The 115,343-nt window shown below is 38.7% G+C and carries 118 protein-coding genes, 1 other RNA gene, 6 pseudogenes and 1 other annotated feature (1 of these 126 running past the window's edge); of the genes and pseudogenes, 53 read left to right on the forward strand and 72 right to left on the reverse strand.

Annotation, left to right across the window (positions count from 1 at the left end):
- The first annotated feature begins 204 nt into the window (after positions 1-204).
- The 4 genes from GSM42_RS11245 to GSM42_RS11260 all read left to right on the forward strand — a co-directional run bounded on the left by GSM42_RS11245 (position 205) and on the right by GSM42_RS11260 (position 1,449).
- Positions 205-399: a terminase small subunit gene (locus tag GSM42_RS11245; RefSeq protein WP_160801640.1), complete on the forward strand. Its 195-nt coding sequence runs from the start codon at positions 205-207 to the stop codon at positions 397-399.
- A complete protein-coding gene (locus GSM42_RS11250) occupies positions 369-647 on the forward strand; it encodes a terminase small subunit (RefSeq protein ID WP_160801641.1) in 279 nt (92 codons plus the stop codon). The genes GSM42_RS11245 and GSM42_RS11250 overlap by 31 nt, the downstream gene beginning before the upstream one ends.
- Positions 648-959: 312 nt before the next feature.
- Entirely contained in the window at positions 960-1,130 is a 171-nt protein-coding gene (locus GSM42_RS11255; protein WP_160801642.1) for a hypothetical protein, read from the forward strand.
- On the forward strand, positions 1,096-1,449 hold the full coding sequence (locus GSM42_RS11260; protein WP_160801643.1) for a phage portal protein: 354 nt from the start codon (positions 1,096-1,098) through the stop codon (positions 1,447-1,449). Before GSM42_RS11255 ends, GSM42_RS11260 begins: the two co-directional genes overlap by 35 nt.
- A gap of 281 nt (positions 1,450-1,730) precedes the next feature.
- On the opposite strand, the gene GSM42_RS11265 is transcribed toward GSM42_RS11260, so the two are convergent.
- Positions 1,731-1,904, reverse strand: coding sequence for a hypothetical protein (locus GSM42_RS11265; protein ID WP_160801644.1), 174 nt, complete (start codon positions 1,902-1,904; stop codon positions 1,731-1,733).
- A gap of 318 nt (positions 1,905-2,222) precedes the next feature.
- Between GSM42_RS11265 and GSM42_RS11270 the strand changes: the two genes are divergently transcribed.
- The 4 genes from GSM42_RS11270 (at position 2,223) to GSM42_RS11280 (ending at position 4,686) form a co-directional block, all read left to right on the forward strand.
- Positions 2,223-2,891, forward strand: coding sequence for a hypothetical protein (locus GSM42_RS11270; protein ID WP_160801645.1), 669 nt, complete (start codon positions 2,223-2,225; stop codon positions 2,889-2,891).
- 343 nt (positions 2,892-3,234) lie between these two features.
- Complete coding sequence (locus tag GSM42_RS11275; protein WP_160801646.1) at positions 3,235-3,477, forward strand: hypothetical protein; 243 nt, start codon at positions 3,235-3,237, stop codon at positions 3,475-3,477.
- Positions 3,478-3,569: 92 nt separating this feature from the next.
- A complete protein-coding gene (locus GSM42_RS21015) occupies positions 3,570-3,698 on the forward strand; it encodes a hypothetical protein (protein ID WP_275402149.1) in 129 nt (42 codons plus the stop codon).
- Positions 3,699-3,717: 19 nt separating this feature from the next.
- Complete coding sequence (locus tag GSM42_RS11280; RefSeq protein WP_160801647.1) at positions 3,718-4,686, forward strand: aKG-HExxH-type peptide beta-hydroxylase; 969 nt, start codon at positions 3,718-3,720, stop codon at positions 4,684-4,686.
- A gap of 400 nt (positions 4,687-5,086) precedes the next feature.
- Here the strand turns inward: GSM42_RS11280 and qoxD are convergent, their stop codons facing one another.
- The 4 genes from qoxD to qoxA are packed head-to-tail and all read right to left on the reverse strand — an operon-like array spanning position 5,087 to position 8,935.
- A complete protein-coding gene (qoxD, locus tag GSM42_RS11285; RefSeq protein ID WP_160801648.1) occupies positions 5,087-5,386 on the reverse strand; it encodes a cytochrome aa3 quinol oxidase subunit IV in 300 nt (99 codons plus the stop codon).
- A complete protein-coding gene (qoxC, locus tag GSM42_RS11290) occupies positions 5,387-5,995 on the reverse strand; it encodes a cytochrome aa3 quinol oxidase subunit III (protein ID WP_160801649.1) in 609 nt (202 codons plus the stop codon).
- Between the two features lies 1 nt (position 5,996).
- Positions 5,997-7,946, reverse strand: coding sequence for a cytochrome aa3 quinol oxidase subunit I (gene qoxB / locus GSM42_RS11295; protein ID WP_420820992.1), 1,950 nt, complete (start codon positions 7,944-7,946; stop codon positions 5,997-5,999).
- Positions 7,947-7,990: 44 nt separating this feature from the next.
- Positions 7,991-8,935: a cytochrome aa3 quinol oxidase subunit II gene (gene qoxA, locus GSM42_RS11300; protein ID WP_160801651.1), complete on the reverse strand. Its 945-nt coding sequence runs from the start codon at positions 8,933-8,935 to the stop codon at positions 7,991-7,993.
- Positions 8,936-9,385: 450 nt separating this feature from the next.
- Between qoxA and GSM42_RS11305 the strand changes: the two genes are divergently transcribed.
- The gene (locus GSM42_RS11305; protein ID WP_160801652.1) at positions 9,386-10,726 is read left to right on the forward strand and encodes a helix-turn-helix domain-containing protein; all 1,341 of its coding nucleotides are present in this window, start codon (positions 9,386-9,388) and stop codon (positions 10,724-10,726) included.
- Positions 10,727-10,884: 158 nt separating this feature from the next.
- Here GSM42_RS11305 and GSM42_RS11310 read toward each other — a convergent pair whose 3' ends face one another.
- Positions 10,885-12,414 carry a class I adenylate-forming enzyme family protein gene (locus GSM42_RS11310; protein ID WP_160801653.1) on the reverse strand — a complete coding sequence of 510 codons (1,530 nt, stop codon included), beginning with the start codon at positions 12,412-12,414 and terminating at the stop codon, positions 10,885-10,887.
- A 530-nt stretch (positions 12,415-12,944) separates the two neighbouring features.
- Between GSM42_RS11310 and erm the strand changes: the two genes are divergently transcribed.
- Positions 12,945-13,757: a 23S ribosomal RNA methyltransferase Erm gene (gene erm / locus GSM42_RS11315; protein ID WP_237446574.1), complete on the forward strand. Its 813-nt coding sequence runs from the start codon at positions 12,945-12,947 to the stop codon at positions 13,755-13,757.
- A 155-nt stretch (positions 13,758-13,912) separates the two neighbouring features.
- The gene (locus GSM42_RS11320; RefSeq protein ID WP_160801655.1) at positions 13,913-14,344 is read left to right on the forward strand and encodes a hypothetical protein; all 432 of its coding nucleotides are present in this window, start codon (positions 13,913-13,915) and stop codon (positions 14,342-14,344) included.
- 122 nt (positions 14,345-14,466) lie between these two features.
- On the opposite strand, the pseudogene GSM42_RS11330 reads toward GSM42_RS11320, so the two are convergent.
- Positions 14,467-14,952 (reverse strand): annotated as a pseudogene (locus GSM42_RS11330) (Ger(x)C family spore germination C-terminal domain-containing protein).
- A 46-nt stretch (positions 14,953-14,998) separates the two neighbouring features.
- Entirely contained in the window at positions 14,999-15,721 is a 723-nt protein-coding gene (locus tag GSM42_RS11335) for a Ger(x)C family spore germination protein (protein ID WP_160801657.1), read from the reverse strand.
- 1,376 nt (positions 15,722-17,097) lie between these two features.
- Here GSM42_RS11335 and GSM42_RS21020 point away from each other — a divergent pair.
- Positions 17,098-17,226 (forward strand): hypothetical protein, encoded by a 129-nt coding sequence (locus GSM42_RS21020; RefSeq protein ID WP_275402150.1) that lies wholly within the window; start codon positions 17,098-17,100, stop codon positions 17,224-17,226.
- A gap of 693 nt (positions 17,227-17,919) precedes the next feature.
- Positions 17,920-18,290 (forward strand): annotated as a pseudogene (locus GSM42_RS11340) (recombinase family protein); the annotation flags it as partial.
- 136 nt (positions 18,291-18,426) lie between these two features.
- Here the strand turns inward: GSM42_RS11340 and GSM42_RS11345 are convergent.
- Positions 18,427-19,134 carry a hypothetical protein gene (locus GSM42_RS11345; protein ID WP_160801658.1) on the reverse strand — a complete coding sequence of 236 codons (708 nt, stop codon included), beginning with the start codon at positions 19,132-19,134 and terminating at the stop codon, positions 18,427-18,429.
- A 194-nt stretch (positions 19,135-19,328) separates the two neighbouring features.
- Here GSM42_RS11345 and GSM42_RS11350 point away from each other — a divergent pair.
- Both GSM42_RS11350 and GSM42_RS11355 read left to right on the forward strand, forming a co-directional pair.
- Positions 19,329-19,514, forward strand: a pseudogene (locus GSM42_RS11350) (IS6 family transposase); the annotation flags it as partial.
- Positions 19,515-19,627: 113 nt separating this feature from the next.
- Positions 19,628-20,699, forward strand: a pseudogene (locus tag GSM42_RS11355) (IS3 family transposase).
- 344 nt (positions 20,700-21,043) lie between these two features.
- Here the strand turns inward: GSM42_RS11355 and GSM42_RS11360 are convergent.
- Entirely contained in the window at positions 21,044-21,301 is a 258-nt protein-coding gene (locus GSM42_RS11360) for a hypothetical protein (RefSeq protein WP_160801659.1), read from the reverse strand.
- 301 nt (positions 21,302-21,602) lie between these two features.
- Between GSM42_RS11360 and GSM42_RS21390 the strand changes: the two genes are divergently transcribed.
- On the forward strand, positions 21,603-21,713 hold the full coding sequence (locus GSM42_RS21390; protein WP_420820993.1) for an IS3 family transposase: 111 nt from the start codon (positions 21,603-21,605) through the stop codon (positions 21,711-21,713).
- Positions 21,714-21,784: 71 nt separating this feature from the next.
- Here the strand turns inward: GSM42_RS21390 and GSM42_RS11370 are convergent, their stop codons facing one another.
- From GSM42_RS11370 to GSM42_RS11425, 12 genes and pseudogenes are all read right to left on the reverse strand, one after another.
- Complete coding sequence (locus GSM42_RS11370; protein WP_237446575.1) at positions 21,785-22,702, reverse strand: ADP-ribosylglycohydrolase family protein; 918 nt, start codon at positions 22,700-22,702, stop codon at positions 21,785-21,787.
- Between the two features lie 63 nt (positions 22,703-22,765).
- A complete protein-coding gene (locus GSM42_RS11375; protein ID WP_338055291.1) occupies positions 22,766-23,275 on the reverse strand; it encodes an NUDIX hydrolase in 510 nt (169 codons plus the stop codon).
- Positions 23,276-23,702: 427 nt separating this feature from the next.
- Complete coding sequence (locus GSM42_RS11380; protein WP_160801661.1) at positions 23,703-25,418, reverse strand: thiamine pyrophosphate-requiring protein; 1,716 nt, start codon at positions 25,416-25,418, stop codon at positions 23,703-23,705.
- 50 nt (positions 25,419-25,468) lie between these two features.
- The gene (locus tag GSM42_RS11385; RefSeq protein WP_160801662.1) at positions 25,469-26,923 is read right to left on the reverse strand and encodes an MFS transporter; all 1,455 of its coding nucleotides are present in this window, start codon (positions 26,921-26,923) and stop codon (positions 25,469-25,471) included.
- 770 nt (positions 26,924-27,693) lie between these two features.
- Positions 27,694-29,100: a serine hydrolase domain-containing protein gene (locus GSM42_RS11390; RefSeq protein WP_160801663.1), complete on the reverse strand. Its 1,407-nt coding sequence runs from the start codon at positions 29,098-29,100 to the stop codon at positions 27,694-27,696.
- Between the two features lie 159 nt (positions 29,101-29,259).
- A pseudogene (gene tnpB / locus GSM42_RS11395) lies at positions 29,260-30,386 on the reverse strand (IS200/IS605 family element RNA-guided endonuclease TnpB).
- A gap of 168 nt (positions 30,387-30,554) precedes the next feature.
- Positions 30,555-31,616: a sensor histidine kinase gene (locus GSM42_RS11400; RefSeq protein ID WP_160801664.1), complete on the reverse strand. Its 1,062-nt coding sequence runs from the start codon at positions 31,614-31,616 to the stop codon at positions 30,555-30,557.
- Positions 31,613-32,287 (reverse strand): response regulator transcription factor, encoded by a 675-nt coding sequence (locus GSM42_RS11405; protein WP_160801665.1) that lies wholly within the window; start codon positions 32,285-32,287, stop codon positions 31,613-31,615. The genes GSM42_RS11400 and GSM42_RS11405 overlap by 4 nt, the downstream gene beginning before the upstream one ends.
- A gap of 581 nt (positions 32,288-32,868) precedes the next feature.
- Positions 32,869-33,801, reverse strand: a complete 933-nt coding sequence (locus GSM42_RS11410; RefSeq protein ID WP_160801666.1) for a hypothetical protein — start codon at positions 33,799-33,801, stop codon at positions 32,869-32,871.
- 295 nt (positions 33,802-34,096) lie between these two features.
- Positions 34,097-35,698, reverse strand: a complete 1,602-nt coding sequence (locus GSM42_RS11415; protein ID WP_160801667.1) for an FMN-binding glutamate synthase family protein — start codon at positions 35,696-35,698, stop codon at positions 34,097-34,099.
- An 82-nt stretch (positions 35,699-35,780) separates the two neighbouring features.
- Complete coding sequence (locus GSM42_RS11420) at positions 35,781-38,381, reverse strand: polynucleotide kinase-phosphatase (protein ID WP_160801668.1); 2,601 nt, start codon at positions 38,379-38,381, stop codon at positions 35,781-35,783.
- Positions 38,374-39,747: a 3' terminal RNA ribose 2'-O-methyltransferase Hen1 gene (locus GSM42_RS11425; protein WP_160801669.1), complete on the reverse strand. Its 1,374-nt coding sequence runs from the start codon at positions 39,745-39,747 to the stop codon at positions 38,374-38,376. The genes GSM42_RS11420 and GSM42_RS11425 overlap by 8 nt, the downstream gene beginning before the upstream one ends.
- Before the next feature lie 231 nt (positions 39,748-39,978).
- On the opposite strand from GSM42_RS11425, the gene GSM42_RS11430 reads away from it, so the two are divergent.
- Positions 39,979-40,701: a hypothetical protein gene (locus tag GSM42_RS11430; RefSeq protein WP_160801670.1), complete on the forward strand. Its 723-nt coding sequence runs from the start codon at positions 39,979-39,981 to the stop codon at positions 40,699-40,701.
- 500 nt (positions 40,702-41,201) lie between these two features.
- On the opposite strand, the gene GSM42_RS11435 is transcribed toward GSM42_RS11430, so the two are convergent.
- From GSM42_RS11435 to GSM42_RS11445, 3 genes are all read right to left on the reverse strand, one after another.
- Positions 41,202-41,528 carry a hypothetical protein gene (locus GSM42_RS11435; RefSeq protein WP_160801671.1) on the reverse strand — a complete coding sequence of 109 codons (327 nt, stop codon included), beginning with the start codon at positions 41,526-41,528 and terminating at the stop codon, positions 41,202-41,204.
- A gap of 60 nt (positions 41,529-41,588) precedes the next feature.
- Positions 41,589-41,834: a hypothetical protein gene (locus tag GSM42_RS11440; RefSeq protein ID WP_160801672.1), complete on the reverse strand. Its 246-nt coding sequence runs from the start codon at positions 41,832-41,834 to the stop codon at positions 41,589-41,591.
- 80 nt (positions 41,835-41,914) lie between these two features.
- Entirely contained in the window at positions 41,915-42,787 is an 873-nt protein-coding gene (locus GSM42_RS11445) for a YegS/Rv2252/BmrU family lipid kinase (protein ID WP_160801673.1), read from the reverse strand.
- 135 nt (positions 42,788-42,922) lie between these two features.
- On the opposite strand from GSM42_RS11445, the gene GSM42_RS11450 reads away from it, so the two are divergent.
- Positions 42,923-43,084, forward strand: coding sequence for a hypothetical protein (locus GSM42_RS11450; protein ID WP_160801674.1), 162 nt, complete (start codon positions 42,923-42,925; stop codon positions 43,082-43,084).
- A gap of 47 nt (positions 43,085-43,131) precedes the next feature.
- Here GSM42_RS11450 and GSM42_RS11455 read toward each other — a convergent pair whose 3' ends face one another.
- Complete coding sequence (locus GSM42_RS11455; RefSeq protein WP_202404890.1) at positions 43,132-43,668, reverse strand: CYTH domain-containing protein; 537 nt, start codon at positions 43,666-43,668, stop codon at positions 43,132-43,134.
- A gap of 95 nt (positions 43,669-43,763) precedes the next feature.
- Here GSM42_RS11455 and GSM42_RS11460 point away from each other — a divergent pair, with 95 nt between their 5' ends.
- The gene (locus GSM42_RS11460; RefSeq protein ID WP_160801676.1) at positions 43,764-44,069 is read left to right on the forward strand and encodes a hypothetical protein; all 306 of its coding nucleotides are present in this window, start codon (positions 43,764-43,766) and stop codon (positions 44,067-44,069) included.
- Between the two features lie 515 nt (positions 44,070-44,584).
- On the opposite strand, the pseudogene GSM42_RS20620 reads toward GSM42_RS11460, so the two are convergent.
- Together GSM42_RS20620 and GSM42_RS21395 are read right to left on the reverse strand one after the other, a co-directional pair.
- Positions 44,585-45,217, reverse strand: a pseudogene (locus GSM42_RS20620) (AAC(3) family N-acetyltransferase).
- Positions 45,165-45,437 (reverse strand): aminopeptidase, encoded by a 273-nt coding sequence (locus GSM42_RS21395; RefSeq protein ID WP_160801678.1) that lies wholly within the window; start codon positions 45,435-45,437, stop codon positions 45,165-45,167. The pseudogene GSM42_RS20620 and the gene GSM42_RS21395 overlap by 53 nt, the downstream one beginning before the upstream one ends.
- 159 nt (positions 45,438-45,596) lie before the next feature.
- Here GSM42_RS21395 and GSM42_RS11480 point away from each other — a divergent pair, with 159 nt between their 5' ends.
- Together GSM42_RS11480 and GSM42_RS11485 are read left to right on the forward strand one after the other, a co-directional pair.
- Entirely contained in the window at positions 45,597-46,334 is a 738-nt protein-coding gene (locus tag GSM42_RS11480) for a VOC family protein (protein ID WP_160801679.1), read from the forward strand.
- A gap of 286 nt (positions 46,335-46,620) precedes the next feature.
- Positions 46,621-46,830 (forward strand): hypothetical protein, encoded by a 210-nt coding sequence (locus GSM42_RS11485; protein WP_160801680.1) that lies wholly within the window; start codon positions 46,621-46,623, stop codon positions 46,828-46,830.
- A 79-nt stretch (positions 46,831-46,909) separates the two neighbouring features.
- Here GSM42_RS11485 and GSM42_RS11490 read toward each other — a convergent pair whose 3' ends face one another.
- Positions 46,910-47,191, reverse strand: coding sequence for a hypothetical protein (locus GSM42_RS11490; protein ID WP_160801681.1), 282 nt, complete (start codon positions 47,189-47,191; stop codon positions 46,910-46,912).
- A gap of 468 nt (positions 47,192-47,659) precedes the next feature.
- Here GSM42_RS11490 and GSM42_RS11495 point away from each other — a divergent pair, with 468 nt between their 5' ends.
- The 3 genes from GSM42_RS11495 to GSM42_RS11505 all read left to right on the forward strand — a co-directional run bounded on the left by GSM42_RS11495 (position 47,660) and on the right by GSM42_RS11505 (position 50,718).
- Complete coding sequence (locus GSM42_RS11495; RefSeq protein WP_160801682.1) at positions 47,660-48,976, forward strand: vWA domain-containing protein; 1,317 nt, start codon at positions 47,660-47,662, stop codon at positions 48,974-48,976.
- A 154-nt stretch (positions 48,977-49,130) separates the two neighbouring features.
- Positions 49,131-50,384: a BaiN/RdsA family NAD(P)/FAD-dependent oxidoreductase gene (locus GSM42_RS11500; RefSeq protein WP_160801683.1), complete on the forward strand. Its 1,254-nt coding sequence runs from the start codon at positions 49,131-49,133 to the stop codon at positions 50,382-50,384.
- Positions 50,385-50,475: 91 nt separating this feature from the next.
- On the forward strand, positions 50,476-50,718 hold the full coding sequence (locus GSM42_RS11505; protein WP_160801684.1) for a hypothetical protein: 243 nt from the start codon (positions 50,476-50,478) through the stop codon (positions 50,716-50,718).
- A gap of 214 nt (positions 50,719-50,932) precedes the next feature.
- Here the strand turns inward: GSM42_RS11505 and GSM42_RS11510 are convergent, their stop codons facing one another.
- From GSM42_RS11510 to alaS, 8 genes are all read right to left on the reverse strand, one after another.
- The gene (locus GSM42_RS11510) at positions 50,933-51,163 is read right to left on the reverse strand and encodes a hypothetical protein (protein WP_160801685.1); all 231 of its coding nucleotides are present in this window, start codon (positions 51,161-51,163) and stop codon (positions 50,933-50,935) included.
- Positions 51,164-51,295: 132 nt separating this feature from the next.
- Positions 51,296-53,068 (reverse strand): peptidoglycan D,D-transpeptidase FtsI family protein, encoded by a 1,773-nt coding sequence (locus GSM42_RS11515; protein ID WP_160801686.1) that lies wholly within the window; start codon positions 53,066-53,068, stop codon positions 51,296-51,298.
- Positions 53,069-53,298: 230 nt separating this feature from the next.
- Positions 53,299-54,342 carry an endolytic transglycosylase MltG gene (gene mltG, locus GSM42_RS11520; RefSeq protein ID WP_160801687.1) on the reverse strand — a complete coding sequence of 348 codons (1,044 nt, stop codon included), beginning with the start codon at positions 54,340-54,342 and terminating at the stop codon, positions 53,299-53,301.
- Positions 54,343-54,480: 138 nt separating this feature from the next.
- Positions 54,481-54,756 carry a DUF1292 domain-containing protein gene (locus tag GSM42_RS11525; RefSeq protein WP_160801688.1) on the reverse strand — a complete coding sequence of 92 codons (276 nt, stop codon included), beginning with the start codon at positions 54,754-54,756 and terminating at the stop codon, positions 54,481-54,483.
- Positions 54,757-54,765: 9 nt separating this feature from the next.
- Complete coding sequence (locus tag GSM42_RS11530; RefSeq protein ID WP_160801689.1) at positions 54,766-55,047, reverse strand: DUF1292 domain-containing protein; 282 nt, start codon at positions 55,045-55,047, stop codon at positions 54,766-54,768.
- A gap of 2 nt (positions 55,048-55,049) precedes the next feature.
- Positions 55,050-55,469: a Holliday junction resolvase RuvX gene (gene ruvX / locus GSM42_RS11535; protein WP_160801841.1), complete on the reverse strand. Its 420-nt coding sequence runs from the start codon at positions 55,467-55,469 to the stop codon at positions 55,050-55,052.
- Between the two features lie 61 nt (positions 55,470-55,530).
- Entirely contained in the window at positions 55,531-55,779 is a 249-nt protein-coding gene (locus GSM42_RS11540; RefSeq protein ID WP_160801690.1) for an IreB family regulatory phosphoprotein, read from the reverse strand.
- 57 nt (positions 55,780-55,836) lie between these two features.
- A complete protein-coding gene (gene alaS / locus GSM42_RS11545) occupies positions 55,837-58,470 on the reverse strand; it encodes an alanine--tRNA ligase (protein ID WP_160801691.1) in 2,634 nt (877 codons plus the stop codon).
- A gap of 399 nt (positions 58,471-58,869) precedes the next feature.
- Here alaS and GSM42_RS11550 point away from each other — a divergent pair, with 399 nt between their 5' ends.
- Positions 58,870-59,238 carry a hypothetical protein gene (locus GSM42_RS11550; RefSeq protein WP_160801692.1) on the forward strand — a complete coding sequence of 123 codons (369 nt, stop codon included), beginning with the start codon at positions 58,870-58,872 and terminating at the stop codon, positions 59,236-59,238.
- Here the strand turns inward: GSM42_RS11550 and GSM42_RS11555 are convergent.
- The gene (locus GSM42_RS11555; RefSeq protein WP_160801693.1) at positions 59,198-59,719 is read right to left on the reverse strand and encodes a GNAT family N-acetyltransferase; all 522 of its coding nucleotides are present in this window, start codon (positions 59,717-59,719) and stop codon (positions 59,198-59,200) included. The genes GSM42_RS11550 and GSM42_RS11555 overlap by 41 nt on opposite strands.
- A 211-nt stretch (positions 59,720-59,930) precedes the next feature.
- On the opposite strand from GSM42_RS11555, the gene GSM42_RS11560 reads away from it, so the two are divergent.
- Positions 59,931-60,158, forward strand: a complete 228-nt coding sequence (locus tag GSM42_RS11560) for a hypothetical protein (RefSeq protein ID WP_160801694.1) — start codon at positions 59,931-59,933, stop codon at positions 60,156-60,158.
- A 195-nt stretch (positions 60,159-60,353) separates the two neighbouring features.
- On the opposite strand, the gene GSM42_RS11565 is transcribed toward GSM42_RS11560, so the two are convergent.
- From GSM42_RS11565 to cymR, 10 genes are all read right to left on the reverse strand, one after another.
- Complete coding sequence (locus GSM42_RS11565; RefSeq protein WP_160801695.1) at positions 60,354-61,430, reverse strand: AI-2E family transporter; 1,077 nt, start codon at positions 61,428-61,430, stop codon at positions 60,354-60,356.
- A 143-nt stretch (positions 61,431-61,573) separates the two neighbouring features.
- The gene (locus GSM42_RS11570; RefSeq protein WP_160801696.1) at positions 61,574-61,915 is read right to left on the reverse strand and encodes a hypothetical protein; all 342 of its coding nucleotides are present in this window, start codon (positions 61,913-61,915) and stop codon (positions 61,574-61,576) included.
- A 72-nt stretch (positions 61,916-61,987) separates the two neighbouring features.
- The gene (locus GSM42_RS11575; protein WP_160801697.1) at positions 61,988-62,722 is read right to left on the reverse strand and encodes a hypothetical protein; all 735 of its coding nucleotides are present in this window, start codon (positions 62,720-62,722) and stop codon (positions 61,988-61,990) included.
- Between the two features lie 430 nt (positions 62,723-63,152).
- Entirely contained in the window at positions 63,153-63,323 is a 171-nt protein-coding gene (locus GSM42_RS11580) for a hypothetical protein (protein ID WP_160801698.1), read from the reverse strand.
- 12 nt (positions 63,324-63,335) lie between these two features.
- Positions 63,336-63,548, reverse strand: coding sequence for a hypothetical protein (locus GSM42_RS20630; protein ID WP_237446578.1), 213 nt, complete (start codon positions 63,546-63,548; stop codon positions 63,336-63,338).
- Between the two features lie 14 nt (positions 63,549-63,562).
- On the reverse strand, positions 63,563-64,066 hold the full coding sequence (locus GSM42_RS11585) for a PRC-barrel domain-containing protein (protein WP_160801699.1): 504 nt from the start codon (positions 64,064-64,066) through the stop codon (positions 63,563-63,565).
- 73 nt (positions 64,067-64,139) lie between these two features.
- Positions 64,140-66,344 carry an SF1B family DNA helicase RecD2 gene (gene recD2, locus GSM42_RS11590; RefSeq protein ID WP_160801700.1) on the reverse strand — a complete coding sequence of 735 codons (2,205 nt, stop codon included), beginning with the start codon at positions 66,342-66,344 and terminating at the stop codon, positions 64,140-64,142.
- Entirely contained in the window at positions 66,341-66,808 is a 468-nt protein-coding gene (locus tag GSM42_RS11595; RefSeq protein WP_160801701.1) for a hypothetical protein, read from the reverse strand. The genes recD2 and GSM42_RS11595 overlap by 4 nt, the downstream gene beginning before the upstream one ends.
- 12 nt (positions 66,809-66,820) lie before the next feature.
- Positions 66,821-67,957, reverse strand: a complete 1,137-nt coding sequence (locus GSM42_RS11600) for a cysteine desulfurase family protein (protein WP_160801702.1) — start codon at positions 67,955-67,957, stop codon at positions 66,821-66,823.
- A gap of 153 nt (positions 67,958-68,110) precedes the next feature.
- On the reverse strand, positions 68,111-68,530 hold the full coding sequence (cymR, locus tag GSM42_RS11605; protein WP_160801703.1) for a cysteine metabolism transcriptional regulator CymR: 420 nt from the start codon (positions 68,528-68,530) through the stop codon (positions 68,111-68,113).
- Between the two features lie 187 nt (positions 68,531-68,717).
- Between cymR and GSM42_RS11610 the strand changes: the two genes are divergently transcribed.
- Both GSM42_RS11610 and GSM42_RS11615 read left to right on the forward strand, forming a co-directional pair.
- The gene (locus tag GSM42_RS11610) at positions 68,718-70,025 is read left to right on the forward strand and encodes a replication-associated recombination protein A (protein ID WP_160801704.1); all 1,308 of its coding nucleotides are present in this window, start codon (positions 68,718-68,720) and stop codon (positions 70,023-70,025) included.
- Positions 70,025-70,579: an NADPH-dependent FMN reductase gene (locus GSM42_RS11615; RefSeq protein WP_160801705.1), complete on the forward strand. Its 555-nt coding sequence runs from the start codon at positions 70,025-70,027 to the stop codon at positions 70,577-70,579. Before GSM42_RS11610 ends, GSM42_RS11615 begins: the two co-directional genes overlap by 1 nt.
- 262 nt (positions 70,580-70,841) lie before the next feature.
- On the opposite strand, the gene GSM42_RS11620 is transcribed toward GSM42_RS11615, so the two are convergent.
- Together GSM42_RS11620 and GSM42_RS11625 are read right to left on the reverse strand one after the other, a co-directional pair.
- Positions 70,842-71,240 carry a hypothetical protein gene (locus GSM42_RS11620; RefSeq protein ID WP_160801706.1) on the reverse strand — a complete coding sequence of 133 codons (399 nt, stop codon included), beginning with the start codon at positions 71,238-71,240 and terminating at the stop codon, positions 70,842-70,844.
- Between the two features lie 66 nt (positions 71,241-71,306).
- Positions 71,307-71,885: a 5' nucleotidase, NT5C type gene (locus GSM42_RS11625; protein WP_160801707.1), complete on the reverse strand. Its 579-nt coding sequence runs from the start codon at positions 71,883-71,885 to the stop codon at positions 71,307-71,309.
- A 252-nt stretch (positions 71,886-72,137) separates the two neighbouring features.
- On the opposite strand from GSM42_RS11625, the gene GSM42_RS11630 reads away from it, so the two are divergent.
- Positions 72,138-72,542, forward strand: a complete 405-nt coding sequence (locus GSM42_RS11630) for a hypothetical protein (RefSeq protein WP_160801708.1) — start codon at positions 72,138-72,140, stop codon at positions 72,540-72,542.
- Between the two features lie 81 nt (positions 72,543-72,623).
- Here GSM42_RS11630 and ssrS read toward each other — a convergent pair.
- The 3 genes from ssrS to hisS all read right to left on the reverse strand — a co-directional run bounded on the left by ssrS (position 72,624) and on the right by hisS (position 76,017).
- A non-coding RNA gene (gene ssrS, locus GSM42_RS11635) (6S RNA) lies at positions 72,624-72,807 on the reverse strand.
- Positions 72,808-72,987: 180 nt separating this feature from the next.
- Complete coding sequence (gene aspS / locus GSM42_RS11640; protein WP_160801709.1) at positions 72,988-74,757, reverse strand: aspartate--tRNA ligase; 1,770 nt, start codon at positions 74,755-74,757, stop codon at positions 72,988-72,990.
- 3 nt (positions 74,758-74,760) lie between these two features.
- Positions 74,761-76,017 (reverse strand): histidine--tRNA ligase, encoded by a 1,257-nt coding sequence (gene hisS / locus GSM42_RS11645; RefSeq protein ID WP_160801710.1) that lies wholly within the window; start codon positions 76,015-76,017, stop codon positions 74,761-74,763.
- Between the two features lie 62 nt (positions 76,018-76,079).
- Positions 76,080-76,326: a binding site (T-box leader), on the reverse strand.
- A gap of 254 nt (positions 76,327-76,580) precedes the next feature.
- Between hisS and GSM42_RS11650 the strand changes: the two genes are divergently transcribed.
- The 7 genes from GSM42_RS11650 (at position 76,581) to GSM42_RS11680 (ending at position 80,710) form a co-directional block, all read left to right on the forward strand.
- On the forward strand, positions 76,581-76,955 hold the full coding sequence (locus GSM42_RS11650; RefSeq protein ID WP_160801711.1) for a DUF423 domain-containing protein: 375 nt from the start codon (positions 76,581-76,583) through the stop codon (positions 76,953-76,955).
- A 756-nt stretch (positions 76,956-77,711) separates the two neighbouring features.
- Entirely contained in the window at positions 77,712-78,065 is a 354-nt protein-coding gene (locus tag GSM42_RS11655; protein WP_160801712.1) for a hypothetical protein, read from the forward strand.
- A gap of 264 nt (positions 78,066-78,329) precedes the next feature.
- Positions 78,330-78,731 (forward strand): hypothetical protein, encoded by a 402-nt coding sequence (locus GSM42_RS11660; RefSeq protein WP_160801713.1) that lies wholly within the window; start codon positions 78,330-78,332, stop codon positions 78,729-78,731.
- An 85-nt stretch (positions 78,732-78,816) separates the two neighbouring features.
- A complete protein-coding gene (locus tag GSM42_RS11665; RefSeq protein WP_160801714.1) occupies positions 78,817-79,173 on the forward strand; it encodes a hypothetical protein in 357 nt (118 codons plus the stop codon).
- Between the two features lie 148 nt (positions 79,174-79,321).
- The gene (locus GSM42_RS11670; RefSeq protein WP_160801715.1) at positions 79,322-79,573 is read left to right on the forward strand and encodes a hypothetical protein; all 252 of its coding nucleotides are present in this window, start codon (positions 79,322-79,324) and stop codon (positions 79,571-79,573) included.
- A 90-nt stretch (positions 79,574-79,663) separates the two neighbouring features.
- A complete protein-coding gene (locus GSM42_RS11675) occupies positions 79,664-79,951 on the forward strand; it encodes a hypothetical protein (protein ID WP_160801716.1) in 288 nt (95 codons plus the stop codon).
- A 519-nt stretch (positions 79,952-80,470) separates the two neighbouring features.
- Entirely contained in the window at positions 80,471-80,710 is a 240-nt protein-coding gene (locus GSM42_RS11680; RefSeq protein ID WP_160801717.1) for a hypothetical protein, read from the forward strand.
- 62 nt (positions 80,711-80,772) lie between these two features.
- Here GSM42_RS11680 and tkt read toward each other — a convergent pair whose 3' ends face one another.
- The 4 genes from tkt to GSM42_RS11700 all read right to left on the reverse strand — a co-directional run bounded on the left by tkt (position 80,773) and on the right by GSM42_RS11700 (position 85,885).
- Entirely contained in the window at positions 80,773-82,764 is a 1,992-nt protein-coding gene (gene tkt / locus GSM42_RS11685) for a transketolase (protein ID WP_160801718.1), read from the reverse strand.
- A gap of 30 nt (positions 82,765-82,794) precedes the next feature.
- The gene (dtd, locus tag GSM42_RS11690; protein WP_160801719.1) at positions 82,795-83,250 is read right to left on the reverse strand and encodes a D-aminoacyl-tRNA deacylase; all 456 of its coding nucleotides are present in this window, start codon (positions 83,248-83,250) and stop codon (positions 82,795-82,797) included.
- 6 nt (positions 83,251-83,256) lie between these two features.
- A complete protein-coding gene (locus GSM42_RS11695) occupies positions 83,257-85,425 on the reverse strand; it encodes a RelA/SpoT family protein (protein WP_160801720.1) in 2,169 nt (722 codons plus the stop codon).
- Positions 85,426-85,522: 97 nt separating this feature from the next.
- A complete protein-coding gene (locus GSM42_RS11700) occupies positions 85,523-85,885 on the reverse strand; it encodes a hypothetical protein (RefSeq protein WP_160801721.1) in 363 nt (120 codons plus the stop codon).
- Between the two features lie 119 nt (positions 85,886-86,004).
- Here GSM42_RS11700 and GSM42_RS11705 point away from each other — a divergent pair, with 119 nt between their 5' ends.
- Complete coding sequence (locus GSM42_RS11705; RefSeq protein WP_160801722.1) at positions 86,005-86,166, forward strand: hypothetical protein; 162 nt, start codon at positions 86,005-86,007, stop codon at positions 86,164-86,166.
- A 99-nt stretch (positions 86,167-86,265) separates the two neighbouring features.
- Entirely contained in the window at positions 86,266-86,631 is a 366-nt protein-coding gene (locus tag GSM42_RS11710; RefSeq protein ID WP_160801723.1) for a group I truncated hemoglobin, read from the forward strand.
- Here GSM42_RS11710 and GSM42_RS11715 read toward each other — a convergent pair.
- Positions 86,621-88,816, reverse strand: coding sequence for an ATP-binding protein (locus tag GSM42_RS11715; protein WP_160801724.1), 2,196 nt, complete (start codon positions 88,814-88,816; stop codon positions 86,621-86,623). The two genes, GSM42_RS11710 and GSM42_RS11715, sit on opposite strands and share 11 nt — an antisense overlap.
- Entirely contained in the window at positions 88,813-89,940 is a 1,128-nt protein-coding gene (locus GSM42_RS11720) for a metallophosphoesterase family protein (RefSeq protein WP_160801725.1), read from the reverse strand. The genes GSM42_RS11715 and GSM42_RS11720 overlap by 4 nt, the downstream gene beginning before the upstream one ends.
- Before the next feature lie 65 nt (positions 89,941-90,005).
- On the opposite strand from GSM42_RS11720, the gene GSM42_RS11725 reads away from it, so the two are divergent.
- A complete protein-coding gene (locus GSM42_RS11725) occupies positions 90,006-90,479 on the forward strand; it encodes a hypothetical protein (protein ID WP_160801726.1) in 474 nt (157 codons plus the stop codon).
- A 7-nt stretch (positions 90,480-90,486) separates the two neighbouring features.
- Here GSM42_RS11725 and greA read toward each other — a convergent pair whose 3' ends face one another.
- The 6 genes from greA to asd all read right to left on the reverse strand — a co-directional run bounded on the left by greA (position 90,487) and on the right by asd (position 97,761).
- Positions 90,487-90,963: a transcription elongation factor GreA gene (gene greA, locus GSM42_RS11730; protein ID WP_160801727.1), complete on the reverse strand. Its 477-nt coding sequence runs from the start codon at positions 90,961-90,963 to the stop codon at positions 90,487-90,489.
- A 765-nt stretch (positions 90,964-91,728) separates the two neighbouring features.
- Positions 91,729-94,512, reverse strand: a complete 2,784-nt coding sequence (locus GSM42_RS11735; protein ID WP_160801728.1) for a DUF2339 domain-containing protein — start codon at positions 94,510-94,512, stop codon at positions 91,729-91,731.
- 213 nt (positions 94,513-94,725) lie between these two features.
- Positions 94,726-94,962 (reverse strand): hypothetical protein, encoded by a 237-nt coding sequence (locus GSM42_RS11740; RefSeq protein ID WP_160801729.1) that lies wholly within the window; start codon positions 94,960-94,962, stop codon positions 94,726-94,728.
- A gap of 97 nt (positions 94,963-95,059) precedes the next feature.
- Complete coding sequence (locus GSM42_RS11745; RefSeq protein ID WP_160801730.1) at positions 95,060-96,265, reverse strand: MFS transporter; 1,206 nt, start codon at positions 96,263-96,265, stop codon at positions 95,060-95,062.
- Between the two features lie 40 nt (positions 96,266-96,305).
- Positions 96,306-96,902, reverse strand: coding sequence for a rhomboid family intramembrane serine protease (locus tag GSM42_RS11750; protein WP_160801731.1), 597 nt, complete (start codon positions 96,900-96,902; stop codon positions 96,306-96,308).
- Between the two features lie 16 nt (positions 96,903-96,918).
- Positions 96,919-97,761 (reverse strand): archaetidylserine decarboxylase, encoded by an 843-nt coding sequence (gene asd / locus GSM42_RS11755; protein WP_160801732.1) that lies wholly within the window; start codon positions 97,759-97,761, stop codon positions 96,919-96,921.
- A gap of 92 nt (positions 97,762-97,853) precedes the next feature.
- Between asd and GSM42_RS11760 the strand changes: the two genes are divergently transcribed.
- Positions 97,854-98,396, forward strand: coding sequence for a gamma-type small acid-soluble spore protein (locus GSM42_RS11760; RefSeq protein ID WP_160801733.1), 543 nt, complete (start codon positions 97,854-97,856; stop codon positions 98,394-98,396).
- A 115-nt stretch (positions 98,397-98,511) separates the two neighbouring features.
- Here GSM42_RS11760 and GSM42_RS11765 read toward each other — a convergent pair whose 3' ends face one another.
- The gene (locus tag GSM42_RS11765) at positions 98,512-99,609 is read right to left on the reverse strand and encodes a S8 family peptidase (protein ID WP_160801734.1); all 1,098 of its coding nucleotides are present in this window, start codon (positions 99,607-99,609) and stop codon (positions 98,512-98,514) included.
- 73 nt (positions 99,610-99,682) lie between these two features.
- On the opposite strand from GSM42_RS11765, the gene GSM42_RS11770 reads away from it, so the two are divergent.
- A complete protein-coding gene (locus tag GSM42_RS11770) occupies positions 99,683-100,015 on the forward strand; it encodes a hypothetical protein (protein WP_160801735.1) in 333 nt (110 codons plus the stop codon).
- A gap of 114 nt (positions 100,016-100,129) precedes the next feature.
- Here the strand turns inward: GSM42_RS11770 and GSM42_RS11775 are convergent, their stop codons facing one another.
- From GSM42_RS11775 to GSM42_RS11785, 3 genes are all read right to left on the reverse strand, one after another.
- A complete protein-coding gene (locus GSM42_RS11775) occupies positions 100,130-100,630 on the reverse strand; it encodes a hypothetical protein (protein ID WP_237446579.1) in 501 nt (166 codons plus the stop codon).
- Between the two features lie 142 nt (positions 100,631-100,772).
- Positions 100,773-100,982, reverse strand: coding sequence for an alpha/beta-type small acid-soluble spore protein (locus tag GSM42_RS11780; RefSeq protein WP_160801737.1), 210 nt, complete (start codon positions 100,980-100,982; stop codon positions 100,773-100,775).
- Between the two features lie 138 nt (positions 100,983-101,120).
- Entirely contained in the window at positions 101,121-101,285 is a 165-nt protein-coding gene (locus tag GSM42_RS11785) for a hypothetical protein (protein WP_160801738.1), read from the reverse strand.
- 193 nt (positions 101,286-101,478) lie between these two features.
- Between GSM42_RS11785 and GSM42_RS11790 the strand changes: the two genes are divergently transcribed.
- Positions 101,479-101,631, forward strand: coding sequence for a hypothetical protein (locus tag GSM42_RS11790; RefSeq protein WP_160801739.1), 153 nt, complete (start codon positions 101,479-101,481; stop codon positions 101,629-101,631).
- 8 nt (positions 101,632-101,639) lie between these two features.
- On the opposite strand, the gene GSM42_RS11795 is transcribed toward GSM42_RS11790, so the two are convergent.
- The gene (locus GSM42_RS11795) at positions 101,640-102,047 is read right to left on the reverse strand and encodes a hypothetical protein (RefSeq protein ID WP_160801740.1); all 408 of its coding nucleotides are present in this window, start codon (positions 102,045-102,047) and stop codon (positions 101,640-101,642) included.
- A 265-nt stretch (positions 102,048-102,312) separates the two neighbouring features.
- Between GSM42_RS11795 and GSM42_RS11800 the strand changes: the two genes are divergently transcribed.
- The gene (locus GSM42_RS11800) at positions 102,313-103,083 is read left to right on the forward strand and encodes a hypothetical protein (protein WP_160801741.1); all 771 of its coding nucleotides are present in this window, start codon (positions 102,313-102,315) and stop codon (positions 103,081-103,083) included.
- 195 nt (positions 103,084-103,278) lie between these two features.
- Here the strand turns inward: GSM42_RS11800 and trmB are convergent, their stop codons facing one another.
- On the reverse strand, positions 103,279-103,908 hold the full coding sequence (trmB, locus tag GSM42_RS11805) for a tRNA (guanine(46)-N(7))-methyltransferase TrmB (protein ID WP_160801742.1): 630 nt from the start codon (positions 103,906-103,908) through the stop codon (positions 103,279-103,281).
- A gap of 273 nt (positions 103,909-104,181) precedes the next feature.
- The gene (locus GSM42_RS11810) at positions 104,182-104,910 is read right to left on the reverse strand and encodes a hypothetical protein (RefSeq protein ID WP_160801743.1); all 729 of its coding nucleotides are present in this window, start codon (positions 104,908-104,910) and stop codon (positions 104,182-104,184) included.
- Between the two features lie 179 nt (positions 104,911-105,089).
- On the opposite strand from GSM42_RS11810, the gene GSM42_RS11815 reads away from it, so the two are divergent.
- The 10 genes from GSM42_RS11815 to GSM42_RS11860 all read left to right on the forward strand — a co-directional run.
- Positions 105,090-106,520, forward strand: coding sequence for an RtcB family protein (locus tag GSM42_RS11815; protein WP_160801744.1), 1,431 nt, complete (start codon positions 105,090-105,092; stop codon positions 106,518-106,520).
- A 23-nt stretch (positions 106,521-106,543) separates the two neighbouring features.
- Complete coding sequence (locus GSM42_RS11820; protein ID WP_160801745.1) at positions 106,544-107,575, forward strand: hypothetical protein; 1,032 nt, start codon at positions 106,544-106,546, stop codon at positions 107,573-107,575.
- A gap of 205 nt (positions 107,576-107,780) precedes the next feature.
- Positions 107,781-108,041: a hypothetical protein gene (locus GSM42_RS11825; RefSeq protein WP_160801746.1), complete on the forward strand. Its 261-nt coding sequence runs from the start codon at positions 107,781-107,783 to the stop codon at positions 108,039-108,041.
- A gap of 36 nt (positions 108,042-108,077) precedes the next feature.
- The gene (locus GSM42_RS11830; protein WP_160801747.1) at positions 108,078-109,016 is read left to right on the forward strand and encodes a conjugal transfer protein TrbL family protein; all 939 of its coding nucleotides are present in this window, start codon (positions 108,078-108,080) and stop codon (positions 109,014-109,016) included.
- A 17-nt stretch (positions 109,017-109,033) separates the two neighbouring features.
- A complete protein-coding gene (locus GSM42_RS11835) occupies positions 109,034-109,390 on the forward strand; it encodes a hypothetical protein (RefSeq protein ID WP_160801748.1) in 357 nt (118 codons plus the stop codon).
- Entirely contained in the window at positions 109,332-111,728 is a 2,397-nt protein-coding gene (locus GSM42_RS11840; protein ID WP_160801749.1) for a VirB4 family type IV secretion system protein, read from the forward strand. Before GSM42_RS11835 ends, GSM42_RS11840 begins: the two co-directional genes overlap by 59 nt.
- Before the next feature lie 35 nt (positions 111,729-111,763).
- Complete coding sequence (locus GSM42_RS11845) at positions 111,764-112,978, forward strand: peptidoglycan DD-metalloendopeptidase family protein (protein WP_237446584.1); 1,215 nt, start codon at positions 111,764-111,766, stop codon at positions 112,976-112,978.
- A gap of 19 nt (positions 112,979-112,997) precedes the next feature.
- On the forward strand, positions 112,998-114,755 hold the full coding sequence (locus GSM42_RS11850; RefSeq protein WP_160801751.1) for a type IV secretory system conjugative DNA transfer family protein: 1,758 nt from the start codon (positions 112,998-113,000) through the stop codon (positions 114,753-114,755).
- A 119-nt stretch (positions 114,756-114,874) separates the two neighbouring features.
- Positions 114,875-115,216 carry a PadR family transcriptional regulator gene (locus GSM42_RS11855; protein WP_160801752.1) on the forward strand — a complete coding sequence of 114 codons (342 nt, stop codon included), beginning with the start codon at positions 114,875-114,877 and terminating at the stop codon, positions 115,214-115,216.
- Positions 115,213-115,343: the 5' end (the start) of a hypothetical protein gene (locus tag GSM42_RS11860; RefSeq protein ID WP_160801753.1), read on the forward strand. It continues 379 nt past the right edge of the window; the window shows 131 of its 510 coding nt (coding positions 1-131); the start codon lies at positions 115,213-115,215; its stop codon lies off the right edge, out of view. Before GSM42_RS11855 ends, GSM42_RS11860 begins: the two co-directional genes overlap by 4 nt.

A 115,343-nucleotide genomic window follows, 5' to 3' on the forward strand; every position in this document is an offset into this window, starting at 1 on the left:
AGATTATCTTCGGTTGTATTCCATTCGTTTGGGGTTTGGGTAGCTATTTTTCTTTCCATGAGAAACACTCCCTCTTCTAAGTTTACCAACATTTTTATTATATCATTTTTTCAAAATAAAGAATATTTTTCTGGGTAAACTCCGCAATTTCTTGTGTAAGTTAATATTTCCTATATCTCATTAGTGGGAGGTGGGTGAAGTGATGTGAAGTTGACACCAAAACAAAAGGAATTTGCTGATTTATTTATCAAATCAGGTAATGCTACACAAAGCTATATTGATGCAGGATATAAAGCAACAAATAAGTCTGTTGCAGAAGCAAATGCGAGAAAATTACTCGGAAATATCCAAGAGAAGAGAAACGCATCATGGATGCAGACGAAGCATTGGAGTTGCTAACGAGTATTGCTCGTGGTGAAGCTACGGAAACCGTAGTAACTCCATCTGGCGAGAAGGAAACCAAAGAAGCAGATATCAACCAGCGAATCAAGGCAATAGATAGCCTGATGAAACGATTTAATGAGGTAGGGATTGAACGTGCACAAAGCATCATGAATGACGGTCAGTTCTTTCTCGTAGAAACGGATAAATTTGATCACTATGGCCTGAGCAGACGAAGAAACAAATATTATACACATCTGGAATAGCATCGATGGGATGGTTTAGAGTATGTAATCACAAATGAACTGTATATCCGAAACTTCTTATGAGCTAGGGCAAAAAGTTGCTCTCTATCCTTTATCCTGAGTTGGAAGAAGAAACGAGGATAAGTGGGTTAACTCGTCCATTATTTGTATATTTCAAACCGAATATAGCCAATAACTTTGATATGAACAGTCCTTTGGGCATCTCCATATTTGCCAATGCAATGGACACCCTACGATCCTTAGATATTGCGTTTGATTCGCTGGTGAACGAATTAGGTTAGGAACAAGAGGATCATCGTTCCGGCAACAGCAGTGAAAACAGTTGTTGATCCATCAGATGGATGTGTGAAACGATGCTTTGATCCAACGGACAAAGTATATCAAGCATTCAATTTTGATACGATGGACAACCAAAAGATCATCGATAACAGTGTGGAACTTCGAATTGATGAACACATTGCAGGGTATCAATGCACTGCTTGAAATATTAGCGATGCAATTGGGCTTTAGTGCTGGAAGTTTTACCTTTGATTCGCAAGGTCTCAAAACAGCTATAGAGGTAGTGAGTGAGAATTCCAAGACGTTCCGAACCGTTACCAGTCATGAGATCATTGTGGAAGAAGGCATAAAGAATCTTGTAACCACTATTGGTGAAGTGGCACAGCTATATAATTTGTTCGCTGTTCCTCCTGATTTTGAAATAAACATTGAGTTTGATGACTCCATCACAGTAGAAAAAAAGAGGAGCAAACCTAATTTCCTGCTCTTGATTACGCACTTCGATGATAGAAAGAATATCTAATTGTTGGCTTTCTCCTGACTTTGGGTGATGCTTTTGCTGCTTTTGTGATTTTTTTCTTCTTTTTTTGAGATTCCTTTGTTTCCAAATAACCCCAATCTGATTATTAAAATACACTTCAATCAGATCTTTCACTTCTTTACGTACCTGTCCATGAAAATACACTATCGCCTGTGTCTTGTGGAGAAGAGGATACGACCTAAAACCGCTGAATGTTAGCGATTTCTACTTTGTATATATTTTGAATACTATTGAAATCAGTATATTTCTATGATTAAATACATTTAGTTCCTGTTTTGGTTTGATTTTTGGTTGAGCACTTCTCCCAAACAGGCTGAATCTTTTCGATTCCCATCAAACCAGGCTACTAGCAAACAGGCGCCTTGCGGATACGCTTGTAGCAATTGCTTCGATCGTGTGTTGGCTGCCTCTGGTTCAGCCGCGTGATCAGTCATCATTAAGCACCCTTGTTGGATGAGTGATGGCATTAGTAGTACAAGCTTGATTGTTTTACGTTTTACTGTTTTACGTGCTTTATGTTTTACTGCTTTATGATTGCTTTATGTTTTACTGCTTTATGTTTTACTGTTTTACGCTTTACTTGTTTTACGCTTTACTGCTTTATGTTCGGAATCTTGTGAACAATGCAAAATGGTGTGGATAGTGGATACGTCCAATCGAATACGTGTGGGCGCGTGAGAGATCCATTTTTACTGTCAGGTGATGACTGTCGCTCTGTTTTATGGACAAAAACATCATCTGAGGAGAGATTTATAATGGATAATAAAAAACTTTCATGCGTGGAGCAGTCTGTATTACCTCTTATGGGCAGCATCGATGCGGAGCAAGTACAACAAATCGTTGCTCGTGTATTACCGAAAACTGTCGATCAGCAGCAGGTCACCGTCCAAGTCATTATCCAGTATGGAGTGGATCAAGCGACGATGGATCAGCGATTTCAGCAACAACGGCAGCAGATCAAACAGGACATCCAGGAAATCGTAGGTCAAACCGAGGCGCGCGAAGTGAAACGAGATGAGCGGCTTCACAAACGAGTGGATTTTATTCGCTCTGTGGTGATGTTTCTCAAACGACATGTTGTCAAAATCTCATTAAGCGTAGCTGGCTTATCTGCGAGTACTTGGGCGATTTTTTATCACGATGTACTGTTCGATCTAGCAAAAGAGGTAATCAAGATTGTTGCGGAGAATAAACTCGATGCAATTGCAACGGGAATACAGCTGGGTCTAAGCAGTATCATCGACTCAGCAGCACCTGTCATGGTGCCCGTATTGTCGGTTGTATTGCCAGAGTTCGCACTCCATAGAAAAACAGCTACCGCATTGCTGCAAGTAGCTGCCTTTTCCCTAAACCACACGGTATTGGATTGGACCCCGGTCCGTCGTGGTTTAGCATTTATCAGAAGCATATTTGCTTCTAAATAAACCTGACAGAGGATCGAAGCGCTCACACGCTTTCGATCACTGTCCACATCATTATAAAAAATCCAGATATTTCTGTCAAGAAATGCTGGTTCATGAGACACAAACAAAGCCCGCGTTTTGGATAGCGGGCTGTTTGTGTTTGACAGGTTTGGGTATTGGTACTCATTAAAGATCTTAGAGGAATCTCACCAACATTCTGTACTGATTGAGTTTCTTAAAAATACATTGCATTTTTTCTGTCTGGAAATGAGACTGGTGCTGTGCCGCCTGGACAAATACCGCAGGAAGTCTGTTTGTTGTCACTCCGGTATGGATCAGTAAGAAGATTGAGGGCATCAAAGGTATGGTGATCGGAACTGCAATCGCTACGATTTTGATGACGATTTTACTGACTATAGCCAATTATTTTGTGATCTTCTCTATCTACAGCTATTTGATTAACTGTACAGTTACAGGAGACGCCAAAGATATAGTGATCTTTTATGGGGTTGCTCCATTTAACCGGTTAAAAGGTATCTTGATTGGAGTATTAATTTATCCCACTCTACCTACCAAAAATCATTTCCAATATTATCTTTACAAGTAAGAAGGTAACATTGATTTCTTATAGGTTTTATTTTATATTTTGAATAATGCAGGTTGTCTTTTCTATTCAAAATGTAAAGGAGTTGTTTTGAAATGGAAAAAGAATTAAACTTAGACGCTTTTCAGCAAGCTGTCGAAGAAAAAGAACTAAACCCAGCCAACACAAACTTCATTGATTTAATCATTGAAAACGTTGGCAGAACCAGACCAGAATCTGAATAAGAGAAACAGGGAGGGGACTATGTTATCATGGTTCCCTTTTTTAATAAAAATGACAGGTTATGATCGAAATGGAGGAGAAAAGATGCATTCTTTGTATAATGAGATAGTAAACCCATGGAAGGATGTAAAAATAAACGCAATGTATGAAACATTGGAGCAATTAGATCCACATTTCAAACGATCCAATGAGAGATTTCCAAAAACATGGGAATTTCCTTTGCTAAAGTATGTATTTACCCTCTGTCTCCATAGTGCAAAAATAAAAGACATTGCTGCAATTCAACAAGCATTGCAATTTTGGGAACATGTCCGTTTACAAAGAAATGGAATCTTCCACTACGAAGATTCATCATGGTTATTGCTTGATAAACAATATTGTAAAACACGTCCGCCTTTTAATAAGGAGTCTACAAAAGATATTATTTTGCTCACAAAAAAAGCTCTAGATCAAGGATTTCAAGGCGTAACGCCAATGTATCTCGAGCGCAGCTGGCAATCGATCAAAGATACACAGTTTCTACCTTTAGTAGAAGAAGCAGGAAGTGTCATCGTTCACTTAGAATATCAAATAAATGATGATGATCTCACCGCATACACTACCCAATTCCAAGGAATTACTTATACCGATTGGTCTGACAATCCACTCTCCTATGCAGAATCAATCGTTCATGAATCAGCTCATTCGTTACTTAATTATTATATCGAGGCACTGGACTTAAAAATTCCTTCTACTACCTATTGGTCCCCTTGGCGGCAGACCAACCGACCTGCTTATGGTGTATTACATGGAGTATGGGCATTTTCACACGTTTATCAGTTTTATAAACGTCTCGCTGTTGCCGAGAACAGAGAAGAACACCTTATCCGAGCGGAGAGAGAAAAGAAAGATTTGATAGGTGTAGGTGATTCATTGGCAGCAATACTAGATGATATTGGATCAGACCAACTACAGGAACTTGTCAGAGATGTATATCCATTTGATAAATAAAGTAATGCATGAAACCACCACATTTTACATTATAAGTGAGAAGATTTAGGTTTCACTATTAAAATGAAGGAACTCTCCGATTATGTTACAGGAGAAAATTTTAGACTTATTCAGAGGATTTTCTCCCATTAGGAAGTGCTGCCAAGGGCACCAATCATGTAATGAACGCTGTGTTTAAAACAGGAACTGTCAAAAAAATTTCATCACAAACTCTGAAGCAGTGATGGATTTTGGACATCCAACGTCCAAAAAGTCTCTGATCCCTAATATAAAAAACACTCCATATAGGGTAAGTGACACTGGTTGTGCCCATTAGAGGAATTTTTTGCTGTTCAATCCACTTCATCGTAAAATAAAAAATCAGGCACGTCTTTTTACAGACAGTACCTGGTTTTTAAATTTACACTAACATCGTATTGTAAATCATAATCCAAATGGAACCTGCGACAACCGTTACTGCTACAAATATCCCGTATGCTACATTGATTACTTGATAAACTCCATCTTCACTTTCCGTGATGTGCATGAAATAGATCAACTGTACCAACAGCTGCATCACGGCAAGTACTAGTAAAATGGTAATCTTCCAAGACATTGGCAGCGATGTATACAACATGACGACAAAGGCGAGCACGGTCAATACTAGGGAATAGATGTAACCGATAATATGCGGTTTTGCGCTGTGATGATGTTGTTCCATTTATACCACCCCCAACAAGTAAATCGTGCTGAAGAGGAAAATCCAGACTACATCAAGGAAGTGCCAGTAAAGACCTGTCATAAAGATTTTTCTTGATGTAACAGGGGTAAATCCACGTTTGATCACTTGAATCATAACCCCAATCACCCAGAAAATCCCGAGTGTAACGTGCAAACCGTGTGTTCCAACTAGGGTGAAGAATGCAGAGAGAAAAGCGCTGCGAGTAGGACCTGCATTCATCTCTACTAGCATGGCAAACTCTTCTATCTCCATGATAAGAAAGCCAAGACCTAATAGTAAGGTGATAATCGTCCAAATCAGATAACCTTTCATCGAGTTTCTTCGCATGTATAGAATAGCTAGACCACATGTGAAACTACTCGTTAAAAGCAAGAAAGTCTCTGTTGCAAAAATATGGATCTCAAATAGGTCTTTTCCAGAGGGGCCTCCTGCTGTCTGATTCACCAATACAAAATAAGTAGCGAAGAGAGTGGAGAACAACACAATCTCCGCACCGAGAAATATCCAGAAACCAAAAATCTTCAATCTGCCTTCTTCTGATTTATATTCCATTGGCTGATAACCTTTTGTGGTAGTTGTCGTCTCCATCTTACACCCTCCTTCCTGCTGCTAGTTCGGTCTTCTTCACTTCTTCTACTGGAATATAATAATCGCGGTCATAGTCGTTAAACGAACGCCAAATCATGGTGATTACACAACCAAGTAATCCAAAAGCTCCGATTTGCATCCACTCAAACACAAATCCGAATCCAGATATAAACATAAACGCCGACATCACAACAGGAAATCCTTCGCTCTTTGGCATATGAATAGGTTTTATTTCCGGCGTTTCTTCTTTTCTACCTTCAGCTCTTTCTTTTTTCATTAGGTGGAAAGCATCTAAGCCTTTTACTTTTGGAATAACAGCAAAGTTATATTCTGCGGCTGGAGATGATGTCATCCATTCCAATGTACGACCATTCCAAGGATCTCCTGTCGTATCTTTCTCCCCACGACGGAAACTATAGATCATATTCCAGACTAAGATGATGAAACCAATTCCCATACCAAATGCACCGATGGTAGCAATAAGGTTCCATGTCTCCCATCCTAATCCTGCAGGATAGGTGTACATTCTTCGGGTCATTCCTTTGAGTCCTACGATATACAACGGGATGAAACACATATTAAATCCGGCAGTAAACCACCAGAAAGCCCATTTGCCAAGTCGTTCATTTAACAAGAATCCAGTGATTTTTGGCCAGTAGTATACAAGACCTGCAATACAGCCATAAACGGTTCCACCTATTAAGACATAGTGAAAGTGTGCAATCAAGAAATAACTATTGTGATACTGATAATCAGCAGGTGCAGCAGCCAGCATAACCCCTGTTATCCCACCTACAAGAAATACCGGGATAAAACCTAAGGCCCAAAGCATCGGCGTCTTAAATTCAATCCGACCTTTGTGCAGCGTAAACAGCCAGTTAAAGACTTTCACACCTGTCGGTATGGCAATCAGCATCGTACTGATTGAGAAGATGGAGTTAATCCATGGTCCTGATCCCATCGTAAAGAAGTGGTGAACCCAGACCAAAAAACTTAAACCAGAAATAGCTAACATGGAATATACCATCGCGCCGTAACCGAACAATTTCTTTCTAGCAAAGGTACTAAAGATTTCAGAGAACAACCCAAATGCAGGCAAGATTACGATGTATACCTCTGGGTGACCCCAAATCCAGAACAAGTTTGCCCACATCATTGGACTTCCACCGCCAGCTAAGGTAAAGAAGTGGAAACCGAATAAGCGATCCAAAGTGAGCAGTGCCAATGCGATTGTCAACACAGGGAAAGCGAAAATGATAATAACAGAAGTGATCAGCGTCGACCAAGAGAACAGTGGCATCCGCCATAGCGTCATTCCTGGCGCTCGCATTTTCAAAATGGTTACTAAAAAGTTAATCCCTGATACCAAAGTACCAATACCAGCGATCTGTAAACCTAATAAATAATAGTTTTGTCCTGGCCCTGGATCTAATTGATTCCCGGCAAGCGGTGTATAACTTGTCCAACCAGCATCAGGAGATCCACCAATGACAAATGAAATATTAAACAACATACAACCTGCTGCAAACATCCAAAAACTCACTGCATTGAGTGCTGGAAAAGCTACATCTCGTGCCCCAATTTGCAGAGGGATTGCTACGTTCATCAACCCGATTAAAAATGGCATCGCCATAAACAATATCATGATGACTCCATGAGTCGTAAAGATCTGATTATAATGATCCGCATCCAAAAAGTTCAGATTAGGTGCCGATAATTGCATACGCATCAAAAGTGCGTCTACTCCACCACGAAATAACATGAGCAAGGATGCCAAGAGATACAAAATACCAATCTTTTTATGGTCAACAGTGGTCAACCATTCACGCCAAAGCCAACCCCATTTTTTATAGTAGGTCAGTACAAACAATATTGCTAAGGAAGCCAGCACAATCGAAACTTGTGCACCGTAAATGAGCGGATCTCCCGTTACTAAAAAATGTTCAGGCATCTTAAAGTTAAATAAAAAGTCTTTCATGGTTTACCCTCCTTCTGCTAGTGATGATGGTTATGAGAATGGGAATCTGTTGATTTATTTTCTGGTTTCTTTTCTTCTTTTGTTTCTTCTGTTGTTCCATGATGATGCGGGGTCGTTGGTTCTAAGATCGGTTTTCCGTTCTCATCCAATTTGTTCACATCCACATCTGGGTATGAGGAGTAAGTTTGTTCTTTAACTAGACCAGGTTTTAACAACTCTTTAAACATCGCTTCCGTCTGTTTTGGTGCTGTTTTCTTCACATTTGCCACCCAAGCATCAAAATCAGACTGAGTTACGGAATGAACATTAAACTGCATATGAGTAAAATCTTTTCCTGAGAAGTTCGCACTTCTACCGATATATGTTCCAGGATTATCTGCTTCCAGCCACAAATACATCGTCATACCAGGCATGGTATACTCTTGTCCTCCTAGCTCTGGAACCCAAAATGAGTTCATTGGACCCACTGCATTTAGCTCAAAGCGAACTGGAACATTTGCAGGTATTTTCACATAGTTGACTGTTTCAATACCTTGCTCTGGATATTTAAATATCCATTTCCAGTCAGCTGATGTTACTTGTATTGTGATTGGTTTTTGATTAGGACTAGGTGATTTTTCAAGCTTAAACGTTGATTTTACAGTAGGAATGGCGAGTGCAATGATGATGACAACAGGAATAGTTGTCCATATAACCTCTAACCATTTGTTTTCTTTTTCTTCCGGTTCTACATATTCTTCATCAGTCGACTTTGCTCGGTATTTCACAAGCATATACACAAAAAGTACAATAACTGCAACAAACACGATCGACATTAAGATAATAGACCACATAATTAAATCATATTGTTCTTTTGCTACCGGTCCTTGTGGATTTAATACGCCTGTTTTCAACGACGAACATCCAGATAGCAATAAGGCCATAGTGAAAAAAATCGCTACATATCCTGTTTTTAATCGCATTTTTGGTCACCTACTCCCTCTACCAAATACTTTTGACCATAATTTTTACTAAGTTAGACATACAACCTTCACTAATGAATTATAGAACCATTTCCTTTTTAAAGTCGGACAGACAGTGACAAGTTTGTGAATAAATGCACTTAAATTATTACCAATAAAAAAAGATCACATCGCTGTAATCCCTTACATCACCTCGATTATTCACTTTTTCACGTTAAACGAGGGAAGGATGAATGTATGTCCGTAACGTTTACATACTTTTTTCAGTCATCTCTTGTGGAAAAACTGAAAATTTATTTGGTTTAAATCAATAATCACCCTAAAAACTAGGACAAGAGAGACATTTTTCAATACCATTCATAATTATTACTGAAAATCCAATATTTGATAAAAAGAAAACATCCTATCATAATAGATATACAAACCTTATCGATAGAAAGAGGGAAATAAATGAACTTTGCAAATGACCTCCCCCTGCTAGCATATCTCGCTAGAAAAATCAGATTGGACCGTGGACTTTCTTTGGAGAACTTAAAAAATGAAAATATCTCCGTTGGCACCATTTCCAACATCGAAAATATGGAAGGAAATCCTTCTAAAAGTAAAGTGCTGTATCTATTTCAAAGTTTGAATATTAATGAGGAAGAACTTGAGGAGATAAAACAGAAAGAATTACTAGAGATAGAAACATTACGAAGGAAATTGGAATGTGTAGAGGATTTAATTAATGATGAGGAGTTAGAGCAAGCGAAAAAGCTCCTTGCTCAATACGCGCCAAAGGAACATCACGCTCTTTATCCCTATTTTCGTTATTTACAAGGGCTTTGTTATTTTGAACTTCGAGAGTGGAAAAAATCACAAAAAATATGGGAAGAGACACTTGTTCTTTGTAAAAAACAAGCCTTTGTTGCCAAACATGATTTGCTTGCCAAATGTTTTAACCGCCTAAGTACATGTTGGTATGCACAAAACGATCTAGCAAAGGCGCTCTATTATGTTGAGGAAGGATTAAAACAGTACAAAACAAAAAAACAGGACGAAATCAAATACGCCCTATTAGTAAATAAAGTTTTATATTTGAGAAAATCAGATCGTAGAAAAGAAGCAGTAAAACTAATCAAAGAAGTATGGCCTTTAATTAACCAGATTCAGAGTGTACGAGTAAAGCTAATCCTGTATAAATCTTACTGTATCCTTCTCCTTGAAAATCAAGAGTTAAATGAAGCATTGTACTATTGTAAGGAGAGCATCGATATTGCACACCGAAACATTTCACAAAAAGGGTTTCTACTTGATTTTCTTAATATATTGGGCAGCATTTACTTAAAACGAAAAATGTATGAACAAGCTCTGGAGTATTTTTCTTTAGTTTTTGATATATCCCCAGATAAGAAATTTTCTCGGAGACATGCAGACACTTACACTTATTTAACAAGTTTATATACTGCCCAAAATGATTGGGTAAACGCTCAAGAATGTATGAAAAAAGCTCTTTCTTTTGGAAGAGAGATCAAAGATGACTACCGTCTATCCAAAATTCTCATGGTAGCTGGAATTTGCAACAAAACACAGAAGCAATATGATGAAGCAATTCCTTTGTTTAAAGAAGCTGTTACTCTTTGTAAGGAAAATGAATATCCCAAACGGACATGCAACGCTGTATATGAATTAGCAGCATGTTATGATAAAATCGGCAACAGAAAAGCATTTTCTCAATGGACAGAAGAATTTTATCGGCTACAACGAAAAATTGGTTGGATTATGGAGGAAGAATTCTATGTCATATTTTAGAAAATCATCACTAATACAATCAGTTAACTATATGGGTGAAGATGAAGAAACCGGGCATTGAATAGAGGAACAACCCACTACCTGCTTTGGGATACAGGTTGTGGGTTGCTTTTTATATATCAAGCGCTTTCATTATTCTCCATATATCATTCCAAAATCTATTCCATACTTCCACTATCTGCATGCTGCATGTTGGCAAATTGTTTTCGTAACTCATCCTTCACTATTTTACCAAGGGAATTACGAGGCAGTTGATCCACCATGTATAGATGTTTTTCACACTTATAAGAAACGAGTTCTTCCTTATATTTTTGCATGATATCTGCTTTATTTATGACCGATTGTGGATATTTTGCAATAAATACAGCTGGAACCTGTCCATAAACATCATCTGGAACACCAATGACTGCTACCTCTTTGACTCCTTCCATCTGATAAAAAATAGACTCCAGTTCTGTCGGATAAATATGCTCGCCATCACTAATAATGAGATCCTTATAACGATCCACGATAAGCAGATATCCATCTTGATCCATTTTTCCTAAATCTTCGGTATGAAGCCATCCATCTCGTAATGTTTTTTGTGTGGCCTCTGGCTGATTCCAATATTCCTTGAACACCAGCGGTCCTCGTATGACAACCTCTCCAACTTGTCCAACAGGAAGCTCTTCACCTGTTTCGATATCTACTACTTTCCACTCCATGTGTAATACCGGTTTTCCAACTGTATGGCTTTTTTCGATACCCATTCTAGGAGTCCAAAAACTGAGTGCCCCTGTCGTTTCTGTACATCCATAAACTTGACAGATCTCAATACCATAGGATGTGTATTGCTCAATGAGCTGCCTTGGAACTGCGTCTGCACCACAAATGATATAGCGCAAGGAGTCAATATTCATTTGCATCCAACTAGGATCTTGGACAATTAAACGTAATATAGAAGGAATCGCCATAAATTGTGTAATCCGTTCATCTTGAATAAGCTGCCAAGTGTATCTCGGATGAAACACAGGTAAAAAGATATTTGTTCCCCCTTTTAAAAGATTGACAAAACTAATGAGTGTGCCACTGATATGGAACATGGGAGTAACGATTAGCGTGCGGTCCCCAGTCCGCCAATCTAGGTGATGCGAATCAGATACAATGGCGGTATACAGGTTGTGATGAGTAATGACAACTCCCTTTGATTTTCCTGTTGTTCCAGATGTGTAGATAATCAAAAACGGATTGTCCCCTCCCTCTGCCATTGCTGGATCTTCAACCGATTCCTCCGAAAATATCGAAAAGAAATCGGTTTGTGGAATGGATACAAAATGCTCTAAGGTTTCTATATCTTGAAGGTAATTTGTTACTTCTGTAAAAGCCTCTGCATAAAACAAGATTTTTGCTGTTCCATCGTTTAATCGATAACGCAACTCTTCCACAGCTAAACCACAGTTTAAAGGAAGGACAATCGCGCCTATTTTCGCTGCTGCTATATAGATAGCAAATGCAGGAACACTATTTTGGCTGAGCACAGCTATACGATCACCTGATCGAATATTCTTCTTTTGAAGCCAATGAGTTATTTGATTTACATATTGATTTAGTTGGGATTGCGTAAAACGGTACTTATCATCCACTGCCACTTCTTCATGTGGATAAGTAGAAGCACGATATTGTAATAAACTGCCTAAATTGATATTCATTACTTTCCTCCTTAGACTATGAATTTATCATTATGGCTATGTATAAATGTTTGATTAGTCTTAATGGCAGACTAATATTAATTATTACTATATCATGGGAAATTCGCATTGGATTTATTTTTTTAAAAAAATCTTTTGCTATTATAAAAAACATAAAAAAATAATATGACTAGGCTTTATTTCTAGCTTTTTATCATGAACAAGAATTTGTGACATTCCAAAATTCAATATAATAATTACAAATATTTGATAATATTACCCATATTATTTCCGTTAGATACCTAGAAAAAAGAGCAATTCCAGCTATTATTTTGGCAATCATAATGAACAACTTCCCTCTCTTTATGTTATAATCCTATCGTATTTATTTTCTGAATGGAGGGTTGGAAACACGATGTGTATGGGCGTATATTTTTCCATTCGTTTGCGTAAGTAAGAGGTGCAGATATTAGCTCAGTTTTTTAATGGTAAATAACTGAGTTTATTAACTGTACCTTTTTCATTCAAAACGAATGGAAAGAGGTTTTTTTATGCCCAAAAATAGAAAACAAATCCGTTCAAAATCAAATGCTGGACAGCATTTTTTACACAATAAACGATTGATTCACCAAATCATTTCCATAGCAAACATCCAGCCGAACGAAACAACGATTGATATCGGGGCTGGTCTTGGAGCATTTTCACTGCCATTAGCGGAAAAAGCTAATCGTGTGATTGCAGTGGAAAATGATCCACAACTATTTGAAAAACTAAGCACCAAAACAAAAGAAAAAACAAATATTAGCGTGGTTCATCAAGATTTTCTGCAATTTTCTCTACCGCGCCATCCATATGTTGTGGTAGCAAATATTCCCTATTCGATTACGACGTCTATTCTTCATAAATTGCTTCACATACCATCAAATTGTCTAGATCGAGCTGTGCTTATCATCGAAAAAGGGCCTGCAAAAAGATTTACCAAAAAGATTCATACAAACCCAAATATCTTGAAGTGGAGAATGTGCTTTGAATTTAAAATCGGTCAGACGATAGGTCCAGAGAATTTCTCACCACCACCAAGAGTAGATTCCGTCGTTTTCTCAATAAACAGAAGGATCAAGCCAATGATACCAGCAGCAGAACATCATCGATTTTGGAGTCTAGCCTCCTATGCATTAAAATATCCAAATCTACCAGTTAGCGAAGCACTATTGGGGGTATTTACTTCCCCTCAAATCACTCGTCTACTGAGAACTTTGAAAATAGATAGAAATAGTACTATTTGTTCTATCAATGAACAACAATGGGCTACTATCTTTCAAACTATGACCCGATATGTGCCATCTTATCGCTGGCCAAAATAAGGCCTTGATCCATAAGAAAAGAGGTGTTTCTCCGACACCTCTTTTTCTTATGTAGTTTTTATTCTTTGTAGACAACATATCACTATCCTATTTATTCAATATCTTCTTTGCTATAATCAAAATTAGAAGATAAACAACCACGTTTGTGAGGAAGTATGGCACTCCAATCTGGTCGTCCGTTCTGGTGGGTCAACGACTATTACAATGATCATCCGAAGGACTCTTATAGCTTTCAGCGGTCGTTGCGATTTTCTCAGATGATGTTTGACGGTCTAACGTCAGAACAGACCCCTTCACTCCAAGGTGAAGCAGATTTCATCGCTCGTTGCCAGAAGCTGCTTGAATCCGTCAAGGATGGCAATGTCCAGGTTGCTCGTCTCCGCCTCAGGGCTCTTCGCAATCACTTCGACGCGGATGTCATCCTCAAATGCGAACTGGACAACCGCTCTTCGCGTGTGCAATCTACTGATGAAGAGAAGCAGTTGGCTGAAGCGGTCTTTCAGGAGAGTGATACATCTGTGGATCGTGCTCATCTCTTGGGCTCTGCCCAGTACTTCGAACGTCGAGCCATGGAACTTTCAAACTAAACCGTGAGGTTTGGTTAAGCAGGACGATTTTCTCCATAAGAGTAAATCGTCCTGCCGTCGTTTAAGCCACATTTCATTTAATAGAGATTCGTTTTTCTTATGTGGTATTTATTGATTCATAACTAATTAATAATTCCTGTATTGATAATTTTCACATGAACACTAGGTTCAAATTTAATTTTTTGATAATGACTTCCCCAATTTTTCTTGAACATATCCCACATCTGTGGATAGTAAGCAATTAATTTCCTACCTATTCCGAACCCATCACACTATGCCATTTGCATCTTTTTTATGGTTTGATCAGCTAGATGAGTCATTTCAAGCGACATTCTCCTATCCAGTTTTTCTAACACGTTATCGTTCTTCAAATTGTCGCTGGGATACTCTGCTATATCCACGCGCCAATCGACATGATATTTGACTCGAACTTGCTTGTTAGATTCCACCATTATTTGCATTTTTGGTTTTGATTTTGTAATGTCAAATGTTAAATATTTATAGCCACTTTCCTTTTTTGAGGAATCCATATTTAGAGTAATTCTAGCAATTTTCTTTTCTTCACCCTTTAAAAGGGAATACATCATGGAATCACGAGGATTTAATATACTCCAGTAAAACGATGATCATGAAACATTGCCACTTTTGAAGCTTCTATACGATATCCTTTTTGGATATATAAGGTAATAAAAAATCTTCCCCTAGATCTAACATCACTGGGCAGATCGACTGGATATCTGCTTTCGTCACAAAAGTACTCTGTTTTGAACTGGTTATTAGATTTGCTATTTCTTCTGAAATCTGTACATTACCTATTTTTTTCTTGAATAATAATTGACTGACTTTTCCTTTTGCTATGGAAATTTTTGCATTTAAAGCACTCTTAGGATCACGATAAAAAACATCTATTATATCTTGCTTAGCCCTTTCTTCTCCAATGAATAATACACGATTTTTATAGGCACGCATAAAATTAGCCAATTTACTATCCACTTTATCTCTCGCTTCTCTGAGGGTGCTGCCAATACTATATAACACATCATCGCTACCCTCTGATTGTTCTCCCCTAGGTTGATCATGAATGACAAAAGAACCTAATAACTTCCCGCAACTAAAGAAAGTAATCTGGCATTTTTTAATAAATCTTGATCCCAACAGCCTGAAAAAATAAGGAGAGTACAAAAACTGATGATGATACAACAAATTCTTTTCATATTGTTTTCTCCCTTTTTTCATGAAAAAAGCAACTGATAACAGGATAATGGGCAGCACTACAATCATAGTTGCAAAACTTACCGTAATAAGAGCATCATAAAATACGATAATGGATGGATTTTTGGGACTAATTGAAATAAAGAATAGGATAACAGCAAACATAAAATAGCGATCTTGTATGTTCTCCTTTATGAAAGATATGCCCCAGTCCAGTAACTCCTAGATATAGATAGGAGCACATTGAAGTAAATACCATGACAACCCATAAGGATAAAAAAAGTAAATCGAAACCGCGCCTTTGTCTCTTCTGGGAGCTTATCGCCATGTTCTTAAAGTAATTTCAACATCTGAGGACGTTTTTTTATTTCACTGACTTTCTGATTTTGCTTTGGTGTTTGCAATGATCCTCCCTCAAATCTGGCTATTGTTTGGGCCCAAATCCAAGAAGTAGAGAAAATTCATGCTCAGATAACTGATACTTATTTCGGATGGCTTTTATTTCATCTGTAAAGATGGCCATTTGTAGATACATGATTACTTTCTCTTTCATAAGTTTTCTGTGAAACCTGTGATAAAGAACACGAATATGTGATTATGGAAACGAGTTTTAGTAATCCATATTTAGCTCGATAGGCAGCGAATGCGGTATTCTGGTTTTCTTGTTCAATTTCGAAATGAAAAATATCTTCCCCACAAACCGTACATAATACACGTTTGCCTTCTATAAAGAATTTTTCACGTTTTACCGCATATGGAAAACTTACACATAGCTGGATAGTAGCACGTACTTAAAAAAAGCGGGATTTCAGCCTGTCCAAAAAAAAAAAAGATGGAGAATGGTGGTTTCAAATACCTGTTCATGCAATGTCAATAGCGGACGCTAATAGGTCTATCAAGAGTTAATTAACAAATAAAAAAGTGCGTAGAAGTTACGTTCTATGAGTTTTTTATTGTATGATGTCTGTGCTTTGTTTTTGTTTATAGAAATTATATTTAATCTGTTAATTTAATTGGTAACGTAGGGAGCCTTTTGCTGAGTATTACGGCAAGATGTTCTTTTTTATATAAAAGTAGATCTCCCTGTCTAGATTAGGGCCTAGTGACAAGGTTCCTACTATAGACCGCAAAGTAGCCATCACGATCTCCTAATTCGAAAGATCTTCTTTTATGAGAAATCCATTAGAATCAAAAATAGTTATTCGGATTGGAGGAAACTGAGGAAGCGGAATTGGAGTCCTGATGAGTTATTAGAACATTTTGGATTAGTTCCAGTTGAAAAAAACTCATTGGATATAAAACGGGGAAAAGTCGAATAGGTTTATTGTTTTACTGAAATATTTTCAACAATAAGCTAGATTCCCGATTAGGCAACAAGAAATTCCACCAGTAGTGGTTGCGTTTATTGCAGAGCAATTAGAACTATAACAGTTAATTCTTATCATTTGGAGTGCTCATTTTTCTTATATTGCGTTATTCGAACTCTAAACGGTCAAATTCTTATTTTCATTCATCTTAGAGGGAAATAAAAAGTTGATAGAATGATTCCAATTCTCAGGGAAGGCGGCACTATTCAAACAAAAGATGGTCATCGTGGGGCTGTATTCTACATCAATCGTAGATTAAGCATTATCAAGCGATCTGCCGAGATGATTATCATGAGCTTGTGAGGTTTGATTATGATAAAAATGCCATCAATTCTTGAAAATGGATTGACGGCTTTTCATCTATAGGGAGATTTAAAATTGTATACGGTTCCGGGCAGTCGTGAAGTCTCATCGCAAGAGCGAGAATCCCAACAAACTGTCCGGTGTCTCCGTAAAACTAGAAGTTGTTGGAGACGAGATGGTCGCAAGAGTTCATCGAACTTGGAAGGGATGAATGCCATTCCGAACCTGCTTGTTCCACTTCCTCTTCGCTCGTTGTGGCACTTTCTTTGAGTGTCGAATAAAGTTCGACTTGGGGATGCCGACCGAACTTGCGAATACTCCATCCTTATAGTAAGTGAAGCTCAGGAACCGCTCGTTAGAATCCTTGGTGACGAGAGTGATCTGGTCACTTGTGATCTCCACGAACCAGAACATGTTCCGGTTGTTTTCGACGTATTCCCTAAGCCTGCTGATGGTGGAAGTGTAGTCCATGATTTTCTCTCTTGAAGGTGAAGTGGTGGTTCCGACTCATTTTATCATAATAAAATAAAAGTTCCCATCCCTTCAGGGAGATATACGAAAACGACATCAAGGTCTATAGGGAATTATTCAAAAAATATTCCGACCAGTAGTTCTTATTCCCGAGTAACAAAAAGGAGCGAAAATGTTACACGATAAAAAGCGAGTTCCATGAACACGAAAAATAAAGCCGGGGATACCGTTATTATTACAGATTTGACTCGTTTATCACACTCAACAAAAGACCTAATAAAAATTACGGAATTAATTGCAAGAGCTTAAAAGAATCATGGTTAGATACAACTTCCCCACATGGTAAATTCCACTTTTACTTTGTTTGCTGGTTTGACTCAACTGGAAAGAGATCTGATTTCAGAAAGAACAAAAGAGGGATTAGCAGTAGCAAAAAGAATGGTCGTGTACCAGGGAGACCAGCAACCGACAAAGATAAGATTGAATACGCTCGCTATCTTCCGGATCAGGGGAATATGACCCTGCGACAGGTAGCGAATAAAGTTGGAATATCTCGGTTAACCCTACACCGGAAACTCAAAGACGCAAATTAGACAGAACCAGCATCCGACGACTGAGGGGTAACGTAACCATATAATGGAATCTATCTGATGGATTAGAGCAGCAACCCTGTCGCTACCCTAGGTGTGACACCGATTCGAGAAATGAGGTGCCACCCCCTCAGATATATTAATTTTTTTGAATTTTCCACAACAATTTACCTTGCTCTCCTTTTTCCAAGAAAGTTAAGTAGTAAACATTCCGTCGTCTGTTATCGGCAAACTCGACTTTATGGTTGAGCCTCCATTCCAGGCTCCTATAATCACTAAATAAGAATTGTTCGTCCGTATTTTCGACTGAAAATATTTTTTCCTGATTGATGACTTTACCGTTTCTTCTCTTGATTTCCATGTATACATCAATCGAGGAAATTTCATGATGACACAAAATGCTGCACACATACTTCTTGTTCGGACTGACCTTCTTCATTAAAGGATAGACATTCTTATAATTTAGTTGTTTGATTTTCTCATAAATTTCATTAAGAAGAGAAACGTCCCAATTGAACTCATTTGCAGCGAGTTTCATTCCCTCATGAACGATTTCTAAAGCTTGTTCTTTTTTTTCGCTTTCAGAAGTTACTGCTAAGAATGCTTCAATATCTACTTCAACGAAGACAGAAAAATAATTAAAAATGATGTGCTCATATGTATCTATCAGCTTTACTTTTTTTAGATTTTCTAAACAGTAGATTTGAATTCCCTTATCATCCTTAGTCTTTAGTTTTGGTAGAAGACGGGTGTACAAAAATGTTATGCATCTAGTTTGGCTATTGAATATCCAATTCTGATCCCTATCCTCGGAGACGTAAAGCTGAATATCTTTTATGGTAGGCATAGAACAATCTCCTTATGGCTCTTTTATAAAATCTGTGATCCAATCTTGTGCGCCTGTTAGCTGTCCTTCAACTTAAATATAATTATTTCAAATTATGATATGTTGCACAATCATTTATTCCAGAACCTGTTCTGGAATAAATGAAAAGGTGAGGCATACTGGGTACATTCTGTTTTGAAAAGGACTGTTATGGGATGCAAACCAAGAATTACTTCAAATGGAAACATTATTACAGTGAGATGATACTTGAGTTATAGTCTGAGCTTTCGAAATCTGGTAGAAATGATGGGAGAACGGGGATTATGCATGTCCACACGACGATCCTGAGATGGGTTCATGAGTATGGGCCTCAGTTGGATCAACAGCTACGGCGTCATCTATGAAATCAAGGGAGAATGGAAGTGCGGCATTTTTGCCCATCCCCTGAATTAGTACATGAGGGAGCAACGGTCCAGAATACCGGAATAAGCATTACTGGCAATAAAAAAAGCAAATGGTACAACTCTATCAAAATGGAAAAGTAAGACAAGCAATCATAGAGGAATACGATTTAACTCCATCTGCTCTTGACAGATGGATCAAACAAGAGAAATCCTCTAGTTCTTTCAAAGAAAAAGACAACCGTCCCCCTGAAGAGCAAGAACTCATTCAGCTACGCAAAGAAGTCAAACAATTACGTATGGAGAACGACATTTTAAAGCAAGCAGCGCTGATCATAGGACGAAAGTAGCTGTCATCAAGCAAAATACGGACAAATACTCAGTATCAGCAATGTGTAAAGTCCTACAAATTCCTCGAAGCACTTATTACTATGAAACCAGAGAACGTAATTCAGAAGATGACGTAACGGAAGCCATCCTTGAGATTTTCCATAAAAACCGAAAAGCTTACGGGACACGGAAAATCAAAGAGGAGCTACATAAGCGTGGGTTCGTCGTGTCCAGACGACGAATTGGTCGGATCATGAAGAAACATGGGCTCGTCTCTTGCTACACCAAAGCCCAGTTTAAACCACAAAAACAACAAGCAATGAATCCAAACAGGCGAATGAACTGAACCGCCAGTTCCTACAGGACGAAGCGAAAAAAGTAGTAGTCAGTGATTTAACTTATGTTCGAGTGAAAAACAAATGGAACTACATCTGTGTCCTGATTGATCTTTTTAATCGGGAGATTATTGGATTCAGCACAGGTTTGAAGAAGAATAAAGAGTTAGTTGCACGGGCTTTTGCATCCGTTCGGGGAAACTTACGTCAGATACAAATGTTTCATACGGATCAGGGAAACGAGTTTAAAAACCAACTCATCAAGGAGACACTAGATAGATTCCACATCAGCAGATCACTCAGTATGAAAGGGTGTCCTTATGACAAGGCAGTTGCTGAAGCTACTTTTAAAATCATTAAAACGGAATTTGTATATACAACGACTTTTGACAGCCTAGAGCAGCTTACGATCGAATTTCGTGACTATGTGAACTGGTTCAATAAATTCCGTATTCACGGAACATTGGGATATGTAAGCCCAGAAGATTACAAACAATCGCACCTTAAAAAAGTTGTCTAGTTTCGTGTTGACAATCAATAGGTCATATTAGTAGAGCAAAGGGGAAGGGACAAAATTCCAATGCTGTTTAAAAACTTATTACAGTGGGAGTTTGTTGAATAGAATTTGAGGAATTAAAGTTGAAGATTATTGAGCAAACTTATGATCTCTAGGACATTGGACAAAAGATCAAAACTGCTACAGGAGTACGAGAGAAATTCGCTGTACTAGTATTCTAATTTATTATTTAAAAGCAAAACGTATTTCTAATAAACAAAAACAAATTATGTTAAATGTATCTAAAATTGGTGTCCCTTGGATAACTCACATCCAAGGGACTTCCGCTGATCTGTGGCGACAGCGAACTAGTCGCCAGCGTCAGTCGTCCCCTTCTGCATGGTGAGGAGGAACTGGATCCACTCCAGCATCCCCTCGTCCATCAGGTTTTGGTGGGAATGGTTGTTGGAGATCGTCTCCAGAATCTCACGGCGAAACTCCTCGTCGAAGACCCCTTCCACAAGGGGGAGATTCTTCACGATCCCCTGAAGCCACTCGACCTCCTCCGTTGTGAGCTCGCGGCCCATCAGATTCTCGATCTTCCGAAAATCGTCTTCCCAAGACATGGGGATCCCTTCGTATTCGGCGACTTTACCTAATAATAAAATACCACTTTGTATTGTAGAATGTAAACATTTATCCTAATAAAAAAGAACAAAGCAAACACATTAGGATTTGACAATTCCATATTTTCAGGGGGATTTCTTGACCCAAAAATTTCTTAAATCTTCCATGTGCTAATTGCACGAGCTTTTATATCTGTTCGGGATGCCCTTATGACAATACTGTTGCAAAAGCTACCTTTAAAATTATTAAAACGGAATTTTTTTGTACCAAACGACATTTGACAGCCTAGATTAACTGACAATTGCATTTCGCGACTATGTAAACTGGTTCAATAAATTCCGTATTCATGGAACATTGGGATATGTAAGTCCAAAGGAGTACAAACAGTCACACCTTAAAAAAATTGTCTAGTTTAGTGTTGACAATCCACTTGTTGTAAAACATAAAAAAGAGGAGTTAGAAATAACACCTCTTTTTTATCCTCACCAACTACGAATTAGTTTGTCCACCTTATCTTTCCCTCTTAATTGGGTGAGCCATCTGTTTGAAATACCGGTAAAACCAACTTTAACCCCATATAATCCGCCTGCAATCGCTGCATTGGTATCTGTATCTTCTCCGAGAGAAATTGCTTTTTTGATAACTTGTTCATAGTCTGCTTCTTTTACAGCAATACGCACACTTCTCAGCGTCTCTACTACATAACCACTTCCATTACTCGTCGGTTCTTCCTCTGGGCATATGGTATGATCTAGTTCTATTCGCTCTGGGCTTTTGTTCCCATATATATTCCGTAAATTTTTTACGGCAATTTGATAGGCGTCTTCCATCGACTGTTGTTTGGCCGCCTCACGTACCCATAAACAATATAGAGCGCAAGCTACTTGATTGGTCAGATGACCATGAGTCACCAATGATTGTGTATGGCTATCTATCACCAATTGCTCATCACTTCCTTGATGCCATAAAGCAAGAGGAAGGACTCGCATCAGTGATCCATTTCCTTTCCCTTCTGGATAGACATTTCCTGATTGCTCAGGAGAAATCCCATCTCGAAATGCTTGCAGAGATGCCTGCGTTTGAATGCCAATATCAAATACTTTTCCATCTACCGCCCATAGCCCTTGACTATACCAAGCCCATAACTTATTGGAAAAATCGGTTAAATCTAGTTTTCCACACTCTATGAGTGAGTTCAGCAAACATAATGCCCCAGCACCATCATCGGACCAAGTACCAGTTGGTACACCTGGATGTGCTCGTATGAATCCTTTTGGTGGTACCATATCTATTTGTTCTATTGGTGGGAGTTGATTTACAGAGTGAAATTCATAAGGAACGCCCACAGCATCTCCTACTAGCAAACCATATATTCCACCCAGAATTTGTTCATGATTCATCATACACCTCTTTTTTTCTCCAATCATTTGAAGAAGCGAAGATTAACCTTTTCTAGTGATGTCCTAGCTGTCCATTCCATCATAAATTTTGGTTACATACTTGGTAATCACACCTTTTTCAAATACAAAATGATGATTGAGCGGCTGTGCACTTTTTAGAGCGATTGGGAAATAATGCGGCAGTGTATCTGCAATCCCTTTGTTTTCACGGTGCAATACCCAATCGTAGTCTTTCCAATCGACGATGCCTTCTTTATTTTTAAATGGTGTTTGCAAAGTAAAATTTATTGGGAGTTCCTTATCAAATAGATGCATTCCTCCCATATACGCATGATCAACGGACCACGTGACAACACCTTTGTAAGTAACATCATGAAGTTGGATCGTCGTCTCTTCTTGTATCTCACGTAAAATGTTTTGTTTGGGAGTTTCTCCTTTTTCGATTTTACCCCCTACTCCATTCCATCTTCCCATCCAAGTGGGTTTTTCTTTATTAATAAGCAACACTTTCCTATTTCTACGTATCAAGCATATCGTATATGGCAGAGAAAGGGACAAATGAAATCGCCTCACGATCAGAATCAAATAGGAAACATAAGATCTATTTTAACATGAATCCTATTTTCCGAAAATAATAACTGTATATTCTGATTATTATTTATGTATTCTAGTCATCCTAGTATTATATTTCCCTATCCCATACTGGCAGCAATCTCTTCTTAATGGTATTACTCCACATGCCGTAAACAATTTAAAATCCCAAGTCTCTTTTCTTATATCGAGAACTTGGGATTTATTCGCAGGGCACCAAATCTATGATTGCCACAATCGGCTCTACTAGCGGAAATAAAGCTCATTCATAAATTTCCGTTATGCAAAATTGCACATCTGAAAATGTGATTTTTTTATCCTTGATCAACTTCTCAGTGAATGAGCTGTCTAGCATAAAGAATTAAATAACAATACTTCGTATACACTTAGTTCGAGAATTTGTCGAGTTTTAAATGCTAGGTAAGTGGACATCAATTACAGCACAACGTCCTTCTCTGACTATTTTGATTGCATCCCTTAGTACATGCTTTAGCTCATTAGGATTTTTAACCGTTTGAGCATATGCTCCTCCGGCAGCCTCTGCAATTTTTGCTAAATCTGCACTAGGCTGTAAATCGGACCAAAATTGGTTCGTCTCATTAGCAATACCATTTGGATGAACACCCAGCGTAGACAATTTTGGGGATTTCCAACCCCTGTTATTATAGATAACGGTCAAAAAAGGCGTATGATACTTTCGTGCAATCCAATGGACAGATGACGGAATGCTGAAGAAATAAGAACCATCCCCCGTTAGACTGATTACTGTTTTCTCTTTTGCAGATAGTTTCGCTCCTATTGAGGCTCCTCCACTCCATCCTAATGAACCTGCACCACTCCCAAAAATTGAACCTGGTCTATTCGCTTGAATGTGTGTATAAATCGTTTCGAAATTGGAAATCCCTTCATTTATAATAATGGTATTATTGTCAACTATCTCTCTTATACAGGCAGTAAGATATTCTGGGGTAATGATGTCATCTCTAAATTTCTCTCTTCTATGCCATTCTACTCTTTGTTTATGATGGATTTCTGTTATTTGAACGCGACGATGTTGGATACTCCTTTCATCAATAGCTGCCTCTTTCAAAGCTTGATTTAACTGCTGAAGTGCAATATAAGAATCTGCTGCATAGAAACGTTTAGATGGAATATACCACAAAGGCATTTGCTCTTTTAATGGATCAACATCAATGTAATAAATCTTGCAGTCTGCTGATGGTTTGTTAATGGTTGGTATCCATGGTACATCACTATCCAATACAAGCACTAAATCTGCTTCTGCCAGCAGTTCATTTTGTTTGGGGGTATTCCATTGAAATCCACAGTGCATAGGATGACCAACTGGGAAATTCATGTAATTTGGAACAGACTCAATCACAGGAATTGCCAGACGCTCTGTTAGACTCACAAGTTCTTCAACCGCATCTGGATTCCTTCCCAAATAAGAAGTAACAATCAACGGATTTTTAGCTTCCGTTAATTCCTTTACCAATTCTTGAACTCTTTGAGGTGGTATGGCTGCCCCTGATACAGGTTCCCATAGAGCTGTAGACATAGAAATGCGCTCTGTTCTTTCTTCCATGACCTCTCTTGTACCCATCAAATAAACAGGACCTCTTGGATTACTTTGAGCGATTTGCAGCGCACGATGAACAAGCTGTTTCACATTTTTTCCGCTACGAATTTCATTATCATATTTTGTATAACCTCTAACGATACCCCGTTGATCCATCACATCTTGAATCCAATGAATAAATTCGTTCCGACTGCCAACTAATTCTCCCTCTTGGGTATGAGGAGAAGCTCCAGCAAAAATAAGGACAGGCACTCTTCCCTTGGCTGCATTATGTATAGCTCCCCCAAGGTTTTGAGTTCCACATTCTACATGAACGATAACTGCCTGTGGTTTACCTGTAATTTGTGCATAGCTACTCGCTGCACTTAATGCGACCATTTCATGCGGGCATATGATTACTTCGGGAAATTCTTTATTTTCCTTCTTTGCTTTTGCTAAACTTTCAATGATAGCTGGGTGGTCACTGCCTAGGTTGGCAAAAATATAAGAAACACCTGCTTCTTGAAGAGCTTCTAAAAAAGCTGTACTAGTGGTATATTCACTCACTTAACCTTCTCCTCCTTCTTAAATTGTCTAAAATCAATAAAAAGCATCTATCATAAGCTTGATTTTGAATTTTGTTTCATTACATTACTTGTTATCCCAAGAACACATAATAAACTTAATGCCATAAGAACACCATCTAGAATAAGAGGCATACCCCAGTTTCCAGTGTTGTCTCTAATTACACCAGAAACAACAGGTGCAAGTACAGCTCCAATCTCGGCGATTAAATTCATCATTCCATTTGCTGATCCCCGGCTCTTTTCCGGTGTTAAATCAGCCAATAGAGCATGAGCAACTGGTTGCAGAGCAAAAAAGAATAAACCAGAGACAAACAATATAATAGACATTACAACAGGATTATGATTACCTGTCATGACATAAACTGCAAAAATAAAGATAAAAATGGTTAGCACAGCAGTTAATACCGCGAGTACATTACGCCGTCCATTTGGTCGATCTGCTACCATATCGGAAATTTTCCCACCAAGAGGAAACCCAATAATTCCAGCTATACCATTGAAAGAAGCAACTAAGGCCGCAGTCATTAATGCCCCTCCACCGAAATCTTTAACAATGGAAACCGCCCAAAATCCATAAAACCATAAATGCCAGAGGATAGGAATAAAGGATAGATAAAGGAAAATCAGATTTTTATTAGCCAAAATCGGGTGAATCTCCGATTTTTTTGTTTTATAGAGGTAAAAAATTAACAACGGACAAAGAGAAACGAGGATAATTGCAATGGAAATATTCGATAGACCCATTTTTATGGAAGAGTAATAGATTCCCATAATAATGACAGTAAAAACGAGTGCATATATAGACATATATAGCAAACCTTTTCTAAAATGCTCTTTTATGGCTGGAGAAGACGAATCTACCGTTTTACCTGGGATCGACTTTGGTCTCATATATTTGAACATGAGAAAAGCACTTAAAATGGTGATAACACCCATGATAAAGAAAGGTGAACGCCATGCTTCCTTTCCCATAATAGGTTCTGATGCTGTCAAGAGATATGGAATTCCAATTGTACCTACTGTCAACCCGACAGATAACCCTGTAAGAGCCACACCCATTCCTAAACCTATTTTTTGAGGAGGTGTATGATATGCAATATAGGACCGGTCATTCGAATAAAGAACTCCCTCTCCCAGTCCAAGCAAAACTCTCAAAAGAACGAATACGACAAGACCTCCTGCTAGTCCTGTTAATAAAGTAGCTATACCTGCCCAAACAATACTCAAAATAATAATCGGTCGATAACCAAATCTATCGCCTAGATAACCTCCAGGAAATTGAGTTAGCATAAAACCAGCGAAAAATAAACTCCCTATCAACCCACCTATCCCATGCGGATTTGCCACGTTTGCAAAGAATGCTATCTTATTTTCAATCATGTACGTAACTACTGGACCAGTTGCAGTTCTGTCCACATAGGAAACGAACCATCCTAAAAATAACATCATCCAAATCGTGTGGTACCTTTTCCAACCTTCTTTCATATATACCACTTCCATTCCTATAGAATATACTTTTCTTTTATTTCGAGATAGAAAATTAAAATTATCAGTTCATTAATTATGTTTTTTATGTCAAAAATATCTAACAATAAACTATATTTTACAATTTAAAGATCGATTTATATTTAACTTTTTGCCTCCTTTCGCAACTTTTCTCAACTTTGATACTATAAAGTTAATAATGTAAAATATCACATCCTCAATAAAAATATTATCTCTTAATATGGATTCTAGTTCATTTATAAGTAATTCGCAATATATAGCTTGTTTCATATAGACTTACAGTATTTTCATGTTGAATCTTACCTAATCAAGACAAAACACTTGAAATCTAGGAAACTTTTTGTTTACGAAGTCCTCTGAACAACAGTCAAGTTGCTAGTAGAAACGAACAAAAAGCACTTATTCAACTTGTGAATAAGCGATCGTTTGAATATTCAAAATTGACCATTATAAACCTTTTTTTGAACCACCTATCTAGATCATTGCAACAGATGAATATAATCATTGATGTGAAAGTTTCATAAAAAACATTTATACAACTCTCATTCTTCAAATTTTTGATATAAATGGCTGCTTTAAGTTAGAAGAAACTATTTATTATTGTTTGTTTCCTGAAAGCGGTAGAAGGGTATGTCCATCAAGTTAAGATAACATGTTTCAAATTCCAATAAACAAACAAACTCCCTACATAACATAGAAAGTTTGTTTGTTTATTGGAATATAATCGTTTATAGGGTGGTTGCCCTGTTTCAAGCAATTTTAGGAGTAGCTCTCATCCCGATATGGCAGTAGATGGTTCCATCTGCAAATGAAATGAAGACAACAGGTACTGGCGCTTCGCCAAAAAAGGATTCGGCACTACTGATTCCTATAAAAACATTTTCTGAGATAGGAACCAACTCCATTTCAACAGGTTGGTAAAATGCACCCATCCCGTGTTCATAATGCATCCATAGCTTACCATTTCGTTCGGAGAGGGTAAGTACAGTTCCTACTCGTTGATATTTGCCAAGAAGCGGTGTAATGTCAACCGATGGAGACTGTGAGGGTCGTTTTAAGGATAAATTGGGAATTTGTACATCGATCCATTTCGAAAAGAGTTCTCGGTAGAGAGCCATGTAAAGTAAATCGGTACTTCCGCCATTCGTCAATAAAGCGACTGCAATGTTAAACTGGGGGATAAAACGCAGGTAAGCATTTTGACCAAGCGTACCACCATCATGACCGATCACAGAAATTCCATCCCAATCATATATCATCCAACCGAGACCAAAACCTTGGTTTCCATATGACCAGGGATCAGGGACTTTTACTGCAAGCTGTTGCATGTCAGTTGTTGTTTGCCGTTGTAGGATCTGATTTCCATTTAAATCTTTGCCCTCGTTAAGATGCATGTGGGCCATACGAACGATATCTTCAGCTGTGGCGCAGATGGCAGCTCCAGAAGGGCCTGCTGCACGGGGTAATACATTCCAAAAGGGGGTTGGTTCTGGGTCTTGTCCCTTTAAGCCGATATGTCCCATGGCGGCTCGAAATTTTAATACTTCTTCTGGTAAAGTGACGGTATGAGTCAGACCCAACGGAATGAAGAGTCGTTCGATCAGTGCCTCATCCCAAATTTGATGTGTTAATACTTCTATGATGCGTCCAAGCAGGTTATACCCAAGATTACTATATGAGACTAATTGACTTGGTGGGCTGTCTGAGACATTTTGTTCTTTACAGAGATCCACATATTTAGCAAGACAATCATCACCTCGCCCTGAATCGAAAAATCCATCGCTTGTTAGACCACTATTATGTGTTAGTAAATGACGGATGGTGATTGATTCTGCAAAAGGGATGGTTAACTCAGGGAGCAGGTCCTTTAGGGTATCATTTAGATGAAGTAGACCTGCATCAACCAGTTGCATGATCAATGTAGCAGTATACACTTTTGACATGGAGCCGATTTGAAAAAGGGAATCAGTCGTAACTTCAACTCCTGTATCATGGTTTAATACTCCACTAGCAAATTTGTAGATTTTTTTGTCCTTCAGTACGGCGAGAGAGGCTCCTGGCACCTTATACTCCTTACACAGGCTATCTAATCGATTCTGCCAGTAATCGTTGTCAAAGATTTCTTTCTGTAGCGGGCTATTATTCTTGGAAGTCATGCAATTCGCTCCTTTTCAGTTTTTGATCTCTACATAGGATAAGATACTCCTGTTGTGTAAACTAAAGTTAAACGATTGAACCCTCCCTCCACCTACGCTAACGCTTAGAGGTGGTGGATTCTTGGATAGTCCTCAATACCCCAAGGAAGTGAACCAAGCTCAAACTGTAGTCCCTACGGCGATTACTCGTAATCCTTCTTGCAAGATATTCGTAGCTGCGTTGATATCTCGATTATGAGAAACACTCCGTGCCGGGTACGTCCATTCTCTCCATTGGAGATCCTTTACCGCTTTGTTTTTATATCCACAACAGGAACAGCGTTGGCTGGAGGGAAAGGTTTTCCCGACCTTTACTAGTGTTCTTCCGAACCATTGTGCTTTGTATTCGAGCATGGAAACAAACTCAGACCAGGATGCATCGGTGATGGACTTCGCTAATTTAGGATTCTTCACCATGTTCTTCACTTGCAAATCTTCCGTGCTGATTACTTGGTTTTCGTGAATCAACTTCGTCGAGAGCTTGTGAAGGAAATCATGACGGGCATTCGTGATCTTCTCATGAATCTTCGTTACTTGGATACGTGCTTTCTGCCAGTTCGAACTACCTTTGGTACGTCGACACATGGTTCGCTGTGCTTTCGCTAATTGTTTCTCCTATTTTCGGAAGTAGGTGGGAGCGTTTATTTTTTCTCCATCCGAAAGGATGGCAAAATGCTTTCATCCTAAGTCGATTCCGACCACTTTCTCTTTCTTCACTGGAACATAAGGACAATAATTCCTCTCACAAAGAACCGAAACAAAGTATTTTCCTGAGGGTGTACGGCGAACAGTGGCAGAGAGAATACGCCCTTCTACTTCCTTCGACTTGGCGAACTTTACCCAGCCCAGCTTCGGAAGTTTGATCTTATTTCCCTTGATACTCCCTTCTGGAAGTTGGTTTTTCTTTTCGATCTTGGTGGTGTAAGACTGGAGTAAGTTCCGTTTACTTTTGAAACGAGGGGCATCGTTTTGCTTTTGGAAGAAACGTTGAAACGCAAATCGAGATTGTGTAAAGAGGATTGCAACGCATGAGCATCCGCTTCTTTTAGCCATTCCAACTGTTGTTTCAAGGAGGTTAGCAGCTTGGCGCAGATCGAATAGATGAGCCCTTTCCCCGTTTCCCGGTAGGTATCGTTCCATTTTGCTAAAAAATGATTAAAAACAAAGCGACTAGATCCAATGGACTTATGAATGGAAATGGCTTGTTTTTTGGTTGGATACAAACGAAAACAAAATGCTTGGTGCATGTGTTTCTTTCTCCTTCCTTGTTTTTAGGCTGATGATACACCCCATAACAAAAAAGGAAATATTCCGAACAAATTCCTTTCGGCTAACGTCGAACCGAAATTCACCACTCACTTAGCTCATGCTTGAAGTGGGAGTACTCTTTCGGAGAGATTGATAGATAAAAGATCTCACTTAGCTGGTGAGATCTTCTTGTTATTGGCTGGTAAATTAATTGTAAACGTGGTTCCTGAATCTAACTGACTTTGCACATCAATGGTGCCTTGATTGAGATCAACGATTTTTTTTACAATGGAAAGTCCTAAACCATTTCCTTTAATCAGAGGATTTCGCGAGGGGTCCGCTTTATAAAAGCGTTCGAAAATGCGATTTTGTACTTTTTCATCCATGCCAATACCTGTATCGGTTATCTTGAATATGATGTTGTGATTCTGTTGGTATAGTTCGATTTGAATGCGACCATCTTTTGGCGTAAACTTTATGCTGTTCGATATCAGATTATTCCAAACTTGACTTAATATCTCTTTATCTGCATTGATTTTAATTATTTCCAGAACGAGCTCCATATCGATATTTTTCTGTTCCCATTGTGGTTCATATGTAAGAACAGTTTCTCTTATTTGTCGATCTAAACGGTAGGTACTCGGTTTTAGGTTGAGAGCATCAGCCTCTAAAGCGGCGAGGCGTAGTAGGTTATCAGCTAATGTGGATAACCTGATACTTTCTGCTTCAATGATATTCAGATAATGTGTTCTTTTCTCAGCAGGCAATTGATCATTTTGCAAGGTTTGGGTAAACCCGCGGATCGATGTCAGCGGAGACTGGATTTCATGGGATGCATTAGAAATAAACTCTTGTCTCATCTGTTCAAGTTTATCTAAATCAACAGCCATCTGGTTGACACTTTCTATTAAATCACTAAATGGTCCGTAGTCATCTGTCTTTTTATCGAGTCGAACTTGAAAATTTCCACCTGCGATTTGTTTCTGTGCATCAATAACGGAGCCAAATAGTCTTTTTGTCTGATGATCAAACATGTCGATGATTTTAATAATCATAGCGACTAAAATTAAACTAAGGAACAAATTCATTAATTGACTAAAATAGGCTGAAGGGGATTGACCAATTTTCTGATAGATAAAAGAAGTTAGAGAGAAAGCAACTGTAAAACATACGATAAGAATGACAGCTAAAAGAACAATTCCTAACACATTTTGGATGATTCGATTCATGAATTCACCTCTAAGCGGTAACCTAATCCCCGAATCGTAGTAATTTGAAAAGTGGGATTTTTATCTACAAAACGTTCTCGTAAGCGATTTACATGCACATCCAATGTTCGTTCATTTCCAGCAAAATCATAACCCCAAACGGTTTCAATCAATTGGTCGCGGGAGAATGTGATACCCGGATAACTAGCCAATTTAAATAATAGCGTAAATTCCTTAAGTGGAAGAGTCAAACGCTCTCTTCGAAAATTCACTTCAAAGGTTTTTTGATTCATATATAATTCATTCAGGCGAACGGTTTGGGATAGTACAATTTGATAACGTCTCAGTAAAGCACGAATGCGAGCGACGAGTTCATTTCGATCAAACGGTTTAACCAGATAATCATCAGCTCCTAATTGGAGTCCTTTCACTTTATGGTGGATTTCACCATTGACAGTAAGCATCAGCAGGGGGAAATCATAATATTTTCGTAGAACGGTACACAGCTCCCATCCATCCACATGAGGCATCTGTACATCAAGAATGGATAATTCCACCTGATGCTTCTCTAATATAGAGAGTGCCTCTTTCCCATCAACAGCGGAATAAACCGCAAAACCTTCCTCTTGTAAGATGACATTCAATAGTTCACGAATATGTGGATCATCATCCACAACTAAAATTTTATTCATTATCAGCTACCCCATGGATTTGTTTACTTTGTAAGAGAATATACTAGTTTTATAAACTGAATATAACATGATACACAGGAAAACCAACAAGCGAGAGTTAGGATTTTGTTTAGTAAATATAAAGACAATGTAACTCCATATAAAATTAATGATTATTCAACAGACAAATATGATTTTAATCATGAGTACTGTAAAAAGACTTGCTACATATTCACCACATTCAGAAAATAATATTCAAAAAAATTAGAAAAATATTCAACCAATGCAAAAATGGAAGTAGTTGTGTCATCTATACAGACTGCTCATTTCTATCTTGTTTCGAATGCGAGAGCTTTTTGCTTCAAAGTAGCAAAAAGAATTAAGTAAATAGAAAGCTTTCTCTATCATTCAAACTTATTTCTATTAATTCACCAAGTATTACAACAAAAACATGTAAGTTTATGCATGACCCCAATCCTTTATTTATAATTGTTTCTAGCTTCCCCAAAAAACTGGGCCGGGTTAATACGCTACTTTGCCAGTGGCAGAAACCCCGTCACCCAGACTTTTAGAGAAAGTAAATTTGTGACTATTTTGCTCTGTTAATTGTTGTCATTATCTTTTGCTTTTAGTGCATCGTCAGGAACTTTAAATGGTTTTTGAAAATTGCCTGTTCGCTTCATCGTCTGGGTATAGTCAGCTTTAACTGGTGTGCCGCCAGACAGAGCGAGTTCCAGTTGATAGCGGAAAACAACTTCTTTAAAGGTCAATGTCTTCTTATCCACGATGATCGAAACATCAGCACTATTGATCGTTACTTTTTGGACATTATAATCCGCCATCGTTGCTTTGCCATCTTTGATCGTTTCCATCACCGCTTTGGGATAAACAGGAAAACGTGTATGTCGCTGGGGATCATTCAAAAAATTAGGGATTGCAGCGTAAAATTTGGGATTGGCGACGATTTTATATGTATCGTCTGTTTGGGTAAACGAAACGTTATTCAACGATTTACTGTTTTTGATCGCATCCAAAAAATTCATCTGTAGAGTAGGAACAAGCAGTTCTGTATGTTCGTTTTTGGATAACATCCATTTATTATACGTCCCATGATCATTGTCGGGATCGATATATTTATGATAACTTAGATTTTCATTGACCTGCCATTGATCCGATGATTGCTCTTGTTCTAAAGTTTCCGGCAATTGATTGATGGAAAATCCGCTCTTTTCAGAAGAAGTTGCGTGAATTTGCCCTTTATCATAGTGTTCTTCGGCTGCTTCAGTCGTCTTGACCACCTGATAACTGCCACGCTTTAGCGGATAGCTTTGATTTTGTTTGATCGACCAAGTGATGTATTGATGATCTGATTTATTTTTCCAATTATCCAACGCATTTTGCAAAACAGCCTGTGGTGTGTCTAGCTTCGTATCCGATTGGTTAGAATCTGTTTGTTGGGATTGAGATGGACTACAACCAACGACTAATGCTGTCATCAATAGAAAAATAATAAATTGAGAGCCGATTTTTTTCATATGATCTCTCCTTTACTCTTTATGATGGTTCATTCTATATCAAAACTTCCAATTTGACAGTGCCTTAACGGATAATGGTTATATCTGGCAAACTCCAAATCTTTTTTCTATTTATGCTACTGATGAGTTTAGCAAGGTTTTACATAATTCCCCTTGGAAATAACACAATTTTCTATAGTAAGCATGATGGAACCAAATCTATCAATTTTTGATTAACAAAAGACCTCTCTTACAAACAAAAAAGGATTACTCTGTACTACCTACATGAGTAATCCTTTTTGCTAATGATCTCTTGTTAAGAAACATTTTCGCCTGGCGGCACCACTGTTTTTAAAGGCTCTACCTCAGGAATAGGAAACAATTCACTCAAAGTAACCGTTCGTCCTGACTCATTTTTAAAGATAATATGATCTCTGGTAAATCGCTTTGGACTGTCCAACCCGCTTGCGGCTGCAAGTGCGAACAAGCCAAAACGCATACTGATAATGTAGTTCATCACACGCCATTTCTTCTCTTCTGGAACCAGTGCGTCTTGTAGTTTTGGATTGGTCGTTGCTACTCCAGCAGGACAATGTCCGGTATGGCACTGCAAAGCCATAATACAACCGCTTGCCATCATAAAACCACGAGCAGAGTTTACAGCATCTGCCCCAATCGCCATTGCAATCGCCACTTTATCTGGTGAAATTAGTTTGCCTGAAGCAAAAATCTTAAAATTATCGCGAACTCCATAGCGATAAGCTGTATCCACAAAAGTAATCAAACCGGGAATAAGTGGAAGTCCCATCGAATCTGCCATCGACTTGTATGTTGCACCCGATCCACCTTCTCCACCATCAATCGTAAAGAAATCTGGATAAATGTTAAGTCGGATCATAGTCTCAAAAAACTCATTTAAGATTTGCTGTTGTCCGATCACGAGCTTCAAACCTATTGGTTTTCCACCCTTTTCTTGCAGTTGGCGGACAAACAGTAATGCTTGTTCTGGATTTGTCAGAAAGGAAAATCGGTTAGGTGAATTAATCGTTTTTCCAAGCGGTACATTTCGGACTGCTGCTATTTTCGCATTTACTTTCTTGCCTTCTAGATGTCCGCCACGTATTTTTGCACCTTGAGCAAATTTTAGTTCAAATGCTTTGATATTTTGCTCTGCTGCTTTCTTCTCAAATTGTTCCCAAGAAAATTGACCAGCTTCATCGCGATACCCAAACAGCCCGGGTCCAATCTGTGCTACTACATCTGCACCAGTTTGTAGGTGTTCGGGAATGACGCCCCCTTCTCCGGTGTTGATCCAAGATCCTCCAGCCATAGAAGCCCCATATCCTGTGGACAGAATATAATTTTCACCAATAGAGCCATATGAAGTAGCAGAAGCACCAAACATTCCATCTAATCTCCATGGATTCTTTCGATTTGGTCCAACAATGATAAGGTCCTCTTCTGGATATAACCATTTGGGAGTTTTATCCGTAATCATTTTTTCCTTACGGGTAAACACTCCTTCTTTTTCAATCTGATATTTTTTTGCTTGAACAACATCTGCGTTGTTTACTTTTAATTCTTCTTGTAAAAGTGGAAACATCGAGTTAGCAATATAATAACCCGACTCATGGAAATCTTGTTTGGAACCAAAACCGAGTAAATCGGTACGATACTTGGCGGAGAAAATCAAACCAATAAATTCATAACGAGAAAATGGCTTACCTGAACGATCATCATCAAACCAATACTGCCTGAATTCCGGTCCTAGCTTCTCTAAAAAATATCTCAGCCATCCTAAAAAAGGATGTGATCGAATAATAGAATGTTGTGGTTTACGGGAAATAAAATGCATCATGACAAATAGACCAACTGCTAAAACCACTAGTACTAGCAGGGCTATTAACAGATAAAACATGATAATCCTCCATTCGCAAGGAAAAGAAATAACTTCTTTACCACAATAGTAACACGAAAAGAAAGATTTAATTTATTACAAATTATAGCCTTGGGTCAACTGCATCTGCTTCCATTGCCAATGTACCTAAAACACATTCATGTATCCGTCCGAGCGACTGACGATTGACAAACCGCTTAATACCTTCTATACCAAGTGCAAATTCGCGTATTGCTTTCTTTTGCTTTTTGCTTGTATTGCGTTGTTTTAATCGTACTAAATTTGCTTGGTCTAAATAATCCATCCCATATATAATATGCAGGTAACTTGCTCCTCTGACTTTGATCGCAGGTTGGACTAGGTTTCCTTTTTGATTCCGTTCAAGAAACTGGAGTGGTTTTACGACAAATCCCTCATGTCCGTCTCGAGTGATCTCCTCCCACCATGCAATCGCTTCTTGCTCCGATTGTTCATCTTTTATCACTCGATAAGCTGTTTCCACTATTAGCGAAGAATGCTCACTCAGTTCTTTACTTCTATCCATATGCCACAAATGCGTTTGGTCAAAAAATGTTTTTCCACTATGGGCAAGTATATGAAAAGGAGCAATTTCTATCCCTTCCAAGCCTTCTGTCTCCCATATGTACTGTTGAAAACTTTCCCGAAAAGTGTCAGTGTGCTGTAATTGTTCCTTTGTCTCCTCTATCCATGTATCAACAGCTGCACCATTATCTCGGGCAGCTTGAAGATACTCCATCCGCTTTGTTCGATCTAACAAAGCCATTTCTCCCACGTGTGCATACTGTTTTTGAATCAGTTCTTTTGCTTTCAGATTCCATGGAAGAATCTCAGCATCTAAGAGCACAAACTCTGTTTGGTGTTTTGTAAAATAAGGTTGAAGATCTTCTTGTAATTGCTGTAAAACTTTGTGTCCGAGTGGTTTTTGAAAAAACGCACGACCTGTTCGAGTATAAATCACGCCTTTTGTCTCTCGCCCAATATATTTTTTTGCAGCTTTGTCATTTTGAAAAATGAGCAAAACACCACGACTTCCCATATGTTTCTTCTCCACAATCATCTCGCTAACATCTTGGGAACGGTAATAAGAGAATGCCTCGCTGGGATGCTCCAAATAAGTTTGCAATGATGAAACTTGGGGCGTAGGGCTCATCGTAGGTGGAATATAGACTAATTCTTCCAGTGAGACCGTAAAGTGAGAAAGATCGTCCAAAGCTGTTTTTACCATTTTTCCTGGTATTTTCACTTCCCCAAAAACTTCTGTTAAGACAGAATACCCATCGATAAGAGCACCTAAATTTGGTGGAGCCAGACGCATCTCTTCCCATTTTTGCAAAGGATTGTCCGCAACTTTCGCATAATCTTGCTTTGCTGGAACCATCACGAAATCTCTTTCTGGAAAACGGAAAGCTGTCAAGTTCCCTCCAAACACTACTCCTTGGTCAATGTTGACTGTATTTTGCACAAAGATCGGTTGAGGTTTGGGATCATGCCCCCAGATAATCAATTGTTTGCTATGGTGCTGATGAAACCAATCTTTACGGATCGGCTTCCCACTTGCATCTATACCCTGCACATCCCCATATCGACAAAAATCACTAATCGATTTCGAATGTTTCCCAATAAATTTATCTTTGATACCTGCGTGTACAACCACAGCAATATCGATTCCGTTATTCCGGATCACATAGTGAGAAGGAGCTTGCAGCAACATCTGTCTATAGGCATCTTTGCGTTCATTGGTTTGTTCGGCTCCATTTTCTGCTTCAAAACGATCAAATTCTGCAACTAATTCTTCGTCACCATGCTGCATCTTTACTTTTCTTCCATCTAACCATCTAGCAATCTTCCATCCATGATTGCTATCAATCATGTAAGCTAATCCTGCTTGAATATGTTGATAAAAAAATTCCATGGAAGCGATTGATTTTGGACCTCTGCTCATGATATCTCCTACAGAAACAATTTTACGCCCTTCTGGGTGGATATACAGTCCCTCATCACTCTGTTCATAACCTAATTTAGTGAGTAACTCCAGAAATTCATCAAAACAGCCATGTATATCTCCAATCACATCCAACCCATTGGCTACATCCAATATAAAGCGATCCGACTTCCGTTCAAAAGTTATGTTGCCCAGCTCTTCTGCTTGGAGAATGTATTGCGCAGAATATCCTTCTTTCTTCAAATATTTTACTTGTCGTTTAAAAACTTGTTGTTGTTGGCGAATGCGTTTTTTACCTCTCGGATGTTCTCGAACTTCATCCCACATTAATAGCTCTGATTCTGTTGCTTCTATTGCAATAACAGATATAGGTACATGTTGTTTGCGTGCCAGTTGCACAAAACGAAGTCGATCATCGGACTGAAGATGCGTTGCATCTATGATCGTTAGTTTATTTAACTCACATCGTCTTGCTACCATATAATCTAACGCTTCAAATGCTAATTTGGAAATTCGTTGGTACTCATCATATAAAACATCTGCTTCTTCTCTGGGATGATCCTTCCAATCCATAAAAGCTTTATCGCTTAACATCAGACGAAATTGATCAGAGCTAACTACTTCCGAAGCTAATAATACCCCTTCTTCCACCAAACGTTTTAGCAGCGTTGTCTTCCCACTACTCGATGGTCCCATCATCAATACAATTCCTGCATGTGGGAGCAATATTTTTTTAGGCATTATTCTTCCTCTCCTTTCTTGTAAAAACCGCCATTTGCGTCGGAAATCCAAACTGCTCATGCTCCTCACCGATTCCAATGATGGAAAAAGAGTAAACATCATTTGCAGTCCATGATTCACACCAGCTTGCAAACTGTGCTCGTGTCCATTCAAACCGATGATCACTATGGCGAAATTCTTTTTGCATTTCGTATACTTGATTATACTCTCGGTTTGGTGTAGTTACGATCAAGGTACTCGGCTGATAGTAAGTAAAAATGGTTTGAAATACAGATGGCAAACGATGATCATCGATATGTTCCATGACTTCGCATAAAATCATCACATCTTTTTGACGCAAACGATCGTCGGCATAGAATAAGGAACCAACTACAGGGGTTGGGGCTACAAATCCCTCACTTCGCTTTGCTTTTTCAAAACGTTGCAAAGCACGAAGTTGGGATTTTTGCGATGGTTCAACAGCTAAAATCTCTTGTACTCCTGCCAAAAAACCTAAGCGAGTCGAGAGTTTTCCTTCACCAGATCCAAAATCAACCACTTTTCCTTTCTTCGGCAATCGTTGGATAACATCGATAATTGCTTCATATCGCAAGTCGTTCAGCCTCACTTTTGGAGGACTTGGCTCTTTGGTTTCTTTGCTATCATCTGTACGAAGTTCAAACTTCGATTTATGGACCAGAGGAGAATAGCGCAAAGCTCGTTTGAGGATTAAATTGCGAAGTGGATGTTCTTCCAACCAGCCTTCTCCATGGCGATTTAATTTCTCTATTTCTCTCTCATCGATAAAATAATGTTTATAGTTATCGAGGACTGGGATTAATACTAAAATATGTTTTAAGGCGTTTTGCAGCGTTTGTTTCCCTTGAATCGAAAAGTATTTTGCAGAGCTTTGTTCTTTCATTTTCACGACGTAATCGATATTTCCATACTCGATGGAAACCTCATATCCCATTGGGGCAAAGAGCGCTTCGATCGTCTCTTCTTTTAGCTGAGTAGCTACAGGTCCAAACTGCAATTCGATATCAAAGGCGTGATCTACCCACTTTTTATATTCTTCTTGCGGTTTTCCATTGATTGCTGTTCCCAAAGCACTGCGTATGTATGTGAGAAACAGACTGCTGACAGCAAACTCTCTATCATTGATATAGCTTGTAATATCATAAGCATCAGGAGAATTTCGGATCAAAGCTATTGGGTCTGGCTCTGCATAAAGAAACACATTCACTTCTTCTTCTTCAAATCGACTATATACCAACCGTACAGTCGCTTCTTTTTCTTTGCGTTCATACAAATTATTCGGGTTTTTTGCAAGTAAGTAGGAGACTATTTGGGCATGAGGACCTTTTACTTTTATGGCAAGTTGCATGGTACTAGACTCACTTTCTTTCCGTAAGAATAATAAAATTGATGAGAATCTTACCATTTTAGCATATATTTTTCTATCCTTTTTGAATTAGAAAAGATACTTTTAACTTTTTCATACACTCTCCAATTGAAAACCTTTTTAAACTATTAGATACTTATAGGAGAAAGATCCTGCATCGACTCATCACACACTAGGAGTCACATGTCCAACGAGAGCACCTACAGAAGCTTCATGAAGAAAGCCGAAAAGCTCAAAAAAGATGCTTTTGATGCTTTTTCCAAATCCGATCAGGAGATGAATAACAATCGCCCACGAAGTGCAAAGAGGTATACAGAAACTGCTTTTCGTAAGCTGAATGAGGCGAAAGAGGCAGCTGATGTAAATGCCCGTTATTGGGCAAAAGAAGCTCAGCGAGCTGTAGAGAACGCCCATGAAAGTGACAAACGAAAAGCAAAGCAGCTCGAGGATAAGATCGATGTATTCTTGGCATCTGTTGCTGAGGAGATCATCAAGGAAACTCGTAATGCTCAGCAGGAAGCCGAAGCAGCGATTCGTTCGAAAGATAAGAAGAAGACGCGATCTGCTGCTGAGAAGGTTCGACGAAAGACCGCTGCTGCAATGGAGTGGTCGTCTGAAACTGCTCAAGCAAGGGCGATTGAGCTGGCTGGAAATCAGATTAATGAGAAACTCTGGCAATGTGCTACTCAGTATAAGATGGAGGGACTTATTTCCTTTATCTTTGCTCTTCCTCCGGGCTCTTCGTTTGTAGGGAAGGCAGCAGCACGAGAAGCACATGCCTTTTATCTCAGAAATGATGGTCCTGAAAAGCTGTATCTGATCTGGGAAAAAACAAAAGACGTGGTCAGTGGTCGAGACGGAAGGCCTACTTGTGTGAGCTGTGACAATGGTGGTAGATACGGTGCCTGTACATGTGGAAGGAATGTCCGTTACTAAGAGGTAACTCAGAGTAACACGGCGGGCAGTAGACAAAGACGTCTACTGCCCGCACTCATTTACAAAGTTCTCTTTTTATGCAAATATCATTTTATCCATCATTTCATCAAAGGAGACAACCATGCACTACCCACTTCTTGCAGATCTACTGATCAAACCAATCTTCGAAATCCTCTCCAAAATCCCAATCATCACATTGTCACAGCTATTATCGTTTTCTTATTCCTCTTTACCCTTGGAATCCAATACTTATCGATAGCCTTGCGTACGCGAAGCATCTATGATGTACCCGTACAGCGTTATTCCATCTTCACGCGATGGGCAATAAAACAAGCATTACCAAAGACGAATAAAAACTATGGTCTGTTTCGCTTTATGCTAGCTATCGTTGGAATTGCTTTTATTATCACCCCAATTATTGTATGTGTGGTAGAAATAAACCGAGCTATAGGTTAAGTGCAAAAACTCCCTTTTGGAAAAAACAAAAGGGAGTTTGCTTATTAGGAAACCAATTGCACAATAATTAATACAACCGCTAAAATCACATAAATAAATGCCCAGTATTCAATCGGGATAAAAAACAAAGAATGCCTTCCTTTTGAAACTACTTGCTGACCTGTTTGATCCACATATACTTTTGGCTTGTTCAGCTTTTTGCCTAACAGCCAAAGCACAACTGCAGCTGGTAAGAATAAGAGATAACTGATCATTTTTGCTGCATCTGAATAGGAATCAACACCAAAAACAGAGGAAACACCATAACCGATAAATTGAAAAAGTGCCGCAATCACAACAACTAGGATTCCCCATCCGCGCCAAATAATCAAAAAAATCCCTCCCTTAAAAAGTGACACCCCTCCACGTATTGCTACGTAAAGGGGCTGCAGTCAGTTTCCTACTCGGAAGATGATCGTAACCCGAAACGGATTGTTCTGGTCACGACGCACTTCCTTTACTTCATGAGGAAGAATGACATACTCCTCAGAACTATTGATCCCGTTTACCTGTATATCACCTTCGCCATGATACTTAGGAAGACGCTGCTTGGACGTTACCACAAGCTCTTCCCAGCTCCCGCGACGCCTCCAGGAGACCTCGCCACGGTAATTGGTGATAGACCTGATTCGAGACATGGTTCCCTTTCTAGGTGAGACTGCTCCATTCAAACTAACATAATAATTATTATTTGTAAATTAATTCTCTACTGATTTCATTATAGAAGGAAAATTCCATTTGGGATTATTTCTAAGCTGATGGTCTGATTGCCAACTTCTTCCCCATCAGCAAAAGCCCACATTTTTGGTTCTGTTTTCACGGTAGCTTGTTTCCCTTGTAAAAAAGTAACAGCAGGATGATCCACATGCTTCCCTGCATAAACTTTTGGAAAAACACGTAAAAAATCGATTTTAGTTAGCTTGTGAACAATACAAAGATCAATCAACCCATCTGTTGGATTTGCGTGTGGTGTAATCATCATCCCACCACCTAAACTTTTTGCATTGGACATGGTTACTAACCAAACATTTTCAAAACGGTAATCGTTTTCATCTAATTGCAGCTCTAAAGTGTAAGGTTGGAAACTTTTTAGAGATAACAACGCACCAAAAAAATAACTCGCTTTGCCCAAGCCTTTCTTCCAATTCGATGCATCCACCAATCGAGAAACATATCCATCAAACCCAGCACTAATATAACAAAGCACTACCCGGTTATCCGCTAAAATGATATCTGACTGTTTCACCTCATGCTGTGCGATTCGTTGCCATGCTTGGATTGGATCAAAGGGAATACTCCACTCTCTGGCAAAATCATTTCCCGTTCCAGCTGGCACATAGCCTAATGGAACATTACTTTTATACAAACCATTAGCAACCTCATGTACCGTCCCATCTCCACCAACAGCCACCACAGCGGTCCACTGGTTTTGATCAGTCGCGGTTTTCGCTAAGTGGATAGCTTCGCCTTTTTCTTTGGTAAACTTCACATCATACATTACATCCGTTTGCTTTAAGACCGATTCTACTTGTTGCCAGCTAGTAATTCCCTTTCCTCTGCCCGCATGTGGATTTACGATAAATTGATACACGTTTTCCTTCCTTTCTGTGAGGAAGCTTTTCTTCATTATACCGAGAATTGCAGCTGAGATAGAAAAAAAGATTGTGAATGCTACGATACTTCTGGTATTTTTAGATTAGATACTACCAACCATCTTAGGAGAGCAATGTCCGACGTTTACTCGCAGCAGAGTGTGGAAGAGCTGGAAGAGAAGATCGAAGAGATCAAGACTGCTCTCGACAATGCTAAGCAAGCTGACCTCGCCAAAGCGCTGAGTAATCAGCTGACCGAACTCCGAACAGCACTAGCGAAGAAGCGTGCAGCCTAAGACGGCAAGCGGCTCCATCTTAAGTAGATGGAGCCGCGCGATTTGTATTACTTAGAAAAACGAAGGTCTTTTATCGTTTTTAGATCGATACCGTACTTCGCATATATCTTTAATGTATTTTCTCCTACCAACTCATCTTTGTGATAGCCTAGTATTTCTGCCATTTGGATAACTTCTTCATACGTATCTGCCTCGATCTCTAGATACGGAGGAATCATCGGCCATTGGTCTATCTCCAACCGTGTACCTCTCAATTGGAAACTAGTACGATAATTTTCCTGATACCACTTTGACTGATAGCCCAAACGACTTAAAAACTCATTTGTTTTATCAAAGTCATCCACTACTAACTCAGTCTCTTCGGTTCCATCTATGCCGTCATGTTTGATCTCTTTGTAAGTAAGGGTAACTTCGAATCCTGTGTCACGCAGTCGGATAAACTTCTGCAAATCTTCCTCATTTACTGCATAGACATAACGCCGCATCAGGGATTCTCGAATTTTCTCCCCTCCACAAAATAGGATTTTATTTTCTATTTCTTGTGAATTTATTTCTAGTATCCTAGCTTCATATTCAATTCCCAACCGTATGTCCTCCATTCAACTGTATCTTGCTTTACAAAGATTGTAAGGGAAATTAAAATAAAAGAGACCAAATCCAGACAAAAGATCGGACAGACATGTACCAAAATCACTTCTCCTATGGTCCCTTTTTTTATTTTGACGCTGAAACAGGCGAAGAGAAAGAGCTTCCATCACTAGGTGTTGCTCGAGTAGAGAAAGGGAAGATATATGGTCTTCCGAAATCAGTAAAGGGACGAATCTATATTGTGGATGTAGACGTTTTTGCAGTAGCTAAGTTTCAAGGTCGAAAAGATGTCTGTACTCCCAATACGTATAATGGTTCTGGTCATGTAATAAAGCGGAGTGCATCCACAGAGTCCGTGCGTAAGGTTTACGCAGAATCCATGTTCCAATTCCGCTAACATTCAGCAGGTTGATAAAAGATAGACATCAAATATATACCTTTTATCAACCTGCCCAACTGATTTCCTTATAAAACTATACACAATGATATGATTTATGTAAAATAAATGTGTAAGAACCACTCCTAAGATTGGATTCCAATGACTGATACGTATCACAACTACTTCTCTGATGATCCGCTCCACTATTCCCACAGGGGAGCCATTCACCCTTCTCTCTCTCAGGGAGTTGCCGAGGTAGTCAACGGTAAGCTCAAGGGGCTTCCTGATTCGAAGCGAGGGCATGTCTACATCGTGTCGGATGAAGTTCGCGAAGCTGCTCAGGCTCTCGGTCGAACGGATGTCGTCTCCCCAGGGTCTACGGTTGATAATCCATTCCCTGGGCGAAATGAAACAATCTATTCGTTTGATGGTTTCAAGCGCTAGGTTTGGTTATACGTGAGCTCATCACAGCTCATGGGGACAGCAGATGGAAAAGCACCATCCCAACTACTGTCCCATCCCATTCTGTGTCTCTATTTATTTTGATTCAACCAATCTACTGCAAAATCTACTAAATCCACTTGTGAAATCAAGCGAACTTCCGCATTTCCCACATTTCCAATGATCACCTTTCTATTTGATTCATAGTCTGATCCGATTTGAGAAAACCGTTCTGTTTGGTATTCGATATTTTCAAACGTTACCCATTCTCTCTCTCCATTTCGTTGTATAGCAGCAGACTCATTATTATCTACAAGCTGTTTTTAACGATATTCCGCAAGGTGCAAAGAAGAGTTGCTGTCATAACCAACACCGAGCAAAAGAATAGAACCATCTGTTTCATATAGTTTTGCTAGTGGTGAATCCTCTCCCATCGGATAATCGAGCGGATGACCTTGTGTAATCCGTTTTGCATGCTTTCCCCACGCTGCAAAAGAGTATGTAGGATGATTGCTCCGAAATACATCTGGAAAAGTGCGAAAAACTTCTACGATTTTTCCCATTCCCCGAGTTGGTGTGTAAGCAGGATGAAATGCAGGCATCGTCTGGCGCATGATTGGCCACCATTCCTCTGGTACAGGTGGATTCCCCCATAGGGATGGATCAGAGTTATCACTTGTATGTGTTGGCATCACAATCGTGCCTTGATCTGTAATCACTTGCATCAATGCTTGTAAAAACCTTTTTCTTCATGTTTTCGCTATTTTCCATACAGAAAGAATACGCATTTCCGATTACGAGATGACTGAAAACATTTTCAAATAACGACTCATAAAAAATAAGGTTTGTTTGAGAGATTGGAGATTGATGAGGAACTAGAGCTACTTCTCCTAAAGACAGGAGTACCTCCAAAAGAGAAATAAATATTACTCTTTTCCATTTCATTATAATAAATTAGAGTGAAATTGTAGCACTTTCTTTCTGGAGTCGAAATAGGAAAGTTATTTATTAGAAGATGGGAATTTTCTTTTTGGAGGACTATTTTGTTATATTATCACTATTATCATATAATAATAATTATAAAAAATAGAGCGAGGGATACATATGAAAATTCTTTCTCTTGAACTTTCAACTACGAACCTTTCCAAAATGAAGCATTTTTATTTAGAACAACTTAGTTTTCCGTTGAAGCGAGAATCCGATGATTCATTTACTATTACTGCAGGCCATACGGAACTTACTTTTACCTATGACAGAGACCAAAAGAATCCCTATTATCATTTCGCAATGGATATACCAAACAATCAAATACAAGAAGTTCACGATTGGCTGTTGAAAAAAGGTTGTCATATATTAGATGCTACAACCATTGAAGAAGCAAATATTTATGCCGATCAGAAGATTGTATTTTTTGGGGCAACGAATGCTCAGTCGGTGTATTTCTTTGATCCCCAAGGTAATCTAGTCGAATTTATCGCTCGTAAAAACCTGGATAATTCATCAGTAAAACCATTTGATCCCCTCTCGATAATCAATATAAGTGAAATAGGATTTAGTTTACAAAATGATGTGGAACAAACAATTGATAAGTTATGTACTGAGTTTGATGTAACACCATACACAGGGGATGGGAAAACATTTCAAATACTAGGGAATGACCAAGGGATGTTTATTCTTGGTGCAGGTACTCGCAAATGGTATCCGATTTCAAGATCACCAGAGATTCATCCCATACATATGACTATTGCAGGGAATAAAAATGATCGTTTCCAATTGGAGCCTTATCCTTACTTTATACAGACCAAAAACACAGAGGAGAGAATTAATAAAAGCATGATTTAAGATAGTAAACACCAATCCATCTAATCAAAATAAACTGGCACCTCAACTACTGCCTCTGACATCTTGTTGTAGGTCCTCCTCAGTCATGAACATGAGTGAGGGGACTTTATAGTTAGAATATTATGTCCTGTCAAGGTGTTTATATTCTACATTTTATTTGTCTATTATGCCGATTTGGACTTATTTCAAACAATCCCCTAGATCTACAAAACTAGGTTGTCAATTACTCCGAAATAGAAGAAAATATAAAAGGAGAATTGTTCCCACTAAAGAAAGAGATTTAAAAATGTCGGACAATAAGGTGGTCGTGATCGTTGACAATGTCGATCCCGATAATCTAGCTTGTGCTCTTGCAGCCGATAGTCCACTGCTTGGACTTGATGTCGTAGCAGTCATCGTAACTGGAAGGGCAGCACACCCTAACCCCACAGCCGGACTAAAAATTCGATCTCTACAAAATTCATCATTTCAGCTTGAGTTGAGCCAGAGCAATTGATGGAAAAACGAAAAACCATGTTCAATTGAAGAACACGGTTTCTAATGAAACAGTGATTGAATCTTCTATTTTTCCAACTCTAAAACTCTCCCAAATCAATAATCTCTTCTAATTCCGAAAATTGTTCATCCATGATCTTTTTTAGACTGGGATTCCAGTTTTTCTGGATCACTTCTACTACATCATCTATCTTTTGCATGACTTTGCGTTCCCCATCAACATACACAACCCAACTCTGCTTTTTGCCAGTAAATACTCGGTCGATCTCAACAAAGCGATCGGCTTTATTCGTCGGAAAACGTACCGCTTCTCCTACTCTCATTCTCATTAAGGTTGATTTAATTTCCATTACTTTGGACATAATTGGAGCTACCCCTTTTACCAATTCTCCGAACGTATTATGCTCACTGTTCTTATTGTATGTATAAATCCAAGAAAACTCAACTTATATAGATAGATATCCATTTTATTGTAATAATCCTGTTTCTGTTATTTCTCTCGCTTTTTCGAAATTTTCCATAAGATGTAAAATTGAGGATTTTTGATCATTGAATAAAATAGGAGATAAGCGGACTGTTGGTTCACTTCTACGATTCAAGATGATTTCCAGAAAAAAACCGGATTACAGAAACATAATGAAATGGGACACATTGCATACTATGATATCGATTATAAACAATTCTTTCGAATTCGTCTTCTATCCGCCTCTGATGCTCCATTCATTCTCTAATAATCACCTTTCATTCTTCCATTTTTATACTTTGAAATACTTCTATTTTATTTTTCCGATTTGAGATAAAATAATGCGATACCATTGGAGGTGACTGAATTGAAACGAAAATATATATTCACTGTTTTAATCGCTTCGCTGGCTTTCATTAGTGCATGTTCGTCAACATCAGATACAACAAGTGAAAAAAATAAACAGACTGAAACAAAAACATACCGAGCGGCAACGGATATATCGGGAATGGTGAAAGAAGGACCTGGCCCTTATGCAGGAACCAAGTATAATACAGAAAAATTTCAGAAAGAAGTATTGAACAAATTTACCAAAAATACATCTATCCAAGATATGTATAATCAAATGGTTTACAACTTAGCGGAAAATTATGAAGGCAGCATACAAAAGATTCATGCGATCAGCCCTACTTATACCTATGATACCAATCGACCTGGAGAGTCTGCTCAATCACAAGGACAGACGACAAAGAAGGTACATGTTCAAATTTTGCTTGATGCTAGTGGTAGTATGAAAGCAAAAATTGGCGGCAAAACAAAAATGGAATTAGCCAAAGCAGCAGTACAACAATTCGCTTCTTCTCTGCAAGAAGGAACAGACGTTTCCTTGCGTTTGTATGGGCATAAAGGGAGCGGGAGTAATGCAGATAAGCAACTATCCTGTTCCAATACCGAAGTAGTCTATCCTTCTTCTCCTTATGTTGCCAATACTTTTTCAACTGCCTTGCAAAAAGCTCAACCAGCTGGATGGACCCCAATCGCCAAAGCGATCGAAGATGCCAAAACGCAAATCAATCAAACAAAGGAAACCGATGTCGAAAACATTATTTATATTGTAAGTGATGGTGTGGAAACTTGTGGTGGAAACGCTGTACAAGCAGCGCAATCCATACACCAATCCAATATCAAAGCAGTTGTAAATATTATCGGATTTGACATTCCCTCTAAAGATAAACAAGCTTTAGAGAGGATTTCTCAAGCAGGAGGCGGCACATATGTAGATGTAAAAACAGCGGAAGAACTACAGAGACAGATGCAGCAGGCAAATTTTGACCTTTGGTTAAAATGGACAAAATGGGGAGATAACAACTGGGTTAGTATTGAAAAACAATGGTCAAAAAAATGGATGGACAGAACAAACGAAATGACAGCTATGCAAAAAAACATTATCCAAGAATTGAAACGCTACAGCGAAGCCATGTCATACTTACAAAAGAAAGGGGTGTTAGAAGGAAATCGTTCTAGCGAGCTCCATGCGTTGATCGATAAACGATATAAAATGATTTCTGCTGAAATCGAGAGAGTTGCAAAAGCAAAAGAAAACCAATTGGAACAGGCAAAACAGGAGATACAGACAAAGATTAAAACGGAACAAGATCAGATGACGAATAAATACAAGGACTAAGGAAAAGGAAACCAGCTTTGCAGAAAAGCTGGTTTCTTTTTGATTGAAAAATAAACCTAATAAGGCTAGTGAAATAAGAGAAAGCTGTCTAAAATGGAAACATTACTAGAAACGGTTTACTCATATGGAAACAAGTTCGTCAAGGAGGATTAGGATGTTTGATGTTATCGTGATAGGTGGAGGTCCCTCAGGTTTAATGGCAAGTGCTTCTGCTGGGATGCATGGGGCAAAAGTATTATTACTTGATAAAGGAAATAAATTAGGACGTAAACTCGCAATCTCTGGCGGCGGGCGTTGCAATGTGACAAACAACAAAAATTTGGATGAGCTGATCACGTTTATTCCAGGCAATGGGCGATTTTTACATAGTGTATTTGCTACTTTTAACAATCAAGATATCATTCGTTTTTTTGAGGATTTAGGGATAGCTTTAAAAGAAGAAGATAATGGGCGAATGTTCCCTGTATCCAATAGTGCTAAAGACGTTGTGCAAGCATTATTACAAAAAGTTCGGTCAGAACAAGTACAAATAAGGACAGATACGGCAGTGAAAACAGTACGATACAGAGATGGAAAAGTAATTGGCGTAGAAGCGATAAACGGTGAGTACTGGAAATGCAAAAGTGTCGTGATCGCCACAGGTGGCAAATCTGTCCCTCATACTGGCTCCACAGGCGATGGCTATGCTTGGGCAGAAGCTGCTGGACATACGATCACTGAGCTATTTCCGACGGAAGTTCCCATTACATCCAATGATCCAATCATCCAAAGTAAAGTGCTGCAAGGTTTATCGTTACGGGATGTTTCTTTATCAGTACGAAATCCGAAAGGAAAAGCGGTCATCTCTCATCGGGGGGATATGATCTTTACCCACTTTGGTCTCTCTGGTCCGATCGCCCTAAGATGCAGCCAGTTTGTCATTAAACAGCAGAATAAAACCGGAAATACAAATGTGATCGTACAAATTGATTTATTTCCTGATCAATCCCTACAGGTACTAGAACAAGACTTGCAAAAAATGCGCAAAAATCATCCCAAACGATCAATCCATAATCTTTTAAAAGGTCTTATTCCTGAACGGCTCATCCCTGTTATTTTACAAAAAACAGAAATCGAAACGAATACCCTCGCTGCTACTATTTCCAATAACCAAGTAACAAAAATTGCAGACATTTGCAAACAATTCACCATTCAAGTAAGTGGTACGCTTCCACTGGAAAAAGCATTCGTCACCGGCGGTGGAGTACATATCAAGGAAGTAAACCCAAAAACTATGGGCTCCAAGTTGATGAACGGACTTTATTTTTGTGGGGAAGTATTGGATATTCACGGCTATACAGGCGGATATAATATTACTGCTGCTTTGTGTACTGGATATGTCGCTGGGAAACATGCAGCAAAAAGGTAGTATTCATTAAAAAAAATGCAATTGACAACATTATTTGATATAATTTTTACGCAATCAGGAGTTACGATCTATTATCCCGAAAGAGGAACAAATGGACACCTCTAACCTTGATCCAAATAAGGTAAAGCGAGTTAAGGAGCTCATCCAAAAAGACTATGACATTCTCCAGCCACACTTGGATATTAGTAAAGAGGTTGAAGAAGCAAAGAAGGCTCGCGATGATTATTATTGGGAGTATGCTCGGAGTAAGTCCTATAACGCAAAAGAATATAAAAAGTTGCAGGACAAGGTCAGTAAGCTTAAACGGCAGGCAATTACTGTAACTACCAAATAGAGTGCAGAATTTAAGAAGATCGAAGCTGAACTTAACAGAATGGGTTCAGATTATTACAAACTGTGGTCTGACAACAGGATTGTCCATTAACAGCAATAGGATTTGATTCCGAATCCCCTTATCCTCCAAAGATAAGGGGCACTGATTATTATAGACCAGAATTTGAACTCATCATAAAAACTCCCCGCATTGTCATGTTATGCGGGGAGTTTATCTATCTTGGATTGGAGTTGAATGGGTACTGTTTGGGTGATGGCGACATACTATCTTCGTCCATTTCCAGTTCCTCTACTCCAAATTCTTCTAATACACGTCGGCATAATCCTATTTCTTGTTGGACAAGCGGATCATTGTTCGCAGACTTTATTAACAAATTTTGGTATTGCAATAAGGCTTCTTCAATAAGATCCAGTTCTGCCTTACTGAGATGGATTGTTATCTTCATCGATCCCGTGCTGTTACCCGTTTGCCAAAGGGGGCTCTTGCAGAAAAACCAATGTGGCTGTGGGACAGCCTACACCTCCTTCATCTATTCCTACTCATCTTAACACAAATAAGTAAGGGTACACATAGCATTCTAAGGTGTTTTCATAGGTGTGAGGCTATGTAATACTTCCATTACTTCTCGGTAAATATTTTTTGCTCTGGCATCATTTGCATTTTTTACATTTTTGATAACGACAGATACAGCATACTGGGGTTTGGAATATGGTGCAAATCCAACCATCCACTTGTTGTAAAGAGACTTATTTACTCCTACTTGTGCAGTACCTGTTTTTCCCGATAGTTGCCAGTTTTCATCAGAAAGAGATCGAGCCGTTCCTTTGGTAACTACCATTCGCATCATTTGCTTCACTGCATCAATCGTACTCGCTTTTAATGGCTTGGCATGCGGCATATATTTGTTTGTAAACGTATAAATGCTCTTCCCATGAGCGTCTTGTATTCCTGTCACAATTCTCGGCTGAATCGGCATCCCCCGATGGAACAAGGCTGTAATCATATTTGCTGCTTGTAGTGGTGTAACCTTTACATCTCGCTGTCCGATCCCTGTTTGAACAGCAGCTCCTTTGTCCTTTAGAGATGTTCCTTTGGCATAGATCAAACCAGTACTTTCTTCTGGTAACTGACTAAAGTTATCATCGCCTGGGGCTTTCCCTCGCCATCCGATTCTTTGAGCCAGACCTAATCGCTTGGCATATGCTTGCAGCTTTGTACCTCCAAGTTTCTCTGCTATCGATCCTAACACGATATTACACGAATTTGCATAAGCCTTCGAAAAAGTCTGTTTACCATGTGCTCCTCCATCGGCATCTCTCAGATGATACTTACCATCTAATGAGCCTTTACATGCATAGGAGGAATTTGGTGACGATACACCTTCTTCCAATGCAGCAACTGCAACGACTGTCTTAAAAATCGAGCCTGGCGTGGTCTCTACTAAAGCTTCATTTACCCAAGGTGTTTGTGAATCATCTTTGTTATTTGAAACACCAGCCATTGCCAATATATCACCTGTAGCAATATCTTGTACAACTACTGCACCTTCTTCTATATTTTCTTTTTTGAGCATCTCTTCTACTTTGATTTGGATTCGGGAATCCAGCGTAGTTTGGATATTTCTAGGTGTATGTGGTCTTCCAGGCTCTGAAGCTGTCACCTTTACTTGGATACCATTTAGAGCTTTTCCTCTTCCATCGGTGACAAAACGAACTAAACTTTCTCCTTCTCCGTGAAGAAACGATTCAAACGCATATTCTAATCCTGTCATCCCAAATCGCGATTGAAGCGAAAACTGACCTGATTCTACTTCATTTGCATATCGATCTTTCAGTACATATGCATTACGAATCAGCCTGCCAATTACTTGCTTTGCGACCTGACCTTCTGTCATCCGATTATCCGATTGTACCGGAATAATTCCAGGTATATGCAAGTTATTCACTTGAGTTACTTGGTCAGGATTTAACACAAATGAAGAAAGGACTGCTGGTCTTTCCAATGATATCAGCTTTTGCTTTAACGTGTGATAGGATATATTCAAGAGCGAACTAAGACGGGTTAGCTGATCTCTCCTTAAATCCAACTGTTCTTCGGATTGAGGAAAAACAAATAATCTCCACTGCAACTCGCCGACAAGTGGTTTTCCGTATCGATCGAGGATTTTCCCACGTCTGCTATTCAAAATCACTTCTCTGGATTGAACTTTTTCTGCAAGGGCTATCAAATCTTTTTGTGCAACTGAAAAAGAGTGGGTGGAACCAACTTGTATTTGATAAAGTCGATAAATCAAGCCTGAAAATAAGCCTACCAATACAAAAAGCACTATCCATGTACGCCACTTTTTCATCTGCAAATCCACCTCTCAACATTACCAGCTTAGGCAATATAGAAGAGGGATAAACGATAAAACCAAAGGGCAAAATAGATAGTTAATTTCCTCATTTCCGATTAACTTGATTTTATCCCCACTTTTGAAAATATGGACTTCCATTTATTTTCCTTATAGGAAGAAAAAGTTGTCTTCCTTACCTACAAACAACAGAACAGGTGACAAAGGTATCACCTGTTCATCCTAGTCTACTTTGCTGCTTCATTTTTGTTACTCTCGACAATTTTTGCCTTTTGCTCTTCATATGTCTTACTAAAAAAGTGAGCACCCGTTCCATCTTGCTTCGTGACATAATACAAGTAAGAATGTTGAGCTGGTTCTAAGGCTGCTTTTAAAGCTTCTTCACCTGGGTTAGAAATCGGCCCTGGTGTTAAACCCTTAATTTTATAAGTATTATAGGGGCTATTCAATTTTGTATCATTACCATTCAGTTTCTTCTTCACTATTCCATTTAAACTATATGCGTATATGATGGACGCATCCACTTGCAGCATCATATTAATTCGCAAGCGATTATAAATCACCCCAGAAATTATCGGTAATTCCGACCTTACACGACCTTCTCTTTCAATAAGAGAGGCAATGGTTACCCACTGATCTATCGAGTATGGGGAATTATCCAATTTATTTCTAGCATCTAATTTGACTACACGTTTCCCAAATTCTTGAACCATAATTTTGACAATATCATCACCGCTTGTTTCTTTATGGAATTCATATGTACTCGGAAAGAGATATCCTTCCAGCTTATATTGTCTTGCTGGAGTCTGCTTGATCTCTTTCTCAAAGTTAAAAGTATCCTTGTTATTGGCACGATTGACTGCTTTCAAAAACTCTTCTTTCGAGAATCCTTTTGCAGCGATAATTTCTGCAATCTCGTTTACTGTTTTCCCTTCTGGAATCGTAACCTTTACAAGATCTTGCTTTCCGATAGCAATTTTATTAAGTATTGCATCTAAATTTTCACTAGGCTTGATTTCATATGTACCAGCCAATAAATTTGTTTTTTGTCGATAAACTGCATAATACCGAAAGAACCAATCTTCGTTAATCAGTTTTTTGCTCTTTAAAATACTTCCTATTTGTTTTAGAGAAGAATCCGGTTCGATATCGATTTGCACTGCTTTTGATCGGGGTGGAGACTCTAGGGTCCAATCGATAAAAAAGTACGCAGCTACCAACCAACCAGCAAGTAGAACTAGTGTTAGAATTATTCTGAGAAACCACTTCATCAAGAACTTCCTCTCATGCAACCTTACCCACAAGAGTATTCCTCTTATGGGGCCCCAGGATGGGAGTTGATTAAAGTGCTAGTCTTTATGTTAACATACTTAAAAATAAAAATAACGAGGAATATTCCTCGTTATTTGTCAATCATAGTAAGTATTCAGATGGAAATGGACAGCATCGATCACACTTTCCCATTCATCTACTGTCTCTATTTCGCCAATTTGACCATTTTTATGCACTTCATATAGGTATGCTTCGCCAACTCCATGATGCATTCCTTGCATCAGAGCATAGTGATTCCCATTTACTTCTACTTCGTGGAGTACTCGCAGTGTCTCCTCTCCCATAGGTACAGTATGTATATAAGACACACCATCTTCTAACGTATCTCGTAAATGAGTCACTTCTCTCATCATCTATACCCCTTATATTTCATCTGAGTCTAATAATGTTTGGAGCACTTCTTCTAGCATTTCCCATTCTTCATCTTCTTCTACAGGTGCTAGTACAAGATCATCACCATTTTCAGCATATCGGAAAGGATAAATATCTTGCTCCTCTTCCTCTACGTCAGCAACTGATACAAGAAACACATATTTTATTCCTGTTTCTGGGTGTTCAAAATAAGTTACTACTTCGAAATCCTCTTCTGCACCATCTTCTTGGGATATTGTAATGATCTCTACTTCTTGATCTTCGATTGCCATTGCTATGTCCTCCTATTTGCATCTAAATAGCCTTGTAATATCCATGATGCGGCTACTTGATCCACTACTTGTTTTCTTTTTTTCCTACTCACATCGGCCTTTATCAAGGACCTTTGCGCAGCTGCAGTGGAGAGACGCTCGTCCCATAAGTCCACAGGAAGAGCGTACCGCTCCTTTAACATTTCTGCAACTTTCTTGCTCGCTTCACCTTTTGATCCTACGGAACCATTCATGTTACGCGGATAACCGATGACAATTTTCCCTACTTCATATTGTTGGATAAGGGTATCTAGACGATGCAACCAATCAGGAGTTTGTTTTTTGTCAATTACTTCCAATCCTTGTGCGGTTAACCCTAACAGATCACTAACAGCAATCCCAATACGCCTATCACCCAAATCTAAGGCTAAAATACGTTCAATCACAAAACGGTTCCTCTCTAACTAACTGTCAAAAACATTCCACATTTGACAGAAATTAAAATTACTGATCTGGGTCTAGGTATGATTTTACCAACTCTTCAATGATATCATCTCTATCTACACTTTTAATTAAAGCTCTAGCATGATTATGTCTAGGAATATAGGCGGGATCCCCAGATATCAAATAGCCTACGATCTGGTTGATAGGATTGTATCCTTTTTCTTCTAAAGAATGGTAAACAAGTGTCAATATCTGCTTTACACTCGACTTATTTCCCAGTTGAAACTGAAACTTTCTCGTTTCATCCACGGATCATCTCAGCTCCTTCTTTTCTGTATGGATCAGCAGTTACTTACTTTTTCGGTCTTAAGATCGAATGTCCTTTTTTTCTGCGACCCAAACTTTTACTTGTTGCAATGCTTCTTGCAATTTTTCTGGCTTCTTCCCACCAGCTTGTGCCATGTTGGGACGACCTCCGCCGCCTCCACCACAGATAGCAGCAACCTCTTTTATTAATTTACCCGCATGGAACCCTTTTTGAACATAATTTGTAGCAATTGATGCAACAAAATTTACTTTATCATCATGAACGGCTCCAAGTACAATAATACCATCCTTTTTGGTTTTTAGATCATCCATTAATTTACGTAAACTATCAACATCAGAAGCCTCTACTTTTGCGGATAGAACCGGTATCCCCTCAATTTCAATCCATTGATTTTGCAATTCTAGTGCTGCTGATTGGCTTTGTTTCGCAAGTAGAGATTCTTGTGTTTTGGTCATCTCTTTTAGTGTCTCTTGCAATTGTTCGATTCTTGCAGGAACATCATTTGTTTTTGTTTTTAAAATTTCAGCGCTTGCCTTTAGTAGGGAGAAGTGTTGTTCTAAATACTCAAAAGCTCTTTTTCCAGTGGCTGCCTCCATTCTTCTTACACCAGATCCTATGCCGCTTTCACTCAAGATCTTAAACAAACCAATCTCACTCGTGTTTTGTACATGTGTTCCACCGCAGAGTTCCAAACTATAATTACCAACTTGAACAACTCGAACATCCGCTTTATATTTTTCCCCAAATAAAGCCATTGCACCCATTGCTTTTGCTTCTGACAAAGTTTTTATAGTTGTCGTAACAGGTATATGCAGCCAAATTTGCTCATTTACCTTTTGTTCCACAAGTTGAATTTCTTCTTCAGACATGGCTCCAATGTGTGAGAAGTCAAAGCGCAAACGATCTGGAGCAACCAACGAACCTGCTTGGTTTACATGATCTCCCAGTACTTCTTTCAACGCTTTGTGAAGCAAGTGTGTTGCGGTATGATTTTTTACTGTTGCTTGTCGCAGATTTGTTGCAATCTCTGCATCAACTGCTTCTTGTGCTCGTAAGATGCCTTTTTCCACTTTAACAGATAGCAAATGTTCTTCATGAGGACCTTTTTGTACATCTGTAACTATAGCAGTGGAATTTTCGGTAGTGATCGTCCCTAAATCCGCTACTTGCCCACCACTTTCTGCATAGAAAGGTGTTTCCTTCAAAACAACAATGCCTTGCTCACCTTCTTGCAAATTGTCTACTTCTTCGCCATTTTTTATCATAGCGACAATAGAAGTCAAACTTGAATGGTGCTCATAACCTACAAATTCTGTATCTACATGGAGATTAGCTAACGCTCCACCTTGAACCTGCATACTGTCCACTTCAGATCTTGCAGCACGTGCACGATCTCTTTGTACTTGCATTTCTTCTTCAAATGCTTCTCGATCAACGGAGAGTCCATGTTCTCTGACAAAGTCTTCTGTTAGATCGATTGGAAATCCATAAGTATCATATAGTTTAAATGCTTCCAGTCCTGTCAAACTGCTGCGATTTTCTGATTTTGCACTTTCTACCCAATCACCCAAGATCTTAAGTCCATCAGATAGCGTTTCTAAAAATCTCTCTTCTTCCGAGCGAATTACCTTTTCGATAAATGCTTGTTGAGCAAGGGGTTCTGGATAAAATTCTTTCATTACTTCTGCTACTATACTCGTCAACTCATATAAGAAAGGACGGTTTAAGCCCAGTTGTCTGCTGTATCGCACTGCACGGCGCAACAAACGTCGAAGCACATATCCTCTGCCTTCGTTAGAGGGCAATACTCCATCTGCAACTGCAAATACAATCGTCCGGACATGGTCTGCAATTACTTTTAAAGCGATATCGACATTTTCTGATGAACCATATGTTACACCAGCTTTGTCACAGGTTGCTTGAATGATCGGTTGGAAGAGATCTGTATCATAGTTTGTTTCTACATCCTGCATGACAGATGCCATTCGCTCTAAGCCCATACCAGTGTCAATATTTTTGTTTGGCAGTGGTGTATAAGAACCATCTGGATTGTGATTAAATTGAGAAAAGACGAGGTTCCAGATCTCTAAGAAACGGCCATTTTCCCCACCAGCATAGCACTCTGGATCACTCAAATCTCCAAATGCCTCTCCTCGATCATAAAAAATTTCTGAGTTTGGACCACTTGGACCTTCTCCAATATCCCAAAAGTTTTCTTTTAATTTTACGATGCGCTCCGCTGGTAAACCAATCATTTCATGCCAGTATTGATACGCTTCTTCATCCTCTGGATGGACCGTCACATGCAATTTTTCAGCAGACATACCCATCCATTTGGGACTGGTCAGAAACTCCCAAGCCCATTCGATAGCTTCTTTTTTAAAATACTCTCCAATCGAAAAATTACCTAGCATTTCAAAAAATGTATGGTGTCTTGCTGTATAACCCACATTTTCAATATCGTTGGTCCGAATGGATTTTTGAGCGTTTACGATACGAGGATTTTCTGGAACAAGCCGGCCATCGAAATATTTCTTTAACGTCGCAACACCAGAGTTAATCCACAATAAGCTAGCATCATCAACTGGAACAAGCGATGCACTCGGTTCAATTTGGTGACCTTTTTCTACAAAGAAATCTAGATACTTTTGACGTATTTCATGTGCTTTCATTTTGAAAACATCCTTTCCTTTTACCTACCAACTTCACCCTTATCCATAAAAAAAGCCCACTCATCCCTAAGAAAGGGACGAGCAAGCCCGTGGTACCACCCTGATTACTACTTTCGTAGTCACTTCATGTATCGATAACGGCTGCGCCGGCAGTGATTAGCTGCTACTACTAGAACTGGCTACCTCCATATCATCACTGAGAAAACCTCACAGCCAAGGGCTTTCCTCTCTTACAGTTGTTATTATGGAGCTTGGTTCTAAATTTTGTATGTCATATAGATTTATCTTTACTATTATACACAAAAAAAGCAAAAACACTATCATAAAAAATCGATGTTTTGTTTGTATTTGTAAAACAACCTAACTATTTCTGCCTTTAGCATGTCTCAAGGAGGAAAGATGGAAAGCCCTCAAATCCTCGAACAAATCCGAATCCTTGAACAACTGAACAATGTTACAGAGCTACTGCTCAGTCTCTCTGCTGAACAGGTTATGCAACTACCAGCAAATTTTGTATACATCTGGAGTTGCAACCGAGCAGAAGCAACTGCTGAGCTCAGTGAGTACGACGAGACTGAACTCCATGCACTTGCGGAGCGCATGAAGGAGATCAAGTGGGCACTGCGGTGTCCACCACAAATTCCAATTTGTATTTCCTTACTCAAGAGCAATCATGAGCCACCCATGCGATCACTTCCCTATTCTAAAGTTGCAAAGAATAGCGAATTTACTCCTCCGCTTTGGTTTTTGACACATGCTTTCCCATAATGATCAAGTCGCGCTTCACCCCATCTAATTCTGCTACTTGTGGTAAGTGCCCCCATCTTTCAAACCCAAAAGTGGAAAATAGTTTTAAACTAGGGATATTGTGTCCAAAGATCCGTCCTACCAAATTTTCTATTTGTAATGCAGGAGCCGCAGCTATAGCTTCTGCCAATATTGTTTTGCCCAAACCCCGCCCACGAAATTTTTCATCCAAGTAGATGCTCAGCTCCGCTGTTTTCTGATAAGCGGCTCGTGGATGAAAATTTTCAAAACTAAGCCATCCAGCAATCTCCCCTAATTCATTGGTAAAGACCCACAGTGGTCTTGTAGAGGGATGATGCTGTGAGAACCAATCCACTCGACTGTCTATCGTGACAGGATACAGATCAGCTGTCACCATTCTACTTGGTATGGTACTGTTGTATATTTCCACGATTCTTGGTAAATCCTCGATTGTTGCGTCCCTTTTCGTAAAGTTAGCCATAGCAACAACATCCTCTCCATATATTCCTTTCATTATACTTTGTATTTCTTAGAAGTCTCAGAGATGAAACATTGGCAATAGTATGTGTGAGAAAACATATTCCTACATAGAACGATAAATAGATCAATTTCAAAAATAATGACTTTATTAACCCATTTTTATATAATAAAATTGTCAGATTCATCCTACAATTAGAGAAAAGGATGGAATAATGTCAAATCAAGACGACCTTCTTGTTCTTTGCCCCAGGTTTTTCTCATTGGGGGAAGAAGCCGTTAAGCGCATGGTTCCTGCTGATCGCCTTCATGCTATTTGGCAAGCAGGGAAGACGGATGAAACAGTTGCTCTTAACAACCTTCATCTCTGGCTTGAGAGAGAACCTGTTTCTGTACGAACGCAATTTCTCCTGTCTCTGAAGAGGGCTCTTGGGTTGAGTTAAAAATGGGTGGAGACAGACTAGAGTTCACCTATTAAAAAGTGTCCTCCCTCTTCTCTACTCCCCTGACAATTTTCGTCAGGGGAGTACTGCTATACTAGTAAAAAGGATAGAAAGTTGGAAAAACCACGCAAAATAGAACCTGCAAAGATGAAACTATTTTTACGTACTTATAAAGACATTTAAAGATTTTTCCTTTTAGTCCGTTCTATGATCCAAATACGAAGTAACAACAAACTCAAATACAACTTTCCCTACAGCGAGTGTGGGAACTGCTAGTAATAGTCCCCATACACCTGCTATTTCCTCCCCTACTAAAAGAGCAAATATAATAGCAAGTGGATGGAGATGTAACGATCTTCCTACGATTTGTGGTGAAATAACATTTCCTTCTAATAATTGGACAGCCATATTCACAATAACGGTGCCGATCACGAGTTTAAATGATATGGTACAGGCTACTAAGATTGCTGGGATTGCACCAAAAAAAGGTCCTACATAAGGGATTACATTGAATAAAGCTACCAAAAAAGCAAACAAAAAGGCATAGGGCAGCCCTATGATTTTGTAACCAATAAATGCAAGAATTCCAATGATAAAACAAACGATAACCTGACCTCTCAAATAATTTCCTAACACGAGATCAATACTGCGAAATAAACGTGCGATCTCTGATCGACGATTTTTTGGTAGCATCGTGAGAAAAAAACTCTCAATCCGATCGATATCTTTTAACATGTAAAAAGAAAGAAAAGGGATGATGAGCAGAAGAAAAAGTTGGTTTAATAAACTGCCCAAACTCCCCATTAAACCAGCAATCCAATTACTAAACTTTTTTTCTATTCCTGCTACCATCTGTTCTAATTTAATGTGCATATTGTGAGGTAAAACATCTTCACTATGATCATGATACTTATGCCACAAGGTGTTAAACTGCTGATTCCATTCTGGAAGATGGGTAACGAGCTGGTTGACTTGTTTCTCTAAAGTAGGAAATAAATTCATAAATAACACAGTGATGGATAATAAAAAAACAGCATATATAAGCAAAATCGCCATAAAACGCGGAACTTTACGCCTGGACAACAAATTGACAATCGGATTTAGTAAATAGGCGATGAACACTGCCAAAAAGAAAGGAACAAATACCGCTTTTAGAAAATATCCGATATGGTGAAACAAGGAACCTAGTTGGATCAGTAAATATACACTTCCTAAAATAACAAATAAAAATACCGACAGTTGGAAAAAACGGGACTGTAAAAGTCTCTCCATATCCGTTCACCTCATTGATGTTAGGATACGAAAATTGTCCTTAGATTATGTCCAAAAGTCGGTTTTGGTTTATGAAATTAAATCATATTGGTGGTGGGAAGTATATTCTCTTTACTTCCCACCATTCTCAGTTTCTGACGATCTCAGCCTCCATGGAAGGATGAGACCCGTACCTTCTTCCCGTCGTAAGTCAGCTCATCGGCCATACACATAGCCATCGGAGGGATCTGCATCTGGAGAATGGGAACCTGAGCATTTCCCTTGGATTTAATGGAAATGATACGAATAGTATCCGATATATCTACTCGCCTCTGCGTGGAGCGTTCCCACATCGCAATGGGCTGATCCGAGCTTCGAGTGAAACACAAAGCAACTGGATCAAAAGCAACTCCCTTGATGTGATAGACCGTGCAATTTCGAGGAGTTCCGAAAACGACTGCAAACATATTGTTCTCACCCGGAACAAGGCAGACATCCACCTGCATTTTGTCCTCCAACAGGAAATAGAAACTAAATTGTTACAGTATAAAACAATTAAATCATCTATTTCAAAAAATCTAGTAACATTGCCAAATAAATTTACCTGCTGGTCTTTGCTTATCCGTATCTACAAACACATAACCTGAGCCACTGTCTCCAAAGTTGGCAAAGGGACAATAATACTCATTTGGACCCGCTTCGGAAATCCAAACAAAATCATCTTCTCCCACTTTTAGCTGATATGACTTTTTACCTTCATATCCAGAAGTCTCCCCTATTGGCAATTCGGAAAGATTAGTCGCTTTCACATGAAAACCGTAATCTAACTGCACCACAAAGCGATAGTTTTCTCCCATATCCTCCGAAGATTGTATCCAAATCGGTGTACCTCCCAAATGTGTCCAAGCAGGATGCTGTTCATCCTCTGATTCTTCTTTGGTTTCCCATGATTGTACAGCTAGATCTGGAAGCATTACTGTCTTATCATTAGGTAACTCTGTTACGGATGTATTGCTCCATTCTCCTGATTCTTGAATAAGAGCTTTATTGCATCCACTATCCGCCTCCCATGTACTGCAACCACCTTCATTTTCACATTGAAACAAATATAGAACTCGTCCTTCTTTTCCAAGTGGAAGTCGCTCCCTATGATGTTTCATTTGAAATAAAAAAGTCATGGGAACCTCACATTCTTTGCAAACAGGCCACTTTGCTATGGACAGACCAACAGGAAGTCCGCCAAATTTCACATCATTATCCTTCACTTTTGCATCTGTTGTACCTGCAAATACCAATTTGGGTATATGTATCAAATGAATTTCTCCTTAACAAGAATAGAACGTTCGACATGTCACCCTCTTTGGTATGGGTCACACCTCCCAAGCCCGATTAGTATGCCTTGAAGGACGCTAAATCTGAAACAAATCCTCCTCAAGCAGCGTAAACACGGAAGCAAGAAGCATCCATTTCATAACCGCTATGTGATCCACAGCATCTTGAAGTTTTTAAATTCTATCACTGAAATAAAGGCTGCTTCTGGAAATTTTCCTGCTCTCTCATTTAAAGGGAACCATCTATACTTAATTAAGCTAAGTTTAAATTGATCATATATAAACAAATTTTTAATGACAATCCTAATCCATAAATAATTATAACCTAGTAATATCACATGATATCGTTTGTCAAAAATAAACACGCCCTTACCAGATAATGCCGGTAAGGGCGTGTTCGAAAGTTTGGATGTTATCTAGCAAAACCGAGTTTGCGTAAAAATTGTTTTGCTAATAAGCGTGAAAAAGTACCACCAACGAACAAATTACGCTTTAACTTTCGCATCGTCTGTGCATTTCTACCGAAATATGCGACACCAGTAATCATTGCACCAATAAACGTTAGAAGATAAATACTTTTCATGCTTATTCCTCCCTATAAAGCTTGATATTCTGGAGAGTTACTGCTCGGGTCTTCCAGAAATAAATCATTTAAAGAGGTCAAACTTCCGTCTTCTTCTACCTGGTAGATATTTTGAATATCACTACCATCGGTTGTCATTTCTATATAACAATGCCAGCAGTATAGTTGGTTTGTGCCTACCTTTCCCAGGTCGTGAGAATGGCAATTGGGGCAGCGAAGTAACATGGTAATTCCCCTTTTTAATGTGCATCTTTTAGCACATATCCAGTTTCTGAAGGGATTAGCATTCCTTTGTCCCAGTCAACTGGACTTTCTACTTGAAATATTTTGCGACCATCTCGTAAATCGTTGAGAAGGCCATTGGATAACTCATACCCTACCAATGTTCCCATTTCTAGGGAAAAGTAGACATTTTGAACCAATCCAAGAAAAGTTCCATTGGAAAGCATGACGATACGACCCTTCAGGCTTTTTTCACCCGTGAGCAAGCATGTATACGCTTCCTCTTTTTTCGTGAACGGGAGTAGAGATTCTGCACTCTCCACGATTACAGCATCTCTTCCTGCGTTCATTATTTTGTCGACAGGGAGAAACTGTCGATGCCGCCACCAACCACAATGTTCTAGCATACAACCAACAAAACGCTGCTCGCTGTTAAATAAAAGATCGACAACCGCACCCAATTGTTTTCCAGACTCCTTAGCGGTAACAGTAAGTCCTATCACTTCCTGGGATTTGCGCAAGGTGTTCATCCTCCTCCCGCTAATCCTTAGTCTAACTCCAGTAAAGCTCCATAATACGAAGGAAGTCTTTCCATTACCATTCATCAAGGATTAAATCTTTTAAAACAGTATTTCTCGCTTCTCCAGTCGTTTCTACCCCTTTACGTAAGGAATGAATATCCCCACATAAAATCAGATAAGATTTACTTCTTGTGATTCCTGTATAAATTAAGTTTCTTGCCAACATTCGATGATAAGAGGGCAAAAATGGGAAAATAACAATAGGAAATTCAGATCCTTGTGCTTTATGTACGGAGCAGGCATACCCCAAAGAAAGCTGCCCTAACTGATTACGCTTATATGGAACTTCTTGACGATCAAACTGTACCCATAAAACAGGATCATCTTGTTTAGCATTTTCATTGATTGCTGAAATAAGTCCCATGTCTCCATTGTAAACTGGATGATCTTGGTGATTGGAAAGCTGTAATACCTTATCTCCAAAACGAAAAATCGTATCACCCCAGCTTATTTCTTTGACACCTTCTCGCTTTGGATTGATGATCTGCTGAATCTTTTCATTAATGCGATTTACACCAACAGGTCCTTTGTAAATAGGAGCTAAGACTTGTATATCAAACAAGGTATACCCTTTTCTAAACGCATTTTCATATGTCTGTTCAATCACAGAAAGTGTTTGATCAGAATTACACACAAAAAATCTGCGATCAGGCAAAGGTGTGAGTAAATTGCTTGGCAGATGACCTTTTCGAATCGCATGTGCGAGTTGAATGATCGAGGAGTCTTCTGCTTGACGGAAAATATCGGTCAACTGTACTCTTGGAATTTGTGGTACTTGCAAAAGATGTTCCAATACCAAACCTGGTCCAACAGACGGCAATTGATCCGCATCTCCCACAAGTACTACCTGCATCGTTGGAGGAATAGCACGAAACAGTTGATTTGCTAACCAGATGTCCAGCATAGATGTCTCATCTACGACTAACAGAGAACCAGTTATGGGGTTATCTGCATCATGATCAAAAAAACCGCCTCGGTATCCCAATAAACGATGGATCGTCATTGCTGGTATACCAGTCGTTTCTGTCATTCTTTTCGCAGCCCTGCCTGTAGGAGCCACAAGTCGAATAGGTGGTGTTTCTCCTTTGTTTGTATCTACTTCAAGGTTAAGTTCATGGAGTCTCGCAAATAAATGACACAATCCTCGAATTACAGTTGTTTTTCCTGTTCCAGGTCCACCAGTTAATATCATCAAAGGAGAGGTGAGTGCAGTAATCATAGCTTCCCGCTGGCTGTCTGCATAATGCACTTCAAATTCTTCCTCTAATTCTCCTATAGCCTGATAAAGATCAGGTGTCGGGAATGTTTTCTCCAATGATTCTTGTAGCATTACTTTGCACTTTAAAGCCATGTTAAATTCGGCATAAAATAAGGTAACGAGGTAAATACGTTCCTCTTCCCTCATGATTTTTTTCTGTTCGAAAAGCAATCCCATTGCATCCTCAAGGATGTTCACTTCGACATCTCCAAGTAAACTTTTGGATTTAGCAGTTAATTCCTCCTCATTTAAATAAACATGTCCTTCGTTTGATGCTTCTTGTAACGAGTATAGAATCGCTGCTTGATATCTTTCGGGAGAATGAGGTGAAAATCCTTGTGCTTTTGCAATTTCGTCTGCTTTAAAAAATCCAATCCCTTCTACTTCATCAATTAGAAGATAAGGATTTTCTTTGATCACTTTTACTGTTTCTTGTTTAAATCGTTGAACTACTCGCAAGGCAAGCGCCGCTCCGAGTCCATATTGATACAAGAGGACCATCGCTTCTTCTAAAGCTTGATGCTCCCCTAAACTATCTGCTATCGTATTTGCTTGTGTTTGTGTAACTCCAGGAACTAATGCCAGAGCTTGTGGGTTTGACGCAATAATCGTCAATGCGTCTCCCCCTAGCCCCGCAACGATCTTTTCTGCGGTCTTTTTTCCAATTCCATGAAACAATCCACTTGATAAGTATTTGATAATCGCTTGCTCTGTTTTTGGAAGCTCTTTTTTTATATGCGTTACCACATACTGCGATCCAAAGCGTGGATGTTCCTTCCACTCTCCTTCACAGGCATACGTCTCCCCAGCCACAGGTCGCAAAAAATTCCCAACTATAGTTATCTCATCAGACAAAGATGTATGGGATGTTTCTTGTACCTCTAAGCGGTAAACTCCATAACCGGTATCTTCGCTAAAAAAAACTTCTTGCAGAATCATACCTTTTACAAAGCTGCTCATTCTACAAAGTCTTCTTTCATTTCATGTAATACGGATTCCATTGCACACTCTGCAGAACAATATTTATCGGTATCCCAATCACCTGTAGTTGTAGAAGGCAAAAATTCATATTTACAATATTCGCACTGATGGGATTGATGGACTTCATCCATTCCAAGTTTCAACTGTTCTAATTTCTCATCAACCAATCCAAACATCTCAGCGATATGTTTGATTACCGTATCTCTATCTTCAAAAAACAGTGGATCTTCTCTGGTATATGTATGTGGATTCCAATAAGCCCATCGGTTATCGGAAAGATGACATATATGGTAATCTTCGGCAACTAGGCCTGATGCGTTCTCCAAGTTCTCATAAGAACGAAAGCCTATTTCGGCAGCTAAATTATCCAACAATGCTTGATCAATTTCGGCAAGCATTGTTTTCCAATTAATACTATCTACCTCTCGTTCCCAATCTTCCACAATTTCAGCTCCTTATCTGTATAGACGGCGAACTACTTTTTCTATTTTTTCTGTAGCTGCCTTTATTTCTTCTACTGTATTATCTTTGCCAAAACTAAATCGGATCGCGGAGTTCGTTACACTATCTGGTAAATGCATTGCTTTCAAGACATGTGAAACAGACAATGTACCAGATGTACAAGCAGAACCGCTAGATGCCGCAATTCCTTCCATATCCAATTGAATCAATAATGTTTCCGTATCAATCCCTAAAAAACTAATATTTACTATATGGGCAAGGCTATTATCTACATGTCCATTGATCACGATATCCAATGAACGAGATCGTAAATCTTCTATAAAAGTTTGTTTTAACTGAACAAGATGTTCCCGTCTAGCAATATGATGTTTTCCTACTAATTCAGCAGCTTTTCCAAAGCCAACTATCCCTAGTATATTTTCCGTTCCAGCCCGTTTCCGCCGTTCTTGTGCCCCACCTAGAGCACGAGGAAGTAGCTTTACACTGTCTCGTATATACAGTGCACCTGCTCCCTTTGGACCATATATTTTATGACTGGATAAAGTAACCAAATCGACTGGTAAAGCAGAAACATCAAATGGTTCTAATCCAAATGATTGAACAGCATCAACATGAAAAAGAATGCTGTGTTCATGAGCTAGATGACCAATCTGTTCAATCGGTTGAATGGTACCAATTTCGTTATTGCCATGCAAAATAGATATAAGAGCTGTATCTGGACGGATAGCGGCTCTTATATCTTCTAACTGTACCAGACCTTGTTGGTTTACTGGCAAATAAGTTACTTCGTATCCAAATCGCTCCAAATATTTGCATGCATCCAATATGGCATGATGTTCCACTTGTGATGTGATCAAGTGCTTTTTTTCAACTGGTTGTGCATGCATCACACCAATCAGAGCTAGGTTATCTGCTTCTGTTCCACCACTTGTAAAAACAATTTGGCTAGGATTAGCACCAATTGCATCTGCTACTTGACTTCTTGCGTGATCAATGGCAGCCCGAGTCTGTCTTCCAAAGGCATGAATACTAGAAGGATTACCATAAGATCCCTCTAGATAAGGTAGCATAGCATCCCTTACCGTTTGATCAAGTGGGGTAGTAGCTGCATTATCCAAATAAATTAACATATGCTATCACGTTCCATGTAAGTTTTTCCCTTCTGTGCTTAGAAGGGAGCATCTTATCCAACATCTGTCTTCGACAAAAACAAGCGTTCTTCCTGTTTTATACATAAGAAAAACAGATTCTCCATGAATACTAGCTTTATTCGTATAGGATCGTTAGATGTAAAACATATAGTTTTCATTATTCCCATCTGAACTAAATTGGATAAGCATGGCTAGTGTGGTAGAATCGAGTTCAGTCGCAATCGCGTCTCGAATTCGTTTCCACAAATCTCGCCTAGCAGGATTATCTTCATCTGTAAACTCTACTGGACTTATCGGACCTTCTAATACACGGATAATATCTCCAGCAGTAATCTCTTCTGGTGATTTCGCTAATTTGTAGCCACCATATGCACCACGTATACTGCGAACCAATCCTGCATTGCGCAAAGGAGCAATCAACTGCTCCAAATAATGTTCAGATAGATCATGTCTTTCAGCTACCCGTTTTAATGGAATCGGTCCTTGTCCATAACGTGTGGCGAGATCCATCATAATAGTTAAACCATATCGGCCTTTAGTGGATATTTTCAAATTAACACCTCATTCATGTTTATCATAACGAAAACATTTTATAAATCAATATTTGCTTATGAGTTCCCCTGAAAAAGATTAGTTATCTTTCTACTATACGAAATATTAACTAGGCTGTCTCGTTTTTTTATTAATGATTTGTTAATTTTATTGGAAAATTTAGCCTAAATAGAGAGGTGTGCTGCATATGAATCTCTTTTCCCACCTAGGTGAAGAAGCAAAACAAAAAAAAGGACCTCTCGCATCTCGTATGCGTCCACGATCGCTTCATGATTTCATCGGTCAACAGCATTTGATTGGGGAAGGGAAATTACTCCGACGTGCGATTGAAGCAGATCAACTCACTTCCCTTATTTTACATGGACCCCCGGGAACTGGCAAAACTACTCTCGCAGAAATCATTGCAAATAGTACTGATGCGGCTTTTATTAAAGCACATGCAGTCGGAACTGGTGCAAATGATATCAAACAGATTGCCAAAGATGCAATGAATCGATTAGCAATGGAAGATACTCGCACTATTTTATTTATTGATGAAATCCATCGTTTAAATCGCGCTCAACAAGATGTCTTATTGCCAGATGTGGAAGATGGCGGGATCATTCTAATTGGTGCTACGACTGAAAATCCTTCTTATGAAGTAAACACAGCACTTTTATCGCGATCACTTGTGTTTGAATTGAACGCATTATCTACGGAAGAAGTAATCTCGATTCTTAACCATGCGCTGCACGATAAAGAACGCGGGCTTGGTATGTATACTTGTAGAGTAGAGGAAGAAGCACTTCTCCATCTCGCTCAAAAAGCTGGCGGAGACACCAGACATGCACTCAATGCTTTGGAACTCGCTGTTATCACTACAAAGCCTGATACCGATGGAGTCAGACATCTTACATTATCCGTAGCAGAGGAATGTATTCAGCAAAAACGTATTCGTTATGATAAAAAAGGTGATGGGCATTATGACTCTATTTCAGCTTTCATAAAGAGTATGAGAGGTTCAGATCCTGATGCCACTTTGTATTACTTAGCGAAAATGCTACTAGCAGGAGAAGATCCTAAATTTATCGCTCGTCGAATTCTCATTCAAGCAGCAGAAGATGTCGGACTAGCAGACCCTCGTGCTTTAATGGTAGCATCCGCTGCCGCACATGCAGTAGAGTACGTAGGAATGCCAGAAGCACGCATTCCTTTGGCAGAAGCAGCACTTTATCTAGCGACTGCTCCAAAGAGCAACTCTGCTTATATGGGCATAAACAAAGCGATGGAAGCCGTAAAAAAAGAATACAACGGAGAAGTACCTCCATCTCTACAAAACCACAAACAAGATGAATACAAGTACCCTCATAACTATGATAACCATTACATAGAACAACAATATCTACCTCATGAACATAAAAATAAAACTTTCTACCAGCCTGGTTATTTGGGTTATGAAGGGAAAGTAATCGAGCACTTAAACTGGGTGAAAAACCCTTTAAAGGAGGAGAAATAATGGAACGTGTATCAAAGAAAATACTAGCTATCTCGGGAAGCCTCCGCGCTGACTCTTATAGTACCAAAGTTCTTCAGTTACTTCGCAACCATATATCTAAAGAAATAGAATTTGTGCTTACAGATAGACTAGACAAATTGCCCTACTTTAATCCAGATATTGATGATGACCATGCATTCCAAGAAGTGGAGATGTTTCGGGCTCAAATAAAATCGGCTGACCTAGTAATTATTTGTACACCGGAATACGCCAAAGGAGTTCCAGGTGTATTGAAAAATGCACTGGATTGGATTGTCTCTTCTGGTGAGTTTATCGATAAACCGACGGGTGTTATCACTGTTTCTCCTCTGCCTACTGGCGGACAAGAAGCCATGAGATCCATTTTACTTACACTTGGCATGATCAATGCGCATATTCCAAAAGAAGCAACTTGGAGTGTTCCACAAGTGAGTTTGAAAATAAACGAAAAAGGTACGATTATGGACGAATCTTTTGAACAAGAATTGGAGAAATTTCTTCTACATTTATTAGTAGATAAGAAAACTTTTCCATAACGTACTGCATTGTTTTTAAAGATTATCACTTTGGGAAACTCTGTCATTGGCACCATTATCCACATAAAATTTTCCATAATTTGACTAATAAAAATAAGAACGAATATGAATGTAAAAGTTTATCATACACAATACAAAAGGCTAATCATTTTCCAGATTAGCCTTCTTTTATTTGAAAAAAATTATGCCCCTTTTACGCCTAGCACCGTTTGCAACCATGCTAGGCTCGCTATTAAGTGGAATAGCGATTGCTACCGAAAATTTACGAACTCTTTGGGATTCCGCAAAAATGACATTTGCCCTCAAACCACAAATGCTGGATGACAGGAATGGAAAGCCTTACCCTGCCCTTAATCCATTTCCGAGAATCAAAAACAGTAACTTCATTATTTTTCTTGTTGATATGTTTGCGAATGACATCAGACACGCAAGCACATTTTTTCTTGTTACAATTCCCATGTGATTCCCGGATAATCAAATCATAGTTATTTCCTTTCTCTGACAGGGCAGGACGAATACTAACAATGGCACAACACCCCAACACTTTTGGTTCGTCTGGACAATGGTAATGACCTATTGTCCGAATCCAAGTCGGATACTGTTCATTGTTAAGTGGTGCAATTCCATTGCAATACACATGATTCGCATTTCGAAGCGACATCCTGTTTGCCTTCCGTATGATCTGGATGAGGTCACATTTATTTTATATCAATATGGTTACAAATAACTAGCTTCTATTCAACTCTTCTACTTTCTCCACAATCTCATACACATCACGCCAATCCGTTATACGCAAAAGCTTTGGATGAAGATCACGGTTATAACAAGCATCCACAATAATGGTGGGAACTTTACCAGAAACCAATTTATCAAGATGTTCCTTTGCATCTTCAAAAAACAAGTCGATACCTAATTTCTTTGCCACTTTCGCTTTATTGACTGAATTCATATGCAGGTTTCTTCCGTTATAGGGAAAGCCGTGTTTTTTAAGCCACATCTTTGTTACCCTACGGATTTTTTCCATTCCCGGTCTTGCAGTGATAAAGTAAACTTCATGTCCATCTTTCACCAATTGATTTAAGACTTCGGAAGCATGTGGCAAGGGCAAACCTAATGTGTAGATTTTTTCTTCTAATCTACGCCATGTCTTTCTACCTTCTTGTGGAGTAAGCCCAAATGGCTTATCTAAATAAAAGTCTGGAACATCATCAATATGTACTTGTTTGCCAAATTCTTTGTTATATACTTCAACTGCTGCTCTATGGGTATCCTTAATCGTTCCATCGATATCTATTCCTATCTTCATCTATGTGCTCCTTTTTCTATAATCTCTAGGTTAGTATAAAACAAAAAAAGCCCCGCTATGCCGCGACTTCCTAAACAGGTTTAAAATAATGCGTTAACTTGCAATATGTTCTTTTCCAATTTATATATGTTACAATTCATAATAACCGACCCAACGCAGAGATAGCATGCACAAGACCTACCATCACTTTGTCGGATCCCCTAAAAAAATCAGGGGAATACTTCCTCATTTATATGTAGGAAGCTTATCTTCTTGCCAGGAGAGCTAAAGCAGTTTTTCCTACTGGCAGAAAAGACATTCTCCCTGCCACCAGAGGTGACGCTCAACGGAGATTGGAGTTGTTTCACCACGCAAAGCGAATACACCTCCATCCCTTCGCTCAAGATCCTTGAGAATATTCTCCAGCTTGGCAGGACAATCATCTCCAGGACAATCGGAATCATGGTACCCTTTGATTCCCATAGCTACGTCACCGAAGTTGACCCGATTCAGCTCCACTCGAACGACACAGGAAGGATGTATGTCTTTATGGCACAAAAAGTGCCCTCGTACGATCTTCCATCCGGTCGAATTGGAAGTGACTCTATTACAGAGGGGGTGCTTCGTTTTGCGCTGGGACATTTCCCTATCCATTGCTTGACAGCAATCCATCTATAAATATTATATCTCCAAAAGTATGATTGCTCAATCGAAATGTATTTCCTGTCCACTAAGCAATACCTATTAATTACAAACGAAAAAAGCCCCGTTATGCCGTGGCTCCTAAGTTTTGAACCTGCTCGTATTCAAAAGCAGGTGGGTGCTTTGCACCTATGTTCATAGATCCTCCTAATAAAGGCTCCCAATCCAATAGATGACCCAAGCTCCCGCAGAAAATGTGTTGGCTCAAAACTTCGGTGGCCCTCGCACATCGCAGGGTCTTTTAATACATTTATAGTAGCACAAAGATTACCAGAAGGCAACCAAAACGGAATGAAAACGCTTTATTTTTTTGTGTTATTATCAAACTTTTCTTACTAATAAATAAAAAACCGTTATTTTATCGAAAAAAGCCAAGATTTGTCACCTTGGCTTTTTAAAAAAATATCTAGAGTTTAAATCTTTATCGAACCGCTTGCTTGTTTGATATTTTGATATGCAAGTCAGCTAATTGCTTCTCATCCACCTCTGAAGGTGCATCTGTCATCAAGCAACGAGCGCTCGCTGTTTTTGGAAATGCAATACATTCGCGAAGGTTTTGTCTTCCTGCAAGTAACATAATGATACGATCAAAACCAAATGCCATTCCACCATGTGGAGGAGCACCATACTCAAATGCATCCAACAAGAAACCAAACTTTGCTTGAGCCTCTTCTTGACTGATTCCAAGCAGATCAAACATTTTCATCTGTAAATCACGGTTGTAAATACGTTGACTACCACTAGATAGTTCGTACCCATTCAATACTAAGTCATGAGCTTGAGAGCGAACCGCACCTAGGTCTGTATCAAGCAATGGAATATCTTCTTCCACAGGCATAGTAAATGGGTGATGCGCTGGAACATGACGACCTAATTCCTCATCGTATTCAAATAATGGGAACTCCGTAATCCACGCAAAAACAAATTTACTTTCATCAATTAGATCAAGTGCACGAGCTAGGCGTAAGCGCAATTCACCCATAACACTTGCAACAACAGCAGATTTATCAGCCATGATATAGATGACATCCCCAGTTGTAGCACCTGTTAATGCTTTTATTTTCGTAATTTCTTCTTCTGATACAAATTTAGCAACAGACCCCTTTACTCCTTCTGGTTTCAAAGCCAACCAAGCTAGTCCTTTTGCTCCAATATCTTGCGCTTCGCCGATCCATTTTTCTACTTCTTTCCGGCTCCAGTCTGCTTTGCCAGACACCACAATCGCTTTTAGCACTCCACCAGATTGGATCGCATTTTGGAAAACTTGAAAGGTATTTTGCGATAATGCCGAAGTAACATCTATCAATTCCATCTCAAACCGCAAATCTGGTTTATCCGAACCATATCTGTCCATCGCTTCTTTATAAGGGATTCGTGGGAATGGACGAGGTACATCAATATCAAGAGTTTCTTTCCAGAGAGTAACAAACATTTCTTCCATCATCGAAAACAAGTCTTCTAAGGGTAAAAATGACATCTCTAAGTCAATCTGAGTGAACTCCGGTTGACGATCCGATCGCAAGTCTTCATCACGGAAACAACGTGCGATTTGGAAATAACGTTCCATCCCAGCTACCATAAACAATTGTTTAAACAGCTGTGGCGATTGAGGTAAAGCATAAAATTCACCTTTGTGAATTCTACTTGGAACCAGATAGTCCCGAGCACCTTCAGGTGTGCTTTTGGTAAGAATTGGTGTCTCTAACTCTACAAACCCTTGACCATCCAAAAATCGACGTACTACTTGCATCGCTTTGTGGCGAAGCATCATAGTTTCTTGCATTTTCGGACGACGCAAATCAAGGTAGCGGTACTTTAAACGAACATTCTCATCTACATCCACACGATCTTGAATGGGAAAAGGAGGAGTTTTTGCAGCGTTAAACAGATGGATTTGCTCTCCTTTTATCTCTAATTCACCGGTGAGAATATTTGGATTCACAGTATCAGCAGAACGCTTCACTACTGTCCCTGTGATCGAAACAACATATTCACTTCTCACTTGATCCGCAATACTGATCGCTTCCGCTGAAATATCTGGATTAAAGACTACTTGCATCGTGCCTGTACGATCACGAATATCTAAAAAAATCACACCACCTAAGTCACGACGTGACTGAACCCATCCATTAATTGTTACTTGTTGTTCTAATGCATTTACACACGAATCGATATAATGCGTACGAAACATCGCTTACTTCCCCTCCAGTAAATAGGAGACCAATTTATCCATTGCTATGGATGTTTGTTCACCTGTTTCCATCTGTTTGATTTGAATTTGATTATTAGCCAATTCTTCTTCACCTAAAATCACTACATAACGTGCATTTAGGCGATTTGCCGTTTTCAGTTGTGCTTTTAATTTGCGATCTAAGTAGTCACGTTCTGCCTTTAAACCAGCCTTGCGAAGTTCTCCCAAAATACGAACAGAAGCTTTTTTTGCTTCTTCCCCCATAGAAACAAGAAAGCAATCAAGCGGGGCCGCTGTTGGAATAGACACATTTTGCTGTTTTAAAGCAAGCAATACTCGCTCCAAACCAATTCCAAAACCTATCCCCGAAACTTCTGGGCCACCAAGTTCTTTTACCAAGCCATTGTAGCGACCACCGCCACCGATGGTACTCGCCTGTGCCCCCAGTTCCTCTACCATGTACTCAAATGCAGTCTGTGTATAGTAATCCAAGCCTCGAACCAATCGATTGTTCACATCATACGGCACTTGAAGTTCTTCTAAATAAAATTTGACTTGCTCCAGATTTTCCATACTTTCTTTGTCAAGAAAATCCAAGATAGAAGGAGCCTCTGTTGCGATCTCTTGTGTCCGTTTATGTTTACTGTCTAATATTCTCATCGGATTGCGATAAAGTCGTGACTTTGCATCCGTGTCTAATTCAGCTTCAAAAGGCGTGAAGTACTCGATCAGCTTCTCAAAATATTTCGCACGAATTTCAGGATTTCCAACATTGTTTATTCCAACACGTACACCCTCGATTCCAAGCGAACGATAGAACTCAAGTCCAAGAGAAATAACTTCTGCGTCTATTGCTGGATCATCACTGCCAAACACTTCTACGCCAAACTGGTGAAACTGGCGATACCTTCCTGCTTGTGGACGCTCATAACGAAACATAGGACCAAAGTAATACCATTTTGTCGGCTGCAATTCTGCGTATACTTTATTCTCCACAAAAGAACGAACAACACCTGCTGTTCCTTCTGGACGAAGAGTCAAAGATCGATTTTTTCGATCTGTGAAACTATACATTTCTTTCTCCACAATATCGGTTGTTTCCCCAACCCCTCGTTCATATAGAGCAGTTTCCTCGAAGATTGGGGTTCGTATTTCTTCGTAAGCATATCTTTCACATAACTGTCTTGCGATTTTCTCAAGGTAATGCCAAGTAACCACCTCGTTTGGCAAGATATCATATGTACCGCGTGGAATACCCATGTTGCAAACCTCCTTTTAGTAGAATGAATGAAATTAAAAAATCTCCCGCCACTGACCTAATTGTCAGGGACGAGAGATTGGTAAACAATCTTTTAAAAACCCGTGGTACCACCCTAATTGAAAACAGATAAAAAGTTTTCCACTCTTATCCATTATCGCTGGAGAAGCGTCTAGCTCTACTTCCATTTATGGTTTCGCACTAGAACCTCTGGGTGTCTTTCATCGAATCGTCACTGGAGAACTTTACAGCCTATGAGTTCCCCTCTCTTTTGTTCGTTGTTCGATTACTATTCCCATCATTGGTGGTAAGTATGTAGTTGAATGAATTAGTGCGATGAAGTAAGTATGTGAAACAAAGTATTATCTTTGTTTGTTTAAGATTATATGAAGATTATGTTGCAGTGTCAAGCAAATCCGAGCGATAAATTTACAATGTAAACGTTATTAAGTTTGTCTATTATGTGTCTAAATAATTTCATTTGTGAAACCGCTAACATTTTTATTAAAATCCACTTGTGCTACAATATTTCCGAGCAAATGAAAATCGAAGGTGAGAGATAAAGATGAAACTATTTTTGATGCTGGGTAGTATTTTAATGGCACTTGCCGTAGCAATTGGTGCATTCGGAGCTCATGGTCTGACAGGAAAAGTTACCGAAAAAATGCTGGCGAATTGGCAAACTGGCGCACATTATCATATTGTGCATGCACTAGCAATCATCATCATCGGATTGACGATTGCAAAATTTGGTAATAGCGGACTGCTTACCACTGCTGGATGGTTGATCGTTGTAGGGATATTATTCTTCTCAGGAAGTTTGTATGTGATGGTACTGACAAATGTAAAAGTACTTGGGGCGATCACTCCAATCGGGGGAGTTGCCTTTATTGGAGGTTGGATTTGTTACGCAGTGGCAGTTTCAAAATTAATCCCGTAGCTGGAATTGAATTTTTATAATATACATAGTATAATCATGCAAAGGATTCGCTTTCTAGAGAAAGAATGAGAGATACAAAATGGCTCTGCTTAACATCACCTTGGATCTGTATGTTGATTCCTTCAACGAATGGCTGGACCATAATGAGATCCCCTTCTTCATCACCCCACAGACGGTGAGAAATTGTTTGGAAGAAGTGTGCTATCCGGGTGAAAGGTTGAATTTCAGGCTTACATCTGTGTCCCTTTATCAAAAAAAGACTATTTTGGTAGTGACTCTTATCGGAGAAAAAAATGGTAAGGTCACGGGGACAAAAAAGTGGATTCTCAACGTAGAGCCCCATAAGATTCAAATCATTGCTGAAACCTTCTCCTCAAAGGGAAAATGCGTTTCCACTCGTAACGTATCCTATGTAAAGGATAAGTTTACATATCAGGAGTTCGCTTCGATTTGGAGTTGGTAAGAGCTGAAAAAGTGCCTAGTTTGTGTGTGAAAGACACAGACTAGGCACTCGTTCGTTTTGTATAAAAATTCACATTTGCATAAATGCTAGTTCACTACCTTATATTAACTTTTGGTGTTATATATTGTATTCTGTATTGTTTATCGCTATAAATCCCTTTTATTCAAGAGCTTTATTTTTAATTTAACTTTTCCAATAGGAATAACCTATTTTAACAAAGCCTTTACATCAATCCCATCGATTCTCATGCTACAATAACCTTACATCGTTCATATAGTAGAAAGAAGAAAACGGTGAATCAAACCCAATTCCTCGATGCAGGTGTACAAGCAATCAATCAATGGCTACAAATTCAAGGTAGTAGACTAAAAATCACTGCTGAAACCTTCGCGCGAAACCTCCAGTATCAAGCTGGTAAACCGGGAGAAGTAGTAGAATTAACTGAATTTTCGGTACGAGTCAAGGACGCATCTACTCTTCAAGTAACTGCGAAGGGTCGACGAAAGGGAAAGGTATTCGTGACCAAATTCTGGTCTATCCAGACGTCTGGAAACAAGTTAAAAAATCTTTGTAGCACACGTATCTATAATCAGAAATGGCAAAAAGAAACAAAGACCATTCACAATCTAAAAGACATTGTTTGGTGATTTAACATAACTCCACCCGGCTTAGATACAAAGCCGGGTCCTAATTTTTCTAATATTAATTTTTTGTAAAATTAATCATCAAAAAACAAAATACTCTCCCCTAGATAAATTACTTTTCCTCCAACTCGAATTACCAAATTTCAACAACATTATACCGATAGAAAAATATAATCTTAACAATCCTTTTACATAAATATTACAAAAACTCATGTTATAATGCTCCCAACACCGTAAGAAACCATCCATATAGAGAAAGGTACAACGGTGACTATTACTGCTAGCGATGCAGCGCAGCTCCAGAAGTTCTTCGAGGACAACGAGATCGAGCTCACTGGTCTGGAGTCTGGTGAACAGCTCACCGCAAAGCATCTGAAGGCATTCGAAACAGAAATCACCTACAACTACAAAGGTAGCAAGATCATCCTGAGTGGTCCGACTTTCGAACACGTAGACAAGAGTACTTTTCAGGTCTATGCCGTGTATCAGGTGGGTGATACCATTCTGGTGAAGCGAGTGTGGGAACTGAAGGCGTCAAAGAATGGACGAGTCACTCTCTGTACTCGTACTGCTGACCCCTACAAGTATCCGCAGAATCCGGACGTGGACTTCCAGAACCGCTATGACACGTTCCCGGTCAAACTGATCGGTTACAAATGGGCTAAGTAACACGAGTCCATAGGTGCTCGACTATGTTTAGATACATAGCCGAGCACCACTGCTTTCCAAACCAAACACACAGAAAGAGAAGACCGTGCGTGATTTTGCAACTTTTTGCCGAGAAGAGACAGAGACTGTCCGCGGCTGGTTTGCATCTCATCACTTCCCCTTTTCTATTTCGGAAAAGGACTTGGAAGTCTTTAGTCAAAATCTTTCGTATGACAAGGTAGTACTCGATCAGTTTTCGATCACAACCACAGAAAATCTGCTTGAAATCAAGGCAGTTTCCGCCGGTCCCATCGCCACCAAGACATGGAGCATCCAGAAGATCAAGGATGTTGTGTATATTTTTTGTACGCTGACCTGCTATGGACAGAAGCCGCTCAAAGTGGCCTCCAAGGTTCAGATGCAGAAGCATATTACCCTTTCTGATCTTGGTCACGGTTGGTAATACGTTCGGTACAATAAACACCCTGTTCTCTTTTATGAGAACAGGGTGTCGTCATTTTGTTTGGTTCAACTATTCAGCCATGCCTTCATTTTATTTGTAAAGTATGATAGATAATAGATAAAGGCCTCTATTTCAATTGGAAGTTATCATGAAGCCACAAGAAATATGGAAGGCGTTAACGAGACCAAATACGGTCCAAAAAGCCCATGCAGTGGTACTTCACTATCAAGGGAAGGCGGAGCTTAGTCGGGAAGATTTGCAGGCATATCTGAAAGATATTGATGATGCGATAAAGCATCAAATCAATCCAGCCAATCCTGATGCTGTGATAAGACATGTCAAGCAAATTTACATCCGAAACAGAGCTCTCCTCCGGCGACACAACATCTGCTGGGGCTGACAATAGTGCCAAGTCAAAAACGACTTGGCACTGCTCATTTTACAATGTTAAAATAAGAAGTCTTGTTTTCTATAGAGAAAGAGTGAAACAGTGAATCTCTTTGATGAACTGAACCAATGGCTCACAGAACATCATATTTCTGTCAAGGTAACGCCGGAGTTGGCAAAAGCTTTGAAAAAGAATGGGTCTTTCGACCATCTCACTTATTCAAAACAGAAAAATCGTTTTGAGATTCAAGGAGGCAAGCGGTGGGTCGCGGAAGTGGAACACGGTGAAGTTACCTTCACTTGTTTCCGAAACACTTCACACTGCTCTCGACCTGTTCCCATCCCCTATATCTCAGAAGACGATATTTTCCATGAGTGGATAATGGTCTAATTAGCTGCCCTGCTAACGAAAAGTTTAGCAGGGCGGTTCGCGTTTTTCAAAGAAGTATTATTTTACATTTAATAGATTTTATTGTATTCAAAAAAAATTACAAAAAAACTTTCAAACTTACAGTGATTTCCTATATAATTATTTTCGTAAGTGTTTTCGAGTGGTTAGGAAAAGCAATGTCTAACAATTACATCCTAAAGGCTAAGAAGCTTTTGAACTGTTCTTCCAACAAAAACTGCCGTCATCAGATGGGAGAACACGAAGTTTGGCGAAACGAAATCCTAACTGCTTATCAAAACAACAGTAAGAACAGTTCCATAGCCACAGCATATCAGATACTTGTACAGGCTGGAATTGTAAAGTAAAAACGAAAAATTTAATTCTTCTTTAACAGAAGAATGATCACGCCTAGTCGATGAAATGACTAGGCGTGACTTCATATTCACAGGTATTTTCAACATTGGAATATTACGATATAATTTTCTTGTCAGGTCCCATACTAGAGACAAAGGACCCAACATGAGTGAACTCGAGAACAAGGCAAGAAAGATCGCTCAGGCGATCGTGGAGGGTTCGCGGTCTAAGGCATCTCCAGCAGATATCCGGAAGTGGTCAGACGAGATCTTTGCCGCTTATCAAAAGAATCCAGATTCACCTGAGGTCAAGGAGTGCCAGCGCATCCTCTCAGGTCCTGTCGAGAGGCACATCAAGCCTCTTATGCCGTTCTTGGAGGTTTTCTGTGGCATGAAGCGCAGGTAACCTCCTAGAAACAAGAAGTGCCCGATCTTGATTATAAGATCGGGCACTCCTCATTATTGATTCTAAAGCAATTTTTCTAACTGCTCAACCACATTATCCACATTAAATCCAAACTTCTCTAGCAATAAGTTCCCAGGAGCTGATGCACCAAAATGATCGATCCCGATCACAGTCCCTTTATCTCCAACGTATTTATCCCAACCCATCGGATGAGCTGCTTCAATAGCAACTCTCGCTGAAAGATGAGATGGGATGATGCTTTCTTTTTCAGCTTTGGTTAACTGATCAAAGTTTTCACGGCAAGGCATGCTCACAACTCGTACATGTATTCCTTTGTCCGCTAACACTTTTTGTGCTTTTACAGCTAAGCTCACTTCAGAGCCAGTCGCGATCAATACCCCTTTTTCTTCACCTGCAGCAGGAGAAACAACGTAAGCACCTTGCTTTACTATTTCACCTTTTTTGCCAACTGTCCCAGCTAGCACTGGTAGGTTTTGTCTGCTTAAGATCAAAGCAACTGGATGATCTTGGGATTTCAATGCATACTCCCAGGCTGCTACCGTTTCATTGGCATCTGCAGGGCGTACTACTTTTAATCCTGGGATCAAACGTAGTGATGGGATGTGCTCAACAGGTTCATGGGTAGGACCATCTTCCCCAACCGCAACACTGTCATGGGTAAATACATACGTCACTGGCAATTGGGATAAAGCTGCAAGACGGATCGAAGGACGCAGGTAATCAGAGAATACCAAGAATGTTGCACCAAATACATGCAGTCCTCCATGTAAGGCCATCCCATTTAAAGCAGCACCCATCGCGTGTTCCCGAACTCCAAACCAAATATTGCGTCCAGCATAATCTTCCGCACCAAAAGCAGGATAATCCTTCATTTCCGTGCTATTGGAAGAAGCTAGGTCAGCAGAACCACCAAAAAGTGTGGGGACTTCTTTTGCTAATACTTGCAAAGTTTTACCGGAGGCAGCACGAGTAGCGATCCCTTTTTCATCGGCTTCAAATGTCGGTAGATGTTTTTCCCAATCCGTAAGTAATTCTCTAGAAAATGCTTGCTTTAGTTGATTTGCTTCAATTGGATATTTTTTTGCATAGTTAGCAAACAAGTTATTCCATTCATCTTCCGCTTTACCCAATTCTTTTACAATTGAGGAAAAGTTATCAGCAGCCTCACTTGGAACATGGAAAGGTGACTCATTTGTCCAATCATATGCTTGACGAACTCCAGCAATTTCATCTGCACCTAGTGGTTTCCCGTGAGCTTCGGATGTACCTGCACGATTTGGACTACCGAAACCAATCACCGTACGAACTTCAATCAATGTTGGTTTCGAAGTATCTTGCTTTGCTTCTGTTATCGCTCTATTGATGGCAGCAATATCGTTTCCATCTTCTACATGGAGCACTTGCCATCCATTGGCTTCAAAGCGTTTCGACGTTTGTTCAGAGAATGATTTTGACAAATCACCATCCAAAGATATGCTATTGGAATCGTATAACATGATTAATTTACCAAGTTGCAAATGACCTGCTAGAGAAGCTGCTTCTTGGGCAATACCCTCCATCAAGTCTCCATCACCGCATAATGCATATGTAAAATGGTCGATCACTTCATATCCTTCACGATTGTATGTTGCAGCTAAATGACGTTCCGCCATTGCTACCCCTACAGCATTTGCGATACCTTGACCTAGTGGTCCTGTAGTAGCTTCTACCCCTACAGTATGTTTTACTTCTGGATGCCCAGGAGTTAAACTTCCCCATTGACGAAAATTTTTAAGATCATCTATTGTCAGTCCATATTCGAATAAATGAAGCAAGCTATACAACAATGCAGAACCATGTCCTGCGGATAAAATAAAGCGATCACGATTGTACCAATCAGGGTTTGCTGGGTTATGTTTTAACTGCTTTGCCCACAACGTATATGCCATAGGAGCTGCACCCATTGGTAAACCAGGATGTCCTGAATTTGCTTGTTCAATTTGGTCAATGGACAACATTCTTATTGTATTTATCGAGAGTTGATCGATTGTCATAAAAAAAATCCTCCTTTTTCTCATTTCTCATTATAGCACGGGGAACGACAAACTATCCAAAAACAGGGTCACAGGACCGTCATTTACTAACTGGACATCCATCATTGCTCCAAACTTACCTGTCTCAACCTGTAACTCTTTTGAACGAAGTACTTCATTCCATTTTTTATAAAGGGACACTGCTTCCTCAGGTTTAGCTGCTGCCATAAAATTTGGTCGTCTACCTTTGCGACAATCACCATATAAGGTAAATTGCGAAACAGAGAGAATACTTCCTTTGACATCTTTTAATGATTGATTCATTTTTCCTTCTGCGTCTTCGAATATTCGCAGATGAATAATTTTTTCTGCCAAATATGCGATTTCTTTCTCACTATCTCCCTCAGTAAAGCCAACAAATAAAAGGAGCCCATGATCAATGGCTCCTACAACATTCCCTTCTACTGTAACACTTGCATTTTTTACTCTTTGTAACAAAACTCGCACACGAAATCATCCTTGTCCAATCGTTCTTTGTACACTATAAATATCACGAACGCTTTTTACCCTCTCCACAACAGATCGAAGATGATGGATATTACGGATCGCAACCGTCAATTGGATACTTGCAAAACCTTTTGGATGTACTTTTGCATTCACATTAATGTAATTTGCTTTGGTATCATTCACAGCTTGGAGTACATCATTTAATAGTCCAAGTCGATCATATCCGGATACTTCGATATCTACTTGGTAAGATTTAGCTGGTTCGCCTTCCCACTCTACTTCTACTCTTCTATCCAATTCTACACTTTGTAAATTAGGACAATCAACTCGGTGAATTGACACTCCTCTGCCTCTCGTAACAAATCCACCTATTTCCTCACCAGGTACTGGATGGCAACAACGAGAGAGCCTGACTAAAACATTTTCCACCCCAATAACACGTACCCCAACATCCAAACGGCGACGACGAGGGGGGGCTGTTTTGGATTCTGGAACGATAGCAGGCAACTCTTCTCGCATACCAGTAGTCAAACGATGCACAACCTGAGCTGTCGAAATTCCACCATATCCAACTGCTGCTAACATTTCATCTGCATTTGGAAAATTAAATCGCTTGCAGACTTCTGTCATCTTCTCTGATTTCATCGCCTCATTGATATCATAATCATGCTTTTTGAGAAGTGCTTCCACCATTTCTTTCCCTTTGGTGATACTTTCTTCTCTTCGCTGTGTTTTAAACCAACTTCTTATCTTATTGCGCGCATGGGAAGTTTTAACCAATTTTAACCAATCTTGACTGGGACCATAACTATGTTTGGATGTAAGAACTTGTACTTTATCTCCAGTTTGCAGTTTATAATCCAATGGGACAATATTCCCATTCACCTTTGCCCCTACACATTTATTTCCAACCTCTGTGTGAATTCGATAAGCAAAATCAAGCGGCACCGCACCAGCTGGCAATTCAATTACATCCGTTTTCGGTGTAAATACAAAAACGGTATCCGTAAACCAATCCATTTTCAAGCTTTCTACAAATTCTTCTGCATCACGGGATTCTGATTGCAACTCCATCATTTCCCGAAACCATTTCAACTTATCTGAGAAAGTTTGTTGTGGTTTTCCCGTTGCTGGTGCACCTTCTTTATAAGCCCAGTGTGCTGCGATTCCATATTCTGCAATCCGGTGCATCTCCATCGTTCGAATTTGAACCTCAATTGGTTCCCCTTTTGGACCTAAAACAGTTGTATGAAGAGACTGATACATATTTGTTTTTGGCATTGCTATATAATCTTTAAAACGCCCTGGCATTGGTTTCCACATGGTGTGGATCATACCTAATACAGCGTAGCAATCTCGAACAGAGTTTACAATTACACGAACAGCCATCAGATCGTAAATCTCATGGAATTGTTTGTGCTGTGTTTTCATCTTCCGATATATACTGTAAATATGTTTTGGTCGACCAGAAATATCTTCTACATTCAGATCCATCTCTTCGAATTTATCGTACAATGTTTGGATGATTTCGCCCAAAAACTCTTCCCGTTCCGTCCGTTTTTTCTTCATCATGGAAACAATTTTATAGTACTGTTGAGGATTTAAATAACGAAGCGAACGATCTTCTAACTCCCACTTGATTTTGGATATTCCCAGTCGATGAGCCAAGGGAGCAAATATTTCTAACGTTTCTTCTGCTTTTTTTCTCTGTTTTTCTTCTGGCAAATGTTGAAGTGTTCGCAAATTATGGAGTCGATCCGCGAGTTTGCAGAGTACAACTCGCACATCTTTTGCCATAGCGATAAACATCTTTCGATAGTTTTCCGCTTGGTGCTCAGCATTAGAACGAAATTTAAATTCTTTTTTTAACTTGGTCAGACCATCTACCATTGATGCTACTGTCTCGCCAAATTCCTCATTTATTTGAGCAAGAGTAACCCCTGTATCTTCCACTACATCATGTAGCAAACCCGCAATTAAGGTAGCTGTATCCATGTGTAAATCCATCAGTATCTCGGTAACTGCAATCGGATGCAATATATATGGCTCGCCTGATTTACGCAGTTGCCCATCATGTGCTTTTTCTGCATATTGATAAGCTTTTTCAAGTTTCACTATATCTTCTGGAGGGAGATAAGTAGCAGCTTTTTGAAACAGCTCTTGAACTAGTACCATCAATTTCACCACTTACCCAAAAATGTTTTAACGAATATTATCCTACAAACATTTAAAAATGTAAATACAAACCATACCGTACTCGCAAATGGAATTCTCAACTATTTTCTTGTTTGTCTTTTTTTGTCCCATCCATGCTACCGAGTCGACGTCGTAAATTGAAATAAAGGATAGACAACAAGATCCCATCTATCGTTATCAAGGAATTGGTGAGATATTCCTTAGTCATAAACATTAAAATTAGCCCTACTACTACACTACCATACCCCGCTATTTGAAAAGAAAGTATCAAGATCCTCCATACTTTTTGCAGATAAGCTTTAAATACGAATTCTGCATTATTAAAAAGCTCCATAAACAATAGACCTACGACTCCGACCATCCAAAGAAAAAAAGAAGCTATAAAAATACGGGCAAATCCACCAATAAATGCAAATAAAAAATCAGATAACCATTGCACGGGGCTACTCTCCTTACTATCACATTTTTACTACTCCATTATGTTCTTAGCCTAATTCTTTTGCAAGGTGCATAGTTTTTCTTTGCTGTGAAATGTTAACGCATATTGGAGGTGAGAGTATGAATCCGGATGAAAAAGCAGTGAACAAAAAGAAACAGAATGAAACTGATACTGAGTTTTCAGCAGAATTAACGGGAGAAGATCATGCTGTAAAAAAAGTACAAAATGCACTTTTTGAAATGTATAGCCAAGCAGGAGATTCTAATAAAGAAAAAGAATAATAATTTCAATAGAAATAGTCCCTATCAAGGGACTTTTCTACTTCATTTACAAAAAAATTACAAATTTTGTATCCATATAGGGATGAGGGAACAGCAAAAATGGAAGACGAAAGCATCTATGATAGTTTTGGTGGTGAAAAAACCATTGCAGCAATCGTACATGAGTTTCACCATCTTTTAGTGACAGATGAAAAATTAGCACACTATTTCCAAGATGTGAATTTAAACCATTTACGAATCGGCCAAATGACTTTGCTTATCATCTATCTTTTCGGGGGCCCAAACCGTTACCATGGTAAAAATATGAGAGAAATTCATAAAGGTCTTTATATCTCTTCGGAAGCATACGAGCGAGCAGTAACTCATTTTAAAAAAGCAATGAAAAAATATAATACACCTATTCGCCTAATGGCAAAAGTCGAGGCCTTACTCCGCGGTGTAAAGCCTCACATCGTTATGAAATAAGAGAAACAGCATGATAGGTCTGTCGCAGCTGATTTAATTGCTCCATCTCTCTTGTATGGCAGGTACATAGCAAGATTTGATGAGTTTGAGATAGTTTTCCTATTAAGGGAAGAATCGATGCTAAGCGATCGCTGTCATAGTATACAAAACAATCATCTAGTAAGATTGGAAGCTGCTGATTGGATTCAGATGAAATGTACTGTACAATGGACATCTTTAAAGCAAAAACCATCTGCATAAGGGTACCCGTACTCAATTGATCGATCTTTTCTTTTCTTCCGGTTTCTGGAATCCTTGCACTTAAACCATCTCCTGTAAAATCAGCAAAAAGACAATCATATCTTTTATTCGTTACGGTCCTAATCCATGACGACGAGATTTGTTGCAAAATGGGAGCAACATTACCTTGCCTACTGCGGTAAGCTTCTTGTAATACTTCTTGAGCAACACGAATAGCTTCTTTCTCTTCTTTCACTCTCTCGAGTTCGCTACTCACTCGCTCCCATTCCATATGAAGCTGTTCTATTTCTTTCAATCGACTCTCTAATTCCTGTAAGCTGTTCTGTTTCTCCCCTATCTGCATGCTGTTTAATTGCATCGACTTGTGTACTGTTTCTCTAGAGAGCACAAGGCTTTCACTATCTACTTGTTTATCTGTAATATCACAAAAAGCTCCTTTATATTTTGTGATTAATTCCCTTTTTCCATCTTCCCATTTCTGGCGCAGGTACTTCCCCTCTCCCTTCTTCAAAATAGGTTGTTCTCGAGTTAATGAGTCTAATTCCCACTCTATCTTTTCCACTTGTTGTGTTTGATCCCACCATTTTCGAATAATAGATGGATCATTTGTTCCAACTCTCTGTTGCCACCATTCTAAACGTTCCTTGCAAACTTTATGTTCCAATTGGTATTGTTCCAATAATTTTCGATTTGTCTGGATACTCCATAACCTGCTCTGATTATAATGTTTTCGATTCCATTCCTGTATCACTTTTGAAACCGTATATAGAAAAAAAGTTGTGGTACCTAAAACAAAACCCAATATAGTGGAATAAAATAGGCTGCTGCCCGTAAGGAATAACGCGATATATGTTAGAAACGGATAGACTGGCTTCCACCAAGGTAAAGTAGGAGGAGACATCTGCTCTTCCTCATGAATCTGGTGTTCCAGTTGAGCAATGCGTTTTTCAAATGTCTGATGCTGGTAATGCAGCCCATTGCATTCTTCTAAATCTTCCATCTGCATACGAAATGGAGGTTCTAACAGCTTTTTCTTTTCTTCTAACTGATAGATCTTATCTTGTAATGCAATTTGCTTTCGATTTGCTACTTCCCATTCTTCTAATGCTGCATTTATCTTATCCAATCGATACCACTCTGCTTTGCATTGCAATGCAATTGATATTCGCTGATGCTGTACCGACAATACCTGATATTCTTGTTCCAATTGCTCTTTTTCTCTCCATAATTTCTGTAAATCAACCCGAGTCTGAAGACATTCTGCTTGGGTTTCCTGTTCTTTTTCCAATTCTTCACTTAATTTCTGTTGTTTTTCGATTAACATGCCAAACGGCTTTTGCTTCGCATTCTCTGTTTTTCCCATTTCATTTAACTGTTCGTCTAGATAACCCAAAACAGAAGTCAATTCCACTTCATCACCTTGGTCAAGAAGACTATTTAATTTTTCTGTTAATTTTAACTGCCATTTCTTTTCTTGTTTATAGGATAGAGACCCTGTATCTGAATAGGATGCTATGTATGCAGTACGTTGAAATAATTCCCCTGATAAACCTAACTGCGTTTCTATTATCTTTCTTTCTTTTCTTTGATCAAAGGAAAAGTGATGGTGTAACTCCTCACCAGTTAATCGATTCCATAATTGTTCCTGCTCTCTTCCCTTTATTAAGTTACGAACAAGCCGATAGGAAGTATTTTGGAGTGTATAGTCAATCTCACCTCCATACTGTTGTGCAATCCATGGGCGATATCCAGAATACCAATCCGCTTCTCTTCTTACTCGCCTTCCTTCTTGTACACCTCCATACATCAAAGCAAAAATCCCTTGCAACAAAGTCGATTTTCCAGATTCATTTGGTGCTTGAATTACATTTAACCCAGGTTGAAATTGTATCGTTTGATCTTGAAAACGACCGAAGCCTTGAAAATGAACACGCTCAATGATCATTGAATGATCGCCTCTCTCTCCATCGCATCGATACCTTTATACAAAGCTGCTTGTAACATTCTTTTTCTCTTTTTATCCGTCTCTTGTGCAATACGCCGTTCCATCAACTTAACAAATGTTCCTATTAAATTTTGTTGGGTCCGTAACTGCTTTAGATCATAATCAGGTGTTGTCCAATCTTCTAAAGCGATCCGTGTATAAATAGGAGATAACCTCGATTCCAACTTTCGCAGCCAATTTTTATCGTCTGTACCTATCGAGGATCTTCCCGTTAGCTGGATTGTAATGTAATCTTCTGCTAGTTTATTTATCGCAGCTTGTATACATTGCTCAACACGATTGAGTGTCAAACTATCTGAAATGTCTATTTCTACTTGTTCATACTTACGAGTGTGTATGGGAATCGATTCAAGAAATACCCCTTTTTCATCCATTTTTCCATATGTTATAAAACGCTCCCCAGTCTCTTTCCAGCTTCTTGCTTCTGGAGAACCGGGGTAGTGTACAATTGTACCTTTGTTGTTTTTCAAACAATAAGTTTGTCTTTTATGAATGTGACCAAGCGCTACATAATCAACTTCATGTTCCATCAACTGGTCTTCTAATATTGGAAAATAAATCGATTGATCTTCTTTAAAATCTCCATGTACGACATATAAACGATAAGTTGTATCATGGATGGGGGAAGGAAGAGAACTTTCCCGATCTGAAAAATCAGCAAAACCCCTTCCAGATATAGATAGGTCATATTCCGGGAAATAAAGTGTTTCCCACCTATCTGAGAATATATAAACATTTTCCGGCCACTCTTCATGTTGGTAGACAGAATCCACTCGATATGGATCATGGTTTCCTGGACTGATAAAAACTCGCGTTTGAGGAATTCGTTCCAATTGGGTAAGAACATACTGATATAGGCTAGTAGTAACAAAACCATGCTCCAAAAAATCTCCAGCTATTAATAAAAAGGGAACTGATGACTCTTCCACAAAGGTTATAATCCGCTGAAAGGTTTGCAAATACTCTTCTTGCCTTATCCATACGTCTTTCTTACTCCATTTCCAACCCTTGACCGGTTCTCCTAAATGCAAATCAGCAGTATGTACAAAAGAAATTTTTTGCATAACTCCTCCTATGTATGATTTCTTTTATTCAAACAAACGATAAGAAAAAAAGGCTGTGATATGACATGCAACAACCATCTAGAAAAATTCTCCTCCTAATTCTTCCATTCCTGCTAATTGGTATCAGTTTGTCGCCTGCATTTGCTGCTGGAGCAGATCAATCTAAAATCGGAGACTTTCAAATGTGGTATGTTCATAATGGTCAAAAACAACCATTAAAAGATGGTGGGGGAGCTAGAATTGAAATGCAACAATTACTTAACAAGGTTGATCATCTTGCTGGTCTATCTTCTTTTCAATTACCAAACAAATACATTTTGATTCAATTTCATCACCCCGTTGTACTGTCTGTATTTTCACCAATCAAACATCCATTTCAAACAGTCATTGTAACGATACCCAAAGATCGCTCTGCACTTGCCCATTTACTTATACGAAATTCCCAAGGAAGTTGGGTAGAATATCACACAAAGAGGTCTCTTTCTATTTTCTTACAAAAAATAACCCCTCCATCTAAAAAAGATGGAAGGGTTATCTAAAATAGCATTAATCAATTTCAACAATTTTTAATTGGATAGTCCCGGATGGAACAGGAACATTCACTACTTCTCCTACTTTTTTGCCAATCAATTCTTTTCCAATTGGTGACTCGTTTGAGATTTTCCCAAGTTCAGGGTTAGTTTCTGCACTACCAACTATATAATAGGTTTCTGTATCACCATCTGGAATTTCTTGAATGGTTACTTTAGCCCCCACGGAAACAACAGTTTTATCCGTTTCACCGGGTTTTATAATCTTAGCATTTCTAATCATATTTTCAAGAGTCAAAATTCTCGCCTCTATAAGACCCTGTTCTTCTTTCGCTGCATCGTATTCAGAGTTTTCGCTTAGATCGCCTTGCGAGATAGCTTCCTTTAAACGTTCCGCCACCTCATGACGTTTCACTGTTTTCGCGTTTTCTAACTCTTCTTTCAGGTTTTGTAATCCCTCTTCCGTAAGTAATACTTCTTTTTGATTAGACATTACCGATTCCTGCTACTGAAAACATAGAAAATACCCCTATAAATCCATTCCAAAGTTTTTGTCCCGTCCGTGTTCCTGAGAAATTTAAAACTCAACATCGTTTATTTCCTGTGCAGCCCATGTACATTGCACTGTTTAAATTCCGTATATGTAACAAGGGTTACTTTTCGCCATAAGGGTATCAGTCTACAAGTAGCAAGAATTCACCTCCTTTTTTTGTAAATAATTCTAGGGCATTTTTACATCTTTTTCGTCATCTTTTGTTTTATCGAAACAGCTTGATCCTCCTTAAAAAGACACAAACCATAGGAATCTATCCGTTAGTATTATTTTTTGGGACAACCGTGCTACATGATATGCCGCGATCTAATTCATTATGCCTATTTCTTCCTTACTTATCAAATTAAGAAACCGATTACAAAAAAGGGACTGCTAGTTATATTAGCATATTTATGTTTATGAACCAAGTATTTTAGAAATTATTTTTCTTAACTATCTTTTATCTCATCACCCCAGTACTCACTGCATATTGCGATGAAAGAAATGCTAATCACATTTGAATAAATACCCTCAACCTAATAAGATGAGAAAATTTTATCTATACAAAAACAACTATTTTATCATATAATTATTTATTCGACATTCAAACGAAAAATCCTTCTAGACTGCTATATTTTGATATTTTCTATAATTGATGGATGTTATGTTATTTTAAAATAGAGCGCATGAAATGCGCCCTATTTTTACCTTCCTCTGATCTTCCTTCTACTTCGCTTCCTCGTTTAAGAACCAGTGTTTGTATTTTTGATAAACAAAAGACACCGCAAGTAAAATAATTCCTAATCCCATAAAAGAAAAAATACGATATAAGGTGGTTAAAAAGCTAAGATCAAATAAGAAAATCTTCAAGATAGAAAGCCCAAAAATACAAATCGACATAATACGTACAGATTGTTTTTTCTTCCATATTCCAATCCACAAGAAGAAACAAGACAAAAGTAACCATGCGATGGAAATACTCAACTGCTGCAAATTACTCCATTTGACTACTTCTGCATTCTGTGTTCCTAATCGTAGCACTGTAGATTCGAATGTATCACTTATTTCCATCGTTACACAGAGAAAAACAACAAAGACCCCAAGGAAAAACACCGATTGGCGTATATACCAAAGATAAGGATCTCTAGAGATCTGCTGATCCTTTTTCAAATAGTGATAAAAGAAAACAAATACACCAATAACGCATATGAACGACAAAAAACGAAGATTCACCACAGGAACAAAATGATGATAAGAATAGTAGCTTATACCTTGAAATAAGATGGGAATTGTTCCTAAACCTAAAGTAGAAAGCCCCACATAGGTTAATAAGCGATATCGTAACTTTACTCCTAATACGTACATCGGAATGCTGCATAAAATCCAGACTAACACAACACTATAAAATTGTTGATTTTCTAAGTGTTGAGCAGTTGAATTTTCTTTTGTTGCAATATGAATTTGTTTCGCAAAACCGTCTATTATCTCTACCGTTATGATTTCAAATAACAGCAAGACCATTGCTAAAATTACAGATAAGCGAAACCATTTATACCAAGGATGTTGGAGATCTAAGCCTTTCCATAATCGATAAGAAACATAGAGCAAGACAACTGACAAAACAAAAACCAGAACTCTTATATTCCATACTGGTGTATAAAATTCCCATACAGGATACGACACCCCAGAAACTATCAAATAGAGCAGCATCGCACCTAACATAGCATTACTAGTCACAACAAGATAGTGAACATTGCGCTTTAGAGCAAAGTATAACACCATCACAGCATATACCAGTAAGCAGAATACAACCATTAAATCTGTCATATAGCTCAAATGCAAAGGATCGTTCCAAGCTGTTATCCTTGATCCCAACAAAGGAGTATAATTGCGCGGAAACAGTTGAAGAGAAATGATGTGCCCTTCAACATATATCCCGGCAAATAATAAAATAGACCAAACAGCATGTAAGCTGTTTCGAATTTTTTTGACGCTTTTTTGATTATACCAATGGGCACTGTATAAAAGCACGATCGAACAGAGCAAAACATTCCCGAAAATCCAATTAGTAACTAACTCCCCTTGCAGAGAACTCGAAATCGTATAGAGAAATATGGTTACACTCACAAAACTGAGAACTCCTAGTCCAAACCTTTCTACAAACTTCACCTGATAATGTAAACCCCACCATATAATGATTGCTACTTCCAAGCAAGTAACAAACAAAAAAGCTGGTAAATCAAAATAATGATAAGTAGCAATTATGATGAACATCAGAAAAGTTATTCCCTGTCTAGCAACTTGCCAATGATTTGCTTGGTTGAGTTTTTTTAGATAATGAAAAATAGCAATAGGTAGAAAATACACAATCCCAACAAGAAACAAACTAATACTTACCACGGTGTGACTTGCAGACATACTTGTCAGATGTAATAAAAGCCCGTAAGCAAGCATAATGGTATTGATAATTCCCACAGTCTTTTCTCTCTTTTGCGTTTTTGTAAAAAACAAAAACCACATGTCAAATAGATAAAAAAGAAACCAAAAACAAATTAGAAATCCAAGATAAACACTTACCTCCTCTTCATTTGATAGAAGGCTCATACTAAAAAAGATCAGGTATGTAGTAAAAAAAGAAAGGTAATAAAGTATCATCCAATTGTGCTTTTTTCGAACTAAAGCCAACATCCCAGTCAATATCAAAGCTAGATAACTCATCAAGCCAATGACACTGCCCTCACCAGATAAAAGAAATGGAGTGCCGAAAGCTCCAATCCATCCAAGAGATGCAACTGGCAGGGATTGATAATGGATTGCTTGTTGAAAACACAACATCGTTACAACTAGCATGGCTATCATTGCAGTTAGTTGAGGCAGTAAGCCATAAAAGTTATAAGCAGCGAATACAGCAGCATAAAGCACTGCTACCCCAGTACCTACTAAGCCTTGGCTAAAAATAGTCAACCCTTTTTTCTCAAATCGACCGCCTATAAATAGTAAAGAACCACCAAATATCGCACCAATCATGACTCTCGCGATCTCATTAATCCAATTATTATCAAAAGCATATTTCATAAAAAATGCTACACCGAGAAATAGCGCAACTGCTCCAATCCAGTTCAACCATTTCCCGCCAATTAACATCTCCCATTCGGTACGAGTTCGTGATTTGCGCTTTGTTTCTTTTTTCTTCTTCACAGGCTCAGCAACTGGCACTGTGAAATAGACGGCTTGTTTCTCTCCCAGTTCACCTACGCTTTCCTCTGTAGATTGGATGCTGGATTCATTTACAATTTCCATTTCATTCGATCTATTTTCACCTTGTTGAACCAGAGAAACACCCTTTTTATCCGGCAAATTATGCTCTTTCTTTTCCAAGTCAAGGAGCCGACTTTTAAAGTCTAATAATTGTTGTTCTAACAAACCAATTTTCTGTTTCAGTTCGTTGTTGATTTTATAAAAACGATAGAAAAGAATAAAAATAACAACAAAAACAAAGAAAATAAACATGCTTTTCGCTGCACCTCCTTTTTGAATTGTACTATGTTTCATTGTAAAATCTGTAACAAGTCTGAATTTGTGAGGCAACTGTAATCTGCTAGAAATATAGAGATTAATTTTCACCTAATTTGTATTCTTTTTGTAATCCTATCAAAATGGAAGCGACCCCCTCTCCTAAGGAGAGGGGGCTGTAGTAGAAACCATCAAAAAAAGATGATGACCCTACTTCAAAAGCTTCATCATCTTTCTAACTTCTGTGATGAAACTTTTACAGGACTCGATTTTCTTTCTATCATTGCCGTTCTTAAAAATTGCTAGAGCCATTTCCGCTTGTTCACAAGCACTGTTCATTAGACTTATTCGAGTCCTTTTGTCTAGATTTTCTCGTGTGTCACAAGCTCTTCCATACGTGTTGCTTGCTTGTTCAAATTGTCCGTCCGCTGTCAGTACGTCAGACATAGGAACCTTCCTGCAAACACTGTCCAAATTGCTTCTGATGGAATCATATATGAATTATAGAAAATGATCAACAGTCATTTACTCTTAAAAAATTATTTTATTTTTGAGCAATAGGAGAAACTTTACGAGCAGCTAACCAAGTACCTATTTGTATAAAACCAAGGCAAAGCAGCATCGGTTTTAGAGATGTGATATGTGGGCTTTTCGAAATGATGATTAAGAAAATACATAAGCTGATCAAACGTCCAAAATTTAAAACCAATTCTTTGGTAACAACATATTCTACTCTCAGTTCAACTGCTTCTTTATGTTCCCCAATCACATCATATGTGATGGAAGTCAGCGGAGCGTAATAAAAAGGATAGAACAAATATAGACCTACCCCGTAAATCATCACAGTCCATATGTTCCAATAGATGAGAAAAGGGATAATCAATAGCCCCATCATGATGGTTGCTATTAGCATTGCATGAATGCGCCATGCAGGTCTAAGATATCTTCCAAGCAATAAATAAGAAATAAGAGATACGACCGAGGCTGCTGTATAATAACTACCAAGCGTTAACTCGTTTTTGGTAATAAAATAAACCAGCAAACCTGTAAGAAACAAAAAAATACCTTCTCTTAGACCTTGGAACAAAGTTGCTAATTGTACCCAAAACCAATTTGATTTTGGTTTAAAGGAAATAGCAATTACTTTTCCCAGTTGAAAACTGCCTTCTGATTTACGTAATTTAAGCCAAAAACTTACAATGACAGATAGAACAAATATCCCTAATGATATCCCAAATATAATACGATAACCTAAGAAATGATTTACTTTTGTAATGATAAAACCCGATATTAATGGTGCAACCATCCCTGACAAAGAGGTAATAAATCCACTAATTCCATTCATGACATCGCGATTATCTCGTTCTGAAATCTCAAAGTACAAGACATTATAAGACATCCAGAAGAAACCATTTCCCAATCCCAGAAAAAAACCGAGCAGAACAACATAATCCACTGCTTTTGTATCTAGAATTAAAACAGTCAGATAAAACAATGCTTGAAGAGCAACCCCAATTCGAATGGAGATAACCCTATCTACTTTTTTGGTAATCCACCCAGCTAAAATGAATGTTAGAGCGATCGCGAAATAATTGGCGAAATTATACAAACCAATCTGAAATAGACTTTGATTAATTTTCCACAAAAACACGTTTACAAAAGCATTGGATAATGAAAAAGAAAAAGCATGTAATCCACTGACACTCAGTAAGACCCATGCCTCACGATTTAATTTCTTTAAAAAGTTCATAGTGCCTCACCAAGATATAGTCTATCCAAGCAGCTGTGAATTATGTTTCTGAATCTGGTCTTCGAAATTGTAAAAAGACCAGAGCAAGCAGAAACCCTGCAAGTACAGATATAAAATAAACACCAGTGAGTGGATAATCGATGATGAGATTCAATATGGTTAAAACAAGAACTGCCAGTCCGAACTGAGGATGAATAGCTTTGCGTATAAAAAGATATAAGTAGACCCCAAAAATACCATAAACTGCACCTAGTGAACCAAAATAAATACCTTCCATACCAGTTATGTATATAATTACAAAGGATATCATTCCTGACAACACATAAATCAAAAGAAAAAATAGTCGTCCCAATAACCATTCTAATTGCGGACCTAAAATATATAAGAAAAAACAACCTAATAAATAGGAAAATACACTAGTATGTAAAAAGATAGCAGTTAATACTCTCCACCAATCGCCTTCTTGAATTCTCCATCCTTCTACTGCACCGTATTGGACAACAAGCGCTCCCTCAGACAAGGTCCCACTTTGAAACAACAGCATCAAGTAGCATATGGTATGAACAATCATCAAACTTGTTATTACTGGAAAGAAACGTGGGAATTGCTTTAGAGGGATATGTGTGTGTCCAAACAAATGTTAAACCTTCTTTCTAGGGATTCACCTCTGCTATAGGTTGTCCCATCTTTAATGATGTACATTCTTGAATCGAGGGTAACCAACTTATTGCATTTTCTTCAAAAAGTAGGATAACAGTTGATCCAAACTCAAAACGACCCAACTCTTCCCCTTTTTTCATTTGTATTGACTCTACATAAACTTTTTTATTTTGTTGGTGTCTCCCACCAGTATTTGTAGAAATCTGATCATCAAAAGATACTTTTATACTCCCAACATTTGTAGCACCTACTTTTACCAGTGCAACTGTTCCAGCATTACCTTCTATGTATGAAATAACCCGTTCATTTTGTACAAATAATCCAGGAAACAAACGAACTCCTGATTCATTTACAGGATACAAATTACCTGGTATATAAGAAAGTGAACTTATTTGTCCTGCTATCGGGCTGTGTATACGATGATAATCACGAGGGCTTAAATAGATCGTAGCAAATTGTCCATTGAGAAAAAACTTCGCATCGTCAATATTTGCCAGTAAGTCATTGACATGATAAGAGATACCTTTAGCTTGTATCAATGTTCCTTCATCTATTTTGCCAATCTGTGTTATAACACCATCAACAGGGCTTACAACAAGATTGGGATTTGGGTCAATTGGTCTTGCTTCATCATGAAGTTCTCTTACAAAAAAATCGAGTAAGTTATCAAATTGACCAACCTGTTTTTTCACTGGATTAAGATCTATCTGAAACTTTTTAATGTAAAAAGGAATAAAATGACGACTAAATGGTTTTTTTGCTATATTTCCAACCAATCTTGATAAAACATTTTTTGGGGTTATTTTCCAAAAAAACCGAAGAACAGGGTCTTTCATTAGATACCTCCACTTCTAAACGATTAAAAGGAAAAAAACGGATGGAAAGAAAAACGACTACTTGGGCACAATACCTTCTAGGAGGTGATCGAATGAATAACAAATACAAAACCGATCCTGCTCACTTACGTAAGCAAAATGCTCAAAGCCAAAAAGCTGGTGCTGCTGGACAGTTTCAGAATGAATTTGCTTCTGAATCTGCTACCAACGCTCAGCAAGTGAGAGCTCAAAACGCTCAAAGCCGTAACGCTGGGACTGCTGCTGCTCGTTCCGCTGCTGGTGCTGCTGGACAGTTTCAGAATGAATTTGCTTCTGAATCTGCTACCAACGCACAACAGGTGAGAGCTCAAAACGCTCAAAGCCGTAACGCTGGGACTGCTGCTGCTCGTTCCGCTGCTGGTGCTGCTGGACAGTTTCAGAATGAGTTCGCTTCTGAATCTGCTACCAACACACAACAGGTGAGAGCTCAAAACGCTCAAAGCCGTAATGCTGGGACTGCTGCTGCTCGTTCCGCTGCTGGTGCTGCTGGACAGTTTCAGAATGAGTTCGCTTCTGAATCTGCTACCAACGTACAAAAAGTGAGAGCTCAAAACGCTCAATCTCAAAACAAGAAGAACCAAAACACTTCTAAGTAAGATTAGATTAGAAAATCCCAATTTCCATGAAGTTGGGATTTTCTACTTTTCCATGTTACAGTGTACCACAAAATAATGAAACTCTGTAGGCATGAGAAGTGGGAATATTTTAAAGTTACTTTCGGTTTCTTACTAAATATCGTATCGCTCGATTCGTATTGACAGACCGTATGAATTCGCGATCAATTTTTTTACCTGTATAAAGTAATAAATAACGAATTTGTTCTGGATTCAAATTTGGGTTTACTTGCAGCATCAGTGCAATTGTGCCTGAAACATGCGGAACTGCCATAGATGTGCCGCTCATCTCTTTTGTGGTTTGCCCTAACCATGCAGATGGAATTTTTTCTCCAGGAGCTGCGATATCAACACCTTTTCCCCGATTACCAAATGCGGATAAACGATTGTTTGGTCCTACTGATGTTACTGCTATTGTCTCAGGAAATCGAGCCGGAAAATCAATCGAATTTTTTAACCCTTGATTTCCAGTTGCTGCTACCATCACAATCTTTCTGCGATGTGCGATCATGATTGCTTTCTTTAATGATTCGCTGACCATCTCCATCCCGAAACTCATGTTGATGATATGCATCTTTTTCTCGATACACCAATTAATCGCACTTAATAGATCAGATAAATTGGCACTGCCGTTTTTATTGAATGCCTTGACAGCATAAACGCTTGCCCATGGAGCTACTCCAATCAAGCCTGCATTACGAGATCTACCAGCTATTATTCCAGCAACATGAGTCCCATGGCCATTGTAATCCATCGGAGGGAAACTTCTTGCTAAAACATTGATACCGCCTTTGTAGTTTCGGTAGATAGCTGGATGACTTGGATCTATTCCTGTATCGATGACAGCAATACGAATGCCTTGACCTTTTACTTTTGTCCAAACCATAGGTGCACCTATACGCTCTACTCCCCAAGGAAAAGAAGGCTTTACAGCATAAGTAGATCCATGGAAGGAAGGTTCCGTGATATTTACTCGAATATCTGGTTCTGCATGCTCTACATATGGATGATTATCTACCCATAAACGATGATTGACGGACTCTCCGATCACCATTCCCAAATGAGGAAGATATTCAATGGGTATAATACCTCGATTTTTTAACTCCTTGGAACATCTTGCAAAGTTCGTGCCATCTTTCAAATAAAAAATCCTTCTATTTCTAATATTCTGAGGGTTCTCATTGTCTGGTTCCATTTCCTTTCCCCCTCACTCTTAAGCTGAACGGAGAATAGTCTATAAAACCTCATTCTCCAAGGATGGTGAAAAAATGAGCAATGATTATTTTGAGGAATTAGCAAAATTAGCAAGTGATTTGTCTAAAAGAACAAGTCAGTTAGATGAAATGATGCAAGCCCTATACAATGTCAATCTATCTATCGGTGACCAAGATAAATTGATGAAGCTTATCAATCACATGGCGAAATTTAATAAACAAAAACCAAATGAATCAAAGCCATCGAATGCAACTTCGCCTCCCAGTCCAACTACATCAACCCCTGCTATAAACGAACAAAAAGGTGATTTCATGTATGATTTGTTTAATTCACCTGCTATGATGTCGATCATAAAAGAACACTATGGCAAGAAAAAAAAGAAGTGAGCTTGTTAACTTAAGATATGGGAAGGCAATCTTGGGGGTATATGTAGTCACCTAAAAAAAGTGCCCTTTTTGTACAAAAAGAAAAAACGCCTATTAAAATTTAGGCGTTTTTTACTATTTCTCTGGTTTCCATTGATTTGCCGTACAACCAATTAGTGAAAAATCGACATCACGTCCTACCTCTTTCACATGTGGATAAAATTGCACTACACAAGCTAATGGATGAGTTACTGTTGATTCATCTATAAAAAATAGTACGAGTTCTCCTTCATCTTCTTCATACGTAAGATATAAAATTTGGTAGTCAATTTTTCCTTCTCGCTCATCTTCAATCGTAAAAATCGTTTCTTGACTGATTAAAAATTTTTCTTGATCTAATTCAACCGAATCTTCTTCTTCTATTTCAAACCTATGTATATCTTCTTGTAATGCAATTTTACTTAGCACACCATAGACAGCTAATTGTTCTTGTTCTGGTTTTAACATCCCCATTACAAGTTGTTTACTCTTCTCTTTTTTTTGTTGTATGAGGACTTCCAAATCCGAGAAAAACATTTCTCGGGTGGAAGTTTGAAAATTAACATTGCTGCCATGTGAGAACACCTTCATATTCAATCACTCTTCCTGCTTTGCCATATTGTCGAAGCATGTATCAACGTGATTATATCGAGGAGTTTTTTTCAAAGCAAGTAAATGAGCAGTGATAGATATCACTGCTCATTATCACCAAATATTTAGCTTTTTAAATGAGAGGAACTTAGAAAGCGCCACCACCAAGTTGTTGCTCAGCAATAGCTACAAGACGTTTGGTGATTTCTCCTCCTACAGAACCGTTCGCACGAGAAGTTTCATCAGCACCAAGTTGCACACCAAATTCTTGAGCGATTTCAAATTTCATTTGATCAAGAGCCTGTTGAGCGCCTTGTACTAACAATTGGTTACTGTTGCTACCACGATTAGAAGCCATTTTCTTTCACCTCCTCTCCGTTGGGTGTACTGTTATAATGCTTCTTCTTGGACTAGATCATTCATAAAAAAAGCAAAAACAAATGTTATTTGCTGGAAAGAAAAAAGTGCTGTACACCTTATTGGTGTACAGCACTTTTTAGCTTATTTGTTTTTGCTGCATTTCTTTATGTTGTTGTCGAAGTTTTTTCATCTCTTGATGAAGATCGTACTGTTCTAAAAACTCATGTCGTTCCTTTGCAAGTAAGTATTCTTCCATTAATAAATCTATCTGTTTTTCAAGTGCTCTAAGCTCTTCCCTCATGTCTTACCTAGCACCTCTATTCATCTAGATATATAAAAAAGAATTAACTTGTCACATGTGTATCTACCCTTTTATCTGCATAGATAAACCATGAAATTTAAAATAGAAAAAGTTTTTATTTAGTATGAATAAAAAACTTTTTTTGATAGAATGATAATAAATTTATTTAGAGGTAAAAAAGGTGGGAAAATTCATGTCAGCTAACACACCTCACATACCATCCTTTTTAAAACAGTTTCGATCAATGAAATTCGATTTATTGTTACAAGATCTCCCGAAACTTAGTAAAGATCAATTAGAGGTATTAAAAAAAGAAATTGAAATTCTCCTTGAACAGAAAAAATAACCAGCACCTCAGGAAGAGGAGCTGGTTTTTTGCAGTGCTTGAAATAACTGTCTGGATAAAACAGATGACCGAAAAAATCGATACATACGCAAAGCATGCACTGCAGAAAATAATTGTGTTCCTGATTGTATTCGTTGTTCTTCATCGATTCGGATATAATCATTTTTCTCTAACAATGAAAGTAACTGCTTCGTCGAATAATCTTCACTGTAGGTTTCAAATAAATTTTCAAAATGAGCCTTCTCAATATATCCTTTTGCGTTCCATTGCTTTCTTAAATCGATATCTAACTGGGGATAAATTAATAACCCCCATAAAATAACGATAGCTGCTTGTGCTTCTTCTGGCCATTTTTTATGTAGAGGTTCATCGATTCGCGATGTTAGTGTGGAGCGAATTTGATTAAGAGATAACACATATAGCACTCCTTTTATTTCGTATACCTCTATCCATTGTCCAATATATTCTGTTTCATACTACTAACCACATATTTTTGTTCAAAGGAAAATTAATGCCAAGATTTATGTGATCTTCATCCACTGCAACTAAGCTTGAAGTATGTTCTAAAGTCGCATGTCAATCCGGCTTTACTATATTTACTATCTTAATAGTGGAAAAGTTTCCGTCATTTCTGTTATATTGTTAAGTAATAAAAATGTGAACATTGAAAGGAGTTTCTATATGTTGCTCGACCCAAAAAAGGGGAAATATTCCAATGAAGAAAATGAGAAAATAATACAACTTGTTAATGAAGGCCTAAAAAACGGGGAAAGAGAAAGAGATACCATAAAATTAATAGCCAACACGTTAAATCGAGGTTATGCCGGCATTATGTCACATGTAAGAAAATTACGTACCGAGCAGCCAGATCGTTTTGAGACCGTAGACCAACATTATAAAGACAATGCAGCACGTCTTAATAGTTGGACAGAATCAGAAGAAGAAATAGTGATAGACACTGTTAATACCCACTTAAATGAAGGAAAATCACTCTCTACAGCAATCTCTTCATTGGAAGAAAAATTATCCCGTACCCAAGGAGCTATTTATCAACGTATCTATACCCTTCGTCGAAAGCAACCTGAACGTTTCGAGCATCTTCCAGCAGAAAGACCACGTAAAAAAAGAAAGCTTCCTGAATGGCAAACGAACCGTCCTGTTATCCGAAATTTGGATCGTACTGAGGTTATCCCAGAACCAAGCTTATCGCCTATTTGGACCAACTCAAATCATGACTCTCCGTCGCCAAACGAAGAGACAATGATATACCAAGCTTTTGAAACTCGATATGGTAAATTAACCAGAGAAGCCAAAGAAAAATTAGCTCAGTTGATGCGCCAATACGGTTGTACACGTGTATCCATCTCGTTGCTGACGTTAAATGATAATAAAGCGTTTTCAAGTATCATCGCTAATTTTTTAGAAGAGTGTCTAAACAGAGACATAAGGTAGTGAAATTCCTATATTGATTTTCATTGAATTATTTATAAGAAGAATAATATTTCCCTTTTTGTTATACCAAAGCATAACATGAATATTTTTTAAACTATAAATATTATATGAAAGCAGAAATATTAGTATTATTCATTATAAATCCATAGAAATTACAAAGGAGGGCGATTACTTTCGCGTCGTCCTTTTCATTCTTCATTTCGGGCAAAGTTGCAAATAATAAATAGTCTTTCCCGATCGAATGACGTCTTGCTCCCATTGAGAAGATAACTGCTTATCGTACAAGGAATTAGCTGCATAATCTTGTATTTCTTTGATGATTTCCCAATTCGCCTTTTCTATTTGTTGCAAAGTAAATTCATATAGGCCACTATGATCTGTCTTAAAAATCAAATCCCCGTCTGGAGCTAAAAGCTCTCTATACGTGGAAAAAAAACGATGATAGGTCATTTGCCTACTTTTTCGAATAGGCTCTTCAAATGGTGTACAAAATTGAATATGAAAACGATTTACTTCTCCTTTTGAAAAGATCAGATTCAGTTGTTCGACATCCATCCAGATATAGGATAAATTATTTTGTTGAAATCTCCCGGTGCTAGCTCTCATCAATTCAAATGCATTTCTCTCAATTCCAATCCAATTTATATAAGGAAACTTAGTGGCAGCTTGTCTAATAAACTTCCCTCGTCCGGTCCCCAGATCTACATGTAATGAGGATTGCGGATTAGGAAATAAATCTCGGATCTTTATTTGGGAATTTATTCTCCTTGCTTGCCCCTTCGTTATCACCATTGGCTCACGAAAGATGTTGTGTTTTCCACTCATAAAAATTACCCCTCTACGAAAAAAAGACCCTAAATAGGAGCCTTTTTTTCTGTTTTCTTTATTTAAAAAGCAAGATCATCTTGCTTCTATTGATTTGTCAAGAGGGACACGGGCTCCCTGACAAAATCCGAAGGATTATGCCTGAATCTTGCGATTCACTTGACGTTGTATCTACCCACGTAGATTACAACAACACCTGTCGAAAACAGATGCTTTTTTTTTGGGTTTTTTTTATTTTACTTGAGACAGAAAGGAAAGGAACCGGAAGGAAAATTACTTATCCAACACGAACCTAGCAAATCCTGCACTACCAAAAAAAGCAACCAAGAAGGCAAAGACGGCGACGATGATGGTAGTCCATCCTCGGCGTATCTCACTCTTCATCCTCTCGATATTTGCTTCTTTCTCCCTGATCTCCACTTCGTTCTTCTTGATATCAGATTCGGCCTTGCGAGTATCCGCATCTGCCTTCTTGATGTCAGCTTCAGCCTTGCGAATCTCTACGTCGGCCTTCTCGATATCCTTCTCAGCTTTCTTGATATCAGATTCGGTCTTCTTGATATCAAGTTCAGCTTTGCGGATGTCGACCAAAATCTTCACAATGTCGGCATAGGCCTTGGTTTGCAGCCAGTCTTCCTTGGGAACCTCCGCACTGATCAGATGCTGCTCGGCCTTTTGCACCATAGCCAGAGCAAGCTGAGGAATCTCGTCCGTCTGCAATCCGTCGTACTTGTTGAGCAACTCGGCAACAGAAGCCTTGAACTCTTCAAGTGACTGCTCGATATTTCCCGTTCTCGCCAGGATTGGGGAAATTTGAGTTTGCAACAGATTGTTGACAGAAGCCTCATTTGGGATACCGTCGAGCTTCGCGGATTGCAGTTGAAGCAGAGCTGTCAACTGCGCACGCAAGTCAGCAAGAACAGCGTTGGGAGTTCCTGGAGGACTTGGAGATCGGATAGAGCCCATCTCAAGATCAACTTGGTTGTTTGCATTGCTGGACATGTTGTTGGTTTGGTGGTTGAATTCGAGTTGTTGGATAGTTGTGTGTGTGGTGTGTATGTTTCGGAGGTACAACATCACTATAACATTAGATAAAAAAATATTCAATATATAAATTAAACTATGATGATTGCAAATTTTATGTTTATAATAATAATAGAGAATTATATTCATGAACAAAAATGACACTTCTACGAGATCGACTGAAAGAAGATGATGCCATGTCCTATTCTCATCAAATAAAACTAAAGAATGGTAAACTACAACTCTATGCAAATCCATCAATCCAATCCACGCTTTCTCCCAATGTATACCAAATAGCAAACAATCAACTACAAATACCCAATCAACTATTTTTTTCTTTAACACCCGACGTTCACGTAAATGGTGAAACTTGCATTGGAACTACTGCCGTTTGGAATTTGCAGGATGGGTTTATAAGCCCTTCCATTGTCGGTACAGACATCGGTTGCGGTATCCGAGTACATGTCACACCTCTACACAAAAAAGATATAGCAGATATTCGAATACGACAAAAAATAGTTCGCTACATAGAAAAATTCATTCCACTCACGGATCAAATTCCATCCCACTATCGGTCTCTAGATTTAAGCGACATTATAAAAAATGGTCTATATGCATTGGCTCCCAAATTTTTAACCAATCGGAGTTTTACTCATGTAGAAGCATCATCTTTCAAGCTAAATATTGATAATTTGGCAGACATTCATCCTCAAAGCTGGATCAAAGCAAAACATCAACTAGGTACATTGGGAAGTGGAAATCATTTTATTGAATTGCAAACTGTCACGATTCCAGATGACAAAAAAGAATTAGCAGCAGCATGGGGATTGTTTGAAGGTCAAGTGATTTTTCTCATCCATTCTGGTTCACGCGGTTGGGGTAAATCACTAGAATCTCACTACACACAAGACTTTGCTGCCGCGATGAAAAAAAGAAAGCTCTCCAGTGGGAAACGTTCTTTGCTCTACTTACCAATCTCCTATCCAGAGGCAAAAAAATATTTTCATTTGATGGCAAGTGCAATGAACTATGCGTTGGTAAATCGACAACTTATCGCTTTTGGCGTAGAAAATGCGTTGAAGCAAATTTATGGTAGTGAGATGAAAAGTACACTGCTTTATGATTTGATGCACAATTACGCATTAGTAGAAGAATATCAAAATAAGCAATATCTTGTTCATCGGAAAGGGACGACAAAAGCACTTCCTGCAAATCATCAGAATAATCCAGCTGCCTATCGGAGTACAGGTCATCCTGCTCTTATCCCTGGTTCAATGGGAACTCCATCCTACATTATGGTTGGAGAAAAAGAGGCAGAAAAAAATTTTTATTCCATTTGCCATGGTGCAGGGCGTATTTTTTCTTCTCATGAAAAAACAGAATCAACAAACATGCAAGAAAAAAACAACACCTTATCTTTAAACGAAAAAGAGTTTGTCGTTCTAAATCAATGGACAAAAGAACGAATTCAGGAAGAATCTCCATCTACTTACAAAGAAGTGGACCAAGTAATTGATACCATTGTAGGAGCAAAACTAGCCTCTGTTGTCGCAAAATGCAAGCCTATGGCAGTGATAAAAGCTAGATAAAAAGCAAAAAAGGCGGTGACACCGTGACCAAAAAAAAGGAAGGGCCCTCCAAATGGGATATGAAATGGAAAAGACCTAGAAAAACAAAAACGAATTGGAAAATACCTAAGAGTGTCTGGATTATTGTTGGACTTTTAATTCTTTTTACTGGTGTAACACTTACAACGAATTATACAAACGAAAAAACAGCACAACCAAAACCAGACACAAAAAAGCAACCACAAAAAAAGGAGACAACTACCACCACTGTAACCCAGAAACAATCCTCTGCACCAGTGCTGGCATACCGAAAAGACCAACCATCTAAAGAAAAACAATCTGAAAAACCAAAGCAAAATCATAACAAATCGAATAACACCGAAACAAATACACAAACCAATACTTCTAAAGAAAACCCGCCAAAAAGCGAACCCAAAGTGAAAACGGTTTATGTCTATCGAGATCGCCCTACGAATAATCAAGAAAATTCGAAATCAACAACTCCAAAAAAGACAACTCCCAAGACTACAACACCACCAAAACCGACAACTCCTAAAAAAACAACACCAAAGCGATCTTCTCCTTCGCCTACGAAACCTAAAGTAACACCGATCGATAAAAGAAATGTCCTTAACAATGGCGGATTTGAAACTAGTCGTTTAGATTATTGGGACAGCTGGTCTCCTGATGGACAAGGAGTTGTCCATGCTGTAGTGAAGGATTACCCAGCTAGTGGAAAGTACCACTTAGTTCATTGGCATAACCGTGACTACAAACAAATGAGTTACCAACGTCTATATAATTTACCAAATGGAACTTACACGCTAAAAGGTATGGTACGCAGCAGCAAAGGGCAGGCTGACCTGAAACTAGGTGTAAAGGATTTTGACAACTCAACCAATGGCGAAGAAAAATACGTACTGTTAAATTCAAAGTCTGATCCGAGTAAATGGAAAGAATTTCGTGTAGACAATGTCGTGGTAAAAGGCGGAGAAGCGATCGTCTTCACATACTCTGTCGCCATGGCTGAGCAGTGGGCTGTTTTTGATAATATTAGTTTCTATCGTGTGAAGTAAAATAACACTATCTAGTAAAATGATCTTTTATAATTTTAAGGTCATTTTATTTTTTTATTAAAAAATATTATTTATAAAATACATATTTTATGGACAATTCAGTATAATTTTGTTATTCTTAATAAAGATATATGTATTTATTTCGACAAAATTTTGGATAATTTATGGCAAGGCATTACTATCCTTTTCGAAAGGTGGATTCCATTTGGGTACTCCTGGTTTTATTACTGGACTACAGACTGCGTTGACACAGTTAGCTAATTGGATGCTAATCTTAGTTCCTGCTATCATCGTTATCACTTTTGTTATAGGTGGTATCGCACTAGCGAAAGCAGAAGATGGTACAGAGACAAAGGCTGTAAAAGACCGAATGGCAAGAGCTATCATTGGAGCAGCTATTGCTGGTACTGCCACTTGGGTAGGTCAATGGGTAGTACAGCTTTTCAACATCAATACAGGTGGTTAACTTACCATCCTATCCTGATTTTCAAAGGAGGGTAATATGTCACCTATTTATTTAGTTAATTTCTTCGATATATTCACCAATCCTGTCAAGTTCATCACTGATCTAATCGGAGAAGTGGTTAAAAGTATAGTAGAAGGTATACTCAATGCTCTTTGGCAAGCGATGGTCTTACCTTTGGTAAAGGCGTTCATCATTGATCCTTCTAATCCTGAAAAACCACTTGGACTGGATCTTTCCACTCTTTTTATCAGTTTTCAATATACTGCCTTTGGTTTACTCATGGTTCTTTTTATGATCCGAATCCTAAAGAGTCTACGAGATAATCTTACGGATGAAGATGAGCCAAATTACCCAGAATTATTAGGTTCCTTTATTGTTAGTTGCGGACTAATTTTTGCGACACCATATATCATCAACAACTTCCTAATTCCTGCTAATACTGGGATTATAAACCTTATTAGTAGTACAAGTATTGGTGCTGCTGATATGGGCGTTATTACCAAAGCCAAATTTTCTGATGTTATCAACTTTTCCGGAGACATCAATGTCTGGGTTCAGATCATTATAGAGATCGTTTTATTTGTTGTGTTCATTCTCCTTACATTTGCTGGAGCTCTCCGTTATGTTGAACTCATTTTGCTCTATTTCCTCGGTCCATTTTTTGCAACTAGTTATATCAATCGCAGTAACCTATACCCCACTTATTGGACAGAATGCTTTGCTGTTATCTTCACCCAAAGCTTACAGTTTTTCCTCTTAAAACTAGCAATCGCCCTTATTCCTAGTGGAGATGTCCTGTCTGCGACTGGAATCGTGCGTATTGTACTGATGACGGCAGTTGTGATTGTGGGAGTACGTGGTCCACAAATACTAAGACAATATATTCGTGGTGCTGGGATTAGTAGTCTGGCAAGCAAAGCAGGCAAAATGATGATGTATCGCGGCATGAGCAAAGGTGGTTCACCAAGCAAATAAATAATGCAGGTGATGAAATGCGATTTACAATTCCTCGAAATGTAAAAAAAGGGCAAAGTTTCATGGGTCTAGAGTTAGTCGGTTGGATTTGGATGGCAGTGACTCTTCCCATCTGCATCTTGATTGGATGGGGTGTTTTTCTAATAACTGCGAGCATCATTGGGAGTATTGTTTTAGGAGCAAGCTTAACGGGAATTTTTTATTTTCTGTTCACAGTGGATGAAAAAACAGGAACCATGAACTTAGGTTTTCTCCTAGATATTTTTTCTTGGTATCAATCGCAAAAAATCCACTTATTCTGGGGGGAGACATCTCATGGTAAAATCGATACGCTCTTGGTTCGGGTTAACCTCCAAAGACGAGAAAGAGAATGAACTTGCAAAGCAATTTCCTATTTTTGATATACAAAAGTTCTTCCTGCAAACGTCAAATGGTCATTTCAAAATGGTTTTAAAAGTTACCGATACGATTAATTCTGAATTACTTTCTGACGACGAAGTTATCAAAGCTGTGGAAGCAATTCAATCTTGCTTAAATGCACTGAGCCTCCATCAAGCCATGCAAATACTGATATCCTCCGAACAAATTGATATTGAACAATACTTTGCTTATTTGGATCAAAAAGCAGAACTCGCCGCAGCTGATGATAATTTATTTTTAATGGAGCGTATCAAAGGAAAACGAAACTTTCTAAAAAATCACGCCCAAAATGCCCGCAATGTACATAATTTCTATGTTGTCCTCTCTACAAATACAAAAAATCCTGAAGATGCTTGTGATGAATTATACGATACTGCTTTGGCACTAATCGAGTACTTGGAAACCGGTGGAATGGGTATGATCCCTGCCGATGAAGAAGAAATCAAAAAAGTTTGTTATGAAAAATTAAACCCAAAAAGCTCCATTACAGAGCCCTATACGGAAAATAGCAGCTTGTCTAGCCTTCTCCCCCCAGCAATGGAAGACCATGGTGGAAAAACGATTGAAATGGACGATGTTTATCACAGCTTCTATACGTTCTCTCATTTTCCTGAAGAAGTAGGACCTGCTTGGTTGAAGCGTGTCATAGAAGTCAAAGCAAATGTAGACATCAGTATTCTCTTACGTCCCGCTGAAAAATCACAATTTGTCAAATCCACTAATAGAAAACTGATCGAGCTGGAAAGCAAACTGGTCGGAAAACTTCCTCCTATGTACCAACAAAAATATGAAAAACAAAAAGAAAGTTTAGAAAAACTAATGGAAGAAATCCAGTCCGATACTGAAAATCTGTTTGATGTATCGTTTATCTTATGCCTCAAAGAAGAGAGCTTGGACGATCTAAAATCAGCAGAAAAAAGATTGCAAACTGCGATTGCATCAAGCCGCTTCCGCTCCAAAAAGATCTTGTTTCAAGGTAATCAGATGGTATGGTATCTCCTTCCAATCTGTTACAGCCATGAAGACCTAGATAAACAAATAAGCTGGCCGATGCAATCTACTTTGGTATCTTCGATTCTTCCGTTTAACTCTTCTGATCTCAACTATAGTGAAGGTGTGTTAAAAGGAATGAATGGCAGAACCGAAGGTCCAGTCATTTATGACCGATATAACAATAGTTACTTCAATAATCCAAATGAAGTCGTATTTGGTGAGTCTGGTTCAGGAAAAAGTTATTACTTACGTTTGGATATGCTCCGACAAGTAACGACTGGGACAAGTAATCGCATTTTTGTGATCGACCCAGAAAGAGAATATTTTCTGCCTGATGCCAATCGAATTATTTTTCGCTTAGGGTCAGAATTCACTACCAACCCCTTTCACATCCGATCAACAGTTGTAGATTCGGATAGTAACGATGATGGCAGTCATGATATGGAACAATACCTACGCCGAAAAATAGCGGAGATGATGAGTTTTTTTGCTTGGATATGTCCCAATCTATCTGCTATTGAAAAAGGATACCTATCAGAAGGAATCCAAAGGGCTTATGAACAAAAGGGTTTGGCCTTAGGAACCAATATCAATCGCCTACCTTCTACCTTTCCAACATTAGAAGATTTGGTTCATATCATGGAAGAAAACGAAGAAACACATAACATGATCGCCGCCCTTAAACCTTATGTATTTGGCCCGTACTCCAGCATGTTCAACGGACAAACCAATTGGGATATGAAAAAGAAAGTCACCATTTTAGATATCCACGAGCTGAGCGATGAAGTAAAACGTCCTCTGATGGATTTACTATTAAAAGATATTTGGGAAGAAATTAAAATTAGCCGAGAAGAGAAAAAAGGATTATATGTAGATGAAGCTTGGTTACTCGCAGATGAAGATAACCAGCAAACGATGAAATTTCTACGGGAAATCGCCAAACGTGTGCGGAAATACGGTGGGTTTTTGACAACTGCCACACAGAACGTAGATGACTTTCTTACTATCGGTAAATATGGAACTGCTATTTTTAACAATGCCTTCATCAAAACTTTTATGAAAATGTCTGAGAAAGACATTGAAGAATTATCTCGATTTATGTCTTTTTCAGAAAAAGAATTAAAAATTCTTGGAAAGAAAAAAGAACAGGGTCATTGTATACATGTTGCTGCTGGTAAACGAATTGAAATGAAAGTCAAATCTTCACCTGATGAACGGAAAGTATTGGGGCTAGAAGAGACGAAAAAGGTAACCAAGCGACAATTAATCGAGCAAAAATTGGGGATTTCTCCTACTTAAACCGTAAAAAAAGCAGGTGAATGCCTGTGGCAGTAATGTCCAGAATTATGAAGATGATCAGTGCGTTGGTGGGCGGTAATATTCTTCTACTATTGTTTATTCCGCTTATATTTATCCTTATCATCGCAGGAATTGTAGGTTCTGTAATTGGTGCGATATTGCGATTTTTCGGTATCATCCCAGATATCCCAAGTGTCCCTGATGATATTGAAGAGCAGATTCTGAATGCACCTGGAATGACTGCACTTAACCTACCACTTCCTTATGTAGCAACCTATCGATTAGCAGAGACTCAGACAAATGTCCCATGGACACTTTTGGCTGCTATGCACAAAGCAACAACCGATTGTGGAAGAAATATGCATGAGGAGGAAACAGTTACCAGTGGCTCCTCCGAAAAACGAAAACCTAATCCCATCGGGCAATTTCATTTTAAACAAACTTTTTGGGCAGGCGAAAAATGGAAACATGATAAATATGGGAGAATTACTACTACCAATTTTGATTTAACAAATTTAGCAAAAATCCAAGAAGGATCTGGATGGGGAAAAGATATCGATGAAGATAAAAAAGCAGACCCAGAGGATGCTGATGATGCAATCATTAGCTTAGCTTTCTTCCTCCAGAGCAAAGGAGCAAAAAAAGGAGCCACTGATCAAGACCTCATCCAAGCAGTTACTGCTTTCCAAGACGATGAAGTCTTTGTACAGCAAGTAATGACCTATTATTACCAATTATTAGCAGATCCCCTTTTACAAGAGAAAGCCAAACCAGATGATATTTTCCCAGCTCCTGCATCAGACACACCCGAAGGATTTACAGCAACAAAAGGCCCCTTGCAATGGCCATCTTCTTCCCGTGAAATAACCAAACCTTATGGATACCATAATGGAACCTACAATCTAGGCATAGACTTTACCTCCCCTTCTCTACAAGGGGTACCTGCTGTTGCCTCTGCTAATGGCAAGGTATTATTCGTAGGATCAAAACAAGGTTATAACCAAGCTGTAGTCATCGACGCAGGACATGGAATCACACTCATTTACTCAAATCTTCAAAGCGTAAGCGTCAAGACCAATGACATTATCCAAGCAGGCGGGCAAGTGGGAATTATCGATTCTAACGGATTTCACTTTGAAATCAGATTACACAATGCACCTGTTGATCCAATGCCATACCTTGAACAAGGATTGCAGCCAATTATCAAACCTCCATCAAATAAAACAACCCCTGTTGAAGATTCATCCTAATCCTTGAAGGAGGGTGAAAATGGAAAGTAACAGCAGTAGCGGATCATCTGCTGCATCCAATGAATCTCTCATGATTACATTGTTTTGGTTCTTTCTGCAATTTGCATTACTTATCGTTTTATTGATTCCTTGCATCTTAGCCCTCATATTGATCATTGTCGGAAAAATATACAATTGGAAACCATGGTGGTTAATGGTAACAGGGGCTATATTTACCTGCATTATGGCTTTATTCGGATATATAACACAGTATATCGATATTGTGGTTACGTATTGGAATATGAGCAAAACAATTTTAAACAATTTTGCTCTATCTCTCCCTCGTTTGGACTACCCTTGGGCAAGTTCACTAGACGTGATCTGGAACTATATTCCTACCGCTACTTTACTTGCCATACCAGCCTCTTTAGGCATGGGAACCTTGTTAGGCGGGATTGGTTTATGGCTTATTATCCATCGCCCTGAACTCATACGCCTACCTATCAATATCAAAAAAGGACACAAGGAAGAAAAAGTGACATTTCCAAAAGGGGTTAAACTACCACAGCTGGATCATGGGGTAGCGCTTGGAGTCGATAAAAAGGGCAAACCTGTTCTTGTGACAGATGAAGAATTAAATATGCATGCCCTAGTCTTAGGTGCGACAGGGGCTGGAAAAACAAATACGTTAATGGTCATCCTCGAAAGTGCAATACGAAGAGAAAAACCGGTTATCTTTGTCGATGGAAAAGGTGATCCTGGACTGGTTACAGATTTAGAAAAGCTAGCATTAAAATACGATCGACCTTTTCAAGCATTCTCATATGGAGGAAAGTTGCATTACAACCCATTGAAACACGGAAACGAAACAGAACTGAAAGATAAGCTCATCGCAGCAGAAGAATGGACAGAAGCTTATTACAAACGTGCGGCAGAACGCTATCTTCAATTAGTCTTTCGAGTGATCAAACTAAGAAATGTACCCCCTGATTTGGTAAATGTACAAAAATTATTGGAGACTAAAACACTTTTAAAATGGGTTAAAAAAGTTCGATTGAATAAAGAAGAAGAAGAGGAAATCAAGGATTATGTTAATGGTCTTGATGCCGGGCATAAAAGCGCAATCGATGGCTTAAAAGACCGTTTGGCCTTGATGACGGAGAGCAATGTAGGACCGTTGTTTAAGGATGACGGTAAAGCACTGGACCTATTGGAAGCAGTGTTGGATAAACGGGTTGTCATCATGTCTCTGTCTGGGTTGAGTTACTCTTCTTTTACACCTGCACTCGGTGCTATGATCGTGGAGGACCTAAAATCGGTAGCAGCTGCGATTACGGAAAGAGGCAGAGATGATCACATCTATGTTGTTTTGGATGAGTTTAATCTCTTTGCAGGAGAACAAGTAGTCAATATGATCAACAAAAGTAGATCAGCCGGCTTTTGCTGCCTGATCGCGACTCAAGAACTAGCTGATCTTGCTATCGCAGGAGGAGATGAACTAGTCGATCAAGTCATCGGAAATACCAATGTCAAAATTGTACACCGGCAAGACGTGCCAGATTCCGCGGAATATATGGCAGGCGTGGTTGGTACACACATCGTCTATCGTAAATCGCTAAATACGGAAGAAACCATCATTGGTAAAAGACCTACTGGTGTAGGCAATGTTTCCGATGAAGAAGTATACGTCGTCCATCCTAATACGTTAAAAACCCTAGGCCGCGGACAGGCTGTTGTTATTCGTAAGATACCAGATTTATTAATTGATCTAACTCAAGTTCAGGCAGCACCTAAATGAACCGATCATTCGTTTCGGTTCTTTTTTATGTAAAAAATTCATAACACCTGCCTAATCCCTGATACTATTTACAGAAGTATATACTTGAAAGAAGTATATACTTCTGTTATATTTATTTTATGGATAGAACGAGTTTAATTAAAGGACATTTAGAAATGTGTGTGTTGTCTATTTTGACTAAGAAGAAAAGCTATGGTTATGAAATTATGAAAGAGTTAGAAACACATAACTTAAAACTGAAGGGAGTAGGAAGCATTTATCCCATCTTGACCAAATTAAAAGATCATGAATGGGTGAATACTCATCGCGAAATGACTGAAAATGGGAAAATCAGGGTTTATTATGAAATCAATGAAAATGGGGAGCTGTATCTTAAGAAAAAAATCAATGAGTGGTTGGATTTACAAAAGGATATAAAATCTCTGTTGCAGAGTAGTTTGAAAGGAGAGCATTTGGAATGAATGTAGAATTGAGTTTTGCTGAAAAACAATTTTTAAATGAGGTTTTGGAAGAATTAAAGCATTATCAAATTAGTTCAAAGGTTACAAAGGAGATTAAACAGCAGCTTTTAGAACATATTCAAGAATC

The organism is Shimazuella alba, from assembly GCF_009831235.1.
Taxonomy (GTDB): Bacteria; Bacillota; Bacilli; order Thermoactinomycetales; family Thermoactinomycetaceae; genus Shimazuella; species Shimazuella alba.

Excerpts from the sequence above, each read along its gene's own strand:
- GSM42_RS11790 (WP_160801739.1), top strand. The coding sequence starts at position 101,479 with ATGTCAGCTAACACACCTCACATACCATCCTTTTTAAAACAGTTTCGA.
- GSM42_RS11360 (WP_160801659.1), bottom strand. The coding sequence starts at position 21,301 with ATGTCTTGGGAAGACGATTTTCGGAAGATCGAGAATCTGATGGGCCGC.
- asd (WP_160801732.1), bottom strand. The coding sequence starts at position 97,761 with ATGAAAGACCCTGTTCTTCGGTTTTTTTGGAAAATAACCCCAAAAAAT.
- GSM42_RS11525 (WP_160801688.1), bottom strand. The coding sequence starts at position 54,756 with ATGATGAGAGAAGTGACTCATTTACGAGATACGTTAGAAGATGGTGTG.
- GSM42_RS11515 (WP_160801686.1), bottom strand. The coding sequence starts at position 53,068 with ATGAAAAAGTGGCGTACATGGATAGTGCTTTTTGTATTGGTAGGCTTA.
- GSM42_RS11405 (WP_160801665.1), bottom strand. The coding sequence starts at position 32,287 with ATGAATAAAATTTTAGTTGTGGATGATGATCCACATATTCGTGAACTA.
- erm (WP_237446574.1), top strand. The coding sequence starts at position 12,945 with ATGCCCAAAAATAGAAAACAAATCCGTTCAAAATCAAATGCTGGACAG.
- GSM42_RS11345 (WP_160801658.1), bottom strand. The coding sequence starts at position 19,134 with ATGCCTACCATAAAAGATATTCAGCTTTACGTCTCCGAGGATAGGGAT.
- GSM42_RS11705 (WP_160801722.1), top strand. The coding sequence starts at position 86,005 with ATGAATCCGGATGAAAAAGCAGTGAACAAAAAGAAACAGAATGAAACT.
- GSM42_RS11430 (WP_160801670.1), top strand. The coding sequence starts at position 39,979 with ATGAAGAAAGCCGAAAAGCTCAAAAAAGATGCTTTTGATGCTTTTTCC.
- qoxD (WP_160801648.1), bottom strand. The coding sequence starts at position 5,386 with ATGGAACAACATCATCACAGCGCAAAACCGCATATTATCGGTTACATC.
- GSM42_RS20630 (WP_237446578.1), bottom strand. The coding sequence starts at position 63,548 with ATGTTACTTCGCTGCCCCAATTGCCATTCTCACGACCTGGGAAAGGTA.
- GSM42_RS11745 (WP_160801730.1), bottom strand. The coding sequence starts at position 96,265 with ATGAACTTTTTAAAGAAATTAAATCGTGAGGCATGGGTCTTACTGAGT.
- qoxC (WP_160801649.1), bottom strand. The coding sequence starts at position 5,995 with ATGGAGACGACAACTACCACAAAAGGTTATCAGCCAATGGAATATAAA.
- GSM42_RS11670 (WP_160801715.1), top strand. The coding sequence starts at position 79,322 with ATGAAGCCACAAGAAATATGGAAGGCGTTAACGAGACCAAATACGGTC.
- GSM42_RS11440 (WP_160801672.1), bottom strand. The coding sequence starts at position 41,834 with ATGTCTCGAATCAGGTCTATCACCAATTACCGTGGCGAGGTCTCCTGG.
- GSM42_RS11390 (WP_160801663.1), bottom strand. The coding sequence starts at position 29,100 with ATGACTTCCAAGAATAATAGCCCGCTACAGAAAGAAATCTTTGACAAC.
- GSM42_RS11695 (WP_160801720.1), bottom strand. The coding sequence starts at position 85,425 with ATGGTACTAGTTCAAGAGCTGTTTCAAAAAGCTGCTACTTATCTCCCT.
- GSM42_RS11625 (WP_160801707.1), bottom strand. The coding sequence starts at position 71,885 with ATGAAGATAGGAATAGATATCGATGGAACGATTAAGGATACCCATAGA.
- GSM42_RS11450 (WP_160801674.1), top strand. The coding sequence starts at position 42,923 with ATGTCCGACGTTTACTCGCAGCAGAGTGTGGAAGAGCTGGAAGAGAAG.
- GSM42_RS11725 (WP_160801726.1), top strand. The coding sequence starts at position 90,006 with ATGCAACAACCATCTAGAAAAATTCTCCTCCTAATTCTTCCATTCCTG.
- GSM42_RS21020 (WP_275402150.1), top strand. The coding sequence starts at position 17,098 with ATGATTCCAATTCTCAGGGAAGGCGGCACTATTCAAACAAAAGATGGT.
- GSM42_RS11780 (WP_160801737.1), bottom strand. The coding sequence starts at position 100,982 with ATGGCTTCTAATCGTGGTAGCAACAGTAACCAATTGTTAGTACAAGGC.
- GSM42_RS11710 (WP_160801723.1), top strand. The coding sequence starts at position 86,266 with ATGGAAGACGAAAGCATCTATGATAGTTTTGGTGGTGAAAAAACCATT.
- GSM42_RS11460 (WP_160801676.1), top strand. The coding sequence starts at position 43,764 with ATGTACCAAAATCACTTCTCCTATGGTCCCTTTTTTTATTTTGACGCT.
- GSM42_RS11800 (WP_160801741.1), top strand. The coding sequence starts at position 102,313 with ATGTTGCTCGACCCAAAAAAGGGGAAATATTCCAATGAAGAAAATGAG.
- GSM42_RS11480 (WP_160801679.1), top strand. The coding sequence starts at position 45,597 with ATGAAAATTCTTTCTCTTGAACTTTCAACTACGAACCTTTCCAAAATG.
- GSM42_RS11830 (WP_160801747.1), top strand. The coding sequence starts at position 108,078 with ATGTCACCTATTTATTTAGTTAATTTCTTCGATATATTCACCAATCCT.
- GSM42_RS11385 (WP_160801662.1), bottom strand. The coding sequence starts at position 26,923 with ATGAAAGAAGGTTGGAAAAGGTACCACACGATTTGGATGATGTTATTT.
- GSM42_RS11735 (WP_160801728.1), bottom strand. The coding sequence starts at position 94,512 with ATGTTTATTTTCTTTGTTTTTGTTGTTATTTTTATTCTTTTCTATCGT.
- GSM42_RS11370 (WP_237446575.1), bottom strand. The coding sequence starts at position 22,702 with ATGAATCATGAACAAATTCTGGGTGGAATATATGGTTTGCTAGTAGGA.
- hisS (WP_160801710.1), bottom strand. The coding sequence starts at position 76,017 with ATGGGTATTCCACGCGGTACATATGATATCTTGCCAAACGAGGTGGTT.
- GSM42_RS21015 (WP_275402149.1), top strand. The coding sequence starts at position 3,570 with ATGGAAAAAGAATTAAACTTAGACGCTTTTCAGCAAGCTGTCGAAGAA.
- GSM42_RS11335 (WP_160801657.1), bottom strand. The coding sequence starts at position 15,721 with ATGTTTGCTGTTATCCTATTCTTTATTTCAATTAGTCCCAAAAATCCA.
- GSM42_RS11850 (WP_160801751.1), top strand. The coding sequence starts at position 112,998 with ATGGAAAGTAACAGCAGTAGCGGATCATCTGCTGCATCCAATGAATCT.
- GSM42_RS11310 (WP_160801653.1), bottom strand. The coding sequence starts at position 12,414 with ATGAATATCAATTTAGGCAGTTTATTACAATATCGTGCTTCTACTTAT.
- GSM42_RS11815 (WP_160801744.1), top strand. The coding sequence starts at position 105,090 with ATGACACTTCTACGAGATCGACTGAAAGAAGATGATGCCATGTCCTAT.
- GSM42_RS11610 (WP_160801704.1), top strand. The coding sequence starts at position 68,718 with ATGAATCTCTTTTCCCACCTAGGTGAAGAAGCAAAACAAAAAAAAGGA.
- aspS (WP_160801709.1), bottom strand. The coding sequence starts at position 74,757 with ATGTTTCGTACGCATTATATCGATTCGTGTGTAAATGCATTAGAACAA.
- GSM42_RS11425 (WP_160801669.1), bottom strand. The coding sequence starts at position 39,747 with ATGCAACTTGCCATAAAAGTAAAAGGTCCTCATGCCCAAATAGTCTCC.
- GSM42_RS11555 (WP_160801693.1), bottom strand. The coding sequence starts at position 59,719 with ATGGCTAACTTTACGAAAAGGGACGCAACAATCGAGGATTTACCAAGA.
- GSM42_RS11760 (WP_160801733.1), top strand. The coding sequence starts at position 97,854 with ATGAATAACAAATACAAAACCGATCCTGCTCACTTACGTAAGCAAAAT.
- GSM42_RS11620 (WP_160801706.1), bottom strand. The coding sequence starts at position 71,240 with ATGTCGCTTCGAAATGCGAATCATGTGTATTGCAATGGAATTGCACCA.
- GSM42_RS11410 (WP_160801666.1), bottom strand. The coding sequence starts at position 33,801 with ATGAAAAAAATCGGCTCTCAATTTATTATTTTTCTATTGATGACAGCA.
- GSM42_RS11565 (WP_160801695.1), bottom strand. The coding sequence starts at position 61,430 with ATGGAGAGACTTTTACAGTCCCGTTTTTTCCAACTGTCGGTATTTTTA.
- GSM42_RS11810 (WP_160801743.1), bottom strand. The coding sequence starts at position 104,910 with ATGTCCAGCAATGCAAACAACCAAGTTGATCTTGAGATGGGCTCTATC.
- recD2 (WP_160801700.1), bottom strand. The coding sequence starts at position 66,344 with ATGAGCAGCTTTGTAAAAGGTATGATTCTGCAAGAAGTTTTTTTTAGC.
- tkt (WP_160801718.1), bottom strand. The coding sequence starts at position 82,764 with ATGACAATCGATCAACTCTCGATAAATACAATAAGAATGTTGTCCATT.
- mltG (WP_160801687.1), bottom strand. The coding sequence starts at position 54,342 with ATGAAGTGGTTTCTCAGAATAATTCTAACACTAGTTCTACTTGCTGGT.
- alaS (WP_160801691.1), bottom strand. The coding sequence starts at position 58,470 with ATGAAAGCACATGAAATACGTCAAAAGTATCTAGATTTCTTTGTAGAA.
- GSM42_RS21395 (WP_160801678.1), bottom strand. The coding sequence starts at position 45,437 with ATGAAATGGAAAAGAGTAATATTTATTTCTCTTTTGGAGGTACTCCTG.
- GSM42_RS11770 (WP_160801735.1), top strand. The coding sequence starts at position 99,683 with ATGAGCAATGATTATTTTGAGGAATTAGCAAAATTAGCAAGTGATTTG.
- GSM42_RS11265 (WP_160801644.1), bottom strand. The coding sequence starts at position 1,904 with ATGATGACTGATCACGCGGCTGAACCAGAGGCAGCCAACACACGATCG.
- GSM42_RS11855 (WP_160801752.1), top strand. The coding sequence starts at position 114,875 with ATGGATAGAACGAGTTTAATTAAAGGACATTTAGAAATGTGTGTGTTG.
- GSM42_RS11280 (WP_160801647.1), top strand. The coding sequence starts at position 3,718 with ATGTTATCATGGTTCCCTTTTTTAATAAAAATGACAGGTTATGATCGA.
- GSM42_RS11835 (WP_160801748.1), top strand. The coding sequence starts at position 109,034 with ATGCGATTTACAATTCCTCGAAATGTAAAAAAAGGGCAAAGTTTCATG.
- GSM42_RS11650 (WP_160801711.1), top strand. The coding sequence starts at position 76,581 with ATGAAACTATTTTTGATGCTGGGTAGTATTTTAATGGCACTTGCCGTA.
- GSM42_RS11270 (WP_160801645.1), top strand. The coding sequence starts at position 2,223 with ATGGATAATAAAAAACTTTCATGCGTGGAGCAGTCTGTATTACCTCTT.
- GSM42_RS11715 (WP_160801724.1), bottom strand. The coding sequence starts at position 88,816 with ATGATCATTGAGCGTGTTCATTTTCAAGGCTTCGGTCGTTTTCAAGAT.
- GSM42_RS11510 (WP_160801685.1), bottom strand. The coding sequence starts at position 51,163 with ATGAAGATAACAATCCATCTCAGTAAGGCAGAACTGGATCTTATTGAA.
- GSM42_RS11250 (WP_160801641.1), top strand. The coding sequence starts at position 369 with ATGGATGCAGACGAAGCATTGGAGTTGCTAACGAGTATTGCTCGTGGT.
- greA (WP_160801727.1), bottom strand. The coding sequence starts at position 90,963 with ATGTCTAATCAAAAAGAAGTATTACTTACGGAAGAGGGATTACAAAAC.
- GSM42_RS11275 (WP_160801646.1), top strand. The coding sequence starts at position 3,235 with ATGGTGATCGGAACTGCAATCGCTACGATTTTGATGACGATTTTACTG.
- GSM42_RS11765 (WP_160801734.1), bottom strand. The coding sequence starts at position 99,609 with ATGGAACCAGACAATGAGAACCCTCAGAATATTAGAAATAGAAGGATT.
- GSM42_RS11600 (WP_160801702.1), bottom strand. The coding sequence starts at position 67,957 with ATGTTAATTTATTTGGATAATGCAGCTACTACCCCACTTGATCAAACG.
- GSM42_RS11580 (WP_160801698.1), bottom strand. The coding sequence starts at position 63,323 with ATGAAAAGTATTTATCTTCTAACGTTTATTGGTGCAATGATTACTGGT.
- GSM42_RS11720 (WP_160801725.1), bottom strand. The coding sequence starts at position 89,940 with ATGCAAAAAATTTCTTTTGTACATACTGCTGATTTGCATTTAGGAGAA.
- GSM42_RS11560 (WP_160801694.1), top strand. The coding sequence starts at position 59,931 with ATGTCAAATCAAGACGACCTTCTTGTTCTTTGCCCCAGGTTTTTCTCA.
- GSM42_RS11260 (WP_160801643.1), top strand. The coding sequence starts at position 1,096 with ATGAACACATTGCAGGGTATCAATGCACTGCTTGAAATATTAGCGATG.
- GSM42_RS11420 (WP_160801668.1), bottom strand. The coding sequence starts at position 38,381 with ATGCCTAAAAAAATATTGCTCCCACATGCAGGAATTGTATTGATGATG.
- GSM42_RS11500 (WP_160801683.1), top strand. The coding sequence starts at position 49,131 with ATGTTTGATGTTATCGTGATAGGTGGAGGTCCCTCAGGTTTAATGGCA.
- qoxB (WP_420820992.1), bottom strand. The coding sequence starts at position 7,946 with ATGCCTGAACATTTTTTAGTAACGGGAGATCCGCTCATTTACGGTGCA.
- GSM42_RS11305 (WP_160801652.1), top strand. The coding sequence starts at position 9,386 with ATGAACTTTGCAAATGACCTCCCCCTGCTAGCATATCTCGCTAGAAAA.
- GSM42_RS11840 (WP_160801749.1), top strand. The coding sequence starts at position 109,332 with ATGGTAAAATCGATACGCTCTTGGTTCGGGTTAACCTCCAAAGACGAG.
- GSM42_RS11615 (WP_160801705.1), top strand. The coding sequence starts at position 70,025 with ATGGAACGTGTATCAAAGAAAATACTAGCTATCTCGGGAAGCCTCCGC.
- trmB (WP_160801742.1), bottom strand. The coding sequence starts at position 103,908 with ATGAGTGGAAAACACAACATCTTTCGTGAGCCAATGGTGATAACGAAG.
- GSM42_RS11680 (WP_160801717.1), top strand. The coding sequence starts at position 80,471 with ATGAGTGAACTCGAGAACAAGGCAAGAAAGATCGCTCAGGCGATCGTG.
- qoxA (WP_160801651.1), bottom strand. The coding sequence starts at position 8,935 with ATGCGATTAAAAACAGGATATGTAGCGATTTTTTTCACTATGGCCTTA.
- GSM42_RS11570 (WP_160801696.1), bottom strand. The coding sequence starts at position 61,915 with ATGCAGGTGGATGTCTGCCTTGTTCCGGGTGAGAACAATATGTTTGCA.
- GSM42_RS11505 (WP_160801684.1), top strand. The coding sequence starts at position 50,476 with ATGGACACCTCTAACCTTGATCCAAATAAGGTAAAGCGAGTTAAGGAG.
- GSM42_RS11400 (WP_160801664.1), bottom strand. The coding sequence starts at position 31,616 with ATGAATCGAATCATCCAAAATGTGTTAGGAATTGTTCTTTTAGCTGTC.
- GSM42_RS11490 (WP_160801681.1), bottom strand. The coding sequence starts at position 47,191 with ATGTCCAAAGTAATGGAAATTAAATCAACCTTAATGAGAATGAGAGTA.
- GSM42_RS11740 (WP_160801729.1), bottom strand. The coding sequence starts at position 94,962 with ATGTCTGACGTACTGACAGCGGACGGACAATTTGAACAAGCAAGCAAC.
- GSM42_RS11485 (WP_160801680.1), top strand. The coding sequence starts at position 46,621 with ATGTCGGACAATAAGGTGGTCGTGATCGTTGACAATGTCGATCCCGAT.
- GSM42_RS11320 (WP_160801655.1), top strand. The coding sequence starts at position 13,913 with ATGGCACTCCAATCTGGTCGTCCGTTCTGGTGGGTCAACGACTATTAC.
- GSM42_RS11415 (WP_160801667.1), bottom strand. The coding sequence starts at position 35,698 with ATGTTTTATCTGTTAATAGCCCTGCTAGTACTAGTGGTTTTAGCAGTT.
- GSM42_RS11785 (WP_160801738.1), bottom strand. The coding sequence starts at position 101,285 with ATGAGGGAAGAGCTTAGAGCACTTGAAAAACAGATAGATTTATTAATG.
- GSM42_RS11845 (WP_237446584.1), top strand. The coding sequence starts at position 111,764 with ATGTCCAGAATTATGAAGATGATCAGTGCGTTGGTGGGCGGTAATATT.
- GSM42_RS11550 (WP_160801692.1), top strand. The coding sequence starts at position 58,870 with ATGGAAAGCCCTCAAATCCTCGAACAAATCCGAATCCTTGAACAACTG.
- GSM42_RS11530 (WP_160801689.1), bottom strand. The coding sequence starts at position 55,047 with ATGGCAATCGAAGATCAAGAAGTAGAGATCATTACAATATCCCAAGAA.